Origin of the sequence: Streptomyces sp. BB1-1-1 (assembly GCF_031597775.1) — a bacterium.
GTDB classification, from domain to species: Bacteria; Actinomycetota; Actinomycetes; order Streptomycetales; family Streptomycetaceae; genus Streptomyces; species Streptomyces thinghirensis.
The window spans coordinates 2706754-2822096 of the sequence record NZ_CP134203.1 but is presented as its reverse complement, the minus strand read 5'-3'; the positions used below and the strand labels follow the sequence as shown (position 1 = coordinate 2822096).

Here is a 115343-nt window from a genome sequence, read left to right as displayed (position 1 = left end):
ACGGTCTCCCCGTGCAACGGCGACTCCGGCGGCCCGCTCGTGGTCAACGGCCGGATCGCCGGCGTCGTGTCCTGGGGCGTCACGGACTGCGTCGCGTCGGGCGCCTACGGCGTCTACGCCAAGACCCGCACCTACGCCGGCGAGGTCAACGCCCGCGTCGACGACACCGACCTCGACTTCGACGGTCTGGCGGACCTCTTCGTCCGCACGCCCGGCGGCAAGGCCTACGAGTACTACTCCCTCGGCAACCGGTGGCCCTACCTGGGCGGCCGCGTCGAGCTGGGCGACTGGAGCGGGCTGAGCCTGGTCCGCCAGGCCGACCTGGACCGCGACTTCCGTCAGGACTACCTGTACCGCACCCCGGACGGCGTGCTGTACACTTTCGCGTTCAACGGCTCCGACCGCTACGAGTCGATCCGCGTCGGCGGCGGCTGGAACGCGATGAAGGACATCCGCGTCCCGGGCGACCTGTCCGGTGACGCCCTGCCCGACCTGGTCGCCAAGGACAAGTACGGCGTCCTGTGGCTCTACCCCGGCAAGGGCGACGGAGTGTTCGGCACCCGCGTCCGGATCGGTGGCGGCTGGGCCAAGTACACGATCACCGGCAAGGGCGACTACAACCGCGACGGCAAGGCCGACCTGCTGGCGCGGGACGGCTCCGGCGTCCTGTGGCTGTACCCGGGCACCGGCAAGGCCTCCCCGGCGCTCGGCAGCCGGAGCAGGGTCGGCGGCGGCTGGTCCGTGTACAACGCCTTCGCCACCGCCGGTGACGTCACCGGCGACGGCAGGCCCGACCTGCTGGCCCGGGACACCTCCGGGGTGCTGTGGCTGTACAAGGGCACCGGCGGTACGGGTTCGGCGACGTTCAAGGACCGAAGCAGGGTCGGCGGTGGCTGGGGGGCGTTCAACCTCTTCGGCTGATCCCGCCGGGACCGGCCTATTCCGTGCCAGGGGCCGCCTCCGTCCAGGGGGCGGCCCCCGCGCGTTGCGATCTTCACCACACGAGCCGGTGCCGCCACCGTCCGTGGGTACCCGCAGGAGCGCCCGCGGATTCCCAGGTCAGCCCCGCGAGTGTGGCCACACCGAGTACGGTCCGTAACCATTTCCCCACCCGGCCGCCACAGACCGTTGTGCAACCCTGTCCCGAGTTCCGCCGTCTCAGCTACGGAGGGACGATGGTGAGGTACCGGTGGAAACCGCCGGAGCCGACCGACCCGACCCTGAGCGCAGGGGGTAACCGACCGGACGAACACCCGAGGAGCACATGTCCGCCGAGAGCACGCCGGATCCCGCGATACCCGGCCCCGGGGAGTCCCGCACCGCCGACTCCCGCCGCCGGGGCAAGGGGCGCCGCCGCAGGCCCCGCGCCAAGCGGCGCAAGGCACTCCTCGTCGCGGCCTGGAGCGCCGCGGGCATCGTCGTCCTGGGCGGCACCGGAGCCGGGGTCCTGTTCTTCAAGCTCAACGGCAACCTCACGAGCCTCGACATCGACCAGGCCCTCGGCACCGACCGCCCGGAGAAGGCCGACAACGGCTCCCAGAACATCCTCGTCCTGGGCTCGGACACCCGCTCCGGCGGCAACAAGAAGCTCGGCGGCGGCGCCGACGACGGCACCGCCCGCTCCGACACGGCGATGGTCGTGCACGTCTACAAGGGCCACAAGAAGGCCAGCGTGGTCTCCATCCCGCGCGACACCCTCATCGACCGCCCCGAGTGCACCGACACCGACGGCGGCGAGCACCCCGCCGCCGACGACGTCATGTTCAACTCCGCCTACTCCACCGGTGGCGCCGCCTGCGCCGTGAAGACCGTGGAGTCGATCAGCGGGCTGCGCATGGACCACTACCTGGAGGTCGACTTCAGCGGCTTCCAGAAGCTCATCGACGACCTCGGCGGCGTAGACATCACCACCACCGAGGCGATCAAGGACCCCGACAGCCACCTCGACCTGCCGGCCGGCACCCACACGCTCGACGGCGAGCAGGCCCTCGGCCTGGTCCGCACCCGGCACGGCGTCGGCGACGGCTCCGACCTCGGCCGCATCCAGCTCCAGCAGGCCTTCGTCAAGGCCCTGGTCGACCAGGTCAAGGACATCGGCCTGCTCGGCAACCCCAAGAAGCTGTACGACGTCGCCGACACCGCCACCAAGACCGTCACCACCGACTCCGACCTGGGCTCGGTGAACGACCTGATGTCCTTCGCGAGCGGCCTCAAGGGCATCGGCCCGGCCAGCATGAACATGGTCACCATGCCGGTCGTCTACGACCCGGCGGACCCGAACCGGGTCCTGCTGGAGGAGACCAAGGCGGACCAGGTCTGGAAGGCCCTGAAGAACGACGAGCCGATCCCGGAGAGCGCCACCGAGGGAACGGCGACCGGCGGGGCCAAGGGTGTCGTGAACGCCGCGGAATAGATGACGGCGGCCCCCGGTTTTGGGAGTAGACCCCAGTCCTGGCAGACTGGTACGTCGGCCCCGGTTCACGCTCCCGCATCCCGCGGCGGCGACCCGGCGCCCTCCCGGAACAGTAGGAGACACCTTGAAGCGCGACATCCACCCCGAGTACGTCGAGACGCAGGTCAGCTGCACCTGTGGCGCGTCGTTCACCACCCGCAGCACCATCGAGTCCGGCACCATCCGGGCCGAGGTCTGCTCCGAGTGCCACCCGTTCTACACGGGCAAGCAGAAGATCCTCGACACCGGTGGCCGCGTGGCCCGCTTCGAGGCCCGCTTCGGCAAGGCTTCCGCCGGCTCCAAGAAGTAGCGAGCCCCCAATCGCCGGTCCACGGCCGCGCCCCCAGCCGGGGGAGCGCCGGGACCGGCGTTTTTGGTCGCCCGCCTTCCCCTTCCCAAGCAGTAGCAGGAGCCCAAGATGTTCGAGGCCGTCGAGGAACTCGTCGCCGAGCACGCCGACCTGGAGAAGAAGCTCGCCGACCCGTCGGTCCACTCCGACCAGGCCAACGCGCGCAAGCTGAACAAGCGTTACGCCGAGCTCACCCCGATCGTCGCCACGTTCCGCTCCTGGAAGCAGACGGGCGACGACATGGAGACCGCGCGCGAGCTGGCCGCCGACGACCCGGACTTCGCCGCCGAGGTCAAGGAACTGGACAAGCAGCGCGACGAGCTCACCGAGAAGCTCCGCCTCCTGCTCGTCCCGCGCGACCCCAGCGACGACAAGGACGTCATCCTGGAGGTCAAGGCGGGCGCGGGCGGCGACGAGTCGGCGCTCTTCGCCGGGGACCTGCTGCGCATGTACCTGCGCTACGCCGAGCGGGTCGGCTGGAAGACCGAGATCATCGACTCCACCGAGTCCGAGCTGGGCGGCTACAAGGACGTCCAGGTCGCCGTGAAGACCAAGGGCGGCCAGGGCGCCACCGAGCCGGGACAGGGCGTCTGGGCGCGGCTGAAGTACGAGGGCGGGGTGCACCGCGTGCAGCGGGTGCCCGCCACCGAGTCCCAGGGCCGTATCCACACCTCCGCGGCCGGCGTGCTCGTCACGCCCGAGGCCGAGGAGATCGACGTCGAGATCAACCCCAACGACCTGCGCATCGACGTCTACCGGTCCTCCGGACCCGGTGGCCAGTCCGTCAACACCACCGACTCCGCCGTGCGCATCACGCACATTCCGACCGGAGTCGTCGCCTCCTGCCAGAACGAGAAGAGCCAGCTGCAGAACAAGGAGCAGGCGATGCGTATCCTGCGCTCCAGGCTGCTCGCGGCGGCGCAGGAGGAGGCGGAGAAGGAGGCCGCGGACGCCCGGCGCAGCCAGGTCCGCACCGTCGACCGCTCCGAGAAGATCCGTACGTACAACTTCCCGGAGAACCGCATCTCGGACCACCGCGTCGGCTTCAAGGCGTACAACCTGGACCAGGTCCTGGACGGCGACCTCGACCCGGTGATCCAGGCCTGCGTCGACGCCGACTCGGCGGCCAAGCTCGCCGCCGCGTAAACGCCCCCGCACCACCCGCACCGGACAACAGCTCAGCCCCGGAGGACCAGCGTGAACCTGCTGCTCATGGAGGTGGCCCAGGCCACCCAGCGGCTGGCCGACGCCGGCGTGCCCTCGCCGCGCACCGACGCGGAGGAACTCGCCGCGTATCTGCACGGCGTCAAGCGGGGCGAGCTGCACACCGTGCCGGACGCGGACTTCGACGCCCGGTACTGGGAGGTCGTCGCCCGCCGTGAGGCGCGCGAGCCGCTCCAGCACATCACCGGCCGCGCCTACTTCCGCTACCTGGAGCTCCAGGTCGGCCCCGGCGTCTTCGTGCCCCGCCCCGAGACCGAGTCGGTCGTCGGCTGGGCCATAGACGCCGTGCGCGCCATGGACGTCGTCGAGCCCTGCATCGTCGACCTGTGCACCGGCTCGGGCGCCATCGCGCTCGCGCTCGCCCAGGAGGTGCCGCGCTCGCGCGTCTACGCCGTGGAGCTGTCCGAGGACGCCCTCAAGTGGACGCGGAAGAACATGGAGGGGTCCAGGGTCGAGCTGCGCCAGGGCGACGCCCTGACGGCGTTCCCGGACCTCGACGGCCAGGTCGACCTGGTCGTCTCCAACCCGCCGTACATCCCGCTCACCGAGTGGGAGTACGTCGCTCCCGAGGCCCGCGACCACGATCCCCAGCTGGCCCTGTTCTCCGGCGAGGACGGCCTCGACCTGATCCGCGGCCTGGAACGCACCGCGCACCGCCTGCTGCGCCCCGGCGGGGTCGTCGTCGTCGAGCACGCCGACACCCAGGGCGGCCAGGTGCCGTGGATCTTCACCGAGGAGCGGGGCTGGGCCGACGCGGCCGACCACCCCGACCTCAACAACCGCCCCCGCTTCGCGACGGCCCGCAAGGCGCTGCCGTGAGCACCACCCTGACTTCAACCCCGCAGTACGTGTACGAGGAGGCCCGCTAATGGCACGGCGATACGACACCAACGACGCGACCGACCGTGTGACCGGTCTGCGCGAGGCCGCGTCCGCCGTCCGCCGTGGCGAGCTCGTGGTGCTGCCGACGGACACGGTGTACGGCATCGGCGCCGACGCGTTCTCCTCGGAGGCCGTCGCCGACCTGCTGGACGCCAAGGGCCGGGGCCGCAACATGCCCACGCCCGTCCTCATCGGCTCCCCGAACACCCTGCACGGCCTGGTCACCGACTTCTCCGAGCTGGCCTGGGAGCTGGTCGACGCCTTCTGGCCGGGCGCGCTGACGCTGGTCGCCAAGCACCAGCCGTCCCTCCAGTGGGACCTCGGCGACACCCGCGGCACGGTCGCCGTCCGCATGCCCCTGCACCCCGTCGCCATCGAGCTGCTCACCGAGTTCGGCCCCATGGCCGTCTCCTCCGCCAACCTCACCGGCCACCCGGCGCCGGAGGACTGCGACGCCGCCCAGCAGATGCTCGGCGACTCCGTCTCCGTCTACCTCGACGGCGGCCCCACCCCCGGCAACGTCCCGTCGTCCATCGTCGACGTGACCCGCGAGGTGCCCGTGCTGCTGCGCGCGGGCGCGCTGTCGGCCGAGGATCTGCGCAAGGTGGTACCCGACCTCGAGGTGGCGAATTGACGGCCCCTGGGACGGGGCGTGGCATAGGCAACGGGGAACGCGCCGCGGAGATCACGACGACGTTCGTCGGCCTCCCGCGCGACAGCTTCCGCATCCTCCACGTCAGCACCGGCAACGTCTGCCGCTCGCCCATCACCGAGCGGCTGACCCGGCATTTCGTGACGGAGCGGCTCGGCGTGCTGGGCGGCGGCCTCATCGTGGAGAGCGCGGGCACCTGGGGCCACGAGGGCGCGCCCATGGAGACCAACGCGGAGACGGTCCTCGCGGACTTCGGCGCGGACGCGGCCGGCTTCACCGGGCGTGAGCTGCTGGACGAGCACGTGATCCGCGCGGACCTGGTGCTGACGGCGACGCGGGACCACCGCGCCCAGGTCATCTCCATGGGGCACTCGGCGGGGCTGCGCACCTTCACCCTCAAGGAGTTCACCCGCCTGGTGAACGCCATCGACCCGGCCACACTGCCCTCCCTGGACGAGGGCGTGGTCGCGCGTGCGCGTGCCCTGGTGCGTGCCGCGGCGGCTCTACGCGGGTGGCTGCTGGCGCCGACGGCGGAGGCGGACGAGGTGTACGACCCGTACGGGGCGCCGCTGCCCTTCTTCCGGTCGGTCGGGGACGAGATACACCAGGCGCTGGATCCCGTGGTGACGGCGCTCACGGGGGTACCCACGAGGACGTGAGGGGCGCGACGGCCGAGCGCACCGCCGGTACCGGGCCTACATTGGTCGTACGTCACCGTCGACGCACGCCCGGAGCGCATCATGTCGGTCACCCACGACATCCTTGAGGCCGATGACAGCACGCTCGGGGTCCTGCTGCGCCAGGACCCCCAGCTGGCCGAGATCCTGCTCGCCGAAAGCCGCCGGCAGTCGACGACCCTCCAGCTGATCGCCGCCGAGAACTTCACGTCTCCCGCCGTGCTGGCCGCCCTCGGTTCCCCGCTGGCCAACAAGTACGCCGAGGGCTACCCGGGCGCCCGGCACCACGGCGGCTGCGAGATCGTCGACGTCGCCGAGCGGCTCGCCGTCGAGCGCGCCCAGGACCTCTTCGGCGCCGAGCACGCCAACGTGCAGTCGCACTCCGGCTCCTCCGCCGTGCTGGCCGCCTACGCCGCGCTGCTGCGCCCCGGCGACACCGTGCTCGCCCTCGGCCTGCCCTACGGCGGCCACCTCACGCACGGCTCACCGGCGAACTTCTCCGGCCGCTGGTTCGACTTCGTCGGCTACGGCGTGGACGCGGAGACCGGCCTGATCGACTACGACCAGGTGCGCACCCTGGCCCGCACCCACCGCCCCAAGGCGATCGTGTGCGGCTCGATCGCCTACCCCCGCCACCCCGACTACGCGACCTTCCGCGACATCGCCGACGAGGTGGGCGCCTACCTCGTCGCGGACGCCGCCCACCCGATCGGTCTGGTCGCCGGGGGAGCGGCGCCCAGCCCGGTGCCGTACGCCGACGTCGTCTGCGCCACCACGCACAAGGTGCTGCGCGGGCCGCGCGGCGGCATGATCCTGTGCGGGAGCGAACTGGCCGAGCGGGTCGACCGGGCCGTGTTCCCGTTCACCCAGGGCGGCGCGCAGATGCACACCATCGCCGCCAAGGCGGTCGCGTTCGGCGAGGCGGCAACCCCGGCCTTCGCCGCGTACGCCCATCAGGTGATCGCCAACGCCCGCACCCTCGCGGCCCACCTGGCCGCCGAGGGACTGGTCGTCACCACCGGCGGCACCGACACCCACCTGATCACCGCCGACCCCGCCCCGCTGGGCGTCGACGGCAGGACCGCGCGGGGCCGGCTCGCGGCGGCCGGAATCGTCCTGGACTGCTGCGCGCTGCCGCACGACGACGCCCGCGGCCTGCGCCTGGGCACGGCGGCCCTCACCACGCAGGGCATGGGGGAGCGGGAGATGCGGGCGGTGGCCACCCTGCTCGCGGAGGTGCTCCGGGGCGGCACGGACGCCGCCGCGGCGCGGGACGACGTACGGGATCTGGTCACGGAGTTTCCGCCGTATCCGGACTGAGGCAGGGTAGGCGCACACGCGTGCACAGCCACACGTGCAACCATCGTCGCTACCCGGAAGTCCCCAACCATATGCGCGCATCGCTAGGGTGGTGGGCCGGGAATGGCCAGCGAGATCTGTGGGGAAGCCCGTGCGTGAATACCTGCTGACGCTCTGCGTCACGGCCGCGGTGACGTATCTGCTGACAGGGCCGGTACGTAAGTTCGCGATCGTGGCGGGGGCGATGCCGGAGATCCGGGCACGTGACGTGCACCGGGAGCCCACTCCGCGCCTCGGCGGGATCGCGATGTTCTTCGGACTCTGCGCGGGCCTGCTGGTCGCCGACCACCTCACCAATCTCAGTGAGGTCTTCGAGAAGTCCAACGAGCCGCGGGCCCTGCTCTCCGGAGCCGCCCTGATCTGGCTGATCGGCGTCCTGGACGACAAGTTCGAGATCGACGCCCTGATCAAGCTGGGCGGGCAGATGATCGCCGCCGGCGTGATGGTGGTGCAGGGGCTGACGATCCTGTGGATCCCCGTCCCGGGCTTCGGCAACGTCGCGCTGACCCAGGGGCAGGGCACCCTGCTGACGGTGGCGCTGGTCGTCATCACCATCAACGCGGTCAACTTCGTGGACGGCCTCGACGGTCTCGCGGCCGGCATGGTGTGCATCGCGGCGGCGGCGTTCTTCATGTACGCCTACCGGATCTGGTACTCGTACGGCATCGAGGCGGCGGCGCCCGCCTCGCTGTTCGCGGCCATCCTCATGGGCATGTGCCTGGGCTTCCTGCCGCACAACATGCACCCCGCCCGGATCTTCATGGGCGACTCGGGATCGATGCTGATCGGCCTGGTGCTGGCGGCGGGCGCGATCTCGGTGACCGGGCAGGTGGATCCGGACGCGATGCGGCTGTTCTCCGGGTCCGAGCGCAACACCGTGCACCAGATGGTGCCCGTCTACATCCCGCTGCTGATGCCGCTGACCATCATCGCCATCCCGGCCGCCGACCTGATCCTGGCGATCGTCCGGCGCACCTGGCGTGGCCAGTCGCCGTTCGCCGCGGACCGGGGGCACCTGCACCACCGGCTGCTGGAGATCGGCCACTCGCACAGCCGCGCGGTGCTGATCATGTACTTCTTCTCGGCGCTGATCGCCTTCGGCGCGCTCGCTTACTCCGTGAACGCCGCTTCCATGTGGATCGTGCTGAGCGTGGTCTTCCTCAGCGCGATCGGCCTGGTCCTGCTCCTGCTGCCGCGCTTCACCCCCCGCGCCCCGCGCTGGGCCGAGCGCTTCGTGCCGCCGCGCTACCGCCGCCGCGGGGCCCCGGCGGCCGACGAGTCCGAGCCCGCCGTGGTCGAGGACGAGACGGACGAGACGGACGAACGCGTGCCGGTCGCCGCGGGTGTCTCGGGCGTCAACGGGGCCACCGCCGTCGGCCCCCGTTCGCGCGCAAGGTAAGAATCTGACTAGAGCATTGCCAACTCGTGGGGGAACGAAGTACCCCATTACCAGACAAGTGGGCCCAGTAATTGCTCAGGCGCGCACTGTCACTCTCATGTGTGACAGTAAGCACACCCATAGGTAAAGACCTCATCAAATAGTTTGTGATACGGTTCACGAGAACCCCCGGGTAGAGCCTTAAGGACCGTAGTGCGACGGTCTCTTGGGCGTGAGGACTCCGTTCGGCCCGGGATTACGCTCGTCCATGACGACACCTGCCCCCTGTGTGTGAAAGCGGAGTTGCCGCCATGCCGTCCAATGACGTCCGGATCCTGCTTCAGGCTGCCGTGCCCACGGCTGCCGTCGGCGCTGTAGCCGCCGTCGTCAGCGCCGTGGTCGCCGGCGGCAAGGGGGCGATCGGTGCCGTGGTGGGGACGCTCGTGGTGATCCTCTTCATGGGGCTCGGTCTCTACATCCTGCAGCGCACCGCCAAATCGCTCCCGCACCTCTTCCAGGCGATGGGCCTGATGCTCTACGCGGCACAGATTCTTCTGCTGTTCATTTTCGTCGCCGCGTTCAAGAACACGACGCTGTTCAACTCCCGGGCCTTCGCGCTCACCCTGGTCGCAGGCACCCTCGCCTGGATCGCCGCCCAGACGCGCGCCCACATGAAGTCCAAGATTCTCTACGTCGAACCCGAATCGTCGGGCGAAAAGCCCGAAAAGACGGGCCACTCGTCGTGAGGGGTAGGGCCGGGATAAAGAGGCATGTGAAGTCCTGCTATCGTCCGGTGCCAACTGCGGCATCGCGGGCGCGGGCATCCCAGCTGACGCCTGCTCAATCGCGAGGCGAGATGCCCCACAGCCGCCCCCACACCCGTAACACCAGTCCCGTGCCGAACTGCGGCCCCGCGCCGCGCCGACACAACGAGGTTGCCGTACCCATGCGCCACGATGAAGGAGCCCGCGGTGAGTGCTGACCCGACACAGGTGCTCGCCTTCGACACCAACTGTCACATCTTTGACGGCTGCGGCTTCGCCGAGGTCTCCCCGGGCCTGCACTCGTTCCTGTTCCAGCCCCTTCTGGGCGATGGGGACAGCAACCTGTACTTCAACAAGACGATGCTGCTGGCGCTGCTCGGCTCGATCATCATCGTCGGCTTCTTCTGGGCCGCCTTCCGCAAGCCGAAGGTGGTCCCGGGCAAGCTCCAGATGACGGCCGAGGCGGGGTACGACTTCATCCGGCGCGGTGTCGTCTACGAGACCATCGGCAAGAAGGAGGGCGAGAAGTACGTCCCTCTCGTGGTCTCGCTGTTCTTCTTCGTATGGATGATGAACCTCTGGTCGATCATTCCGGTCGCCCAGTTCCCGGTTACCTCGATCATCGCCTACCCGATGGTCCTGGCCCTGATCGTCTACGTTCTGTGGGTCTCGCTCACCTTCAAGCGGCACGGCTTCGTCGGCTTCTGGAAGAACGTCACCGGCTACGACAAGTCGCTCGGCGCGGTGCTTCCGCTGGCCATGCTGATCGAGCTCTTCTCGAACCTGCTGATCCGGCCGTTCACCCACGCCGTACGACTGTTCGCGAACATGTTCGCCGGGCACACACTGCTGCTCCTGTTCACGATCGCCAGCTGGTACCTGCTGAACGGCGTCGGTATCGCCTACGCGGGCGTCTCGTTCGTGATGGTCATCGTGATGACCGCGTTCGAGCTGTTCATCCAGGCCCTGCAGGCGTACGTGTTCGTCCTGCTCACGTGCACCTACATCCAGGGCGCGCTGGCCGAGCACCACTGAGCCGGCCCTCAACCCGCCCTCAACCAAGTCGTCCGGTGGCCAACCCCCACCGGTCCGTAAAGGAAAAGGAAGAACTGGCATGTCCCAGACCCTTGCTGCCGTCGAAGGTTCCCTCGGTTCCATCGGTTACGGTCTCGCCGCGATCGGCCCCGGCGTCGGCGTCGGCATCATCTTCGGTAACGGCACCCAGGCCCTGGCCCGTCAGCCCGAGGCTGCCGGCCTGATCCGTGCCAACCAGATCCTCGGCTTCGCCTTCTGTGAGGCGCTCGCCCTCATCGGTCTGGTCATGCCGTTCGTCTACGGCTACTGATCGCTGACACAGACCAGCCGACTAGACGAAAGGCACCCCCATGAGCCAGCTGCTCACGATCGCGGCATCAGAGGGTGAGAACCCTCTCATTCCGCCGATCCCCGAGCTTGTCATCGGCCTGATCGCCTTCGTCATCGTCTTCGGCTTCCTCGCCAAGAAGCTGCTCCCGAACATCAACAAGGTTCTGGAAGAGCGTCGCGAGGCCATCGAGGGCGGTATCGAGAAGGCCGAGGCCGCGCAGACCGAGGCCCAGAGCGTCCTTGAGCAGTACAAGGCCCAGCTCGCCGAGGCCCGGCACGAGGCCGCGCGCCTGCGTCAGGAGGCGCAGGAGCAGGGCGCCACGCTCATCGCCGAGATGCGCGCGGAAGGCCAGCGGCAGCGTGAGGAGATCATCGCCTCCGGTCACGCCCAGATCCAGGCCGACCGCAAGGCCGCCGCGTCCGCGCTGCGCCAGGACGTCGGACAGCTGGCCACTCAGCTGGCCGGCAAGCTCGTCGGCGAGTCCCTCGAGGACCACGCCCGGCAGAGCCGCGTCATCGACCGCTTCCTGGACGAGCTGGACGACAAGGCGACGAAGGCCGAGGCAACCCGATGAACGGAGCGAGCCGCGAGGCCCTTGCCGCCGCACGTGAGCGTCTCGACGCGCTGACGGACTCCACGTCCGTGGACGCCGGCTCGCTCGCCGACGAGCTGGCCGCCGTCACCGCGCTGCTCCACCGCGAGGTGTCGCTGCGTCGGGTCCTCACCGACCCGGCGCAGGCCGGCCAGGCCAAGGCCGAGCTCGCCCAGCGCCTCCTCGGCACCCAGGTCAGCGGTCCCGCCGCCGACCTGGTGGCCGGCATGGTGCGCTCCCGCTGGTCGCAGTCGCGCGACCTGGTGGACGCGCTGGAGGAGCTGGCGAACACCGCCGACCTCACCGCCGCGCAGAAGGCGGGCCGGCTCGACAACGTCGAGGACGAGCTGTTCCGGTTCGGCCGGATCGTCGCCTCGAACACCGAGCTGCGCGCCGCGCTGACCAACCGTTCGGCCACCACCTCGGCCAAGGGCGAGCTGCTGCGCAGCCTGCTCGGCGGCCGGGCGGACGTGACCACCGAGCGTCTGGTGACGCGCCTTGTCACCGTGCCGCGGGGACGTAGCCTGGAGTCGGGACTCGAATCCCTGTCCAGGCTCGCCGCCGACCGGCGGGACCGGATGGTCGCCGTCGTCACCTCGGCGGTGCCGCTGAGCGACACGCAGAAGCAGCGCCTCGGCGCGGCCCTCGCGAAGGTCTACGGCCGCCCGATGCACCTCAACCTCGACGTGGACCCCGAGGTCCTCGGCGGGATCCGGGTGCAGGTCGGTGACGAGGTCATCAACGGCTCCATCGCGGACCGCCTGGAGGACGCCGGCCGCCGGATGGCGAGCTGACGGCCCCGAGACAACAGCACAACAAGCAGTACGTACTTACGACGGCCCTGGTTGGGCCGTGCAGAGGATTCACCTCTTTTTGGGGGGAGTCCCCGACTCGTGGAATACCCCCCAAGTGAAACTTCGGGCCCAACAAGGAGAGCAGGGAACTCAGATGGCGGAGCTCACGATCCGGCCGGAGGAGATCCGGGACGCGCTGGAGAACTTCGTCCAGTCGTACAAGCCGGACGCGGCCTCGCGCGAGGAAGTCGGTACGGTCACCCTTGCCGGCGACGGCATCGCGAAGGTCGAGGGTCTTCCCTCGGCCATGGCCAACGAACTGCTGAAGTTCGAGGACGGCACCCTCGGCCTCGCCCTCAACCTCGAGGAGCGCGAGATCGGTTGCGTCGTCCTCGGTGAGTTCAGCGGAATCGAGGAGGGCCAGCCGGTCACCCGCACCGGCGAGGTCCTGTCGGTCGCCGTGGGCGAGGGCTACCTCGGCCGTGTCGTCGACCCCCTCGGCAACCCGATCGACGGCCTCGGCGAGATCGAGACGGAGGGCCGCCGCGCCCTCGAACTGCAGGCCCCCACGGTCATGCAGCGCAAGTCGGTGCACGAGCCGATGGAGACGGGCTACAAGGCCGTCGACGCCATGACCCCGATCGGCCGTGGTCAGCGTCAGCTGGTCATCGGCGACCGCCAGACCGGCAAGACCGCGCTGGCCGTCGACACGATCATCAACCAGCGTGACAACTGGCGCACCGGCGACCCGAGCAAGCAGGTCCGCTGCATCTACGTCGCCATCGGCCAGAAGGGCTCGACGATCGCGTCGGTCCGCGGCGCGCTGGAGGAGAACGGCGCGCTGGAGTACACGACCATCGTGGCCGCCCCGGCGTCCGACCCGGCCGGCTTCAAGTACCTGGCGCCGTACACCGGCTCGGCCATCGGCCAGCAGTGGATGTACGAGGGCAAGCACGTCCTGATCATCTTCGACGACCTGTCGAAGCAGGCCGACGCCTACCGCGCCGTGTCGCTGCTGCTGCGCCGCCCGCCGGGCCGCGAGGCCTACCCCGGTGACGTCTTCTACCTGCACTCCCGTCTGCTGGAGCGCTGCGCGAAGCTCTCCGACGCCGAGGGCGCCGGTTCGATGACGGGTCTGCCGATCGTCGAGACCAAGGCCAACGACGTGTCGGCGTTCATCCCGACCAACGTCATCTCCATCACCGACGGCCAGTGCTTCCTGGAGTCCGACCTGTTCAACGCCGGTCAGCGTCCGGCCCTGAACGTCGGTATCTCGGTCTCCCGCGTCGGTGGCTCCGCCCAGCACAAGGCCCTGCGGCAGGTCTCCGGCCGACTGCGCGTGGACCTCGCCCAGTTCCGTGAGATGGAGGCGTTCGCCGCCTTCGGTTCCGACCTGGACGCCGCGTCGAAGGCGCAGCTGGAGCGCGGTCAGCGCATGGTCGAGCTGCTGAAGCAGGACCAGTACCAGCCGATGTCCACCGAGGACCAGGTCGTCTCCGTCTGGGCCGGCACCACCGGCAAGATGGACGAGGTGCCGGTCGCCGACATCCGCCGCTTCGAGAAGGAGCTCCTCGAGTACCTGCACCGCCAGGAGCAGGGCCTCATGACCTCCATCCGCGAGGGCGCCAAGATGTCCGACGACACCTTGCAGGCCATCGCCGAGGCGATCGCGGCATTCAAGAAGCAGTTCGAGACCTCGGACGGCAGGCTGCTCGGCGAGGACGCCCCGTCCGCCGCCAAGTGACGTAAGGAAGGGACCTGACTCATGGGAGCCCAGCTCCGGGTCTACAAGCGTCGCATCCGATCCGTCACCGCGACCAAGAAGATCACCAAGGCGATGGAGATGATCGCCGCCTCGCGCGTCGTCAAGGCGCAGCGCAAGGTGGCGGCCTCCACGCCGTACGCGCAGGAACTGACCCGCGCGGTCACGGCGGTCGGTACCGGTTCGAACACCAAGCACCCGCTGACCACGGAGGCGGAGAACCCGACCCGTGCCGCGGTCCTGCTCCTCACGAGCGACCGCGGTCTGGCCGGCGCCTTCAACTCCAACGCCATCAAGGCGGCGGAGCAGCTGACCGAGCGCCTCGAGCGTGAGGGCAGGCAGGTCGACACGTACATCGTCGGCCGGCGCGGTCTCGCCCACTACAACTTCCGCGAGCGCAAGGTCGCGGAGTCGTTCGCGGGCTTCACCGACGAGCCCTCGTACGCGGACGCCAAGAAGGTCGCGGCGCCGCTGATCGAGGCCATCGAGAAGGAGACGGCGGAGGGCGGCGTGGACGAGCTCCACATCGTCTACACCGAGTTCGTCTCGATGATGACGCAGACGGCGGTCGATTCCCGGCTGCTGCCGCTGAGTCTCGACGAGGTGGCTCAGGAGTCGGCGACGAAGGACGAGATCCTTCCGCTGTACGACTTCGAGCCGTCGGCGGAGGACGTCCTCGACGCCCTGCTGCCGCGCTACGTCGAGAGCCGCGTCTACAACGCGCTGCTGCAGTCGGCCGCCTCCAAGCACGCCGCCACGCGGCGCGCGATGAAGTCGGCCACCGACAACGCGGGCGAGCTGATCAACACGCTCTCCCGTCTTGCCAACGCGGCCCGCCAGGCCGAAATCACCCAGGAAATCAGCGAGATCGTCGGTGGCGCCAGTGCCCTGGCCGACGCGAACGCGGGGAGTGACAACTAATGACCACCACTGTTGAGACCGCGACGGCCACGGGCCGCGTCGCCCGGGTCATCGGCCCGGTCGTCGACGTGGAGTTCCCCGTCGACGCGATGCCGGAGATCTACAACGCCCTCCACGTCGAGGTCGCCGACCCGGCGCAGGCGGGCGAGCTGAAGAAGCTGACCCTGGAGGTCGCCCAGCACCTGGGTGACGGCCTGGTCCGCACCATCTCGATGCAGCCGACCGACGGTCTGGTCCGCCAGGCCGCGGTGACCGACACGGGTTCGGCCATCTCCGTCCCCGTCGGCGACTTCACCAAGGGCAAGGTGTTCAACACCCTCGGTGAGGTGCTGAACGTCGACGAGACCTACACCGGTGAGCGCTGGCCGATCCACCGCAAGGCGCCGAACTTCGACGAGCTCGAGTCGAAGACCGAGATGTTCGAGACCGGCGTCAAGGTCATCGACCTGCTGACCCCGTACGTCAAGGGCGGCAAGATCGGTCTGTTCGGCGGTGCCGGCGTCGGCAAGACGGTGCTCATCCAGGAGATGATCTACCGCGTCGCCAACAACCACGACGGTGTCTCCGTGTTCGCCGGTGTCGGTGAGCGCACCCGTGAGGGCAACGACCTCATCGACGAGATGAGCGAGTCCGGCGTCATCGACAAGACCGCGCTGGTCTTCGGTCAGATGGACGAGCCGCCGGGCACCCGTCTGCGCGTCGCGCTGGCCGGCCTGACCATGGCCGAGTACTTCCGTGACGTCCAGAAGCAGGACGTGCTGTTCTTCATCGACAACATCTTCCGCTTCACCCAGGCGGGCTCCGAGGTGTCGACCCTGCTCGGCCGCATGCCCTCCGCGGTGGGCTACCAGCCGAACCTGGCCGACGAGATGGGTCTCCTCCAGGAGCGCATCACCTCGACCCGTGGTCACTCGATCACCTCGATGCAGGCGATCTACGTCCCCGCGGACGACCTGACCGACCCGGCCCCGGCCACCACCTTCGCCCACCTCGACGCGACGACGGTGCTCTCCCGTCCGATCTCCGAGAAGGGCATCTACCCGGCCGTGGACCCGCTGGACTCGACGTCCCGCATCCTCGACCCGCGGTACATCGCGGCGGACCACTACCAGGCCGCGATGCGCGTGAAGAGCATCCTGCAGAAGTACAAGGACCTGCAGGACATCATCGCGATCCTCGGTATCGACGAGCTCGGCGAGGAGGACAAGCTCGTCGTCCACCGTGCCCGTCGCGTGGAGCGCTTCCTGTCCCAGAACACCCACGTCGCCAAGCAGTTCACCGGCGTCGACGGGTCGGACGTCCCGCTGGACGAGTCGATCGCGGCCTTCAACTCGATCTGCGACGGCGAGTACGACCACTTCCCGGAGCAGGCGTTCTTCATGTGCGGTGGCATCGAGGACCTGAAGAAGAACGCGAAGGAGCTCGGCGTCTCCTGAGCCTCGTGCCCATCGTGAGCCCCAGGGCTCACACCGGAGGGGGCGGGCGCGTCCCGCCCCCTCCGTCACGCCTATTAGACTTGTAACCAACACCCGGCCCTCCGGCCGGGTGGTGACCCGAGGAGCCACCTTGGCTGCTGATCTGCACGTCGCGCTGGTCGCGGCCGACCGAGAGGTCTGGTCCGGCGAGGCCACCCTGGTCGTCGCGCGCACCACGTCCGGCGACATCGGCGTCATGCCCGGTCACCAGCCGCTGCTCGGTGTGCTGGAGTCGGGCCCGGTGACCATTCGTACGAGTGACGGTGGGACGGTCGTCGCCGCGGTGCACGGCGGTTTCATCTCGTTCGCGGACAACAAGCTGTCGCTGCTGGCCGAGATCGCCGAGCTGTCGGACGAGATCGACGTCCAGCGCGCGGAGCGGGAGCTCGAGCGCGCGAAGGCGGAGGGCGACGCCCACGCCGAGCGTCGCGCGGACGTCCGACTGCGCGCGGCGGCGGGACGCTGATCCACAGCACTGTGCGATAGCGTCGTGCCATGACGTCACTCAGCCGCGGCTGGGACCGGAGCCATCCGGACCCGGCCGCGGCTGAGGCAGATCCGGGTGTTTTTTCCGTTCCGTTACCTAGGAGACGAGGAGGTCGGTGTCGATGGCCCTCGCTCTGACTGTGTGCGGAATTGTCGTCGCCCTGGTGGTGATCGCGCTCTTCGTCTTCGGTCTGCGCCGCCGGCTGATCCAGCGTTCGGGCGGCACCTTCGACTGCTCCCTGCGCTGGGACGCCCCCAAGGAGGGCGACGGAGCCGGCAAGGGCTGGTCCTACGGAGTGGCCCGCTACAACGGCGACCGGGTCGAGTGGTACCGCGTCTTCTCGTACTCCCCCCGCCCGCGCCGCGTCCTGGAGCGCTCCGCGATCGAGGTGGCCGGCCGCCGCGTCCCGGACGGCGAGGAGGAGCTGGCGCTGCTCTCGGACGCCGTCGTGCTCGCCTGTCTCCATCGGGGCACGCGACTGGAACTGGCGATGAGCGAGGACGCGCTGACCGGATTCCTCGCGTGGCTGGAAGCAGCCCCGCCCGGTCAGCGCGTCAATGTCGCTTAGGCCATAGGCCCGTAGGGATTACTTCAGCCCGCTGTCGATGGCGCTCACCAGCTCGCCGTTCGCGGTGTCGCCGCTGAACTCCCAGAAGAAGGCGCCGCCCAGCTTCTGCTGCTCGGCCCAGTCCATCTTGGACTTGACGGTGGCCGGGGTGTCGTAGGACCACCAGTTGCTGCCGCAGTGCGCGTACGCGGTGCCGGCGACGGTGCCGGTGGCCGGGCAGCTGTTCTTGAGGACCTTGTAGTCCTCGATGCCCGCCTCGTACGTGCCGGTCGCCGGGCCGGTCGCCGTGCCGCCGGGCGCGGACTGGGTGACGCCGGTCCAGCCGCGGCCGTAGAAGCCGATGCCGAGGAGCAGCTTGGCGGCCGGGACGCCGGCCGCCTTGAACTTCGCGATCGCCTCGGCGGAGTTGAAGCCCTGCTGCGGGATGCCGTCGTACGAGGTCAGCGGCGAGTGCGGAGCGGTCGGGCCGTTCTTCGCCCAGGCGCCGAAGAAGTCGTACGTCATCACGTTGTACCAGTCGATGTACTGCGCGGCGGCGCCGTAGTCGGCGGCCTCGATCTTGCCGCCGTCGGAGGCGTCGGCGGTGACGGCCGCGGTGACCAGGTCGTCGCCGAACTCGGCGCGCATGGCCTTCATCATGGTGCTGAAGGCGTTCGGTGCGCTGGTCGTGTCACAGCTGAGGCCGCAGGCGTTCGGGTACTCCCAGTCCAGGTCGATGCCGTCGAAGACGTCGGCCCAGCGCGGGTCCTCGACCAGGTCGTGGCAGGACTTCGCGAAGGCGGCGGGGTTCTTCACCGCGTCGGGGAAGCCGCCGGACCAGGTCCAGCCGCCGAAGGAGAACAGCACCTTGATGTGCGGGTACTGGGCCTTCAGCTTGCGCAGCTGGTTGAAGTTGCCGCGCAGCGGCTGGTCCCAGGTGTCGGCGACGCCGTCGACGGACTGGTCGGCGGTGTACGCCTTGTCGTAGTCGGCGTAGGCGTCACCGATGGTGCACTTGCCGCCCTGGACGTTGCCGAAGGCGTAGTTGATGTGCGTGATCTTCTCGGCGGAGCCGGAGGTGACCAGGTTCTTCACGTGGTAGTTGCGCCCGTAGACGCCCCAGTTGGTGAAGTAGCCGAGCTTGACCTCTTCGCCCGGCTGCGGGTCGGGACCGCCGCCGCCACCGGTGGTGGTGACCTTCACCGCGCCGCTGACCGGGCCGGTCTGGTCGGCGGTGTCGCGGGCCTGGACGGTGTAGGAGTAGTCGGTGCCGGCGGTCAGGCCGGTGTTGGTGTAGGTGGTGCCGGTGACCGTGGCGACCTTGGCGCCGTCGCGCAGGACGTCGTAGTTCTTGATGCCCTTGTCGTCGGTCGCCGCGGACCAGGACAGTTTCACCGAGGTGTCGGTGATCCCGGAGGCGGTGGGTGTCCCGGGCGCCGAGGGTGCCTCGTCGCCGGGGACGGAGGTGCCGTCGCAGCTGCCGCCGTTGAGCTTGCAGTTGGACGGGGAGCCGGGGCCGCTGCCGTTGAAGCCGAAGGAGACCGACGCCCCGGGGGCGAGGGTGCCGTTCCAGCCGACGTTCTTGGCGGTCCAGTGGTCACCGGAGTTGGTGACCGTGGCGTCCCAGGCGGAGGTGACCTTGGTGCCGGAGGGGAAGTCCCACTCGACGTTCCAGGAGTTGATGGTGGTGGTTCCGGTGTTCTTCACCGTCCACTTGCCGCCGAAGCCGGTGCCCCAGTCCGAGGTCTTGGCGAAGGTGGCCGTCGCACTCGTCGCGGCCTGGGCGGGACTCGCGAGGCCGACCAGGCCGGCCAGCGGGAGCGACAGTGTCGCGACCAGTGCCGCGACTCTGTGTCTGAAGCGCATGCTGCGCCTCCTTATGTGGGGTTGTGTCGTGGGCATGACTGAGCCTCATGCCCGCAGTGCCGCGAGAATAGAAAGGTCTGGACCATAGGTCAATAGGTCTGGACCAGTGCTACAGCCTGTAGTTGAGTGGGGAACTAGATCCCCAACTCCTGCGCGAGCACCGCCGCTTGCACCCGGCTGCGCAGCGCCAGCTTCCCCAGCAGGCGGCTGACGTGCGTCTTCACCGTGGCTTCCGCCATGTCCAGCCGCTCGGCGATCGCCGCGTTGGACAGCCCCTCACCGAGACAGGACAGCACCTCCCGCTCGCGCCGGGTGAGGTCCTCCAGCACCGACGGATCGGCGGTCGGCTCCCGGACCGGCTTCGCGGCGAACTCGGCGATCAGCCGCCGGGTGACGGCGGGGGCGACGATCCCCTCACCGCCCGCCACCGTGCGCACGGCCGCGAGGAGGTCCTTCGCCTCCGTGTTCTTCAGCAGGAACCCGGCGGCCCCCGCCCGCAGCGCCCCGAAGACGTACTCGTCCAGGTCGAAGGTGGTCAGTACGAGCACGTCGGCCAGCTGCTCGGCGACCACCCGCCGGGTCGCCGACACCCCGTCCAGCCGAGGCATCTGAACGTCCATCAGCACCACGTCCGGCCGCAGCTCCCGGGCCAGCGCCACCGCCTGCTCGCCGTCCGCCGCCTCCCCGGCCACCTCGATGTCCGGGGCGCTGCCCAGGATCAGCACCAGTCCGGCGCGGACGGCGGACTGGTCCTCGGCGACGAGGACGCGGATCATGCGAGGTCTCCTTCGGTCAGGGGCAGGGTGGCGCGTACGGTCCAGATCTTGCCGCCCGTCGAGCCGGGGTCCGCCACCGGCCCGGCCTCGAACGTGCCGTGCAGCAGCGCCACCCGCTCCCGCATGCCGACCAGACCGGCACCGGAGCCGGGGGCACGCGGGGCCTCCCGGTCGCCGTAGGGGCTGGTCACCAGGACGCGCAGCACGTCGTCGTGCCGGGTCAGCTCGACCCGTACCGTCCCCTCCGAGGCGTGCTTGAGCGCGTTGGTGAGCGACTCCTGCACGATCCGGTACGCGGCCAGCTCGACCGGCGCGGGCAGCCCCTCGCCCGGTGCCGCCTCCAGGGTGACGTCGAGGCCGTTGGCGCGGGCGCCGTCGGCCAGCGCGCCGAGCCCGTCGAGGGTGGGGGCGGCGGCCGGTTCGGTGTCCTCGCCGGTGTCCCGCAGGATGCCGATCAGGCGTCGCATCTCGGCCAGTCCCTCGACGCTGTTCTCGCGGATGACGCCGAGCGCCTGCCGGGTGGTGGCCGGGTCGTCCAGGGAGAGCGCGGCCGTGGAGTGGATGGCGATCGCGGAGAGGTGGTTGGCGACCATGTCGTGCAGCTCGCGGGCCATCCGGGAACGTTCCGCGGTCACCGCCTGGACCCGGTCCATCTCGGCCAGCAGCGCGGTCTGCTCGGCGCGCAGCAGGGCGGCGTCGGCGGCCTCGCGGTGATTGCGCACGATCAGGCCCGTGGAGGCGGGCGCGAACGACACGACTCCGACGGCGACACCGATCAGCAGCGCCTCGGGCACCCGCCACAGCGCGAACGGCACGATGGTCCCGGCCACGGTGAGCAGCCCGGTGATCCACGGGATGCGGCGGGCCGCGGCGGGCGGGCCGTACAGCACGGCGGCGTACATCAGGTCGGTGTACATGATGACCGTGACCAGGCTGCCCTGCGTGAGCGTGTCCCCGACCAGCGCGGCCGTGCCGATCAGCAGACCGGTGCGCGGCGCGGAGCGGCGCAGCAGCTCGCAGCCCGCGATGACGGCGAGCGGGACCAGCAGCGGCCAGCGGCCGTCGAACAGCACGATCGGTTCGTCGGCGGGCCGCACGCCCAGGCCGATGCCCCACAGGAGCAGCCCGCCGAGCAGACCGGCCGACGCGGCGTACACGTCGAAGCGGCGCGGGCGGGGGAGTCGTACGGCCATGCCACCATCCAACACGCCCCGCGCCCCGCCCGCCTGATCCCGGGGAACGGTCCGGCACTGCATCTTTCGATGTACCGGAGGTTCGTCACCGGCGACGACGAACGAGGCGGGTTCCGACGGGAGCCTGGAAGGGTGAACGAAGGGAGCACGTCATGGTCGTCGCGTTGATCGTCGCCTGCGAGGTCGGCTTCTGGGTGCTGCTGGCGCTCGGACTCGCCGCCCGCTACCTGTTGAAATGGCGCCGCACCAGCGTCTTCCTGCTGCTGTGCGAGCCCGTCCTGGAACTGGTGCTGTTCGCCGCGACGGCCATCGACCTCAAGAACGGCGCCGAGCCGGGCTGGGAACACGGCCTGGCGGCGCTGTACATCGGCTACACGGTCGCGTACGGCCACTACACGATCCGCTGGCTCGACGGCCACGCCGCCCACCGCCTGGGCGGCGGCCCGCCCCCGGTGAAGCCCCCGCGCTACGGCAGGGCGCGGGCCGCCCACGAGGGCCGGCTGTGGGTGCGCACCCTGCTGGGCGCCGCCGTGGCCTGCGCGCTGCTCCAGGGCGCGGTCTGGTACGTCGGTGTCGGAGACGTGTCGTCGCTGCGGGCCTTCCAGTGGGTGGCGATCCGGGTCGCCGCCATTCACGGGCTGGTGGCGCTCGGGTACCTGATCTGGCCGAAGAAGGACCCGGCGGGAACGCCGGCGCCGAGCGGGAAGCGCCCCGAAAGGGCGCGGGGCTGAGTCGACATGCGGCTCCGCCGCGTGGGCGCGACCAGCCACGACGGAGTCGCAGACGAACGACGGCACCAGCCCCCGGCACACCCAGCGGAGCGTCTAGCGCTCCCCGCCCGGCACCCACAGCACGTCCCCGACCTCCTTGTTGGCCACCCGGGCGAGGATGAAGAGCAGGTCCGAGAGGCGGTTCAGGTAGGTCGCGGTGAGCGGGTTCATCGACTCGCCGTGGACCTCCAGCGCCGCCCACGTCGAGCGCTCGGCCCGCCGGACCACCGTGCACGCCTGGTGCAGCAGGGCGGCGCCGGGCGTGCCGCCGGGCAGGATGAAGGAGCGGAGCTTCTCCACCTCGGCGAGGAAGCGGTCGCAGTCCGCCTCCAGCTTGTCGACGTAGAACTGCTCGACCCGCAGCGGCGGGAACTCCGGGTTCTCCACCACCGGCGTGGACAGGTCCGCGCCCACGTCGAACAGGTCGTTCTGGACGCGGACGAGGACCTTGACGACCTCCTCGTGCAGGCCGCCGAGGGCGATCGCCGTGCCGATCACCGCGTTCGCCTCGTTGGCGTCGGCGTACGCGGAGATGCGGAGGTCGGTCTTGGGGACCCGGCTCATGTCACCGAGGGCGGTGGTGCCCTGGTCGCCGGTCCGGGTGTAGATGCGCGTCAGGTTGACCATGGGGCCAGCGTAGTTAGGCTCCGGCGGTACGGAACACGCGTGTGCCCACCGTCACGGCCGGCGCGGTGAGGGCGAGGGCGACCAGGACGCCGTAGAGCATGTGCGGCGTCGCGTAGCCGCCGACGTACGCGTCCCGTACCGCGTCGACCAGATAGCGGAACGGCATCAGGTGCGAGAGCACGTCCAGCCACGCCGGCCCAGCGTCATCGGCAGCATCAGGCCGGATGTTGAGCGAGAAGGTGCTCAACTACGCCGTACGAGGCGCGGGCTGACACCCGAATGGCACCCCCCGGTGTGATGTCCGTCATCTGAGACGTGACGCGCGTTACTAACCGGTCACACAGCCCCTCACGCCCGCTAATCTCCGGCCGAGAGAAGAGAAACAGCGCGTATCAGGGGAGTCGCACAGTGGCACGGAAGCTCGCCGTCATCGGAGCCGGTCTCATGGGGTCCGGAATCGCCCAGGTCTCCGCCCAGGCGGGCTGGGACGTCGTCCTGCGCGACGTCACCGACGAGGCGCTCCGGCGCGGCACCGACGGCATCGAGGCGTCGTACGACAAGTTCGTCGCCAAGGGGAAGCTCGCCGCCGACGACGCCGAGGCCGCCCTCGCGCGCATCACCGCCACCACCGACCTGGAGGCCGCCGCCGACGCGGACGTCGTCGTCGAGGCCGTCTTCGAGAAGCTGGAAGTCAAGCACGAGATCTTCCGCGCCCTCGACAAGCTGGTGAAGGACGAGGCGATCCTCGCGTCCAACACCTCCGCCATCCCGATCACCAAGATCGCGGCCGTGACGGAGCGCCCCGAACGGGTCGTCGGCGCCCACTTCTTCTCCCCGGTCCCGATGATGCAGCTGTGCGAGCTGGTGCGCGGCTACAAGACCAGCGACGAAACGCTCGCCACCGCGCGGGAGTTCGCCGAGTCCACCGGCAAGACCTGCATCGTCGTCAACCGCGACGTCGCCGGCTTCGTGACCACCCGCCTCATCTCCGCCCTCGTCGTCGAGGCCGCGAAGCTGTACGAGTCGGGCGTGGCCACCGCCGAGGACATCGACCTCGCCTGCAAGCTGGGCTTCGGCCACGCCATGGGACCGCTGGCCACCGCCGACCTGACGGGCGTCGACATCCTGCTGCACGCCACCGGCAACATCTACACCGAGTCCCAGGACGAGAAGTTCGCCCCGCCGGAGCTGATGCGCCGGATGGTGGACGCCGGTGACATCGGCCGCAAGAGCGGGCAGGGCTTCTACAAGCACTGAGGTCGCATCGGCCCCGGGAAACGTCACACGCCGGGGTGAATTCGGTATCGGTTCGCTTACAGGCGGCAACCTCCGATCGTTTCGGCCAGTCAGAGGTTGCAACACCTGATATCGCCGAGAGATCACGCAGAAGAATCGACGAGACGAAACAAAGACGCACGCCGGGGAGCGCATATGCACATCAGGGGCGACCACGTCGAGCTGGTCGTCGGGGGCCGCCTCGACGTCCGCAGCGCGGCGGACGCCCGTACGGTCCTGCACTCGGCCGTCGACGACGGAGTCGGCGACCTGGTGCTGGACCTGTCCGAACTGGACTCCTGGGACGCCACCGGACTCGGCGTGATCATGGGGGCCCACCGGCGGGCCGGCCGCTGCGGCCGGCGGCTGGTGCTGCGCGACGTACCGCCGCAGATGCAGCGCCTGCTGGTGGCCACCCGGCTGCACCGGATCCTGGCCATCGAGGGCGGCATCGGCGTGGAGACCCTGCCCAGGGTGTGACGCCACGGGCCGGTGCGGTCCGGTGGACCGGGGTGACCCGGACACCGCTCGGCGAAACGCCCGACGCACGCAATCCTCACGAGACTGTGACGTCTCGGACGGGTCGGTACCCCGGACTGTCGGAGATACTGAGCGAAGGTTTAGGGTCTGGCTGCCCGCCATCTTGCGAACCCATCTGGCGGGCCCGGACCAGAAGCGACAGCGCGGTGTGCGGCAAGGCCGGGAGAGGGTGGTCCCGACCGGGGCCCTGCACACGACGCTTTTGGGGGGCTTGAACCTATGGACCCGAACAACCGGGGACCCGAGGAGCACGGCCAAGACGGCGACCACCAGGCGCCGCGCCCACGCCCGCCCAGGGACCCCCTCACCACCGACTTCGGACAGCACGCGCCCGCGCTGGCCCGCACAGTGCAGCTGGTGTCCGGCGACTTCCTGCTCACCGTCAACCCCGTCGACGGCAGCGAGATCGAGGTCTGCCCGCCCGCGGAGCGGCCCGCCCGGCCCGAGAAGCTCACCGCGGCCGAACGCGCCGAGGCGGAGCGCGCCGGGAGGCCGCCCGTCCCGCCGGGACCGGTCCGGACCGTGCTCGGCCTGCTGGCCCGCGAGGACGAACGCGAACGCCTGGTGCGGCTGCTCGCCCGCGGCCGTTCCGTCCGCCTCACCGGCCCCGCCGGTTCCGGCCGCACCAGCCTCCTCGACGTCGTCGCCGAGGACTGCGCGGGCCTGGCACCCGACGGCGTGGTCCGGCTCAGCGGCTTCCGCCGCACGGCCGACGACCTCCTGTACGACCTCTTCCACGCCGTCCACCGCGCGCCGCTGCACCGCCCGGACCGGGAGGAACTGCTCGGCCATCTGCGGGAGGTCGGCGCGGTCGTCGTCCTGGACGACGTCGAGTTCGGCGGCACCGCCCTCGACGAGCTGCTGGACGCCACCCCCGAGTGCGCCTTCCTCATCGGCGCCACCCCGGACGTGCCCGCGCCCTCCGCCGACTCGGCCGTCGAGGAGGTCTTCCTCACCGGCCTGGACCGCTCGGACGGCGTGGAGCTGCTGGAGCGCGCCGCCGGCCGGACCCTCACCGAGGAGGAGGCCAACTGGGCCGGCGACCTCTGGTTCGAGTCCGAGGGCCTGCCGCTGCGCTTCGTCCAGGCCGGTGCCCTGCTGCGCCGGCGCGACCGGCAGCGGGCCGGTGCCGACGCCGTCGACGAGTTCGGCGTCTTCGTCGACGCCCGTCCGGCCGACGACACGCCCTACGACGCCGCCGAGGCCGCCGAGGTGCCCCTGCCGTCCCTCGGTGAGGCCGCCGCGCCCGCGCCGCTGCTCGCCTCCCGGCTCAGCGCCTCGGCCCGCGCCACCCTGGAGTTCGCCGTCGCGCTCGGCGGCGAGGTGCCGCACCAGGCGCATCTGCCCGCCCTGGTCGGCGACACCCACGCGGACGCCGCCCTCGGCGAGCTGACCGACTGCGGACTGGTCTCGCCGGTCGGCTCCCGCTACCGGCTCGCCGCCGGGGTGCTCACCCAGCTGGAGAGCGCCGGATACGCCGACGACGTACGGGAGAGGGCGCTGGCCGCCACCCAGCACTACGCCTGGTGGGCCGGCCACCCCTCGGTCACCCCGGAGCGGGTCTGCGCCGAGGCCGACGCCGTGCTGGCCGCCCTGTCCGTGCTGGTGCCGGCGACGACCCCGCCGGCGGACGACGAGGAGAGCCCCGCCGTCCAGCTGGCCCGCACCGCGGCACCGGCGTTCGCCGCCGGGCTGCACTGGAGCGCCTGGCAACGGGCGCTGCGTTCCGGCACCGAGGCCTCCCGGCTCGCCGGTGACGTCGCGGAACAGGCCTACTTCCACCACGAACTCGGTGTCCTCGCGCTGTGCGAGGGCCACCTCGACCGGGCCCGCGCCGAGCTGGAGGCCTCCATCGGGCTGCGCGGCGCGCTCTCCGACAAGCGCGGCGCCGTGGCGGGCCGCCGTGCCCTCGCACTGGTCGCCGACCGGAGCGGGGACACCCCCGGCCTCGGCACCGGCGCCGGCGCGTTCGGTGGAGCGGGGGCCGCTGCCGGGTTCGGCGTCGTCGGCCTCGGCCCGACCGCGGGGGAGGAGGTGCCCGACGCCCGGAACGAGGAGTCGGCGTCGCCGCCCGCGGGCGTACCCGCGCCCTTCCCGCCCCTCCAGCCGCCCCCGCAGGCGCCGACCCTGGTCACCAGCCGGGAGGCGTCCACCGGGCCGTCCCGCAAGGCGGGCGTCGGCATCAAGGGCTTCGCGCGGCGCAACCTCGTCGCCGCCGGAGCGGGCGCCCTGCTCGTCGCCGTGCTCGGCACGGTGGTGACCCTCGGAGCCACGTCGGAGAACGACGCCGGCGATCCCTCGGACCAGGTCGGTGTCAATCCGTCGGCCAGCCAGGGTGTCGACGACGGCAGCCTGGGCGCGGACCGGCCGTCCGACGACGGCGCGAACCCGGGAGACACCGGCCGGCCCACCGACCCCGGCCCGGACGGCACCGTCGGCACGTCGGACGACCCGACGCCGAGCGAGTCGGCGAGCCCGTCGGACGGCCCGAGCAGCCCGGGCGGCTCCGACGAGCCCGGCGACAGCGAGAGCCCGGACGACCCCGGCTCGCCGGACGAGTCGAGCAAGCCGCCGACCTCGCCCTCGACGAAGCCGACCACGCCGAAGCCCACGGACACCGAGCCGACCGATCCCGGTACGCCGACCGAGACCGAGGAGCCCACCACCCCCGCGCCCACCGACACGGAGACGCCCCCGCCGTCGACCCCGGAGACCTCCGACACGGCCAGCGGCCCCGGCGCGCCCTCCACCACCGCCGGCTCCCCCGCGGGCACCGCGACCGCCTCGCAGAGCAGCACCGCGACCAGCGGCACGGGCACCGGCACGGGGACGCCGAGCGGCTCGGGCCCGGCGACGGGTCAGATCATCTGACGTTCCCCGGAACACGCACGGAACAGCACGGAGGGCCGGGTCCGCCGACACGGACCCGGCCCTCTCGCACGTCGTAGGCGACGCCCGCTCAGAACAGCCGCAGCTTGTCGTCCTCGATGCCCCGCATGGCGTTGTAGTCCAGCACCTGGCAGCCGATACCGCGGTCCGTGGCGAGCACGCGGGCCTGCGGCTTGATCTCCTGGGCGGCGAAGACGCCGCGCACCGGGGCGAGATGGGGATCGCGGTTCAACAGCTCCAGGTAGCGCGTGAGTTGCTCCACGCCGTCGATCTCGCCGCGCCGCTTGATCTCGACCGCGACGGTCCGGCCCTCGGCGTCCCGGCACAGGATGTCGACGGGGCCGATGGCGGTCATGTACTCGCGGCGGATGAGCGTGTAGCCCTCGCCCAGCGTCTCGATACGGTCGGCGAGCAGCTCCTGGAGGTGCGCTTCCACGCCGTCCTTGATCAGGCCCGGGTCGACGCCCAGCTCGTGCGAGGAGTCGTGGAGGATCTCCTCCATCGTGATGATGAGCTTCTCGCCCGCCTTGTTGACGACGGTCCAGACGCCCTCCTCCTCGCCCGTGCCCTCCTTCAGGGCGCAGGGCGGCGACATCCAGTTGAGGGGCTTGTAGGCCCGGTCGTCGGCGTGGATCGAGACGCTGCCGTCAGCCTTGACCAGGATCAGCCGGGGAGCCGAGGGCAGGTGGGCGGTGAGCCGCCCGGCGTAGTCGACGGAGCAGCGGGCAATGACGAGACGCATGGTCGGCAACGCTACTCGACGTGCCCGGCCCGACGCGATTCGCCCGTGCCCCGGCGGCCCCGGGCGCTGTCCCACTTCTCCCATTGGCCCCGTCTTGCGCACTGGCCGATTGTGCGCCTACCGGATGGTGCCCATATGGGCATTCTCCTGGTGCGGTCACGATCGGTTGCTTACGGTATTGAACGGGAGGTCGCGAGGTGTGTACGCAGCGTGTTCGAAATCGCGCTCCCTTTAACTGTCCGGCAACCCCTGCCAGTCGGGGGTGCGAGAGGAGAACCCATGTCGCTCGACGTCTCACCGGCCCTACTCGAACAGGCCGAGCGAGGCGAGGTCGACGAAGCAGCCTTCGTCGACTGCGTCCGGACTTCCCTGCCTTACGCATGGGAGATGGTCAGCTCCCTGGTGGCACAGCTGAAGGTCGACGGCGGAGCGTTCGCCGACAACCAGACGCCCCCGCCGGACGAGCAGGCGCGCGGCCAGCTGCTGCGTGCGCTGGCGAGTGACGCCATCCGCGGTGCACTGCAGCGGCACTTCGGGGTGCGGCTGGCCTTCCAGAACTGCCACCGGGTGGCGGTGTTCCCGTTGGACTCCTCTGTCGACGAGAAGCTGACCCGCTTCACCTCGGTACGCAGCCAGGTGCTGAACCAGTCGCCCGAGTTCCGCGACTGCTGACGCCAGGGGGTGTCGATTGGATCAGGCCGGCTCCGGGCAACGGCGACTTGTGGTCGGCCCGAGCGGGGTCTGGTGCGTGCAGCTGCAAGGCGGAGGAGCGAGTCGACGCGGAGCGTCGGCGAGTGACGACAAGGCCGCAGATGTGCGTGCCAGGCGCCGCGACCCCGGCACGATCCAAACGGCACTCCCTAGGTCGTCCGCTTGCCGTTCCGTACGCGGGAGGTGCAGTTCTGTACCGGAGCGGCAAGCTCCCCGCCCACGTCCTCAGCGGAGCTGGGAGAGGACCTCGGCCCCGAGCCGCCGTACGTTCTCCTCGGTCGCCGCGAGGTCTCCGGACCCCTCGACGAGCAGGGCGAAGCGGTTGATGCCGGTCCGCTCGCCGGTCGCCGCGAGCCGGTCCGCGCACAGCCGGGGCGGGCCCACCGGGTGCAGTCCGCAGAGCAGTTCGGTGTACGCGTGCGGGTCGCGCATCTGCCGGGCGCGGCCGTCCACCGTGACATGGGCCCCCAGGCCCTGACGCAGCCAGCCGGGCATCGCCTTGAGCAGGGTCTCCGCCGCGTCGACGCGCCGGTCCGCGATCTGGCAGACGCCGGCCGAGACGTGGGCCGCGCCGTGGATCTCCGCCGCCGGCCGCCCGGCCGCGCGTGCGTGCTGCCGCCACAGGGCGACCATCTCGGCCTTCTCCTCGTCGCCGACGTGCATCCCGAGCAGCATCGGCAGCCCCCGCTCGGCCGCCATGCGCACGCTCGACGGGGACGTGCAGGCGACGACGACCTCGGGGCCCGCGCCTTCCGTCAGGGACTCCGAGGGGCGCGGGACGACGGGCACCTCGCGGAACCGGAAGCGTTCGCCCGAGGCGCCGACGGCCGGTTCGCGCAGCCAGCGGACCAGCAGATCGAGTGACTCCGGGAAGTCCTTCTCGTACGCCTCCAGGCCCGCGCCGAACACCTCCAGGTCCACCCACGGGCCGCCCCGGCCCACGCCCAGCGAGAACCGGCCGCCGCTCGTGACGTGGAGCAGCGCGGCCTGCTCGCCGAGGGCCACGGGGTGGACGGTGGGCAGCACGCTGACCGCGGTGCCGACCCGGATGCGACGGGTGCGGCCCAGCAGCAGCGCGGCCAGCGTCACGGCCGAAGGACACGTGCCGTACGGCACGAAGTGGTGCTCGGCCAGCCAGACCGTGTCGAGCCCCGCCTCCTCGGCGACCTCGGCCGAGCGGACCGCGCGGTGCAGCGCCTCACCCTGGCCCTGGCCCGGGAACTGGGCGCCCAACACGAAACTTCCTACGCGCATTGCTTTTCCTGCTTCCTCGGCTCCGACCCGGAGCTCCCCCACAGGGCATAACCGTCTGACACGTGCCGAGGACACGGCCGGGCGGAGAGATTTGCGGATTGTCTGCAGAATCGGCCGTTGTGCAGGGCCTTCGACGGTCCTCGACGGCCCCCGTGGCAGCTCCGCACGGGGGAGTCGCGGTGGTCGGCGGCGTACGCGTACCCCTGTCCGTGCCGCGTAGGCTGGTCGCCGCCCGTATTCCCTGTATAGCTCCGTGAGGTGTCCTGTGTCCCCGCGTCGCAACCGACCCAAGGGAGCCGGTTCGTCCGGCCGGAGCGCCGAGGACGACGGCTCCGGCCGCTACGGCGGCTGGCAGTCGTCGGAGAGCTGGCAGGGCGAGGAGTGGAGCGTACGGCACGTGGCGGGCGCGAGCGCGCAGGGGAAGGCGTACCGCTGCCCGGGCTGCGACCAGCTGATCCCGGACGGTGTCCCGCACGTGGTGGCCTGGCCGGCGCACTCGGGCGTCGACGACCGCCGGCACTGGCACAAGTCCTGCTGGAACGCGAAGGACCGCCGCACCACGCGGGTGCAGCGGTCCCGTAACGCGCCGAAGTTCTGAACCCTCCTACACGTCCCGCTTCTCCAGCAGCGCGAACGCGCCGGCGAACGCGGCGGCCGTCACGCCGAGCATGATCCACAGCGGGTCCCAGCCGGACGGGCCGGAGTCGCTGAGCGAGTTGGCGTAGAAGATGCTCATCTGGTTGGGGATCGAGTACTCGAACAGGGCCTGCTGCACGTCCTTCAGCGACTCCGAGAACATGAACAGCGCGATCACCAGCGGGGCGAGCAGCGTCCCGATCATGATCGTGATGGCGCCCGCGGAGTGCCGGATGATCGAACCGATGGCGAGCGAGAGCAACCCGAGCAGCGCGACGTAGAACGAGACACCGACCGTGGCCTTCAGCCACTCGGCTCCGGTGGGCTCGTCGGCCCCGTTGCCCTCCAGGAGCGCCATGTGCATGAGGGCGACGAGCGCGGCGGACACCAGTGTCACGACGAACGCCACCAGGAAGAAGACGATCCCCTTGGCCGCGAGGACCCGGCCGCGGCTCGGGCAGGCGGTCATCGTGGTCCGCACCATGCCGGTGCCGTACTCCGACGCGGTGGTCATCACGCCGAGCGTGATGACGCAGATGCTGCCGAGGAGCAGTCCGAAGAAGCCCATCTCCAGCGAGTTCGAGCCGGAGAGGTCGGTCGAGGAACTCGCCACCACCAGGCCGGTCAGCAGGCCGATGCCGACGACCAGCAGGACGAACACGCCCAGCGTCCACATCGTCGAGCGCACCGACTTGATCTTCGTCCACTCGGAGGCGAGCGCATGCCCGAGGTGGGTGCGCACCACCGGGATCGGCGACGTGTACGTGGGGTACGGCGACCCGGGCGCCGCCTGCCACTCGGGTGCGGCCTGCTGCATCGGGGGCTGGGGCGTGCTCATCGGGCGTCCTCGGGCTTGGTCGGGTCGGTGACGGGCGCGGGGGCGGAAGCGGGAGAGGGGGCGACGCCGGGCGGTGCGGGGACCGGAGGCGCCTGCGGGGCCTGCGGGGCCTGCTGTGCCGCGTACGGGTTGACGGGCTGCCCGCCCGGTACCGCACCGGGCGCGGCCGGGGCGCCGTACGGTCCCGCCGGGGCCTGACCCGGCGCGCCCTGGGGCGCGGGGAAGGGCTGACCGCCCTGCTGGGGCGGCGGCGGGGCGTACCAGCCGGGCTGGCCCTGTCCGGGCACCGGCATCGGCGGCTGCGCGCCGGGCGGCAGCGGCTGCTGGAGCCCGGCCTTCTGGTCGGCGGTCGACCGGTAGTCGACGGCGCCCTGCGTCATCCGCATGTACGCCTCCTCCAGCGAGGCCTGGTGCGGCGACAGTTCCCACAGCCGTACGTCGCTGCCGTGCGCGATGTCGCTGATCCGGGGGAGCGCCAGCCCGGTCACCCGCAGCGCACCGTCCTGCTCGGACATCACGTGCCCGCCCGCCTCGGTCAGCGCGGACGTCAGCTTCTCGCGCAGCTGCGGATCGCTGTCCGGTGTCCGCACGCGCGCGAAGTCGGCGGAGTTGGCCGAGATGAAGTCCTTCACGCTCATGTCGGAGAGCAGCTGGCCGCGCCCGATGACGATCAGGTGGTCGGCGGTCAGCGCCATCTCGCTCATCAGGTGCGAGGAGACGAAGACGGTACGGCCCTCCGCCGCGAGCGCCTTCATCAGGTTGCGCACCCAGTGGATGCCCTCGGGGTCGAGGCCGTTGACCGGCTCGTCGAACAGCAGCACCTGGGGGTCGCCGAGCAGCGCGGCGGCGATGCCGAGCCGCTGGCCCATGCCGAGCGAGAAGCCCTTGGAACGCCGCCGGGCCACGTCCTGGAGGCCGACCACGCCGAGCACCTCGTCCACGCGCCGGGCCGGGATGCCCGACAGCTGGGCCAGGCTCAGCAGGTGGTTGCGGGCGGAGCGGCCGCCGTGCACCGCCTTGGCGTCGAGGAGCGCGCCGACCTGGCGGGCGGCGTTGGGCAGCTTGCGGTAGGGGTGGCCGCCGATGGTCACGTGTCCGGCGGTGGGGTTGTCCAGGCCGAGGATCATGCGCATCGTCGTCGACTTGCCCGAGCCGTTGGGCCCGAGGAAGCCGGTGACGGCGCCGGGCCGCACTTGGAAGGAGAGGTTGTGCACTGCGGTCTTGTCGCCGTAGCGCTTGGTCAGGCCGACAGCCTCGATCATGCTCCGCACCCATCGGAAGGTTCAGGACAGCAGGGCACACGCCCCCGTAAGGGTTAGGAGGATATCGAGGCGCTGACGGTTCCGTTCAAGCCCGGGCAAAATCCGGGCTCGGACGGAACACTTCCAGCGTCTGCCCGATCCTCGTCAGGCGTCCCGCCTCTTCAGCACAACGTACCCGCCGACGAGGGCCGCGATCACCCACAGTGCCATGATCCCGAGGCCGCCCCACGGGCCGTAGGGGACGTCGTCGTCGATCGGCGCCACCACCTGCATGATCTTGCTGCCCGCCTGGTCGGGCAGGAATCGGCCGACCTTCTCCGTCGCCGGGACGTTGCCCAGGATGTTGGAGATCAGGAAGAAGAAGGGCATCAGGATGCCCAGCGACAGCATCGGCGAGCGCAGCATCGCGGCGACGCCCATCGAGAACATCGCGATGAGCGTCATGTACAGGCCGCCGCCGATGACCGCGCGCAGCACGCCCGGATCGCCGATCGACGCCTTCAGGTCGCCGAGCATCGCCTGGCCGAGGAAGAAGGTGGCGAAGCTGGTGATCATGCTCACGATGAGGGCGAGAGCGGTGGCCACCGCGATCTTGCTGAACAGGAAGGTGCCGCGCCGCGGCACGGCGGCCAGCGAGGTGCGGATCATGCCGGAGCTGTACTCGTTCGCCACCACCAGCACCCCGAACACGATCATCGCCAGCTGGCCGAGGCTCGTTCCGGCGAAGCTGATGAAGGTCGGGTCGAAGGTGAGCTGGTCCCGCTCGCTCATGTTGCCGAACTCGCTCTTCGACAGCGCCGAGATCAGCATGCCGAGGGCGATGGTGACGACCACGGCGAGGCCCAGCGTCCACACGGTGGACGCGACCGACCGGATCTTGGTCCACTCGGACCGTACGACCTGTGTCGCCGCCATGCTCATCCCTTCCTCCAGTCGCTGCCCCACTGCTGCCGCCCCTGTTGCGGCCCTTGTTGCTGCTGGTGCGGTGGAACCGGACCCGGCGGCTGCCCGTCGTGCGCGTGATACTCCACGGACTCCGCGGTCAGCTGCATGAACGCCTCCTCCAGCGAGGCCCGCTGAGGGCTCAGCTCGTGCAGCACGATCTGGTGCCGTGCCGCCAGCTCCCCGATCGCCTCCGACTTGTCGCCGTCCACCTCCAGGACCTCGGCCCCGGTCTCCACGACCGTGATGCCGTCCCCGTGCAGTACGTCGAGCAGCCGCTCGCGCTGCGGGGTGCGGATCCGGACGTAGCTGCGCGAGTTCTCCGCGATGAACTCGGCCATCGAGGTGTCCGCCAGCAGCCTGCCTTGGCCGATGACCACGAGATGGTCCGCCGTCAGCGCCATCTCGCTCATCAGGTGGGAGGAGACGAAGACCGTACGGCCCTGGGAGGCCAGGGTCTTCATCAGATTGCGGATCCAGTGGATGCCCTCGGGGTCGAGGCCGTTGACCGGCTCGTCGAACATCAGGATCCGGGGGTCGCCGAGCAGCGCGCCGGCGATGCCGAGCCGCTGGCCCATGCCGAGGGAGAAACCCTTCGTCTTCTTCCGGGCGACCGCCGAGAGCCCGACCGTGTCCAGCACCTCGCGCACCCGGTTCGCCGGGATGCCGTTGCTCTGCGCGAGGCACAGCAGATGGTTGTAGGCGCTGCGCCCCCCGTGCCAGGCCTTGGCCTCCAGCAGCGCGCCGATGTACGTCAGCGGGTCCTTGAGCTGGTCGTAGTGCTTGCCGTCGATCCGGACGTCCCCGGCGGTGGGACGGTCCAGGCCCAGCACCATCCGCATGGTGGTCGACTTGCCCGCGCCGTTGGGACCCAGGAAGCCCGTGATGATGCCGGGTCTGACGGTGAAGGAGAGATTGTTGACCGCCACCTTCTCGCCGTACCGCTTGGTCAGCCCCTCGAGCTCGATCATGGCGCCCACGCTAAAACGTGACGAAGCCCTCTGCCACCCCAGTGACAGAAGGCTTCGTACTTGTTACGCCCTTGTTGGCCGGCGTACGCCCCGGGTCAGCGGGACTGCTGGGCCGGCACCCCGCGGGAGACGGGCTCGTCCTCGGCCGGCGTACCGGCGGCGGCCACCGCGGCGCCCGTGAGGGTCGCCAGCATCTCGCGCACGTTGGTCAGCTGCGCGTTGATGGAGTCGCGGCGGTTGGTGAGGGCCGCCAGCTCGCGCTCCGATTCCGAACGGATCCGGTCCGCCTTGGCGTTGGCGTCGGCCACGATGTCCTCGGCCTGGCGCTGCGCCGTCTCGACGGTCTGGCGGGCGCGGCGCTCGGCGTCCGTGCGCAGCTTCTCCGCCTCCAGGCGAAGCTGCTCCGCGCGGTGCTCGATCTCCGCGAGGCGCTTCTCGGCCTTGGCCTGACGGGAGGCCAGGTCGCGCTCGGACTGCTCGCGGCGCTTGGCGAGGTTCGTCTCGAAGTCGGCGGCGGCCTGCGCGGCCTTGGCGCGGGTCTCCTCGAAGAGGGCGTCCGCCTCCTCGCGCTTGGACTGCGCGTCCTTCTGCGCCTCGGAACGCAGCTGCGAGGCGTCGCTCTTGGCCTTCTCGACGATCCGGACGCCCTCGTCCTCGGACTTGGCCTTGCGCTCGGCGGCGTACGACTCCGCGTCGTTGCGCACCTGCTGGGCCGCCGACTCGGCCAGCTCGCGGTGCTGCTCGGCCGCGCGCCGGGCCTCCTCGCGCAGATCCTTCGCCTCTTCCTCGGCGAGGCGCAGGATCTTCTCGACCCGGGCGCCGAGACCGGCGTACGACGGCTCGGCGTCGTTCACCTGGGCCTGGGCGTTCTGGGTTTCGAGGTGGAGCTCCTCGATGCGCTTTTCCAGAGCGGTGATGCGGGCGAGAGCGCTGTCACGGTCGGAGACGAGCTTGGAGATACGTTCGTCCACCTGAGCGCGGTCGTACCCACGCCGCACAAGCTCGAAGCCGTAGGGGGAAGTGTCGCTCATGGGGTTCCTGTCGAAAGAGACCGGTGAGGTGATAGAGGGAATCCTAGGCGCCAATGCGGTGTGTCATCGAGCGGATGCACGTTTGATACGGAGAATGACACCTCTTTTGGGTGGCAGGCCCACGGATGGCTTGCCAAAGTTCAGGTCAAGGGTCTGGTCAGGACTCCGGCCAAAGATCTCCAGCAGATCATCGAATCCGCCCCGGGCGCTAGCCGTCTGACGACTTGCCACCCGAACGTGGGGCGCCCACCGTGGCACCGGCCTTGACCCCGTTGTCCTTGCCGCCGCCCGTCGGCGCCTCGAAGGACTCCAGCGCCTCCAGCACGTCCTGCACCCGGGAGATCTCCGCGTTGATGTCCTCGCGGCGCCGCACCAGGATCTCCAGCTCGCGCTTGCCCTCCTCGACCGTCTGCCGGGCCTCGCGGACCGCCTCGGCCTTGAGCTCCTCGGCCTCCCGGACCAGCGACACCTTCTTCTGCTCGGCCTCCTTGAGGAGCCCTTCCGCCTTCTTGACGGCGGCGATGCGCACCTTGCCGGCCTCGGAGTTGGCCTCCGACACCAGCTCCTTGGCCTTCGCCTCCGCCTTGGCGAGCTGCTCCTCGGCGGCCTTGATGAGCGCGTCGCAGCGGTCGCCGGCCGACTTCATCGTCTCGGCGGCCTCGCGGCGGGCCCGCTCGTGCAACTCCTCGATCTCGGAGGTGAGCCGCTCGCGCAGCTCCTCCGCGCGCTCCCTTATGGCGGTGGCGTCCCGGCGGGCGCCGACCAGCAACTCGTCCGCGTCCGTACGGGCCTTCTCCACCCGGGTGTTGCCCTCGACCGTCGCCTGCGCGACGATCCGGTCGGCCTCCGTGCGGGCCGCGCCGACCATCGTGTCGGCCTGCGACTCGGCCTCCGCGGTGGCCTTCTGGGCCTGCTGCTGGGCCTCGGTGAGCAGCTTGTCGGCCTCGGCCGTGGTCTCCGTGATGAGCGTGTCGACCTGCTCGGCCGCCTCCGAGCGCCGCTTGTTGGCGTCCTTGCGGGCCTCGTCGAGGGTGCGCTCGGCCTCCTCGCGGGCGGCCGCGGTGACCCGCTCGGCCTCCGCCGCCGTCTCGGCCTGGAGACGCTCCGCCTCGGTGCGGACGCGCTCGGCGTGCTGCTGCGCGGAGCCGACCGTCTCGGCGGCCTCGGCCCGCAGCCGCTCGGCCTCGCCGGTGGCGTCCGAGACCAGCTGCTCGGCCCGGGCACTGGCCTCGGCCCGGACCCGGTCCGCCTCGGCGACCGTCTCGGTCCGCAGCCGCTCCGCCTCGTCGGCCGCCTCCGTCCGGACCCGCGCGGCCTCGTTCGCCGCCTCGGTGCGGACGCGCTCCGCCTCCGCGACCGTCTCCGTCCGGATCCGGTCGGTCTCGGCCGCGGTCTCCGTGGTGAGCCGCTCCGCCTCGGAGCGCGCCTCGGTGATCAGGGTGTCCGCCTGCGTCGCCGCGTCGGACCGGATGCGGTTGGCGTCCTCGCGGGCGTCCGCCCGGGTACGGGACGCGGACTGCTCGGCCTCGGCGATGGCGTCGGAGGCCTCCGTGCGCACCCGCTGGGCGTGCTCGGAGACGTCCGTACGGATCCGCTCGGCCTCCGTGATGGCCTCGGACACCGTCCGCTCGGCCAGCGCCTTGGCGGCCTCCGTCTCCTCCTGCGCCTCGCGCCGCAGCCGCCCGGAGTCCTCGCTCGCCCGCTCCCGCTCCGCGTAGGCGTCGGCGCGGACCCGGTCCGCCTCCTCCTCGGCCTCGCGCCGGGTGCGCTCCGCCGCGTGCTCGGCGGCGCTGCGCAGTCCGGTGATCTCCTCCTGGGCCTGCTCGTGCAGCCCGGCGACCGAGTCCCGTACCTGCTGCGCGTGCTGGTCGGCGGCCGACACCATCTCGGTCGCGCGCCGGTCGGCCTCCTCGACCAGCCGGGTCGCCTCGGCCTGCGCCTCCTCCACGCGGTTGCGCGCCGAGGCCAGCAGCTCCTCGCTCTGCTCGCGGGCCCGCTCGCGCTCCTGGTCCGCCTCCTGCCGGGCGTCGCCGAGCAGTTCCTCGGCCTCGCGGCGGCGCCGGGCGGCCTCCTCCTGCGCGGCGGCCAGCGCCTCGGACGCCTCGGCCGCGATGCGCTCGGCGGCGGTCTGCGCCTCCGCCCGCACCCGGTCGGCGCTCTCCTGCGCCTCCGACTTCAGCCGCTCCGCCTCGTTGGCGGCCTCCGACCGCAGGCGTACGGCGACGTTCTCGCCCTCCGCGCGGGAGGCGGAGGCGTCCGCGGCGGCCTCGGTGCGCAGCCGCTCGGCCTCCGTCTCGGCCTGCTGCTGGAGCGTACGGATCCGCTCCGCCGCGTCCGTGCGCAGCCGCTCGCTCTCCTCGGCCGCCTCGCGGCGGATCCGCTCGCCCTCCTCACGGGCCTCGGTCAGCGCCTGCTCGGCGGCGGCGCGGCGCTCCTCCGCCTCGGTGTGCAGCCGCGTCAGCTCCTCGGCGGCCTCCGCCTGCCGGGCCTCGACGGCGCGCTCGGTCTCCTCGCGCAGCTCGCGGGCGGCCCGCTCGGCGTCCGCCTGGAGCTCCTCGGCGCGCTCGGCGGCCTCGGTGCGGTGCCGCTCGGCCTCGGCGCGGGTGCGCTCCAGGGTCTCCTCGGCCTGCCGGCGCAGGGTCGTCGCCCGCTCGATGGCCTCGGCGCGGACCTTCTCGCCGTCGGTCGTGGCGCTCTGCCGCAGCTCGTCGGCGTCCGCCTTGGCCTTGGCGAGCAGCTCCTCGGCGGTCTTCGCCGCCTCCTCGATCTGCGCCACGGCCTCCTTGCGGGCCTCGGCGCGGATCCTCTCGCCCTCGGCGACGGCGTCGGCGCGCAGCTGCTCGGCCTCGCCGCGCAGCCGGCGCGCCTCCTCCTGCAGCTCGACGGTCTTGGCGCGGTACTCCTTGGTGTCGTCCTTCGCCGCGCCCTTGAGCTCGGCGGCGATGTCGTGCGCCTCGGCGCGCAGCCGGTCCGCCTCGGCCTCGGCCTCGGTGCGGATCCGCTCGGCCTCCTCGGTGGCGGCCTTCGTGGTCCGCTTGGCGTCCTCCGAGGCCTTGTTCAGCACGTCCTCGGCGGTCTTGGCCGCCTTCGACAGCTGGGTGGCCGACTCCTCGGCGGTGAGCGTACGGGCCTTCTCGGCCGCCTCGGCGACGATCTTCTCGGCCTCGGCGCGGGCGTCCGCGACCAGCTGCTCGGCCTCGCTCTTGGTGGACTCGGCGTCCTTGGTGGCCTCGCCGACCAGCCGGGCGACCTGCTCCTTGGCGGTGCGGGTGCGCTGCTCGTTGGTCTGCTCGGCGCTCGCGAGGGCCTTGGCCGCGGACTCCTTGGCCTCGGCGACCACCTTCTCGGCCTCGGCCTGCGCCTTGCGCAGCGCCTCCTCGGCCTCGGACATCCGCTGCTCGGCGGCCCGGCTCAGCTCCTGGACCTGGCGGCGGGTCGACTCCGACTCGGTGGCGGTGGAGCTGCGCAGCTGCTCGGCGTGGTCGGTGGCCTCCTGCGCCTGCGTGGAGGCGGCGTTCAGCAGCCGCTCGGCGTCGGTGCGGGCGCGGCGCAGGATCTGCTCGGCCTCGCCGCGGGCGCTCTCGGCGTCGTCCCGCAGCCGCTGCCGGGCCTCGGACGTCAGCCGCTCCGCCTCCGCCCGGGCCGCGGCCAGGGACTGCTCGGCCTCGGCACGGGACTCGTCGAGCAGCCGGCGGGCCTGCTGCTCGGTGCGGGCGCGCAGCTGCTCGGCCCAGGCCACGTTCTCGTTGACGTGCGACTCGACGGTCTGCCGGCGCTCGGCCAGTTCCTGGTCCAGCTGCTGGCGGCGGGTCACCGCCTCCTGGTGCAGCTCGGCCTGGAGCCGGGCGGCCTGCTCGGCGTGCTCCTGGAGGATGCGCTGCGTCTGCGCGCGGGCCTGGCTCAGCTCCCGCTCGGCGTCCGCGCGCAGCTGGTCGGCCTGCGTCTGCGCGTTGCGCAGCAACTGCTCGGCCTGGTACCCGATGTCGCCGCCGTCGAAGGCGGGCCGGGACATGATGGTGCGCCGCGCCTCGTGCAACTTGGCGCGCAGCACCTCGACCTGGTAGCCGAGGTCCTCGGCGTGCTGGATCGCCTTTTCCCGCTCGGTCTTCAGCCGCTTCATCTCGGCCTCGAACCGAGAGAGGTGGTCGACGTCAGCCGCCGGCTCTCGCTCCTGGCTCTCGTAGCCCCGCACTGCGCGGTCCCATCCGTCCCCTGGTCGCAAATCTTCCCGAACGAGCTCCGTCCGTCCAACGGACGGGGCCCCCGGGGAATGGTGTCAGATCAACGGCGGAGCATGCGCTTCTGCCCCGGCGTCCGCCCCCCGAAACACGACCCCGGCGGTCCCGCCACCACAGACGACAGGACCGGGTCACCCTGGACTGAGCGGCGACCGCACCCAACCCTACCGGCCCATATGTACGAGAGTCAGTGCTCAGGTGACTCAACGGCCGCCGAAGTGACCAGTTCTGTCAGTACGCCATGGCAGTCCTTGGGGTGCAGGAAGGTGATCCGCGACCCCATGGAACCCCGCCGGGGCTCGTCGTACAGAACGCGTACGCCCTTGTCCCGGATGTCCGCGGCGTCGGCGTCCACGTCCGCCGTACCGAAGGCGATGTGGTGGACGCCCTCGCCGTTCTTGGCGAGCCACTTCCCGACCGCGGAGTCCTCCCGGGTCGGCTCGAGGAGCTGGAGGTACGAGGCCCCGCCGTCCGACGTATCGTTGATCTTGAGCATGGCCTCGCGCACGCCCTGCTCCTCGTTGACCTCGGTGTGGAACACCTCGAAGCCATAGGTGGCACGGTAGAACTCGACGGTCGTGTCGAGGTCGCGGCAGGCGATTCCGATGTGGTCGATTCGCGTCAGCATGGATTCAGTGCAGCGCTCCGGAGGTGGTTACGCAACGTGCGCGCGATCACACCGACCGCCGGGTGACGGGCGGCATACCGCTCAGTACATTCGAGTAAACCCTCGTTCACTCCTCGGCCTGTGCGGGCCGGAAAAGGGGATCGCAGCTCATGTCTTCCGGAATCTCTGAAACCGCTGGAACGAACGGCACGACCTCCGTCATCGTCGCGGGTGCCCGCACCCCGATGGGGCGGCTCCTCGGCTCGCTGAAGTCCTTCTCCGGCGCCGACCTCGGCGGCTTCGCCATCAAGGCCGCGCTCGACCGCGCGGGGATCGGCGGCGACCAGGTCCAGTACGTGATCATGGGCCAGGTGCTCCAGGCCGGCGCCGGGCAGATCCCGGCCCGCCAGGCCGCCGTCAAGGCCGGCATCCCCATGAACGTCCCGGCGCTCACGGTCAACAAGGTCTGCCTCTCCGGTCTCGACGCCATCGCGCTCGCCGACCAGCTCATTCGCGCCGGTGAATTCGACGTGGTCGTGGCCGGCGGCCAGGAGTCCATGACCAACGCCCCGCACCTGCTGCCGAAGTCCCGCGAGGGCTACAAGTACGGCGCGGTCCAGATGATCGACGCCATGGCGTACGACGGTCTGACCGACTCCTTCGAGGGCGTCGCCATGGGCGAGTCCACCGAGAAGCACAACACCCGCCTCGGCATCGAGCGCGGCGTCCAGGACGAGATCGCCGCCCTGTCCCACCAGCGCGCCGCCGCCGCCCAGAAGAACGGCGTCTACGAGGCCGAGATCACGCCGGTCGAAATCCCGCAGCGCAAGGGCGACCCGGTGCTGTTCAGCAAGGACGAGGGCATCCGCGGCGACACCACCGCCGAGTCGCTGGGCAAGCTGCGCCCGGCGTTCTCCAAGGACGGCACGATCACCGCGGGCTCGGCCTCGCAGATCTCCGACGGCGCCGCGGCCGTGGTCGTCATGAGCAAGGCCAAGGCGCAGGAGCTGGGCCTGGAGTGGATCGCGGAGATCGGCGCCCACGGCAACGTCGCCGGGCCGGACAACTCTTTGCAGTCGCAGCCGTCCAACGCCATCCGGCACGCCCTGAAGAAGGAGGGCCTGGAGGTCGGGGACCTCGACCTGATCGAGATCAACGAGGCTTTCGCGGCCGTCGCCGTGCAGTCAATGAAGGACCTCGGCGTCTCCACCGAAAAGGTGAACGTCAACGGCGGTGCCATTGCCCTGGGCCACCCCATCGGCATGTCCGGCGCCCGGCTCGTGCTGCACCTGGCGCTGGAACTGAAGCGGCGCGGCGGCGGGGTCGGCGCGGCGGCGCTGTGCGGCGGCGGCGGCCAGGGTGACGCGCTGATCGTGCGGGTACCCAAGGCCTGAGCGCGCGGTACGCCTTCTCGCCTTCTCGCCTTCAACACCGAACGAAGCTGAACGGAGCTGTGATGCAGGACGTCTCCTCGCTGGTCGCCCAGGCCAGGGAAGGCCGGCCGCGGGCCGTGGCCCGGCTGATCTCCCTGGTGGAGGGGGCGTCCCCGCAGCTCAGGGAGGTCATGGCGGCCCTCGCGCCGCTGACCGGCGGGGCGTACGTGGTCGGCCTGACCGGCTCGCCGGGCGTCGGCAAGTCCACCTCCACCTCGGCGCTGGTGACGGCGTACCGCAAACAGGGCAAGCGGGTCGGCGTGCTCGCCGTCGACCCGTCCTCCCCCTTCTCCGGCGGCGCCCTGCTCGGCGACCGCGTCCGGATGTCGGAGCACGCGTCCGACCCGGGCGTCTACATCCGCTCGATGGCGACCCGCGGCCACCTCGGCGGCCTCGCCTGGGCCGCGCCGCAGGCGATCCGCGTCCTCGACGCGGCGGGCTGCGACGTGATCCTCGTCGAGACGGTCGGCGTGGGCCAGTCGGAGGTCGAGATCGCCTCCCAGGCCGACACCTCCGTCGTCCTCCTCGCCCCGGGCATGGGCGACGGCATCCAGGCGGCCAAGGCCGGAATCCTGGAGATCGGCGACGTCTACGTCGTCAACAAGGCCGACCGCGACGGCGCGGACGCGACCGCCCGCGAGCTGAACCACATGCTGGGCCTCGGCGAGTCCCGCGGCCCCGGCGACTGGCGCCCGCCCATCGTCAAGACGGTCGCCGCGCGCGGCGAGGGCGTCGACGAGGTCGTCGAGGCCCTGGAGAAGCACCGCGCGTGGATGGAGGAACGGGACGTCCTGGCCGAACGCCGCCGCACCCGCGCCGCCCGCGAGGTCGAGACGATCGCCGTCACCACCCTGCGCGAACGCATCGGCGACCTCCACGGCGACCGCCGCCTGGGCGCGCTGGCGGAACGCATCGTGGCGGGCGAGCTGGACCCGTACCGCGCGGCCGACGAACTGGTGGCCGGGCTGACGAGCGGCTGACGCCGAAGCAGAGAAAGCCGAAGCAGAGAAACCCGGTGCGGCCGCAGTGCCGCGCCGGTATGTTGACCCGCGTGTTCCTCCTCTTGGCCTAGGGCCCGCCCCGCACGCGACCGCCGCACCCGGCCGTCGCGTGCTTCGGCGTCCCCTCGTTGCCTTCCTCTGAGGAACCTTCCGTGTCCACGCATGCTCCGCGGCCCTCGTATGCCGCCGTCCTCCGTGTCCCCCATGCGCGCCGTACCTTCGCCGCCGCTCTTGTCGGCCGGCTGTCGTACGGCACGATCTCCCTCGCCCTGATGCTCTCCCTGACCCGGTCCACCGGGTCGTACGCCGTGGCCGGCACGGTACTGGCGATCTTCGGCGCCACGGGCGTCTTCCTCTCCCCCTACCGCGCGGCCCTCGTCGACCGGCACGGCCCGCGCCGCGCCCTGCTCCCCATGGCGCTGCTCTACGCCGCCCTGCTCTGCGCGCTGGCGGCGGTCTGCCGGGAGCCGGGCACGCCCGCGGCCGTCCTCGCGGCGACCGCCGCGTTCGCGGGCGCCTGCACGCCCCCGCTCGGGCCCACGATGCGCGCGGTGTGGGCCGAACTGCTGCCCGAACGGGCCATGCTGCAGCGCGCCTACAGCCTGGACGGCGTCGCCGAGGAGCTGCTCTTCGTCTCCGGCCCGCTCCTGGTCGGCGTGGTGATCGGCATCGCCCCGCCGACCGTCGGCATCGTGCTCAGCGCGGTGCTGGTGGCGGTGGGCACCCTCGCCTTCGTCACGTCACCGGCGGCGGGCGTGCTGCGTCCGGCGGAGCGTGCGAAGGACGACTCCGCGCCCTCCGGCCGAGGGGGAGCGGGGCAGGGGCGTGCCCTGCTGCAGCCCGTCGCCGTCGCCGCGGGCGTCGGCATCTCGGTGAGCGCCGTCGACCTCCTCGTCGTCGCCTTCGCGGGTCAGCGCGGCCTCGGCGGCGCCACCGTCGCCTGGGTGCTCGCGGCGCTGTCGGCGGGCAGTGCGGTCGGCGGGCTCCTGAACGGCGCCATCGCCTGGAGTTCGTCCGCCCGCGCCCGGCTCCCGTTCCTCGCGGCCGGCCTCGGTGTCTGCCTGGTCGCCGCGGGCCTCGCGTCCGGCGTCGGCACGCTCGTCGTGGCCGTGGTCTGCGCGGGCCTGTTCGTGGCACCGGCGCTGACGACGGCTTACCTGATCGCCGACGAGAGCGCGGCGCCCGGCTTCCGGATCCGGGCGGGAGCCTGGTGCAACACGGCCGTGAACGCCGGTAGTGCCGCCGGCGCCGCGGCGGTGGGCCTGCTGGTGGAACGGCTGCCGCTGCCGGTCTGCTTCGCGGTGTCCGGCGCGGTCGCCGCGGCGGCGGCGCTGGTGCCGGGGCGCCGCCGCGGCCGGTCCGTCGAGCGGTCGGGACTGCTCAGTCGTCGTCCGAGTCGTCGGAGTCCGAGTCGTGCGAGCGGTCGGCCGTGACCTTGCCGGTCTTCAGGTCCACCCGCCAGTCCTGCTCGGCCTTGCCGGAGGACCGCGTCTCGACCTCCCAGGCCGCCTTGCCGTCGCCGTAGTGGCCGTCGTCGTCCAGCTCCACGGAGGTCACGGTGCCGTGGCCGGCCGCCGCCTTCGCGGCCTCGGCGGCGTCCACGGACGAGCCCTTCAGGGCGGCCCGCACCTCGTCGGTGTCGTCCTCGTCGTCCGTCTCCGAGCCGATGACCTTGCCGTCGGCGGGGTCGATGCGCACGCTGTGCCAGGTGCCGTCACCGGCGAGGACGTCGACCTCCCAGGCCGCGCGCTCACCGTCGTCGTCGCCGTCCTCGTCGTCCAGTTCGGCGGAGACGGCGGTGCCCGGCGCCTTCTTCAGGGCGGAGGCGATGGCGTCGGCCGCCGTCACCTTCGCGGAGGCGGCGCGCTCACCGTCGTCGTCACGGTCGCGGGAGTCGTCGGCGTCATCGCCGTCGTCGTCCCGCGCGCCGGCGTCGTCGTTCGCGTCGTCGTCCGCGGCCCGGACGTCCGCCTGGCGCGTCGTACCCGGGTCGTCGTCCCCCGAGGTCGCCAGAGCCGTCGCCGTACCGCCTCCGATCAGTGCGGCGGCGGTGACGACGGCGATCACGATGTTGCGCTTCATGCGGTTCCTCCCGAGACATGTAAGTCGTACAAATTCGTTCGGGTCGATGTGATTTCGACGCCTTCACTGTCGCGGACCGACGCTGAGGCCAACCTGAAGCCGCCTGAAGGGATCTTCAGCTTGGTTTTGCGACTCTTTACGCATGCGCCTGTTGATCGTGGAGGACGAGAAGCGTCTCGCCGTGTCGCTCGCCAAGGGCCTCACCGCCGAGGGCTATGCCGTGGACGTCGTCCACGACGGCCTGGAGGGCCTGCACCGGGCCGGCGAGGGCACGTACGACCTGGTCATCCTCGACATCATGCTGCCCGGCCTCAACGGCTACCGGGTCTGCGCCGCCCTGCGCGCCGCCGGGCACGACGTGCCGATCCTCATGCTCACCGCCAAGGACGGCGAGTACGACGAGGCGGAGGGTCTGGACACGGGCGCGGACGACTACCTCACCAAGCCCTTCTCGTACGTCGTCCTCGTCGCCCGGGTGAAGGCCCTGCTGCGGCGCCGGGCGCAGGGCGCGGGCGCCTCGCCCATGCACGTCCACGGCGACCTGAAGGTCGACACCGCCGCCCGCCGGGTCTTCCTGGGCGAACGCGAAGTCACCCTCACCGCGAAGGAATTCGCCGTCCTGGAGCAGCTCGTGGTGCGGGCCGGACAGGTCGTGTCCAAGGCGGAGATCCTGGAGCACGTCTGGGACTTCGCCTACGAGGGCGACCCCAACATCGTCGAGGTGTACGTCAGCGCCCTGCGGCGCAAGCTGCGCGCAGGTCTCATCCGCACCGTGCGCGGCGCCGGCTACCGGCTGGAGGTCGAGCGATGAGCCGGCTCCTCGGGTCGGTCCGGGCCCGGGCCACGCTCGGCGCCACCCTCGTGGTCGCCGTCGCCCTCGTCGCGGCCGGCACCGCCGTCCTGCTGTCCCTGCGCTCCAACCTGCTCGGCGAGGCCGGCACCCAGGCGGAGCGCTCCGCGCGGGAGGTCGCCACCGAGCTGGCCGTCGGGACGCCGTACGCCGAACTGTCGCTGGACGTGGACGACCGCCCGGTGCAGGTCGTCGACGAGGACGGCGGGCTGGTCGCCGCCAGCGAGGACCTGGAGCGGATCAGCGGCACCGGCGTCGACGCGGTGCAGCCGCAGCCCAGCCCCACCGGAGACGGTGACGGCGACGACGACGGCGACTCGGACGACGATGACGACTCCGGCGAGTCGCTGGAGCCCGGCGAGATCGGTGAGCGGACCACCGTCAGCGACGGTTCCGCGACGATCGACGGCGACACGGAGGACTACCGCTTCGCCGCCGTACCCGTGCAGAACCGGGCCGGGGACGACCTGACCGTCTACGCCGGCGCCCCGCTCTCCGCCGAACACGGTGCCGTGAACACCGCGCTGACCGTCATGCTGATCGGCTTCCCGCTGCTGCTCGCGGTCGTCGGGTGGGTGACCTGGCTGGTCACCGGGCGCGCGCTGCGCCCCGTGGCGGGCATCCGCCGGGAGATGGCCGCGATCACCGCCAGCGAGGACCTCGCGCGCCGCGTCCCGGTGCCGGACACGCACGACGAGGTGGCCCGGCTCGCCTCGACGACCAACCGGACGCTGGCCGCCCTGGAGTCCTCGGTGGAGCGGCAGCGGCGCTTCGTCGCCGACGCCTCGCACGAGCTGCGCAGCCCGATCGCCTCGCTGCGCACCCAGCTGGAGGTGGCCGCCGCCCACCCGGAGCTGCTCGACCTCGACGGCGCCGTGGAGGACACCGTACGGCTGCAGCGGCTCGCCGCCGACCTGTTGCTGCTGGCCAGGCTGGACGCGGGGGAGCGGCCCGCCGACGCGCGCGTCGACCTCGCGGCGCTCGCGCGGGAGGAGGCCGGGGGCCGGAGCGGGGTGAGCGTGCGGGCCGAGGACGATGACGCGGGCGAGGTGACGGTGGCCGGGTCGCGGGGGCAGCTGGGGCGGGTGCTGGCCAACCTGCTCGACAACGCGCAGCGGCACGCCCGCTCGGCGGTGGAGGTGTCCGTCCGGCGGGACGGCGACGCGGCCGTGGTCGCGGTGGCCGACGACGGGGAAGGCGTGCCGGCGGCCGACCGGGAGCGGATCTTCGAGAGGTTCGTACGGCTCGACGCCGCCCGCAGCCGCGACGACGGCGGGGCGGGGCTGGGGCTGGCCATCGCCCGTGACGTCGCCGTGCGGCACGGCGGCACGCTCACCGTCCACGAAGCACCGGCAGGCGGCGCCCTGTTCGAGCTCCGCCTGCCGGGTGCCTAGGCCTGCGTGATCAGGTGCGTCCGCGCTGCCCCCGCAGGTGCTCCGCGATCGGCTTGAGCGCCTTGTCGAGCTCGGTCAGGGCCTCGGGGGCCAGCAGGTCGATGAAGTGCCTGCGAACGGACGCCACGTGGTGCGGCGCGACCTTCCGCATCGTCTCCAGGCCGTGCTCGGTGAGGACGGCGTAGAGCCCGCGGCGGTCGGACTCGCAGTTCTCCCGCCGGACCAGGTCCGCGTTCTCCATGCGGGTGATCTGGTGGGAGAGGCGGCTCTTGGACTGCATCGTGGCGGTGGCCAGGTCGCTCATCCGCATCCTGTCGCCCTCCGACTCGGAGAGGTTCACCAGGATTTCGTAGTCGTTCATTGTCAGGCCGAACGGCTGCAGGTCCTTCTCGAGCTGGTGCGTCAACAGCCTGTTGACCTCCAGGTGGGTGCGCCAAGCACACTGCTCCGTATCGGTCAGCCAGCGGGTGGCCGTCTCGGTCTCCATGAATGAAGTCTACCTAAAAGGTTGAAAGGCGAACTAGTGAGGGGTTTTCCGTGACGGTGACGGTGCGCACGCGTTCGATGTCACACTCCGCAGATTACCGCTCACAGCCCGAAGCGGCGCTGGAGGTCCCCCAGCTGTCCGGGAAGCCCCGGTACCCCGGACCGGCCTGCGGCCGCTCCGGACGCGCCGCCGCCGGGCACCCCCGCCTGCTGTGGAGTGGCCCCCGTGGCCTGCTCCGCCATCAGCGCCTCGCTCGACTGCAGCAGCACCGTCCCCGCCCCCGCGAACTCGAACTGGTGCTCCTCCCCGGAGGCCCCGCCGAGCCCCGTCATCGCACGTAGACCGCCCATCAGGCCGGTCATGTACCCGTGGTCGTAGTGATGGCACGGTGACGGGCAGTCGGCCCAGCCGACCAGGGCCTGGGGGTCGACCCGGATCGGGGGTTCCATGAACACCACCGGACCGTTTGACGCGGCCACGAACTTTCCGGTTCCGATGAGTGTCAGAAAACCCGGCACGATCGACTGCTTGAGGGCGAGACTTGGCTGAAAAGCAAGCAAGTTGCCCGAGCGAATGGTCAGGTTGCCGTCTTCAAGGTCATACGAATTCACATCGAAGGCCCGGTCGGCGAGGAGCATCTTGCCCGAGCCCTCCGCCACGACCCAGTCGCTCGCGTGCAGAGGCGAATGGAAGGACGTGCGCATCAGACGGTCCAGCCGGCCGTGCCCGATCCCGTTGAACTCGATCGTGCCGTAGTAGGCGATCATCTTTCCCTTCTGCAGGAACCACTGGCTTCCCTTGAGCTCCACGCAGAAGGTGTACGCGTTGACGTTGTCGTCGGCCGGCAGCGTCGCCGGGTCGTGGTGGACCGTGCTCACAGCTTCTCCTCGGACGCCTGGACGAACACCGTGCCGCTGCCGCTCAGCTCCAGCTGGAACGCCTCGCCGGAGCCGCGCCCCACCATGTCCCGCCAGCCCATCGCCGTGGACAGCTTGTTGCGTACGTCGCCGTGGTGGGCGACGTAGGCCTGCGGGTCGACGCGCACCGGGCGCTGCGGGGTGATGGGGATCTCGAAGACGCCCCCGTGGGCCATCACCGCCACCGAGCCGTGGCCCTTCAGCGTCGTCGTGAACAGTCCCTGACCGCTGACCTGCCCGCGCACCATGCCCATGACCCCGCCCTGCGAGCCCAGGAACACGGTGCCCTGCTCCAGGGTGCCCTCGAAGGCGAGGAGGCGGTCCGCCTCGACGTACAGGGTGTCGCCGGCGAGGCCGATCACCTGCACGTGGTGGCCGCCGTGCCCGAAGAGCACGGTGCCGCTGCCCTCGACGGTCATCAGCGGCGTGTCCTCGTTCGCCACCCGGCGGCCGATCATCGACATGACGCCGCCCTGGCCGCCCCGCACGTTGGGGGTGAAGGACACCTCGCCCTGGTAGGCGAGCATCGCGCCGCGCTGACTGAACAGCCGCTGCCCGGGCGCGACGGTCGCCTGCACCATCTTGGAATTGATCTCCTGGAAGGCCATGGTCAGACATCCCCCGCGATCGTGTTCCGCTCGCTCGGCTGCACGTACACCAGGCCGTCGCCCTCGAAGCGGATCTGGAAGGCCTCGCCGCCGCCCTCGCCGAACAGCGTGCGGAAGGTCACACCCGACTGGAAGGACTGCCGCAGGTTCCCCTGGTGCGCGACATACGCCCCCGGGTCGACCGTCAGCGGGTACTGGGCGCTGACCCGCAGCACCACCGCCGGCCCGTCCGACATGATCGCCACCTGTCCATGGCCCTCCACGGTCGTGGTGAACAGCCCGTTGCCCTGGGAGGCGCCGCGCGTTCCCGTGAAGCTGGTGCCCGTCCGCAGCCCCGCGTCGGCCGCGAGGAAGTTGCTGGACTCGACGTACAGCGTGTCGCCCTGGAGACCCACGAGGTTGATCTCCGAGGCCCGGTCCGCGAACCAGCAGGTCCCGTGCCCCTTCACCTCCATCACCGTCATCTGCTCGCCGGTGATCCGCCGGGTCACCATGCCCCGGATCCCCTCACCGCCGCCGCTCAGCTTCTTGAAGGCCATCTCACCGTCGTACGCGACCATCGAGCCGTTCTTCGCCTTCACGGCGTCCCCGGTCATGTCGACGGCGAGTACCTTGCTGTCTTGAAGTCGGAACATCGCCACAAATGCGAAGGTAGCCCGCCGGACGGGCCCGCCAACAGGTTCCCGCCCCCCTCGCCCGGGCGCGTCGGCGGTTTGCCACAATGGACGCGCGCTTGTGCGCACGTTCACAAAGCCCCAGCTCGTCGTGATGCGCGGCGACTCTCCCACCGAAGGTGACCCGTGGACCTCAAGACCGCCTCCGCCCTCCGCCGCCTCCGCCTGGTCTCCGGCCCCGAGGCGATCTCGTTCCTCCTGCTGCTGGTCTGCTCCGTCCTGAAGCGGACCACGGACTTCAACGCGGTGCCCGTGATGGGCATGGTCCACGGCGTTCTCTTCGTCCTGTACGTGATCTTCTGGGCGGACGCCTGGAACCGCGCCAAGTGGTCCTTCGGCACCGCCGCCTTCTACTTCGTCATGTCGGTCCTGCCGACCGGCGGCTTCTTCGCCGAGCGCCGGCTCAAGCGTGAGGCCGAGAGCGCGGTCATCGCCTCCCGCGCCCGCCAGGAAGGGATCGTGGGCGCGTGATCGTCGCCTTCTCCGTGTCGCCGCTCGGCGTCGGCGAGGACGTGGGGGAGTACGTCGCCGACGCCGTCCGGGTGGTCCGCGAATCGGGGCTGCCGAACCGCACCGACGCGATGTTCACGTCCGTCGAGGGCGAGTGGGACGAGGTCATGGACGTCGTCCGGCGGGCCGTCGCCGCCGTCGAGGCGCGGGCGCCGCGCGTCTCCCTGGTCCTCAAGGCGGACATCCGCCCCGGTGTGACGGACGGCCTCACGTCGAAGGTCGACACCGTCGAGCGGCATCTCGCCGGGTAGCCGTGCGCGGCGGGCGATGGTATCGAAAGGCGAGACGGGGCTGACCGGCATGTGACCGGCCGGTATGGTCTGTTGCCGTGCCGAAGCCCCTCAGTCTCTCCTTCGATCCCATCGCCCGTGCCGACGAACTCTGGAAGCAGCGCTGGGGCGGCGTGCCCTCCATGTCCGCCATCACCTCGATCATGCGGGCGCACCAGATCCTGCTGGCCGAGGTGGACGCGGTGGTCAAGCCGTACGGACTGACCTTCGCGCGCTACGAGGCGCTGGTGCTGCTCACCTTCTCCAAGTCGGGCGAACTGCCGATGTCCAAGATCGGTGAGCGCCTCATGGTGCACCCCACCTCCGTGACGAACACCGTCGACCGGCTGGTGAGGTCGGGCCTGGTGGACAAGCGCCCCAACCCGAACGACGGCCGCGGCACGCTCGCCACCATCACCGACAAGGGCCGTGAGGTGGTCGAGGCGGCCACCCGCGACCTCATGGCCATGGACTTCGGCCTGGGCGCGTACGACGCCGAGGAGTGCGGCGAGATCTTCGCGATGCTCAGGCCGCTGCGGGTCGCCGCGGGGGACTTCGAGGAGGCCTGAGCGAGTCGCCGGGCCCGCCCGAAGATCGCGCGAATCGGACGGTTACGCTCGTACGCATGAAAAAGAGCGTGCTGACCCGCTACCGGGTCATGGCGTACGTCACCGGTGTGCTGCTGATCCTGCTCTGCCTCGGCATGATCGCCAAGTACGTGCTGGACATGGACGGTGCCGCCGACTTCACCCGCATCGTCAGCATCGCGCACGGCTGGCTGTACGTCGTCTACCTCGTCTTCGCCTTCGACCTGGGCGCCAAGGCGAAGTGGAAGGTCAGCAAGCAGCTGTGGGTGCTGCTGGCCGGGACCATCCCGACCGCCGCGTTCTTCGTGGAGCGCAAGGTCAGCCAGGAGCTGGAGGCCAGGGTCGCCGCGGCCGAGGCACCCGCGGTCGCCAAGGCCTAGGCAAGCGCTGCCAGGCGCTGCCAGGTCCTGACCGGCCCTGTCAAGCCCTCTCACCGCCGTACGGGCACCCGTACGGCGGTACCCCATCGACATTTACTTGGACGTCCTAGTAAATTCGAGGGTATGGACGCTCACGCCATAGAGGAGGGCCGCCTTCGCTGGCAGGCCCGGTACGACGCGGCGCGCAAGCGCGACGCGGACTTCACCACGCTCTCCGGCGATCCCGTGGAGCCGGTGTACGGGCCCCGGCCCGGGGACGAGTACGAGGGCTTCGAGCGGATCGGCTGGCCGGGGGAGTACCCCTTCACCCGCGGCCTGCATCCGACCGGATACCGAGGCCGGACGTGGACCATCCGGCAGTTCGCCGGGTTCGGCAACGCCGAGCAGACCAACGAGCGCTACAAGATGATCCTCCGCAACGGCGGAGGCGGGCTCTCGGTCGCCTTCGACATGCCGACGCTGATGGGCCGCGACTCCGACGACCCCCGCTCCCTGGGCGAGGTCGGGCACTGCGGGGTGGCCATCGACTCGGCCGCCGACATGGAGGTGCTGTTCGACGACATCCCGCTCGGGGACGTGACGACCTCCATGACGATCAGCGGGCCCGCCGTGCCCGTGTTCTGCATGTACCTGGTCGCCGCGGAACGGCAGGGCGTGGACGCGTCCGTGCTCAACGGCACGCTCCAGACCGACATCTTCAAGGAGTACATCGCCCAGAAGGAGTGGCTCTTCCAGCCCGAGCCGCACCTGCGCCTGATCGGCGACCTGATGGAGTACTGCGCGGCCGGCATCCCCGACTACAAGCCGCTCTCCGTCTCCGGCTACCACATCCGCGAGGCCGGCTCGACGGCCGCGCAGGAACTGGCGTACACGCTGGCGGACGGCTTCGGGTACGTGGAGCTGGGTCTGTCCCGCGGGCTGGACGTCGACGTCTTCGCCCCCGGCCTCTCCTTCTTCTTCGACGCGCACCTCGACTTCTTCGAGGAGATCGCCAAGTTCCGGGCGGCCCGTCGCATCTGGGCCCGCTGGATGCGGGACGTGTACGGCGCGCGGTCCGACAAGGCGCAGTGGCTGCGCTTCCACACGCAGACCGCCGGCGTCTCGCTCACCGCCCAGCAGCCCTACAACAACGTGGTCCGTACGGCGGTGGAGGCGCTCGCGGCGGTCCTCGGCGGCACCAACTCCCTGCACACCAACGCCCTGGACGAGACCCTCGCCCTGCCCAGCGAGCAGGCCGCCGAGATCGCCCTGCGCACCCAGCAGGTGCTGATGGAGGAGACGGGCGTCGCCAACGTCGCCGACCCGCTGGGCGGTTCCTGGTTCGTCGAGCAGCTCACGGACCGGATCGAGGCGGACGCGGAGAAGATCTTCGAGCAGATCAAGGAGCGGGGGCTCAGGGCCCACCCCGACGGACAGCACCCCATCGGGCCGATCACCTCCGGCATCCTGCGCGGCATCGAGGACGGCTGGTTCACCGGCGAGATCGCCGAGTCCGCCTTCCGCTACCAGCAGTCCCTGGAGAAGGACGACAAGAGGGTCGTCGGCGTCAACGTCCACACCGGTTCCGTCACCGGTGACCTGGAGATCCTGCGGGTCAGTCACGAGGTCGAGCGGGAGCAGGTGCGGGTGCTCGGCGAGCGCAAGGCCGCCCGTGACGACGCGGCCGTGCGCGGTGCGCTGGACGGCATGCTGGCCGCGGCGCGCTCCGGCGGGAACATGATCGAGCCGATGCTGGACGCGGTGCGCGCGGAGGCGACGCTGGGGGAGATCTGTGGCGTGCTGCGGGACGAGTGGGGGGTGTACACGGAGCCGGCGGGGTTCTAGGCGCACGGCGCCGGTGCGGGCGTCACCAGGTGGCTGAGCCCCCTGGACCCCCGGCCTGTGTCCACCCACCACCCGACTCGGTCGGTTGAGAGGCCAGCCCCCACAGCAGCACCTGCGTCAGGCCCCGCACCCACTCCCCGTCCGCCGGTTCCGCGCTGACCAGGGTGCGGTGGACCACGGCGCCCGCCACCACGTCGAAGATGAGGTCCGCGGTGCGGGCGGCCTCGGCCGGGTCGGTCTCGGCGGGCAGTTCGCCGCGGGCCTGGGCGCGGGCCCTGCCCTCCAGGACCAGACGCTTCTGGCGTTCGACGATCGACGTGCGGATGCGCTCGCGCAGCGCGTCGTCCCGCGTGGACTCGGCGACCACCGCCATCAGGCCGCTCTTGGCCTCCGGGCGGGCCAGGATCGCCGCGAACTGGAGCACCACGCCCTCGATGTCGGCGGCCAGGGAACCGCGGTCGGGGAGCCGCAGCTCGTCGAACAGCTCGGCGACCGCGTCGACCACCAGCTCGTTCTTGCCCGCCCAGCGGCGGTAGAGCGTCGTCTTGGCAACCCCGGCCCGCGTCGCCACGTCTCCCAGGGTGAGCTTCGACCAGCCCAGGTCGACCAGGGCCGCCCGCGTCGCGGCCAGGATCGCGGTGTCCGCCGCGGCGCTGCGAGGGCGCCCGGTACGGCCGGCGGGGGTACTGCTCTGCATTCCCCGACCTTAACCGGCGGGTAACCCGCGAGTGACCGTGAGGGAGATCACGGGAAGGGGGTGTTCCCGCGGCCCCTCGTAGCATTACGCTACGGGTCGTAGCGAAAGCACGGGCCCCGCACGCTCGTGCCCCAGCGACGACCATGGGCGCGGGTGGGGACCCGGCGCCGGCGGAACACTTCAGGGCGGGCTTTCGACCCGCTTTTCACGCACGCGCGGAGTACGGGGGAGGATAGACCCATGCAGCCACGGAACATGTCCATGAGCGGGGTCGTCGACCTCGCCGCGGTGAAGCAGGCCCAGGAGGCCAAGGCGAAGGCGGAGCAGGCGCGCGCCGAGGCGGCCCGGCACGGTGGGACGGGAGCCGTCTCCCCGGCCGATCTCGTCATCGACGTCGACGAGGCCGGCTTCGAGAGTGAAGTCCTGCAGCGGTCCACCGAGGTCCCGGTCGTCATCGACTTCTGGGCCGAGTGGTGCGAGCCCTGCAAGCAGTTGAGCCCGGTGCTCGAACGCCTCGCCGTCGAGTACAGCGGCCGTTTCGTCCTCGCCAAGATCGACGTCGACGCCAACCAGATGCTGATGCAGCAGTTCGGTGTCCAGGGCATCCCGGCCGTGTTCGCGGTCGTGGCCGGACAGGCGCTGCCGCTCTTCCAGGGCGCCGCCGGTGAGACGCAGATCCGCCAGACCCTGGACCAGTTGGTGCAGGTCGCCGAGGAGCGCTTCGGCCTGACCGGTCTCGCCGTCGACCCCGAGGCGGAGCCGGGCGCGCAGCCCGCCGCCGCCCCCGAGCGTCCGGCCGGCCCGCACGACGCGGCCCTGGAGGCCGCCGTGCAGGCGCTGGACGCCGGCGACCTGGCCGGAGCCGTCCAGGCGTACAAGAACGTGCTCGGCGAGGACCCGGGCAACACGGAGGCCAAACTGGGCCTGGCCCAGGCCGAGTTGCTCCAGCGCGTGCAGAGCGCCGACCCGCAGCGGGTCCGTCAGGACGCGGCCGACAAGCCGGGTGACGCCCAGGCCCAGATCGCCGCCGCCGACCTGGATCTGGTGGGCGGTCACGTGGAGGACGCCTTCGGGCGCCTCATCGACACGGTGCGCGTCACGGCCGGGGACGATCGGGACGCCGTACGGCTGCGGCTGCTGGAGCTGTTCGAGGTGGTCGGCGCCGACGATCCGCGGGTTGCCGTGGCGCGCAGGGCGCTGGCCCGCGCCTTGTACTAGAGGCGCTCCGGGCCCCTTTCGCCGACCGGTCACGGACCGTTCGTCCGGGTGGTGCCCGAGTGAAAGAGCTGTCGACGGGACGCCAGTGCGGCCGCGCTTTGCCAAATCTTGGCAATCGCGGCCGCTGTTACTGCCAGTAAGTCAGCGGCGTCGATCTGTCGGATTCTGTCCAGCGATCAATTGTTTTGTTCCGCCTCCATGACGCACCGAGCGTCGCCGTTCGGAGCCGGTGTGTCGTCCCGCGGTTATCCGGCCGTTACTAGTGAGTAACGAACCCCCTTGTGTCGGCGGCGAGAATGCACCACGATCGGCGACGCTCGGTCCATTCCCGCACCCCGAAAGCCAGTCGGGTCGCGGGGGTTCCTGGGTCCCCACCGAGCAGAGCCGGCGGCAGTGGAGTCGGCTCTTGGGCAGGGGGGTCTTCGTCCACCCGGCGAAGCCTGTCCAGCAGGGTTGTGCGTGATGCGTGTCAGGCGCGACCAGTGGTTGTCGCTCGGGGGTGATCGCCGGTGATTCGGGCGCGTCATACGCGCCGTCGAGTCCGGGCGCTCTTCTTCCCGAGGACGTAGCACTTCTCCCATCCCTGCCAGGCCGAGCCGCCGATCCCGGGGCAGGCCGAGGCCAGGAGATGTACGTCCGAGAAGGAGGAAATATGGAGTCCCAGGTGCGTGGCGGGACCAGATGGAAGCGGTTCGCTGTGGTGATGGTGCCCAGCGTGGCCGCCACGGCTGCGATAGGCGTCGCGTTGGGGCAGGGTGCCCTGGCCGCGTCGTTCAGCGTCTCCGGTCAGTCGTTCAAGGTGACGGCGGACCGGCTCGACGGTACGGGCTTCTCCCAGTACGGGGCCATTGACTCGGGCTACACGCTCGACGGCAAGAAGACGGCTCACCCCGTCGCCGTCTCGGCGTTCAAGTCCGCGTCGATCAAGAACATGTGCCAGTCCGTGGTCACCCCGGACATCCCGCTGATCGGCTCGGTCAGCCTCATGTTGAAGGCCGGCGGTGGCGCCAAGCCGGTCGAGGCCCAGAACCTGTACATCGACGTCGAGGAACTCGAGGCCGATGCCACCTTCCGCGGCATCGACATCGGCGTGGCCGCCAAGGACGCCAGCAAGGGTCCCGGCATCAAGAAGGGCGACACCGCGAACCCGTTCGGATTCGCGCAGCAGGCCGACTCGGCCACGCTGACCAACGTGAAGCAGACGGCGTGGGCCACCACTGCCGGAACCTTCAAGCTCAGCGGACTGAAGATGTCGCTGTCCAAGGGTGTCAAGGAGTGCTACTAAGCACTCGCTGACGGGCGGGGGAGCCGGTGGCGCCCCCGCCCGTCCACTCTCCGGTCACGCCTTCACGCGCGGCCCACATCTCCACCACAGCAAAAGCCGTACCAGGGAGCTGTTTTCCATGAGCGCCGAGACTCCTGTCGCAGCCGGCCAGTTCACCCGCCGGAGGCTGCAGTTCCGTGCCTGGCGAGGCGCGCGGCCGTTCTGGGCCGGCCTGTTCGTCGCGCTCGGCGGACTCCCCATCGCCTACTTCCCGTACGCGAATCTCCAGATCGGGCACCTGACGCTGGCGATGGCCACCACCGCGGGTGCCGGGTCCCTGATCATCGGCGTGCTGCTGGTCGTCCTGGGCGTCAGCCTGTGGTTCCAGAAGCACGTCCGGGTCTTCGCGGGCGTGGCGGCGATCCTGCTGGCGCTGGTGTCCATCCCCGTGTCCAATCTCGGCGGCTTCTTCGTCGGCTTCCTGCTCTCGCTGATCGGCGGAGCGATGGCCGTGTCGTGGGTGCCGGGCGAGCCGCCGCGGGCCGAGCCGCCGCTGGAGGGCAAGGGAAGGGGCGACGCGCCGGAGGGCGTGGTGCCCGGCACCGACGTGCCCGGCACCACCGTGCCCGGAACTCCGGTGCCCGACGCCACGATTCCGCAGCCGCGGGGCGGGGTGGAAGAGCCGAACGATCTGTCAGGAACGAGCCCGGCCAACGGGGCGAACGGGAGGCACAGTGCCGGCTGACGAGGTGACCCGCGGGACTGACGTGGAGTCGTCCCGTGCGAGAACCGGGCCGCGCCACGCGGCACCCAAGAAGCCGTTGTTCACCAGGTTCCACATGCCGGCCGGGAAGGCGATAGCCCTGGCGGCGATGCCCACGGCCGTCCTCATGGGCATGGGGTTCACGCCGACGCTGGCCCTCGCCGACGGCAACGACTCCGCGAAGCCGACCTCGAACAGCCTGACGGCCGACGAGTACAAGGACTGCGTGGCGGCCCTGGAGGACGCCGAGAAGGGCACGTCCGAGTCGCCCACGCCGTCGCCCTCGGCGACCGACGGGGCCGACGACGACAAGGGCGGCGAGACGGAGCCCGGCCCCTCGGAATCCGGCAAGGACACGGACACCGGTGAGTCCTCTTCGTCGGATTCAGGTTCCGACGACAAGGGCGCAACGCACGACACGGGTGACAAGGGCGACGCGGGCGACGAGACCGACCCCGCCCCGAGCCCCTCCGGGTCGCAGGAGTCGCAGAGCAAGGAGCCGCAGGGCGAGGAGGCGGCCGGCGCGGACGCCGTAGAGCCGTCCCCGTCCGAGTCCGGCGGCGGTCTGCTGGAGGGCATCGGCGACGCCATCGGGGGCATCCTCACCGGCGGCGAGAAGGACGAGGAGAGCCCGAGCCCCACGCCGACCCCGTCGGCCTCGGCGTCGGACGGCGCCGGCGACGACGCGTCCGACCCCGCGAAGGACACCACGGGCAAGGACGCGGGCAAGGACACCGACAAGGCCGCCGACAAGGTCACCGACACGGCGAGGGATGCCGTCGAGGACACGACCGACGCGGCGTCCGGGGCTGCCGAGGACACCGAGGAGTCGGTGGACGAGGCGGCCGAGGAGGCGAAGGAGGCGGCCGGTGAGGCCACCGCCTCGCCCAGCCCCACCTCCAGCGCCTCCGAGAGCGCCGGCACGGACGTGGACGACTGCCCGGTCGCCACGGACGAGGAGGGCGGCGTCGACAACGCGGTGCCGCTGCCCGACGACCCCTGGCAGCTCAACGCCAGCTCGCTGCTGCTGAAGGGCGCCTCCTACAAGGGCGTCGTCGAGGTGAAGACGGCCAACGGCACCATCAAGAAGGTGCTGAAGTACGTCATATCCAACGGCACCGACATCGGCGACCTGCACCAGACGGTGAAGGACGAGCAGGCCGGCAAGACGTACCACGTGCAGGCGGCCGAGGGCTCCACGTCCACGATCCGCGACGGCGACACGGTGATGTACACCGAGAGCATCTCGGGCAACCTGCTCGGGCTGATCCCGATCACCTTCGACCCGGAGCACCCGCCGCCGCTGGACATCCCGCTCATCTACTTCACGAAGGTGACGGTCGTCCAGGCCGGTCAGTTCGGCGGCACGCTCCACATCCCGGGGCTGCACCAGTACACGACCTGACCGAGCGCGCGCCCACGAACCCGTTCGGGAGCCGCGACAAGCGCCGAGGGCGCCCCCTGTGCGCAGGGGGCGCCCTCAGCGCCGTACAGAAGCCGGCGGAAGCCGTGTGCGGGACCGTCAGGCGCGGCGGGTCTCGCCCAGGTGGTGCACGCGGACCATGTTGGTGGTGCCGGGCACGCCGGGGGGCGAACCGGCGGTGATCACGACGATGTCGCCGTCGTTGAACCGGCCGAGGCGCATCGTCTCCTGGTCCACCAGGTCGACCATCTCGTCGGTGCTGTTCACGAACGGCACCACGTGCGGCTCCACGCCCCAGCTGAGCGCCAGCTGGTTGCGGGTGGACTCGTCGGTGGTGAAGGCGAGGATCGGCTGGGCCGCGCGGTAGCGGGACAGCCGGCGCGCGGTGTCACCGGACTGGGTGAAGGCCACCAGGCCCTTGCCGCCCAGGAAGTCGGCGATCTCGGCGGCCGCACGGGCCACCGAACCACCCTGCGTGCGCGGCTTCTTGCCCGGCACCAGCGGCTGCAGGCCCTTGGAGAGCAGCTCCTGCTCGGCGGCGGTGACGATCTTCGACATCGTCTTGACCGTCTCGATCGGGTACGCGCCCACCGACGACTCCGCCGACAGCATGACCGCGTCCGCGCCGTCCAGGATCGCGTTGGCGACGTCGGAGGCCTCGGCGCGGGTCGGACGGGAGTTGGTGATCATCGACTCCATCATCTGGGTCGCCACGATCACCGGCTTGGCGTTGCGCCGGCACAGCTCGATCAGCCGCTTCTGCACCATGGGGACCTTCTCGAGCGGGTACTCGACGGCCAGGTCGCCGCGGGCGACCATGACGGCGTCGAAGGCCGCGACGACGCCCTCCATGTTCTCCACCGCCTGCGGCTTCTCCACCTTGGCGATGACGGGGACCCGGCGGCCCTCCTCGTCCATCACGCGGTGCACGTCGGCGACGTCCTTGGCGTCCCGGACGAAGGAGAGGGCGACCAGGTCGCAGCCCATCCGCAGCGCGAACCGGAGGTCCTCGATGTCCTTCTCGCTCAGCGCGGGCACGTTCACGGCCGCGCCGGGCAGGTTGATGCCCTTGTGGTCGGAGATGACGCCGCCCTCGATGACGATCGTCTTCACCCGGGGGCCCTCGACCTCGGTGACCTTCAGCTCGACGTTGCCGTCGTTGATGAGCACCTGGTCGCCCTTGGTGACGTCACCGGGCAGGCCCTTGTACGTCGTGCCGCAGATCGTCCGGTCGCCCGGCACGTCCTCGGTGGTGATGGTGAACTCGTCACCGCGCACCAGCTCGACGGGACCCTCCGCGAAGGTCTCCAGGCGGATCTTCGGACCCTGGAGGTCGGCGAGGACACCGATGGCCCTGCCGGTCTCCTTGGCGGCGGCCCGGACACGGTCGTAACGCCCCTGGTGCTCCGCATGGGTGCCGTGGCTGAAGTTGAAGCGGGCCACGTTCATGCCGGCCTCGATCAGCGATACGAGCTGCTCGTGGGAGTCGACCGCGGGGCCGAGAGTACAGACGATTTTCGAACGGCGCATGGGGCGATCCTATCGGTTTGTTTCGCTGCGGAATATTCCGTCTGGCGGAAGATACAAATGGGCGCCTCGGTGCTCACAAGAGAATTATTCAACCGTCCTCGGGTGCCCTCACCTTTCCTTTTCGACCAGAGCGTAGGTCTGTGTCGCGATCTCCATTTCCTCGTCGGTCGGCACCACCGCCACCGCCACCCGCGCGTCCGCGGGCGACACCAGCCGCGCCCCGTCCCCGCGTACGGCGTTCAGTTCGCCGTCGACCGCCAGGCCGAGCCCCTCCAGGCCCGCCACCGCGGCCTCCCGCACCGGCGCCGCGTTCTCCCCGACCCCGGCCGTGAAGGCCACGGCGTCCACCCGTCCGAGAACGGCGTAATAGGCGCCGATGTACTTCTTCAGCCGGTGAATGTAGATGTCGAAGGCCAGCCTCGCCCGCTCGTCGCCGGCGTCCACACGGCGGCGGATCTCCCGCATGTCGTTGTCACCGCAGAGACCGATCAGACCGCTCCTCTTGTTGAGAAGAGTGTCGATCTCGTCGGCGGACATTCCACCAACACGCATCAAATGGAAGATGACGGCCGGATCCATGTCACCCGAGCGCGTACCCATCACGAGCCCCTCCAAGGGCGTCAGCCCCATGGAGGTGTCCACGCAGCGACCGCCCCGCACCGCCGAGGCGGACGCCCCGTTGCCCAGGTGCAGCACGATGACGTTCACGTCCTCGGGCGCCCGGCCCAGCAGCTTCGCGGTCTCCCGGGAGACGTAGGCGTGCGAGGTGCCGTGGAAGCCGTAGCGCCGGATGCGGTGCGCGTCGGCGGTCTCGACGTCGATCGCGTAGCGGGCCGCGGACTCCGGCATGGTCGTGTGGAACGCGGTGTCGAAGACGGCGACCTGCGGCAGGTCCGGGCGCAGCGCCCGCGCGGTGCGGATGCCGGCGAGGCCCGCCGGGTTGTGCAGCGGGGCGACCGGGATCAGCCGCTCGATCTCGGCGAGCACCGCGTCGTCCACGACGGTCGGCTCGGTGAACCGCTTCCCGCCGTGCACCACCCGGTGCCCTATCGCGGCCAGCTCGGGCGAGTCCAGGCCGAGGCCGTCCTTGGCCAGCTCCGCAGCCACGGCCTTCAGCGCCGCGTCGTGGTCGGGAACGGACCCGCTCCACTCCCGGCTCTCACCACCCACCGGGGTGTGCTTGAGCCGTGCGGTCTCCTCACCGATCCGTTCGACGAGGCCCACCGCCAGCCGGTCGCCGCCGCGCATGTCGAGCAGCTGGTACTTCACCGACGACGAGCCGGAGTTGAGGACGAGGACGCGGGACGGGGTGGGGCTCACAGGTCGGACGCCTTCTCACTGGGGGACTGCTGGGCCTGGATCGCCGTGATGGCGACGGTGTTGACGATGTCCTGGACGAGCGCGCCCCGGGACAGGTCGTTGACCGGCTTGCGCAGACCCTGGAGCACCGGGCCCACCGCGATGGCGCCGGCCGAGCGCTGCACGGCCTTGTACGTGTTGTTGCCGGTGTTCAGGTCCGGGAAGATCAGCACGCTGGCCTGTCCGGCGACCTCCGAGCCGGGCAGTTTCGTCGCGGCCACCGACGGCTCGACGGCGGCGTCGTACTGGATCGGCCCCTCGATCCTGAGATCCGGGCGGCGCGCGCGGACCAGCTCCGTCGCCTCGCGCACCTTGTCGACGTCCGCGCCGGAACCGGACGTGCCCGTCGAGTACGACAGCATCGCGATCCGCGGATCCACCCCGAACCGCGCCGCCGTGGACGCCGACTGGGTCGCGATGTCGGCGAGCTGCTCGGCGTTCGGGTCGGGGTTGACCGCGCAGTCGCCGTAGACCAGGACCTTGTCGGCCAGGCACATGAAGAAGACCGACGAGACGATCGCGGCGTCCGGCTTGGTCTTGATGATCTCGAACGCCGGACGGATCGTGGCCGCCGTCGAGTGCACCGACCCCGACACCATGCCGTCGGCGAGGCCCTCCTGCACCATCAGCGTGCCGAAGTAGTTCACGTCGGAGACCACGTCGTAGGCCAGCTCCACGGTGACGCCCTTGTGGGCGCGCAGGGCGGCGTACTTCTCGGCGAAGGTGTCGCGCAGCTCGGACACCGCGGGGTCGATCAGCTGCGCGTTCTCCAGGTCGATGCCCAGGTCGGCGGCCTTCTTGCGGATCTGCTCGACCGGGCCGAGCAGCGTCAGCTCGCACACGCCCCGGCGCAGCAGCACCTCGGCCGCGTGCAGCACCCGCTCCTCGGTGCCCTCGGGGAGGACGACCCGGCGCAGGTCGGAACGGGCCTGCTCCAGCAGCGTGTGCTCGAACATCATCGGCGTGACGCGGTCGCTGCTCGGCGCGGAGACCCGCTTGCTGAGGTCGGCGGTGTCGACGTACCGCTCGAAGAGGCCGAGGGCGGTCTCCGCCTTGCGCGGGGTGGCCGCGTTGAGCTTGCCCTCCAGGGAGAACAGCTGCTCGGCGGTGGGGAAGCTGTTGCCGGTCACCGAGAGCACCGGCGTACCGGGGGCCAGGCGGGCGGCGAGGGTGAGGATGCCGTCGCCGGGCACCTCGTTCAGGGTCAGCAGGACGCCGGCTATCGGCGGGGTGCCGGCGCTGTGCGCGGCGAGCGTGCCGATCACCAGGTCGGCGCGGTCGCCGGGGGTGATGACCAGGCAGCCCGGGGTCAGGGCGCTCAGCAGGTTGGGCAGCATGGCCCCGCCGAAGACGAAGTCCAGCGCGTCGCGGGCGAGCCCGGAGTCGTCGCCGAGGATCACCTCGGCGCCGAGGGCGTGCGCGATCTGCGAGACGGTCGGCGCCGACAGGGCGGGCTCGTCGGGTACGACCCAGCACGGCACCGGCAGCCGGTTCGCGAGCCGCTCGGCGATCCGGTCCCGGTCCTCGCGGGCGACCCGGTTGGTCACCATGGCCAGGACGTCGCAGCCCAGCCCGTCGTAGGCGCGGAAGGCGTTGACGGTCTCGGCCAGTACGGACTCCGCGGTCTGCTTGCGGCCGCCGACGACCGGCAGCACCGAGGCGCCGAACTCGTTGGCGAGCCGGGCGTTCAGCGACAGCTCGTCCGGGAACTGGGTGTCGGCGAAGTCGGTGCCGAGGACGAGGACCACGTCGTAGTCCCGGGCCACCAGGTGGAACCGGTCGACCAGCGCGGACACCAGTTCGTCCGTGCCCTGCTCGGCCTGGAGCGCGGACGCCTCCTGGTAGTCCATGCCGTACACGGTCGCGGGGTCCTGCGCGAGCCGGTAGCGGGCGCGCAGCAGCTCGAAGAGCCGGTCGGGCCCGTCGTGGACCAGGGGACGGAAGACGCCGACCCGGTCGACCTGCCGGGTCAGGAGCTCCATGACCCCCAGTTCGACGACCTGGCGGCCGTCGCCGCGGTCGATACCGGTCACGTACACGCTGCGCGTCACGCGTGCTCTCCGTTTCGTCTGATGGTTTCGTCCGGCGGCGGCTGTCCCGTGCACACAAAATCGCCCACCGGGGTGAGCAGAACCCTCTTGACAATACCTCCGGCGGTGGCTAAGGCGCCCGTCAGTGTCCGCCGGTGCCCGGCAGCGCTCGTCAGTGCCCGCCGGGGGTCCGGCCGTGAAACAATTGGATCGGCTCACCGGTGTCAACAGCGAGCAGGAGACACAGCACGATGCGTATCGGAGTTCTCACCGCAGGCGGCGACTGCCCCGGCCTGAACGCAGTGATCCGGTCGGTCGTGCACCGAGCGGTCGACAACTACGGCGACGAGGTCATCGGCTTCGAGGATGGCTACGCGGGCCTGCTGGACAGCCGTTACCGCGCCCTCGACCTGAACGCGGTCAGCGGCATCCTGGCGCGCGGCGGCACCATCCTCGGCTCCTCCCGGCTGGAGCGCGACCGGCTCCGCGAGGCCTGCGAGAACGCCGGCGACATGATCCAGAGCTTCGGCATCGACGCGCTCATCCCGATCGGCGGCGAGGGCACGCTGACGGCCGCCCGGATGCTGTCGGACGCCGGCCTGCCGGTGGTCGGCGTGCCGAAGACCATCGACAACGACATCTCCTCCACCGACCGCACCTTCGGCTTCGACACGGCGGTCGGCGTGGCCACCGAGGCGATGGACCGCCTCAAGACCACCGCCGAGTCCCACCAGCGCGTGATGGTCGTCGAGGTCATGGGCCGGCACGCGGGCTGGATCGCCCTGGAGTCCGGCATGGCGGCCGGCGCCCACGGCATCTGCCTGCCCGAGCGCCCCTTCGACCCCGCCGACCTGGTCAAGATGGTCGAGGAGCGGTTCTCCCGCGGCAAGAAGTTCGCCGTCGTCTGCGTCGCCGAGGGCGCCCACCCCGCCGAGGGCTCCATGGACTACGGCAAGGGCGCGATCGACAAGTTCGGCCACGAGCGCTTCCAGGGCATCGGCACGGCACTCGCCTACGAGCTGGAACGCAGGCTCGGCAAGGAGGCCAAGCCGGTCATCCTCGGCCACGTCCAGCGCGGCGGCGTGCCGACCGCGTACGACAGGGTGCTCGCCACCCGCTTCGGCTGGCACGCGGTGGAGGCCGCGCACCGGGGCGACTTCGGCCGGATGACGGCGCTGCGCGGCACGGACGTCGTCATGGTGCCGCTGGCGGAGGCCGTGACCGAGCTGAAGACGGTGCCGAAGGACCGGATGGACGAGGCGGAGTCGGTCTTCTAGCCGCCGGACGCCACCGCCCCACCGGACGCCACCGCTCACGGGTGCTTCTCGACCGCCGCCCAGAAGTGCTCCACGATCCGGTCGAGGAAGTCGCGGCCCGCCTCGTGGGAGTCGCCACTGCCGCCGCCCCAGCTGAGGGTGGCGGCCATGTGCCCCTGGTAGTCCTGGTGCAGCACCTGGAGGACGTTCTCCAGGACCCGCCGGTCCAGCGGTGCCACCTTGGCGACCGGGCGCACATAGCCCTGCCAGCGGGTCTTGACGGCGCTCGTCAGCAGGTCGGCGAGCTTCTCCTCGCGTCCCGTGACGGTCACGAAGTCGGGCAGGTCGAGGCCGAGCACGTCGGCGAGGGCGGCCGACTGGCGGTCGGTGCCGCGCCAGCCGTCCGTCTCCTCCATCCGCAGGTACGCCGAGAGCGGGATCCCGACGGCACGGGCCACGTCCTCCGGCGCCAGGGAACGGGCGATGCGGTGCTCGCGCAGGGTCTGCGGCCGGCCGATCAGATCACCGGGCGAGCACCACAGCACCCCCGCGAGCGCGGTCAGCTCGGGGTCCCGGGGGGAGGCGACGCCCCGCTCCCAGGCGATGACGAGATCCGGGGTGACGTACGGCAGCCCGTACGAGACCCGCATGCCGTGGGCGACGTGCTCGGGGCCCATGTTCAGGGCGGCACGGAGCCGGCGGGCGGCGAGGGCGTTGAACGGGGGACCCGACTGGTTCGGGTGAGGTGAGGGTCGGCGCACGGGCCACACCGTAGGGGTCCGGTGCGGCGCTGACTACGGGCTGTTCAGCCAGCGATACGGATTGTACGAACCTACGGGGGTATGACAGGCGTATTGCGGACGCAAGCGGACGCGTCCCGCTCACCCCACCACCGTCCCGCTCACCCCTTCACCGCCCCGCCCAGCGCGAACCCCCCGCCCAGCCGTCGGGAGATCAGCACGTACAGCAGGATCACCGGCGTCGAGTAGACGATCGAGAACGCCGCCAGCTGCCCGTACGCCACCATGCCCCGGTTGCCGAAGAAGTCGTTGATGCTCACCGAGGCGGGCATCTGGTCCGGGGAGAGCAGCAGCATGAAGGGGACGAAGAAGTTCCCCCACATCATCACGAACGAGAACACCGTCACCACCGCCACTCCCGGCCCCATCAGCGGCAGCACGATCCGCAGCAGTGACTGGAACGACGACGCCCCGTCCGTCCAGGCCGCCTCCTCCAGCTCCTTCGGCACGCCGTCCATGAAGTTCTTCATCAGCCAGATGGCGAAGGGCAGCTGGGAGGCGGCGAAGAAGAAGATCGTCCCCTGCATGGTGTCGATCATGTTCACCCGTACGAAGAGGGCGTAGACCGGCACCATGATCGCGGTGATCGGCAGGCTGGTCGCGAACAGGATGGTCAGCAGGAACGGCCGGTTCAGCCGGGACCGGAAACGGGAGAGCGGATAGGCCGCGAGCGCCGCGCACACCACCGTCAGCAGGGTCGCGCCGCCGCACAGGATCAGGCTGTTGAGCAGCGGTGTGAAGGTGATCTCCGGGGTGAGGATCGCGTCGAAGTTCTCCAGCGTCAGCCCGTCGGGGACCTTCACCCTGAGGCTCGCGCGCGGGTCCAGGGCGGACAGCACCACCCAGGCCAGCGGCAGCACGAACGCGGCGGCGGCCACCAGCAGCCCGGCGTCGGCGGCCAGCCGGCGCCGGTTGCGCCGGGAGGCGGGGGCACGGCGGGACGCGGGGGCACGGCGGGACGCGAAGGTGGATGCCATGTCAGACCTCCGTCCGCAGCAGGCGCAGGTACACGACCGAGAACAGCGAGCCGATCAGCAACAGCAGCAGTGCCACCGCCGTGCCGTAGCCGATCAGGCTGTTCTGGAAGGCCTGCTCGTACATGAACAGCGGCAGCGTCTGGCTCTTGCCGCTCGGGCCGCCCCGCGTCATCACCCAGATCAGGCCGAAGACCGACAGGGTCTGCAGGGTGTTCAGCATCAGGTTGGTGCCGATGGAGCGCCGGATCATCGGCAGCGTGATGTGCCACATCCGGCGCCAGCCGCTCGCCCCGTCCACCTCGGCGGCCTCGGTGACCTCTTTCGGGATCTCGTTCAGGGCGGCCGAGTACACCAGCATCGAGAACGCCGTGCCCCGCCACACGTTGGCGAAGGACACCGCCAGGATCGGCAGCGTGAACAGCCAGTTCTGGGACGGCAGATGGAGCCAGTCGAGGATGGCGTTGAGGGTGCCCTCGCGGCGGAAGAAGGCGTAGAGCAGGAAGCCCGCCACCACCTCCGGCAGCACCCACGCCGTGACAACGATGCCGCCGGTGAGCGTACGGACCGGCTTCGAGGCCCGCTGCATCAGCGAGGCCAGCGCGAGCCCCAGGGTGTTCTGCCCGATCAGCGACGACAGCACCGTGAACACCAGGGTCAGCCACACGGCGTTGAGGAACGCCTCGTCCTGGAACGCCCGCCGGAAGTTCTCGAAGCCGACGAAGGACTCCTCGGCCTGCCCGGTGAGCTGGAGGTCGGTGAAGGCGATGACCACGCAGTACGCGATCGGGCCGGCGAGGAAGAGCAGCAGCAGGACGACGGCGGGGGAGACGGGCAGGGCGCGGAAGAGGGCGCGGCGAGTGGTGGCGGACCTCGCGCGACGGGCCGGGTCCGGGACGGGCGGGCCCGGCGGCGCCTTACGGACCTCCGGCCCCGGACCGGGGCCCGTGTGCTGCGGCGTGGCCGCGGTCACTTGCGGACCACCTGGTTGTCGGTGGCCTCCTTGAGCGCCTCGTCGTAGCCGCGCGCCGCCTCCTCCACCGACATGTCACCGGTCGTCACGCCCTCCATCGCCTCCTGGATGGCGACGGAGACCTTCGGGTACGCCGGGTAGGCGGGCCGGTAGTGCGTGCTCTCGACGAGGTCGGTGAAGAACTTGATGCCGGGCTGGGCGTCGACGTACGCGGGATCGTTCGCGACGTCCTCGCGGACGGCGATGCCGGAGTTGGCGACGTACCACTTCTGGGCGTTGGCCTTGGTCTGCATCGTCTTGATGAACTCGAAGGCCAGGTCGGGGTTGGCCGCCTTGGCCGGGATCGCCCACGTCCAGCCGCCGGACATGCTCACCTTGCCGGGAGCCTGGCCGTTCTGCGTCGGCATGGCCGCCAGCCCCAGCTCCTTCGACCACTCGGGCCACTCGTGCCCGCTGCCCTCCAGCCAGTCCTGCGGCAGCCAGGAGCCGTCGAGAGCGATCCCGAGCTTGCCCTGCGGCAGCAGCTCACCGCGGACCTTGGTGCCGAAGTTGGGGTCGAGCGCGTCGGAGACCTCCGGGCCGAGCTTCTCCTTGTACACCGTCTCGACGAAGGCCAGGGAGTCCTCGAACCCCTGCCCCGCCGCGATCCACTTCTTGCTGCCCTTGTCGTACAGCGGGTCGGTGGTGCCGTCGTTCGTGCCGTACAGCAGCATCTCGAAGCCCTGCATGGTGGCCGCCTCACCGGCCGGCTTGCCCGTGTACACGTTGAGGGGGACGACGCCCGGCACGTTCTCCTTGATGGCGCGGGCCGCGGCCAGCACCTCGTCCCAGGTCTTCGGCTGCCAGTCGGCGGGCAGGCCGGCCTTGGCGAAGACGTCCTTGCTGAACCACAGGCCCCGGGTGTCCGTCCCGTCCGGTACGCCGTACGTCTTGCCGTCCTCGCCCTTCGCCGCCGCCTTCGCGGTGTCGATGAACTGGTCCCAGTCCTTCCACTTCGCCAGGTACTCGTCGAGGGGCTTCAAGTACCCGCTGGTGATGTCGGAGTTGATGAGGAAGGTGTCCTCGTAGACCAGGTCCGGCGCGGTCTTGGGGGAGCGGAGCATCTGCTGGAGCTTGGTGTAGTACTCCGCGTCCGGGGCCTTGACGGGGACGAGTTCGACCTTCTTGCCCGGGTTGGCCTTCTCGAACTGCTTCTTGATGTCGGCGAGGTAGGTGTCCATCACCTTGATGGAGTTGTCCGTCGACTGCTTGAAGGAGACCTTCACCGTGTCCGGGTCACTGCCGGAGCCGCTTCCGCAGGCGGCGAGGGTGGTGGAGGCGAGCGCGGTGAGGGTGAACAGAGCGGTGAACCGGACGGTGGGACGCACGGGCACGACCTCCTACGGGCACGACGCTGTGGCCGGGACGGCTGCTCGGCGAACGTAAGAGGACTGGTCCAGCCAGGTCAATGCGTGTGCGGTGGACAACCTGTGTTCATCGGCCCCGCTCGGTCTCGCGCACCCACCGGTACACCAACTCCGGCCGCCCCACCTGCCCGTACAGCGGGCTCCGTCCCGCCCTCCCCGCGTCCACCAGATGTTCCAGGTAACGCCGGGCCGTGATCCGCGAGATGCCCACGGCCTCGGCCACCCCGGCCGCCGTGAGCCCTTCCTCGGTGCCGCGCAGCGCGCCCGTCACCCGCTCCAGCGTCGGCCCGCTCAGCCCCTTCGGCAGGGCGGCCGGGCCCGGAGCCCGCAGTGTGGCCAGTGCCCGGTCCACCTCGTCCTGACCGCTCGCCTCCCCGGCGGCGCCCCGGAACTCGGCGTACCGCACCAGGCGGTCCCGCAGGGTGGCGAAGGTGAACGGCTTCAGCACGTACTGGACGACGCCCAGCGAGACGCCCTCCCGCACGACCGTCAGGTCCCGCGCCGACGTCACCGCTATCACGTCGGTGTGATGCCCCGCCGCCCGCAGCGAACGGGCCAGCTGCAGCCCGTGCACGTCCGGGAGATGCAGGTCGAGCAGGAGCAGATCCACCGGCGTACGGTCCAGCACGCGCCGGGCCTCCGCTCCCGTGTGCGCCTTGCCGACGGCCGTGAACCCCGGCACCCGGCCGACGTACATCACGTGCGCGTCGGCGGCGACGGGGTCGTCCTCGACGACCAGGACACGGATCGGCTGCGGGGCGGTGCTCATACGGCGCCCCCGAACTCGTGTCTGCCCGCCAGGGCGTCCGGGGCCGGCGCGTGGCCCCCGGGGTCGTCCAGCGGCAGCCGGGCCTCGAAACGGGCGCCGCCGCCCTCGGCCTCCGTCACGGTCAGGGTGCCGCCGTGCCGCTGCACCGCCTGACTGACCAGCGCCAGCCCCAGGCCACGGCCGCCCTCACCGGCCGGCTTCGTCGAGAAACCCCGCTGGAAGACCAGGTCGGCATGGGCGGGATCGACCCCGGCACCCGTGTCCGACACCCGCAGCACCAGCTCGGAGCCGCCCGCCGCCGGGTCCGCGCCGGAGACGTCCTCGCCCCCGGCCGTCCGCGGTCCGCCCCTCGCCTCGGTGTACGCCGCCACCGTCACCCGCGAGGGCACCTCGCCCTGGGCCGCGTCCACCGCGTTGTCGACCAGGTTCCCCAGGATCGTCACCAGGTCCCGGGCGGGCAGGGACGGCGGCAGCAGCCCGTCGTCCAGTCGGCTGTCCCGTGACACCACCAGCTCCACTCCCCGCTCGTTGGCCTGCGCCGTCTTGCCCAGCAGCAGCGCGGCCAGTACGGGCTCGCCGACCGCCGCCACCACCTGGTCGGTGAGCGCCTGCGCCAGCTCCAGTTCGGCCGTCGCGAAGTCCACGGCCTCCTCGGTGCGGCCCAGCTCGATCAGCGAGACGACCGTGTGCAGCCGGTTGGCCGCCTCGTGCGCCTGCGAGCGCAACGCCTGCGTGAAGCCGCGCTCGGAGTCCAGCTCGCCCGTCAGCGACTGCAGCTCGGTCACGTCGCGCAGGGTCACCACCGTGCCCCGGCGCTCGCCGCCGGAGACCGGCGAGGTGTTCACCACCAGCACCCGCTCCGCCGCCAGATGCACCTCGTCCACCCGCGGCTCCGAGGCCAGCAGCGCCCCCGTCAGCTGCGCCGGCAGCCCCAGGTCGGCGACCGAGGCGCCCACCACGTCACCGGTCACACCGAGCAGCTCCCGTCCGCCGTCGTTGATCAGCGCGACACGGTACTGCCCGTCCAGCATCAGCAGACCCTCCCGCACCGCGTGCAGCGCCGCCTGATGGTAGTCGTGCATCCGGCTCAGCTCGTCCGCGTTCATACCGTGGGTGTGCCGGCGCAGCCGCGCGTTGATCACGTACGTGCCGACCGCGCCGAGCAGCAGCGCCCCGGCCGCCACCCCGAGCAGGGCCGTCAGCTGCTCCTGCGCCCGCTTGCTGATCTCCTCGACCTTGATCCCGGCGCTGACCAGGCCGACCACCCGCCCGGCGTTCTCCACGGGCGTCACCGCCCGCACCGACGGCCCCAACGTGCCCGTGTAGGTCTCGGTGAACGTCTCGCCCCGCTGCGCGCGCTCGATGTGACCGCGGAAGAGATGGCCGATTTGCTTCGGGTCCGGGTGGGTCCAGCGGATGCCCTCCGGATTCATGATCGTCACGAAGTCCACGTCGGTGTCCCGCATGACCCGCACCGCGTACGGCTGGAGCTGCGCCGTCGGGTCGGGCGTGCGGATCGCCTCCAGCACGGACGGCGAGTCGGCGATGGCCAGCGACACCGACCTGGCCTGGCGCCCGGCCGCCTCCTCCGCCTGCCGCCGGTCGCTGACGTAGGTGAACAGCGCGTACCCGGCGACCACGACCGCTATCAGCACGGCCTGCATGGCGAACAGCTGACCGGCCAGGCTACGGGGTCCAGGGACGCGGAGGTGCATGCCGTCAGTCTCCCTCCTGGCCTGATTGTGAACGAAATGAACGCAAGGGTGACCGCGCTCACAGCGCGGGAGATAGTCACCGCATCCCCGAAACAAACTCCCGGACGTGAGCCGCACGCCGGTGATGCCGACGACGTCGTCAAGGAGGGCCGCCGTGACCAGCAAAGCCGCTACGGCAGCTACCGCACCCAAAGCCAAGCGGGATCGCACGCACTATCTCTACATCGCGGTGATCATCGCGGTCGCCCTCGGTATCGCCGTCGGTCTGATCTTCCCGGACGCCGCGACCGAGCTGAAGCCACTGGGCACCGGCTTCGTGAACCTGATCAAGATGATGATCTCGCCGATCATCTTCTGCACGATCGTGCTGGGCATCGGCTCGGTGCGCAAGGCCGCCAAGGTCGGCGCGGTGGGCGGTATCGCCCTGGTCTACTTCCTGGTGATGTCGCTGGTGGCGCTCGCCATCGGCCTGGTCGTCGGCAACATCCTGGACCCGGGCACGGGCCTCGCGGTCACCGACGCCGTCAAGGAGACCGGTCAGGCGCAGGTCGACGCGGAGGCCAAGGGCACCGTCGAGTTCCTGATGGGCATCATCCCGACCACGATCGTCTCCGCGTTCACCGCGGGCGAGGTCCTGCAGACCCTGCTGATCGCCCTGCTCTGCGGTTTCGCCCTGCAGGCCATGGGTTCCGCCGGGCAGCCCGTCCTGCGCGGCATCGAGCACATCCAGCGGCTGGTCTTCCGGGTCCTGGCGATGATCATGTGGGCCGCCCCGGTCGGTGCCTTCGGCGCCATCGCCGCGGTCACCGGCTCGGCCGGCGTCGACGCGCTCAAGAGCCTGGCCGTACTGATGCTCGGCTTCTACGTCACCTGCTTCCTCTTCGTCTTCCTGGTGCTGGGCGCGCTGCTGCGCTTCGTCGCCGGCGTCAACGTCTTCTCGCTCTTCAAGTACCTGGGCCGCGAGTTCCTGCTGATCCTGTCCACCTCCTCGTCGGAGTCGGCGCTGCCGCGCCTCATCGCGAAGATGGAGCACCTGGGCGTCAGCAAGCCGGTGGTCGGCATCACGGTCCCGACCGGCTACTCGTTCAACCTCGACGGCACCATGATCTACATGACCATGGCCTCGCTGTTCATCGCCGACGCCATGGGTACGCCGATGTCGATCGGTGAGCAGATCCCGCTGCTGCTCTTCCTGCTGGTCGCCTCGAAGGGCGCGGCCGGTGTCTCCGGTGCCGGTCTCGCCACGCTGGCCGGCGGTCTCTCCTCGCACAAGCCCGCCCTGGTGGACGGCATCGGCCTCATCGTCGGCATCGACCGCTTCATGAGCGAGGCCCGCGCCCTCACCAACTTCGCGGGCAACGCCATCGCCACGGTCCTGATCGGAACCTGGACCAAGGAGATCGACAGGGGCCGGGTGGACGAGGTGCTCGCCGGACACGCCCCGTTCGACGAGAAGACCCTCCTGGACGACCACCACGGCGCCGACGACGTCCACGACGCGGACGGCACGCCCGAGGTGCCCGAGCAGGGCGGCGAGAAGGAGCTGGCCCGGGCCTGAGACAGGCCGGCGCGACGCCCACACACGCCGGGCGGCTGAGGTGCTCCCCCCGTCGCTCAGCCGCCCGGTCCCCCCGAGAAGCCCCGCGCCTTGTGGCGCGGGGCTTCTTGCCTTGACGTCCGCGTCAAGGCTTACGTTCGTCTCCATGCGAATCGGCGAGCTGGCCGCACGGGCCGGGACCACGACGCGGACGCTGCGGTACTACGAGTCGCGGGGCCTGTTGTCCGCGCGTCGTGCCGTCAACGGCTACCGGACGTACGACGAGGAAGACCTGAAGCTGCTGCGGCAGATCAGGACGCTCCAGGACTTCGGGTTCGACCTGGAGGAGACCCGCCCCTTCGTGGAGTGTCTGCGCGCCGGGCACCCCGAGGGCGACTCGTGCCCGGCCTCCCTCGTGGTCTACCGGCGCAAGCTGGCGGAGCTGGACGAGCTGATCGAGCAGCTCACGTCGGTGCGGGCGCAGGTCGGTGCGCAACTGGCGCGAGCCGAGGCGGCGGTTCCGGGGGGCCCGGAGCCCAAGTGCGAACTGGGAGGACACGCATGACGAGCAACGGGGTGCCCGAGGTGACGGACGCCGGGTTCGCCGGGGAGGTGCTGGGCAGTGAGCTGCCGGTGCTGGTGGAGTTCACCGCGGACTGGTGCCCGCCGTGCCGGCAGATGGCTCCGGTGCTCAGCGCCCTGGCCGCGGAAGAGGGCGACCGGCTGCGGGTGGTGCAGCTGAACGTCGACCGGAATCCGGCGACCACGAACGCGTACAAGGTGCTGTCGATGCCGACGTTCATGGTGTTCCGCGACGGTGAGCCGGTGAAGTCGATGGTGGGCTCCCGGCCCAAGCGGCGGCTGCTGGAGGAGCTGTCCGACGTGATCTGACCCGCGCCCGATACGAAGAAATCCCCCGAGCAATTGCGCTCGGGGGATTTCTTTGCGTATATTCGTTGATTCGTGACTTCAGAACAATGAGGCCACGAAGAAGTTCAGTGAGCACAGTATATCCGGGCGGGAGTGGAATTGTCAAACACCGAATTTCCGGACGATGAATTGCGGCACGAGCAGGAATTCATCGACGGACTGTACGCACGCGTGGACGCGCTGCGCGGCGACACCGAGGTCTCGGTGACCCAGGCGCTCGCGCAGGGCAACACCCCCCAGCAGGCCCGGCTGGAGCGGGACATCCTGGTCGCCGAGCGCTCCGGGCTGCTCGCCGCGCTCAACGCGGTGGACGGTTCCCTCTGCTTCGGCCGCATCGACCTCACCTCCGGGGCCGGCCACCACATCGGCCGCATCGGCCTGCGCGCCGACGACGCCGAACGCACCCCGGTCCTGATCGACTGGCGGGCCGATGTCGCCCGCCCCTTCTACCTGGCCACCGGCCACACCCCGATGGGCCTGCGCCGCCGCCGGCACATCGCGAGCGAGGGCCGCACGGTCACCGCCCTGCACGACGAGATCCTCGACCTCGGCGACGAGACCCGGACCGGACACGAGGACCCGTCCGGCGACGCCGTGCTGCTCGCCGCGCTGAACTCCGCGCGCACCGGCCGCATGGGCGACATCGTGCAGACCATCCAGGCCGACCAGGACCGCATCATCCGCGCCCCGCACCGCGGCGTCCTGGTCGTCGAGGGCGGCCCCGGCACCGGCAAGACCGCCGTCGCCCTGCACCGCGCCGCCTACCTCCTCTACGAGCACCGCGAGCTGCTCGCCAAGCGCGCCGTCCTCATCGTCGGCCCGAACCCCGCCTTCCTCGGCTACATCGGCGAGGTGCTGCCCTCGCTCGGCGAGACCGGCGTGCTCCTCTCCACGGTCGGCGAGCTGTTCCCCGGCGTGAAGGCCACCGGGACGGACACGCCCGAGGCGGCGGCGGTGAAGGGCCGTGCCGACATGGCCGACGTCCTCGCCGAGGTGGTCCGCGACCGGCAGGCGCTGCCCGACCCGGTCATCGCGATCGAGCACGACCGCGAGATCCTCATGCTCGACGACGACCTGGTGAACGTCGCCCGCGAGCGCACCCGCGCCGCGAAGCTCCCGCACAACGCGGCCCGCGAGCACTTCGAGGGCCACATCCTCAACACCCTTACCGACATGGTCGCCGAACGCATCGGCACCGACCCCTACGACGGCACCAACCTCCTCGACCCCAGCGACATCACCCAGATCCGCGACGAACTCGCCGAGAACCCCGAGGTCTGGTCCGCCATCGACCAGCTCTGGCCCCGGGTGACGCCGCAGCGCCTCGTCGCCGACTTCCTAGCCGCCCCCGAGGCATTCCTCCCCGCCGGGGACGCCGCCGCCGTCCGCCGCCCGGTCACCCGGCGCTGGACCGTCGCCGACGTGCCCCTCCTCGACGAGGCGGCCGAGCTGCTCGGCGAGGACGACCGCATCGCCCGCACCCGCGCCGAACGCGAGCGGCAGCAGCAGATCGCCTACGCGCAGGGCGTGCTGGACGTGTCGTACGCGTCCCGGACCTACGAGTTCGAGGACAAGGACGAGGAGGACGCGGAGGTGCTGTCGGCGCACGACATCATCGACGCCGAGCGGTTCGCCGAGCGCCAGGAGGAGGACGACCACCGCAGCGCCGCCGAGCGCGCCGCGGCCGACCGCACCTGGGCGTTCGGGCACATCATCGTGGACGAGGCGCAGGAGCTGTCCCCGATGGCGTGGCGGCTGCTGATGCGCCGCTGCCCGACCCGCTCGATGACCCTGGTCGGCGACCCGGCGCAGACCGCGGAGGCGGCCGGCGTCGGCTCCTGGTCGAAGATCCTCGCCCCCTACGTCGAGGACCGCTGGGAGCACACCCGCCTGGGCGTCAACTACCGCACCCCGGCCGAGATCATGGACGTGGCGGCGGCCGTCGTCCGCGCCGACGACCCCGCCTTCGCACCGCCGAGTTCGGTGCGCTCCACGGGCGTACGGCCCTGGATCCGCGCCACCGGCGACCTCCCGGCCGCCGTCGCCGAGGCCGCCCGGGAGCTGACCCCCGAGGAGGGCCGCCTCGCCGTCATCGCCCCGCGCGAGCTGCACCAGGCGCTCGCCGCCCGGCTGGACGGCGTGACGGCGGGCGCCGAGCCGGACCTCACCCGGAGCGTCGTCCTGCTCGACCCGCGCCAGTCCAAGGGCCTGGAGTTCGACTCCGTCCTGGTCGTCGAGCCCGGCCGCTACGGCACGAGCGACCTGTACGTGGCCCTCACCCGGGCCACCCAGCGGCTCGGCGTACTGCACACCGGGCCGCTGCCGAAGGGGCTGGTGGACGCGTAGCCGTGCCGCCCCCTACGCCGGGCGCAGCCACACCGTCGACAGGGGCGGCAGGGTCAGCCGGACGCTCGCCGGCCGGCCGTGCCACCCCTGCGGCTCCGGCTTGACCGGGTCGGGGTTGCCCACGTCGCCGCCGCCGTACCGCGCGGCGTCGGTGTTGAGCACCTCGTGCCAGGCGGGGACGTCGTCGGGGACGCCGAGGCGGTAGTCGGGGCGGACGACCGGGGCGAAGTTCGACACCGCGAGCAGCGGGGTGCCGTCGGCGTCCAGCCGCAGGAACGCGAGGACGTTGTCCTCGGCGGCGTCCCCGACCACCCAGGCGAAACCCGAGGGGTGGGTGTCGCGCTGCCACAGCGCGGGCGTGACCCGGTAGACGGTGTTCAGGTCCCGCACCAGGTCGCGCATGCCCCGGTGGTCCGCCGCCGCCCCGTACTCCGGGTCGAGCAGCCACCAGTCGGGACCGTGCGCCTCGGACCACTCGGCGCCCTGCGCGAACTCCTGCCCCATGAAGAGCAGCTGCTTGCCGGGGTGGGCCCACATGAAGCCCAGGTACGCCCGCTCGTTCGCGCGCTGCTGCCACCAGTCGCCGGGCATCTTCGACACCAGCGACTTCTTGCCGTGCACCACCTCGTCGTGGGATATCGGCAGCACGTAGTTCTCGCTGTACGCGTACACCATCGAGAAGGTCATCTCGCCGTGGTGGTACTTGCGGTGCACCGGCTCGTGGCTCATGTACTCGAGCGAGTCGTGCATCCAGCCCATGTTCCACTTCAGCCCGAACCCGAGCCCGCCGAACCCGCTCGGCCCCTTGTGGTGCGTGGCCCGTGTGACCCCGTCCCAGGCCGTCGACTCCTCCGCGACGGTGACGACCCCCGGCACCCGCCGGTACACCGTCGCGTTCATCTCCTGGAGGAACGCCACCGCGTCCAGGTTCTCCCGGCCGCCGTGCTCGTTCGGCGTCCACTGGCCCGGTTCGCGCGAGTAGTCCAGGTAGAGCATCGAGGCGACCGCGTCGACGCGCAGCCCGTCGATGTGGAACTCCTCGCACCAGTACACGGCGTTGGCGACGAGGAAGTTGCGCACCTCCCGGCGCCCGAAGTCGAACTCCAGCGTCCCCCAGTCCGGATGCGCGGCCCGCAGCGGGTCGGAGTGCTCGTACAGGGGACGCCCGTCGAACTCGGCCAGCGCCCAGTCGTCGCGCGGGAAGTGCGCCGGCACCCAGTCCATCAGGACGCCGATGCCGGCCTGGTGCAGCCGGTCCACCAGGTACTTGAAGTCGTCGGGGTCGCCGAGGCGGGCCGTGGGCGCGTAGAAGCCGGTGACCTGGTAGCCCCAGGAGCCCCCGAAGGGGTGCTCGGCGACCGGCATCAGCTCGACGTGCGTGAAGCCCAGGTCCGCGACGTACGCGGGGAGCTGCTCGGCCAGCTCGCGGTACGTCAACCCCGGCCGCCAGGAGGCCAGGTGGACCTCGTACACCGACAGCGGCGCCTCGTGCGCGGGCGCTGCCGCGCGCCGGGCCAGCCACTCCTCGTCGCCCCACGTGTAGTCCGAGGCGTGTACGACGGAGGAGGTGGCGGGCGGGACCTCCGTGCGGCGGGCCAGCGGGTCCGCGCGGAACGTGCGGGAGCCGTCGGGCCGGGTGATCTCGAACTTGTACAGCTCGCCCGCGCCGACGCCGGGCAGGAACAGCTCCCACACGCCGGTGCCGCCCAGCGACCGCATCGGGTGGCCGGTGCCGTCCCAGAAGTTGAAGCCGCCGGCCACCCTGACCCCGCGCGCGTTCGGCGCCCACACCGTGAAGCGGGTGCCCGCGACGCCCTCGTGGGTCACCGGATGCGCGCCGAGCGCCTGCCAGAGCTGCTCGTGCCGTCCCTCGCCGATCAGGTGCAGGTCCAGGTCGCCCAGCGTGGGCAGGAAGCGGTACGGGTCGTCCACCTCCTGGGCCGTCCCCTCGTACGTCACCAGGAGCCGGTGGACGGGGACCTCCTGGATCGGCACCAGTCCGGAGAAGAACCCGTCCCCGTCGTCGTGCAGCTCGACCCGCAGCTCACCGGACAGGACGGTCACCGCCAGGGCGTACGGCCTGAAGGCCCGGAAGGCGACCCCGCCGGGCACGGAGTGGGCGCCGAGCACGGAGTGCGGGTCGTGGTGCGTACCGGCGAGCAGCCGCTCCCGGTCGACGGCGTCCAGGGAGGGGGAGACGGCGACCTCGACCGGCACGGCGGCCTTCACGGCCTTCTTGGCGGCCGGTTTCCTGGCGGGCGTCTTCTTCGCGACCGCCTTCTTCGCGACCGTTTCCTTCCCGACCGTCTTCTTGGCCACGGTCTTCTTCGCGGCCGCCGCCGTCTTCGCGGCCGTCGTCTCGGTGGCGACCGGCGCCTTGGCGGCGGCCTTCTTCGCGGTCGCCTTCTTCGCGGTCGCCTTCTTCGCGGTCGTCTTCTTGGCCACCGCCTTCTGAGGCGGCGCCGCCTTCTTCGCGGCGCTCTTCTCCTCGGCCGTCTTCTTCGGGTCGGGACCGCTGGACGAGGGGCGGGGGGTCACGGGTGGAGCCTCCTGGACGTGGGATCGGGAGGGGGTGTCATGCCGGTTCGGGCGTGGACAGGCGGCGCACCGCGGACAGGGGCACCGCCAGCCAGTCGGGACGGTGCCGGGCCTCGTACAGGACCTCGTACACCGCCTTGTCCGTCTCGTGGGCGCGCAGCATCACCGGGTCGGTGCGTGGGTCGCTGCCGGCGACCTCCGCGTACCCGGTGCAGTACGCGGCCCGGCAGGAATCGGCCCAGCCCGGCACCGAGACGTCGGCCGAGTGCGCGGCGTAGTCGAAGGAGCGCAGCATCCCGGCGATGTCCCGCACCGGCGGCTGTGGCATCCGCCGCTCGGCCAGGGGCTTGGCGGGCTCCCCCTCGAAGTCGATCAGCGACCACCGGCCGGAGGGCGAGCGCAGGCACTGGCCGAGGTGCAGGTCGCCGTGGACGCGCTGGGCGGTCCAGGTGCGGCCCTCGGCGGCCAGGTCGCCCAGCGCCGTGAACGCCGTGCGCAGCGCGGGCGCGTACGGCCGCAGCAGGGGCACCGCGTGGGCGGCCTCCTCCAGCCGCTCGATCATGCCGTCGGCGAGCTGCCGCATCTGGCCGTGGCCGAGGGTGACGGTCGGCAGCGCACGGGCCAGCGCGGTGTGCACCTCGGCGGTGGCCCGGCCGAGCGCCCGGGCCTCGGCGGCGAAGTCCTCCCCCTTGGCCAGCTCGCGCAGGGCCAGCTCCCAGCCGTCGGTCGCGCCCTGCACATACGGCTGGAGCACGCCCAGCACCCAGGACCGGCCGGCCAGGTCGGCCACCATCCACCCGGCCGGAGCCGGCACCCGGGGGCAGCCCTCGCGGGCCAGCGCCAGCGGCAGCTCCAGGTCGGGGTTGATGCCCGGCACGATCCGCCGCAGCAACTTGAGAATGAACGTATCTCCATACACGACCGACGAGTTCGACTGCTCGGCGGTCATCAGCCGCGGCACCAGGCCCGTGCGTATGTCCTGGTCCGGTTCCCGCTCGAAGCGAAGCCCGCCGATGCGGGCCCCGGTGCGCAGCGCCTCCAGGAGCACCTCGGCGGGCCGGGTGTCGTACAGGGCGTCGTAGGCGGTGCGGCCGGCCAGCGGGCCCTCGGTCACATGTCCGATGAGCGCGGGCGCCAGCCGGGGCGGCAGCGCCTCGCGCGCGCCTATGAGCAGCTGGTAGCAGTCGCCGGGCTCCTCGGCGGCGCCCGGTGCCGGAGCGAGCTGGTGGTGGGCGCGGACCAGCACGTGGTACAGGCCGAGACGGGCGTCGGAGGGGAGTAGCTCGGTGGCCGCGACCAGCGAGAATCCGGTGACCGGACGGCCCTTGCCCGCGAACCAGCGTTGCCGCGGCAGCCAGTCCCGCAGCAGCGGATCAAGTGACGCTAGGAGGCCTGGCGGGCTCGTGACGGTGCGTATGACGGCTTCCGACATGGCGTCGCGTCCTTTCCCCGGGTCGTCGGGGTGTTACTGATGCGTGCCCCGGGCGGGGAGGCAGAAACCGCCCGCCCGGGGATCGGGCCGGTCCGGCCCTAGAGAGCGTCGCCGCGCAGCCGGAACCAGTAGAAGCCGTGCCCCCCGAGAGTCAGCAGGTACGGCAGTTCGCCGACCGCCGGGAAGCGGACTCCGCCGAACAGCTCGACCGGATGGCGCCCACCGAAGGCGCTCAGGTCGAGTTCGGTGGGCTGCGCGAAGCGGGAGAAGTTGTGGACGCACAGCACCAGGTCGTCCTCGTACTCCCGGAGGAAGGCCAGTACCGCCGGATTGGAGGAGGGCAGTTCGGTGTAGGTGCCGAGGCCGAAGGCGGGGTTCTGCTTGCGGATCTCGATCATCCGGCGGGTCCAGTGCAGCAGCGACGAGGGCGAGGCCATGGACGCCTCGACGTTCGTCACCTGGTAGCCGTAGACCGGGTCCATGATCGTCGGCAGGAACAGCCGCCCCGGATCGGACGACGAGAAGCCGGCGTTGCGGTCCGGGGTCCACTGCATCGGCGTGCGGACCGCGTCGCGGTCGCCGAGCCAGATGTTGTCGCCCATGCCGATCTCGTCGCCGTAGTACAGGATCGGCGAGCCGGGCAGGGAGAGCAGCAGGGCCGTGAACAGCTCGATCTGGTTGCGGTCGTTGTCGAGGAGCGGGGCGAGCCGGCGGCGGATGCCGATGTTGGCGCGCATGCGCGGGTCCTTGGCGTACTCCGCGTACATGTAGTCGCGTTCCTCGTCGGTGACCATTTCGAGGGTCAGCTCGTCGTGGTTGCGCAGGAAGATGCCCCACTGGCAGCCGGACGGGATGGCCGGGGTCTTGGCGAGGATCTCGGAGACGGGGTAGCGGGACTCGCGGCGTACGGCCATGAAGATCCGGGGCATGACCGGGAAGTGGAACGCCATGTGGCACTCGTCGCCGCCGGCGGCGTAGTCGCCGAAGTAGTCGACGACGTCCTCCGGCCACTGGTTGGCCTCCGCCAGCACCACCGTGTCCGGGTACTGCGCGTCGATCTCCTTCCGCACCCGCTTCAGGAAGTCGTGCGTGGCCGGGAGGTTCTCGCAGTTGGTGCCCTCCTCCTGGTAGAGGTACGGCACCGCGTCCAGCCGGAACCCGTCGATGCCCAGGTCCAGCCAGAACTTCAGGGCGGAGATCATCTCCTCCTGCACGGCCGGGTTCTCGTAGTTCAGGTCCGGCTGGTGGGAGAAGAAGCGGTGCCAGTAGTACTGCTTGCGGACCGGGTCGTAGGTCCAGTTCGACGCCTCGGTGTCGACGAAGATGATCCGCGCGTCCTGGAACTGCTTGTCGTCGTCCGCCCAGACGTAGTAGTCGCCGTACGGGCCGTCGGGGTCCCGGCGGGACTCCTGGAACCACGGGTGCTGGTCGCTGGTGTGGTTCATGACGAAGTCGATGATCACGCGCATGCCGCGCTGGTGGGCGGCGTCCGCGAACTCGACGAAGTCGGCCAGGTCGCCGAACTCGGGCAGCACGGCGGTGTAGTCGGAGACGTCGTAACCGCCGTCGCGCAGCGGTGATTTGAAGAAGGGCGGGAGCCACAGGCAGTCCACGCCCAGCCATTGCAGGTAGTCCAGCTTGGCGGTGAGGCCCTTGAGGTCGCCTACGCCGTCGCCGTTGCTGTCCTGGAAGGAGCGGACGAGTACCTCGTAGAAGACGGCTCGTTTGAACCAGTCCGGGTCACGGTCCTTGGCCGGGGTGTCCTCGAAGGTGTCCGGCACGGGCTCGTTGAAGATCATGTGGTGGGTGACCCTCCGATCTGCGGGTGGGACGGTCGCAGAACCGTGCAGACGTGCGCGGGCGTGACGCCCGGCTCCAGGCGCACATAGTTGGCCCTGCCCCAGTGGTAGGTCTCGCCGGTCAGCTCGTCGCGCACCGGCACCGACTCGTGCCAGTCCAGGCCGAGTTGCGGCATGTCCAACGAGACCGTCGCCTCCTGGGTGTGGTGGGGGTCGAGGTTCACGACCACCAGAACCGTGTTCGACCCCTGCCGCTTCGAGTAGGCGATCACCTCCTCCTTGTCCGTGGGATGGAAGTGCAGATCGCGCAGTTGGCGGAGGGCCGGGTTCTCCCGCCGGATGGTGTTGAGCCGGCTGATGAGGGGGGCGATGGTGGTGCCCTCGCGGGCGGCGGTGGCCCAGTCGCGTGGTTTGAGCTGGTACTTCTCGCTGTCGAGGTATTCCTCGCTGCCTTCGCGCAGGGGGGTGTTCTCGCAGAGTTCGTAGCCGCTGTAGATGCCCCAGGTGGGGGAGAGGGTGGCGGCGAGGACGGCGCGGACCTCGAAGGCGGGGCGGCCGCCGTGCTGGAGGTAGGCGTGCAGGATGTCGGGGGTGTTGGCGAAGAAGTTGGGCCGCATGTAGGAGGCGGCGTCCCCCGAGAGTTCGGTGAGGTACTCGGTCAGTTCCTGCTTGGTGTTGCGCCAGGTGAAGTAGGTGTAGGACTGCTGGAAGCCGATCTGGGCCAGGGTGTGCATCATCGCGGGGCGGGTGAAGGCCTCCGCCAGGAAGATCACGTCGGGGTCGGCGCGGTTGATCTCGCCGATCACGCGTTCCCAGAAGACGACGGGTTTCGTGTGGGGGTTGTCGACGCGGAAGATCCGCACCCCGTGGTCCATCCAGAAGCGGAGCACGCGGACCGTCTCGGTGACGAGTCCGTCGAGGTCGGCGTCGAAGGCGACGGGGTAGATGTCCTGGTACTTCTTGGGCGGGTTCTCGGCGTGGGCGATGGTGCCGTCGGGGCGGTGGTGGAACCAGTCGGGGTGTTTGTGGACCCAGGGGTGGTCGGGGGAGCACTGGAGGGCGAAGTCGAGGGCGACCTCCAGGTCCAGGCGGGCGGCTTCGGTGACGAAGTGGTCGAAGTCGTCGATCGTGCCCAGCTGGGGGTGGACGGTGTCGTGGCCGCCTTCGGGGGAGCCGATGGCCCAGGGGACGCCGACGTCGTCGGGGGTGGCGGAGAGGGTGTTGTTGCGGCCTTTGCGGTGGGTGGTGCCGATGGGGTGGACGGGGGGGAGGTAGACGACGTCGAAGCCCATCGCGGCGATGGCGGGCAGCCGGCGGGCGGCGGTGCGGAAGGTGCCGTGGGGCTGCTCGGGGGTGCCCTCGGAGCGGGGGAAGAACTCGTACCAGGCGCCGTACAGGGCGCGTTCGCGCTCCACGAGCAGGGGCAGCGGGTCGGAGGTGGTGACCAGCTCGCGCAGCGGATGCCGGGCCAGTACCGCGTCCACCTCCGGCGTCAACGCCGCCGCCAAACGGGACGCGGCCGCCCGGGTCTCGTCCCGCAGCGCGTCCACGGCGGTGAGCAGTTCCCGTCGGTCCTCGCTCCGGGGCACGTCGGCGGCGGCGCGCTCGTACAGCCGGGCGCCCTCCTCCAGGACCAGGTCGGTGTCCATCCCCGCCGGAATCTTGATCCGCGCGTGGTGCCGCCACGTGGTCACCGGATCGCCCCACGCCTCCACGGTGTACGACCAGAGTCCCGGCTCGCCGGCGGTGACGGTGGCCCCCCAGCGGTCGGTGCCCGGGGCCAGCTCCCGCATCGGCGTCCACGGGCCCGGCCGGCCCCGCGGATCTCTGAGGACGACGTTGGCGGCGACCGCGTCGTGCCCCTCGCGGAACACGGTGGCCGATATCTCGAAGGACTCGCCGGTGACGGCCTTGGCGGGCCTGCGCCCCTGCCGGACCATCGGGCGGACGTCCAGGACGGGGATGCGTCCGACGACGGTGGTGCCGTCCGCGGGGGGTGCCCCGGGTGGCGCCTGCGATGGTGCCGCGGGGGGTGCTGACGAGTGGTGCGTGGCGGGCATGACCGCTCCTGTCCGCGTCAACGAGGGTGGGCGGATGACTCTGGGGAGGTGGGTCCTGCGGGGGTGCATGTGGGGTGTACCGCAGGAGCCTTCCCACACTCTTCGGGTGGGCAATCCGGCACTTTGTTACTTACTCATGCGTATGTCGACACTCGCGACGACCTGACCGGACACCTTCCCCGCCCGGAGATCGACACGCCGGTGGTTATTAGCCCGTCCGGCGATCGAGGAGGACGCCGTTCAGGCCGAATCGGAGGTCTGAGGGCGAAGGCCCCAGCGAGGGACACATCGCGCCGGTAACGTCGTCGGGGTGAAGGCGATTCGTCGACTTACCGTCCGTCCCGTTCTCCCCGACCCCCTCCGGCCGCTCAGTGATCTGGCCCGGAATCTGCGCTGGTCCTGGCATCCGGAGACCCGCGACCTCTTCCAGTCCGTCGACCCCGGGTGCTGGGCCGCCTCCGGCCGCGACCCGGTACGGCTGCTCGGCACCGTCCCGCCCGCGCGCCTCGCGGAGCTGGCGGAGGACCGGCGTTTCCTGCGCCGGCTGACCGCGGTGGCCGACGACCTCGACCACTACATGACCGGCGACCGCTGGTACCAGGCCCAGTCCGGCCGACTCCCCACCGCCGTCGCCTACTTCTCACCCGAGTTCGGCATCACCGCCGCCCTGCCCCAGTACTCCGGCGGCCTCGGCATCCTCGCCGGCGACCACCTGAAGGCGGCCAGTGACCTGGGCGTGCCGCTCATCGGCGTCGGCCTGCTCTACCGGCACGGCTACTTCCGCCAGTCCCTCTCCCGGGACGGCTGGCAGCAGGAGCACTACCCCGTCCTCGACCCCCACGAGCTGCCCCTAGCCCTCCTCAAGGAGACCGACGGCACCCCCGCCCACGTCGCCCTCGCGCTGCCCGGCGGCCGGGAGCTGCGCGCCCGTGTCTGGCTGGCCCAGGTCGGCCGGGTGCCGCTGCTGCTGCTCGACTCGGACGTCGAGGAGAACGACCTCGGCGAACGCGGCGTCACCGACCGGCTCTACGGCGGCGGCAGCGAGCACCGGCTCCTCCAGGAGATGCTGCTCGGCATAGGAGGTGTCCGGGCGGTACGGACGTACTGCCGGCTCACCGGCCACGCCGCGCCGGAGGTGTTCCACACCAACGAGGGCCACGCGGGCTTCCTCGGCCTGGAGCGCATCTCCGAACTGTGCGAGAAGGGGCTGGAGTTCGGGGCCGCACTGGAGGCGGTCCGGGCCGGCACCGTCTTCACCACCCACACCCCCGTCCCGGCCGGCATCGACCGCTTCGACCGCGAGCTGGTCGCCCGCCACTTCGGCCCCGACTCCGAACTCCCGCGCATCGACGTCGAGCGCGTCCTGCGGCTCGGCATGGAGACCTATCCCGGCGGCGAGCCCAACCTCTTCAACATGGCCGTGATGGGCCTGCGCCTGGCTCAGCGCGCCAACGGCGTCTCCCTGCTGCACGGCGGGGTCAGCCGGGGGATGTTCGCCGGACTCTGGCCCGGCTTCGACGCCGAGGAGGTGCCGATCACCTCCGTCACCAACGGCGTGCACGCCCCGACCTGGGTCGCGCCGGAGGTCTTCCGGCTCGGGGCCCGGCAGATCGGCGTCCAGCGGGCCGAGGACGCGCTGACCGTCGGCGGCTCGGACCGCTGGGACTCGGTCGCCGACATCCCCGACCAGGACATCTGGGAACTGCGCCGCACCCTGCGCGAGCAGCTCGTCGAGGAGGTGCGGGAGCGGCTGCGCGCCTCCTGGCGGCAGCGCGGCGCCGGCACCGCCGAGCTGGGCTGGATCGACGACGTCCTCGACCCGGACGTGCTCACCATCGGGTTCGCGCGGCGCGTCCCGTCGTACAAGCGGCTGACGCTGATGCTGCGCGACCGCGACCGCCTGATGGACCTCCTGCTGCACTCCGAGCGGCCGATCCAGATCGTCGTCGCCGGCAAGGCGCACCCGGCGGACGAGGGCGGCAAGCGGCTGGTGCAGGAGCTGGTGCGGTTCACCGACGACCCGCGGGTGCGGCACCGCCTCGTGTTCCTGCCCGACTACGGCATGGCGATGGCGCAGAAGCTCTACCCGGGCTGCGACATCTGGCTGAACAACCCCCTCCGCCCCCTGGAGGCGTGCGGCACGTCCGGCATGAAGGCGGCGCTCAACGGCTGCCTCAACCTGTCGGTGCTGGACGGCTGGTGGGACGAGTGGTACCAGCCCGACTTCGGCTGGGCGATCCCCACCGCCGACGGTGCGGGCACCGACCCGGACCGGCGCGACGCCATAGAGGCCGCCGCCCTCTACGACCTGCTGGAGCAGCGGATCACCCCCCGCTTCTACGAGCGCGGCGCGAGCGGGCTGCCCGACCGGTGGATCGAGATGGTCCGCAGGACCCTGAGCCTGCTCGGGCCGAAGGTGCTGGCCGGCCGCATGGTCCGCGAGTACGTCGAGCGGCTCTACGCCCCCGCGGCCGAGGCGCACCGCGCGATGGACCCGGACTCCGCCCGTGCGCTGGCCGAGTGGAAGGCCCGGGTGCGGGCGGCCTGGCCCGGGGTGAGCGTCGACCACGTGGAGACGTCCGCCGCGAGCGCCACGGCGGAGCTGGGCTCGACGCTCGGGCTGCGGGTCCGGGTCAACCTCGGCGACCTCGCCCCGGACGACGTGGAGGTGCAGGCGGTCTCCGGCCGGGTCGACTCCGAGGACCGGATCACCGACGCGGCGACCGTGCCGCTGAAACCGGTGGGCGGCCCCGACCTGGAGGGCCGCTGGCTGTACGAGGGCCCGCTCGCCCTGGACCGCACCGGGCCCTTCGGCTACACGGTCCGCATCCTGCCCGCGCACCGGCTGCTGGCGTCCGGCGCGGAGGCGGGACTGGTCGCGGTGCCGTCGGACGAGCTGGCGGAGGCGGCGGGGCTGCTGATGAGGTGACCGGCGCGTGGGGTGACCGGCGCCGTCAGTCCTCCTCGTCGCCGCCGCTCAGCCGTCGCAGGACGGTGCCGCAGCGGCGGGCGTAGGCGTGCTGGAAGGCGCGGGTGGCCGGTCCGCCGGCCCTGGCGTACCACTTGGCGGGGCGGCTGAAGGCGGTCACGGTCAGCCAGACCGTGCCGTCGCCCGTCCGGTCCACGAGGAAGGCCTCCTCGCCGGACTCGGGGTGGCCGGGCAGGGTGCCGTAGGCCCAGCCGGCCCGGCGGGGCTCGTCCAGGGTCCAGACCACCCGGCAGGGCGCCTTGATCATCCCGGCGAGGGTGACGGTGACGTCGACGCCGGGTGCGGCACGCTCCGCGCTCGCGTCGATGCCGACGCCCATCTCCCGGTGCATCTCCCAGGTGAGCACGGCCTCGACCGCGCGCTGGAACACCGGTTCGCCCTCCCCGAGGCGCGTGCGTACGTGCATGGGGCGGAAGCCGGGCGGGCAGTGGCCCTGCTCGCGGGTGGCGCCGACGTCGTCGTACGTGAAGGACATGGGCACCAAGAGTAGGGCGACACCCTGGAACCTGGCGTTCCGGGTGTCGTCGGCAGGCCATGGGGAGGGCGCCGTCCCAGGGATTCGAACCACCGGGACGGCGCCCTGACCGTGGAGCCCCGCGCGGGGTCTACGGGAAGGTGAGCTTGAAGGAGTTGATGTACCCGGTGTCCCGGGAGGCCACGTCCTGGACGCGGAGCTTCCAGGTGCCGTTGGCGGTCTCCGAGGAGGCGTTCACCGTGTACGTCTGGTTGACGTCGTTCGCCGAGTCGGAGGAACTGGAGTTCTTCAGGCGGTACGCGGTCCCGTCCGGGGCCAGCAGGTCGACCACCAGGTCACCGCGCCAGGTGTGCTTGATGTCCACCGCGGCCTGGAGGTTGGCCGGCGCGTTGCCGGCCCGCCCCGTCACGGCGACCGACGAGGTGACCGCCGCGCCGTTGTCCGGGATGGCCACGTCGGCGGCGTTCTCGAAGGAGGTGCCGCCGCCACCGCCGCCGCCCGAGCGGGCGCCGACGTTGATGCCGGCCCACGCGTCCTGCACCGCCTTGTACTCGGTGCTGTCGGTGCCGTACAGCTCACCGGTGGCCGCGAGGGTGCCGGTGCGGGCGCCCGCGTAGTTGGTGGTCGACGTGAACTTCGTGGTCAGCGCGCGGAACCAGATCTTCGCCGCCTTCTCGCGGCCGATGCCGGTGACCGGGAGGCCGTCCGAGGTGGGCGAGTCGTAGGTGACACCGTTGATGGTCTTGGTGCCGCTGCCCTCGCTCAGCAGGTAGAAGAAGTGGTTGGCCGGGCCGGACGAGTAGTGGACGTCGATGTTGCCGATCCCCGAGTACCACGAGTCCTTGGACGCGCCGTCCTTGCTGGGCTTGTCCATGTAGCGCAGCGGGGTGCCGTCGCCGTTGATGTCGATCTCCTCGCCGATGAGGTAGTCACCGACGTCGGAGGAGTTGTTCGCGTAGAACTCGACGGACGCGCCGAAGATGTCGGAGGTGGCCTCGTTCAGGCCGCCGGACTCGCCGCTGTAGTTGAGCCCCGCGGTGTTGGAGGTGAGGCCGTGCGTCATCTCGTGCGCGGCCACGTCGATGGACGTCAGCGGGTTGGCGTTGCCGGAGCCGTCGCCGTACGTCATGCAGAAGCAGCCGTCCGACCAGAAGGCGTTGACGTAGTTGTTGCCGTAGTGGACCCGGGAGTAGGCGCCCACGCCGTCGCCGCGGATACCGGAGCGGCCCTGGACGTTCTTGTAGTAGTCCCAGGTCAGCGCGGCCCCGTAGTGGGCGTCGGCGGCGGCCGTCTCCGCGTTCGACGGGCTGCCGTTGCCCCACACGTCGTCGGGGCCGGAGAAGAGCGTGCCGGTGCCGGAGGTGCCCCGGTTGAGGTTGTACGTCTTGTGGTTGCCGCGCGCGGTGTCGGTCAGCGTGTACGACGACCCGGACTGCGCGGTGCCCAGCGTCACCGTGCCGCTGTACATGGTGTTGCCGGTGCCGTTGTGGATCGCCTGGTACTCGTAGAGCTTGGCGCCGGTGGCCGCGTCGGTGACCACGTGCAGCTCGTTCGGTGTGCCGTCCTCCTGGAGGCCGCCCACGACCGTCTCGTACGCCAGGACCGGGGTGCCGTTCGCCGCCCAGATCACCTTGCGCGGGGCGCGGTCGGCCTCGGCCTGCTCGGCGCCGGCGGCCTTCGCGGCGGACACGGCCTGCTGCTCGGCCTTGCCGGCGGCTATCTTCGGCGTCACGGTGGCCGGCTTGATCGCCTTCGGCGTGGCCTTCACGACCCGCTCGGTCTTCCCGGCGTCGGTGGTGACGACCAGGTCGCCGCCGAGGACGGGCAGTCCGTCGTAGGTGCGCTCGTAGCGCGTGTGCTCGGTGCCGTCGCGGTCCTTGACCACATCGCGGACGACCAGCTTCTCCTTGGCGCCCAGGCCGAGTTCGTCGGCGGTGCGCGCCTTGGCGGCGTCGGCGTCACGGATGAGTTCGGCGCGCTGGGCCGGGGAGAGCTTGACGGACTCGGCGCCCGGAACGGGGGCCTGCCGGGGTGCCGCGGTGGCGGCGCCGGACTGGACCGCCGTGGCGATCAGCGCGGCGACACCGGCCAGGGCGACGGCGGCGGCGCGGCGGTGGGTGGTGCGGGACGCGGTGTGGGAGGTGCGTCTGTGGGGAGTGCTGCTGCTCAACACTGACTCCTTCTGCGTGGCCGCGGGTCGCGCGGCCAGGGGAGACCGGCCGGCGGGTGGGCCGGCCGGGCGGTACTGGTTCGGTACGCAGAAACCACGTGCTAGGAGCTGACCGCCGCGCAGCGCTGGTGGGGAAGCTGTGGGGGCGCTGTGGAGCGGCCGTGGGAAGAGTGGCAGGAGAACGCGCCTTCTGTCAGGAGCGCGTCAGGAAGTTGGCCGGAAATGGTTCGTTGTCCGGGCGTTCATGTTCGATATACGGAGGGGATACTTGGGTGCGGTACTGACTGCCCGATCAGTCAGTACTGGGCTCGGGGCCGCAGCGCTCGACGAACGCCTCGACCCCGTCCAGGATCCGCTGCAACCCGAATGCGAAGTGGTCGAAGTCGGGGCTGAAGGAATCCTCGGAGAGCGAGGCGACCATGGGGAAGCGGCCGCCGGCCGTGACCTCCTTCAGGAACGGCGCCTGGGCCGCCCAGAACTCGGCATCCGTCAAACCGGTCCGACGCTCCGCCTCCTGCGCGTACAACTGGATGCGGGCGGCCCCGGTGACGTAGGAATCGATCATGGTGACCACCGAAACCAGTTCGGGGTCGCGCAGGCCCATGGGGTGGATACCGGAGATCACCCTTTCCATGCTGTCGACGGTGCCCGGACCGAGCACCGGACGGGACCGGTTGACCCGGAGCAACCAGGGGTGGAGCCGGTAGAGGGCGAGGCTCTCGCGGGCGAGGCGCTCCAGAGTCGTGCGCCAGTCCGTACCGAGGGTGTCCGTGTCCTCGCCCATCCGCAGGCAGCGGTCCAGCATCAGGTCGAGCAACTCGCCCTTGCCCGGCACGTACCGGTAGAGCGACATCGTGCCGATGCCCAACTCCGTGGCGATCCTGCGCATCGATACGGCCTCCAGGCCGTCCGCGTCCGCGATCCGGATGGCCACTGCCACGATCTGGTCCAGCGTCAGCCCCGGTCTGGGCCCGCGACCGGGCCGCCGACCCGAGTCCCACAGCAACTCGAGAGTGCGGACGACGTCTCCGCTGCCGCTGGTCTCCGTGTTGTTCCCCGTTCGGCTCATGGGCATCAGGTTAATTACCGGAACGGAAACCGGCGATGGTGTGTTTCCGGATATCGCTGCCTTCTTGACTCGGCTACGAGCGGGACTTGAGGAGCCTACGAAGATCACCGGAAACACTGCTTTCCCCGTGTTCTGGAAGGTGGTCTTGGTGAAAGGCATCGTTCTGGCCGGTGGCGCCGGAACCAGGCTTTATCCGATTACCCGTGCAGTATCCAAGCAGTTACTGCCCGTCGGTGGAAAGCCGATGATCTACTATCCGCTGTCGATTCTCATGCTCGCGGACATCAGGGACGTCCTCGTCATCGCGACCCCTCATGACCTGCCGCGTTTCCGTACCCTCCTCGGCGACGGGTCCCGGCTCGGGATGAACATCGGCTACGCGGAGCAGGCCGAGCCGGCCGGTATCGCCGAGGCTCTGCTCATCGGTGCCGATCACGTCGGCACGGACTCGGTCGCGCTGATCCTGGGGGACAACATCTTCCACGGTCCTCGTTTCTCCGACGTGCTGGCCCAGGAGTCCCGGGAAGTGCGGGGCTGTGTCCTGTTCGGCTACCCGGTGCACGACCCGCAGCGGTACGGGGTCGGCGAGGTGGACGCCGACGGCAAACTCATCTCCATCGAGGAGAAGCCCGCGCGGCCGCGGTCCAACCGCGCCATCACGGGCCTCTATTTCTACGACGACCGAGCGGTCAACATCGCCAAGAACATCGCGCCGTCGGCCCGGGGTGAACTGGAGATCACCGATGTGAACCGGTTCTACGTCGAGCAGGGCGAGGCCAAGCTCGTCGACTTGGGCCGCGGTTTCGCCTGGCTCGACACGGGCACACCGGAATCCCTTCTCCAGGCCAGCCAGTACGTGGGGACGCTGGAGGAACGCCAGGGGTGCCGTATCGCGTGTATCGAGGAGGTCGCGCTGCGGATGGGGTTCATCGACGCCGAGGCGTGCCACCGGCTGGGCGAGGAGATCAGCGGGTCCGGGTACGGGCAGTACGTCATGTCCATCGCCGAGGAGATGCGGGTCTGAGGGCCGGGGCCGAGGGGGGAGGAATCAGCCGGTGACGACCCTGGCGACCTTCCGGACATCCTCGACCAGCCGTGCCTGGAGCAGCGATTCGTTCTCGCCGACCGGACCGTCCCGGCCGGCGAGGACGGCGGCGGTGAACGCGGCCAGCGCATTGCGCACCTGGTGGTCCGCGGGCATCGCCAGCTCGGTCAGCCGGTCCTGCTGCTGGAGCCGGACCACCGGCTTCAGCTGCTCCGGCGGGGTGTACGCCCGCTCGACCGAGAGCCGCCCCTCGCCGCCCCACAGCGCATAGCGTGACCGGTACGAGTGCCGGAAGCCGAACTCGAGCTGTGCCGCGACCCCGTCGGAGGCGCACAGCAGGGCCGTACCCGCCACGTCCACCCCGGTCGCGTCGTCCACCCGGAGGGTGGCCGCCAGCACCTCCGGCTCGCCGGACAGGTACATCTGCACGGTCCGCAGCGGGTAGACACCGACGTCCAGCAGTGCGCCGCCGCCGAGCGAGGGGACGTACCGGAACCCCGTGGGATCCAGCGGCGGTACGCCGAACGAGCCGGACAGGACCTCCAACTCGCCGATGGCACCGGCGTCGACGAGTGACCGGACCTCGGCGTGCTGGGAGTGGTGCAGGAACATGAAGTTCTCGGCGAGGGTCCGGCGGTGCCGCCGAGCGAGCTCCATCAGCTCGGCGGCCTCCGCCCGGGTCGTGCACAGCGGCTTCTCGCACAGCACGTGCTTGCCCGCCAGCAGCGCCTCGGCCACCTGGTCGAAGTGAAGTGCGGGCGGGAGGGGGACGTACACCGCGTCGATGTCGTCCCGCTCCAGCAGCGCCCGGTAGCCCTTGACACCGGCGCAACCGAACCGGGCCGCGACCCGCTCCGCCTTGGCGGCGTCCCGGCTGGCCACGGCGACGAGCTCGGCCGAGTCGGCCGCCGCGATGGCCGGGAGCATCCGACGCAGCGCGATGTCCGCGCAGCCGAGCACACCCATGCGAACCGTCCCGCCCGCGGCGCCGTCCCGCCCGGTGGGGGCAGAACTCACAGCGTGGCCAGGACGTCGTGGAGTGCACCGATGACCTTGTCCTGCACCGCCGGGTCCAGCGAGGGGTACATGGGCAGCGAGAAGATCTCGTCGGCCACCGTCTCGGTGACCGGCAGGGACCCCTTCGCGTAGCCGAGGTGGGAGAAGCCGGTCATGGTGTGGACCGGCCACGGGTAGCTGATGTTCAGCGAGATGTCGTAGCCCTTGAGGGCCTCGATGATGGCGTCGCGCCGAGGATGGCGCACCACGTAGACGTAGTAGACGTGGTCGTTGCCCGGCGCGACCGACGGCAGCACCAGATCGGTGTCGGCGAGTCCCTCGGCGTAGCGGCGCGCCACCGCACGCCGGCCCTCGACGTACGTGTCGAGCCTGCGCAGCTTGCGGCGCAGGATCTCCGCGTGCAGCTCGTCCAGGCGGCTGTTGTGCCCGGGCGTGCGCACGACGTAGTAGCGCTCCTCCATGCCGTAGTACCGCAGCCGCCGAAGACTGGCGTCCACTGTCGGGTCCGAGGTGAGGACCGCGCCACCGTCGCCGTACGTCCCGAGCACCTTGGTGGGGTAGAAGGAGAAGGCGGCCGCGGCCCCCCAGGTACCGGCGAGCTGTCCGTCGCGTCGGGCGCCGTGGGCCTGCGCGCAGTCCTCGAAGACCAGCAGACCGTGCTCGTCCGCCACCGCCCGCAACGCCGTCATGTCGACGCACTGGCCGTAGAGATGTACCGGGAGCAGGCACTTGGTGCGCGGAGTGACGGCGGCGGCCACCTGCTCGATGTCCATCAGATACGTGTCGGGGTGGATGTCGACGAAGACGGGCGTCGCTCCCACCGAGTCGATGGCCACCACGGTCGGTGCCGCGGTGTTGGAGACGGTGATCACCTCGTCACCGGGCCCCACGCCGATCGCCTGAAGCCCCAGCTTGATCGCGTTGGTGCCGTTGTCGACTCCCACCGTGTGCCCGACCCCGTGGTAGGCGGCGAACTCCTCCTCGAAGCCGCGTCCGCTGGCGCCGAGTACCAGCTGCCCGGACCGCAGCACGGTTTCGATCGCGTCGTGGATGTCCTCCCGCTCGTTCTCGTACTCGCGCAGGTAGTCCCATACGTAAGTGGTCATGGGTGAGTCAGTGTCTCCGCTCGTCTCGGACATGGGCCTGGCCGCCGCTCACTGCCGTACGCCTACGAACAGACCGCGGCCGGTCGGATCGCCGGGGAGGTACTCGACGGTGCACCCCGCGTCGGTGAACGCCGTGAGGTACTCGTCCTTGGTGAAGAGGGTGAGCACGTCGACTTCGGTGAACTCCCGGATGCCGTCGCGGTCGCCGACCAGGAAACGCACTTCCATCCGTGTCGCGCGGCCCTGGAGGGTCGAGTGCGAGATCCGGGCCACCGTACGGCCGTTCTCCCGACCGAGGTCGCCGGCGACATAGCCCTCGATATGGTTCTCGGGGAACCACCACGGTTCGATGACGAGCACACCCCCCGGGCGCAGATGGCGAGCCATCGACCGCACCGCGTCCCGCATGTCGGACACCGTGCCCAGATAACCGATGGCGCAGAACATGCACGCGACCGCGTCGAAGGTGCGGCCGAGGTCGAAGGCGCGCATGTCGCCGGGGTGCACGGTCACCTCCGGCAGTCGCTGATGCGCCAGCTCCCGCATGGGCTCCGCGATCTCCAAGCCCTCGGTGTGCTTGAACCGCGTTCCGAACGTCTCCAGGTGCGCGCCGGTGCCACACGCCACGTCGAGCAGGGACTCCGCCTCCGGACACCGTGTCCGCACCAGTTCGGTGACGTAGGCGGCCTCCGCCGGCCAGTCCTTGCCCCGGCTGCGGTAGAAGATCTCGTAGACCTCCGCCAACTCCTGTCCGTACATCCGCTCTCCTGTCGAGGTCGGTCGTGGGGCCCTCGGTCACTCGTCGACCATGGCGACCGCCCTGGTCCAGCCCGCACCCGCGCCCGCGATCTTCACGGGGAAGCACACGACGGTGAACCCGTACGGCGCGGGCAGGGCGTCGAGGTTCGCCAGGCGCTCCACCTGGCAGTACTCCCGGTCCCGGCCGGCGAAGTGGGCCGGCCACAGCACCGAACGATCACCCGTGCGCCGGTACCGCTCGATGATGTCGGTGAACGGCGCGTCCAGGCTGAACGCATCCGTCCCGATCACCCGCACCCCCAGGTCCAGAAGCAGGTGCACGGCCGCACCGTCCAGCCCGGCGAACTCGGTGAAGTACTCCCGTGTGCCCGCCCGCGCCGAGGCACCGGTGCGCAACAGGACGATGTCCAGCGGCATCGGCGTACGGCCGATCCGCTCGAACTCCTTCTCCAGCCGCTCCGCGCCGACGACACCGGTCGGCGCGTCGGTGAGGTCGACCACGAAGCCCGGGTTGCAGAACCACTCCAGCGGCATCCGGTCGATGTGTTTCGGGGTGCCGTCGCCGTACCCGGCCCGGGAGCCGTAGTGCGAGGGAGCGTCGACGTGCGTACCGGTGTGTGTGGTCAGGGTGATCCGGTCGAGCGACAGGAACTCCCCGTCGGGCAGCTCGTCAGGGTCGAACTCGATCCCGAAGTGCTTGCGCATCTCCGAGCTCATGTGCTCCGCCCCCTGGCGGGGCGTCAGTACCTCGTGGACCACGGGGTCCGGTTCGTAGGCCGTGGCATCCACTGCCGATGACAGGTCGATCAACCGCACACGGGCCTCCACTCCGGTACTCACCGCTGCGCCGACGAGCCAGATCCTGCTCCGTACGAACGGAGAAGCGCTCAAACCTCGCTCGGCTCCCGTGCGTCGCGGTCGAGCCGATGTCGAACGGTGTCGGGAATCGTGCGCAGGTACCCCCTGTTCGGACCCGAACGGGACCAGCCTGAGGAGGACGCGGTGGCAGTGACCACGGGCAAGTCGTCGTCGGTCGAGGCCGTCTATGCCGAAGTGCAGCAGTTCTACGCCCACCACATGCATCTGCTGGACGCCGGGGACGGCGAGGGATGGGCGCTGACCTTCACCGAGGACGGCTCGTTCGCGCCGCCCTCGCTGCCGGAACCCGTCGTGGGCCGGCACGCGCTGGCCACGGGGGTCAACAAGGCCGCCGCGGCACTGGCCGAGGCCGGTGAGGTGCACCGGCACCTGCTCAGCATGGTGTCGGTCGAGCCGCGCCAGGACGGCGAGCTGAGCGTCCGCTCGTACGCACAGATCATCGCCACGCCCCGGGGCGGCAGTCCTCGGCTCCATCTGATGTGCGTGTGCGACGACGTGCTGGTGCGGGTGGACGGCGAACTGAAGGTGCGTGAACGCCGGGTCACGCGTGACGACCGACACCCGTGACCCGGAGCGGGGAAGAGACAGGCCGATCGAGGGCAACGAGGAGGGGGTCGTGTGGTGGTCCCGGGTGACATGAGCCGGACCGGTACGGTCGCCGTGCTGGGCGCGACCGGCGGCATCGGACGACAGGTGAGCGCTGTGTTCTCGCGCGAGGGCCGCGAGGTCCTCGGCGTCGCCCGGTCTTCTGCGCCGCACGCCGCCGGCCATCCCTTCGTCCCGCTGGACGTGGCATCGGCGGATCCGGCGGAGATCACCGAACTCCTCGCCTCGCGCAAGGTGGAGGTCGTGGTGAACGCCACCGGCGGCTGGGCGGTGACCGAGGAGGCCATGCACCACGCCCATGTGCGGCTGGTGGACAGAGTGCTCGCCGCGGTCGCGGCGCTGCCCGCACGCCCGCGCGTGGTCCACGTCGGCAGCATCCACGAGTACGGTTTCGTGCCGCCCGGCACCAGCATCGACGAGTCGTGGGCGCCGGATCCTCGTACGCCGTACGCCCGTACCAAACTGGCCGGCTCGCAGGCCGTACTGGAGGCGGCCCGCGCCGGGGACGTCGACGCGGTCGTGCTGCGCGCCGTCAATGTCTGCGGGCCCCACCCGTCGGAAGCGAGCTTCCTGGGCGCTGTGCTGCACCGGTTGCGCGGGGTGACGCCGGGGGAGCGGCTGGAACTGACGATCGCGGACGCCGCGCGCGACTACGTCGACGTACGCGACGTCGCCACGGCGGTCCTGCGGGCCGCGGACGGGGTGGCCCCCGGCACGGTGTTCAACATCGGACGCGGTGAGGCACCGACGATGCGGGAGCTGGTGATGACGCTGGTCGAGGCGGCCGGATTCCCGCCCGAGACGATCAAGGAGGCCGGCGGCCCGGTGGAGAGCAAGGGCGGCGGCTGGACGAAGGCCGACATCCGTCACGCGGAACGGGTGCTGGGCTGGCGTCCGGCCATCGCTCTGCGCGACTCCCTGCGCGACATGTGGGAGGCGGCGGGCTGAGTCCCCGTCGCCCGGTGGCGCGCGATTCCTTCCCTGCAAGCAGAGAGGTGTGTGTGATGAGCGAGCTCACCCTGCCGGTGCTGGTCGAGATATTCCGCCAGTGCGCCGGCGAGGCGGAGGGGGTCGATCTGCAGAGCGAGGACGTCGGTGAGGTCGAACTGAACGCCCTGGGGTACGACTCACTCGCCCTGCTGGAGGCGATCAGCCAGGTCGAGCGGAAGTACTCGATCGGCATGCCGGACGCGGAAAGCCGGATCCGGACGCTGAACGAATTCCTCGACCAGGCCAACGAGCAACTGACCCGACGGCCCTGAACCCGCCGGGTCAGTCGGCGGGCCGGACGCCGACGAAGAGGCCGCGGCCGGCGGGCTCGACGGGGACGTAGTCGACGTCGAAACCGGCGGCCGCGAACCCCGCCTCGTACTGCTCCTGGGAGAACAGGCCGATCAGGTGCGTCTCGTGGAAGTGCCGTACCCCCGAGGCGCCGTCTGCGACCAGGTAGTGCACGTTCATCCGGGACGCCGCTCCCTCCCGTACGGAATGGGAGACCCGCGACACGGTCCGCTCCCCGACCGTCACCGTGCTACCGGCGACATGACCTTGCCGGTACGTCTCGGGGAACCACCACGGGTCGACAGCCAGCACCCCGCCGGGCGTCAGGTGCCGTGCGAACCGGCGCAGCGCGCCGGTCAGGGCGGACTCCGTCAGCAGGTAGCCGATCGAGCCGAACATGCAGGTGATGACGTCGTACGTGCGGTCGAGGTCGAAGTCCCGCATGTCGCCCACATGGACGGGCACGTGCGGAAGCGCCACCTGTGCGAACCGGGCCATCGGCTCGGACAGCTCCAGTCCGGCCACCTCGTCGAACAGCTCGTCGAAGCAGCGCAGATGCGCTCCGGTGCCGCAGGCGACGTCGAGCAGGGTGGCGGCACCCGGCCTGCGCTTGCGCACCTGTCGCTCCACCTCCGCCGCCTCCCGGAGATAGTCCTTGCCGCGGCCGCGATGGATCAGCTCGTAGATCTCGGCGAGTTCGGCTCCGTACACGACGACCTCCTTCGTTGCGGGCTCGACAGGGGCAGGGGACCGGAAGCACCGATCGTCGGGCGGCCTGCTAGAAGAATGCCGGAGACCGGCTGGACGTGTGGGGCTCCGGGGCCCGTCGTGGCGACCGAGTGCGCTGTCGAGCGGGGTTCGAATCCGGTTTGCCACGGTCGGGACACCAGGTACCCGCGGCACAGGTTGGAGTCCCACCGTGAGCGCAGACGTGAGTACAGGCCGGACCTCCGGCGAGACGAGCCCGGGCGCGGCGCGCGACGGTCACGACGGCGCGGTCAACGGCAGCCGCGGTGGTGAGCACACCGGGTCGCCGTCCGGCGAGGTCGCCGCACTACTGGACGAACTGCGCCGCTACCTGGAACTGGCGCCCCAGCTCAGCCTCCCGCCACGCGCGTTCACCTCACCCGAGCTGTACGAGCTGGAACGCACCCGGGTGTTCGGGCGCTCCTGGGTGCTCGTCGCCCACCGTGACGACCTCGCCGAGCCGAACAGCTACGTCTCGCTCGACATCGCGGGCGAGCAGGTGGTGGTCACCCGTGACGCCGACGGTGTGCTGCACGGCATGTCACCGATCTGCCGGCACCGGATGATGCCGCTCGTCGAATCCGGCGCCGCCGGCAGCGCCGAATCCTTCACCTGCCCGTACCACCTGTGGCGGTACGGACTCGACGGTCGGCTCATCGGCGCGACCCATATGCGCAAGAACCCCGACTTCGACCCCCGAAGCTGTCGGCTGCCGGCCTTCGCGGTGGAGGAGTGGCACGGGTTCGTGTACGTGAATCTCGACGCGGCCGCCGCCCCCCTCGCTCCCCGACTGAGCCGTATCTCCGACGACCTGGCCAACTACCGGCTCGACGACATGGCGCAGCTCGGGTCCTGGAGCGAGGAGTGGGCCTGCAACTGGAAGGTCGCGGTCGAGAACGCTCACGAGAACTACCACGTGCTGGGATTCCACCCGGAGACCCTCGGGCCGTCGACGCCCGGCGGGTCCGACACGGACGTGCGGGTCGACTCTCCCTGGGCGCTGCGTCTGCTCATCCGGTTCTCCAAGCCGCAGGACGCCTACGTCCTGCCGCTGACCGCCGAGGAGAAGGCCCATCTGTACGGCTTCTTCGTCTTCCCCGCGGCGAGCCTGGCCGCGGCCGGCGAGATGGTCATCTGGCTCAGCCTCATCCCGCAGACGATCGACCGGACACTCGTCCGCGGCGGGATCCTCGTGCCGCGTGCCGCGCTGGATGGTGCCGACCTCGACGAGATGCGCCGGCAGGCCGAGTCGTACGCGGGCATGATCAACAGTGAGGACCGGCACGGCCTGGAGGCCGTGCAGCGGGCGGTGGGGTCACGCTTCGCCGGCCGCGGCCACCTGAGCCCCAAGGAACCCGGCGTCGTCGCTTTCTACCAGAGCCTGGCCAGGGCCCTGCTGCGCGACGACGACGACTGGCCCGGGGATCTGTGAGCCCGTCGGCCGCAGCCGCACGCCAGAACGATCGTCACACCATCACTCGAGGGAGAGGGCTTCCACCATGCTCAGTTGTCGGATCTGCGGCGGTCGGCTGCACGAGTTCATGGACTTCGGTCAGCAGCCGCTCTCCAGTGGACTCCTGGAGCCCGAGTACCTCGGCGACGAGTTCTTCTTCCGGCTGGCGGTCGGCGTCTGCGAGGACTGCACCATGGTGCAGCTCACCGAGGAAGTGCCGCGCCACCTGATGTTCAACGGCCACTATCCGTATCTGTCGTCCGGGTCCTCCGTCATGCGCCGGCACTTCGAGAGGACCGCACAGCACTTCCTGGAGACCGAGCTCAACGGGAAGGACGCCTTCCTCGTCGAGCTGGGCTGCAACGACGGCGTCATGCTCCGTACCGCGGCCGAGGCCGGGGTGCGGCACCTGGGCGTCGAACCGTCGCAGAGCGTGGCCGACCTGGCACGCCGTCAGGGCGTACGGGTCATCACCGAGTTCTTCCAGGAGTCGACGGCGGACGAGATCCGCAAGGCCGAGGGGCACGCGCAGGTCGTCTTCGCGGCCAACACGATCTGCCACATTCCCTACCTGGACTCGATCTTCCGGGGAGTGGACGCGTTGCTCGCGCCGGACGGAGTGTTCGTCTTCGAGGACCCCTACCTCGCCGACATCGTCGACCTCGCCGCCTTCGACCAGATCTACGACGAGCACTACTACTTCTTCTCCGTCTCCTCCGTGAGCGCCATGGCCAAGCGGTTCGGCTTCGAACTGGTCGACGCGGAACGGCTGCCCGTTCACGGCGGCGAGGTCCGCTACACCATCGCCCGAGCGGGACGGCGCACCCCCTCGCCCGCAGTCGAGGCGTTGCTGCGCCGTGAAAGGGAGCGCGGGTTGTCGGACCTGCGGAGCCTCAGGGGGTTCGTCGGCCGGGTGGAGCGGGCCCGCGACGAACTGGTCGCTCTGCTCCGCAAACTGCGGGCCGACGGCCGTACGGTCGTCGGATACGGGGCCACGGCCAAGAGCGCCACCGTGGCCAACTACTGCGGCATCGGGCCCGACCTCGTCTCGTTCATCTCCGACACCACCCCCAACAAGCAGGGGCGGCTGACGCCGGGCTCGCACATACCGGTGCGGCCGCGGGAGGAGTTCGAGAACCCCTATCCCGACTACGCCGTGCTCTTCGCCTGGAACCACGCCGACGAGATCATCGCCAAGGAACAGCAGTTCCGGGCCTCGGGTGGCAAATGGATCCTCTACGTCCCGGACATCCGGGTGGTGTGAGGACACCGCTCTCCCGCTCCGACCACGCCGGCCGAGGAAGGTGCCCGATGAGGGTTCTGTTCACCACACACACCGCGAAGTCCCACCTGTTCGCGCAGGTCCCGCTGGCGTGGGCGCTTCGGGCAGCCGGCCACGAGGTCCAGATGGCCGGCCAGCCCGACCTCGCCGACGACATCAAGGGCACCGGGCTGACCGCCGTGTCGGCCGGTGCCGCGCTCGACCTGATGGCACAGATGGAGTCGTACGAGACGCACGACGGGCCGGGCGGACCCGGTGACGCCGGTGTGGACCAAGGGGCCGGTGAACCCGCGGCGCAGGACTCCGGAGCCTGGGACGAGACCGGCGACGACCACCGCGCCCTGGCCGAGCGTTTCGAGTACTGGACGGACATGACCGAGATCCGCCCGGAGAAACTGTCGTACGCCCACATGCACGGCGTCTTCACGGCGATGACCACCCATGTCTTCCAGCAGTACTCCGCGCCGGCCATGGTCGACGACCTGGTGCGCCACGCCCGTTGGTGGCAGCCCGACCTGGTGGTCTGGGACCCGCTCACCTTCGCCGGCCCCGTCGCGGCGCGGGCCAGCGGTGCGGCCCACGTCCGGCTCCTGTTCGGCCTGGACCTGATCGGCCGGATGCGGGAGTCCTACCTCGACGCGGTGCGCCGGCTGCCCCCGGGACAGCGGGAGGATCCGATGGAGGAGTGGCTGGGCTGGACCATGCGGCGGTACGGCGGCGAGTTCGGCGAGGACCTCGTCGTCGGGCAACGCACCATCGACCCGCTGCCGCCGTCCTTGCGCTTCCCCGTCGGGGTGGACCGCGTACCGATGCGGATCGTGACCCACAACGGCAGCTCCGTCCTCCCCGGCTGGCTCCGCGAACCACCGAAGCGCAAGCGGGTCTGCCTGACCCTCGGGGTCTCGCACCGTGAGCTGCTCGGCGCTGACCGGGTGCCGCTGGGCGAGGTGCTCGCGGCCGTGGCCGGAGAGGACGTCGAGGTCGTGGCCACCCTGAACAAGGCCCAGCTCGCGTCCGTCACCGAGGTGCCCGACAACGTCCGTGTGGTGGACTTCGTCCCGCTGGAGACCTTGCTGCCCAGCTGCTCGGCGGTGATCCACCACGGCGGTGCGGGCACCTTCAACACCGCGCTGAGTTGCGGAGTCCCCCAGCTGATCCTCCCCGACGGGGTGTGGGACACCGACCACAAGGCACGCCTCCTCCAGGAGCGCGGTGCCGGGCTGCGGGTCGCGGAACCGGAGCGGGCCGATGCCGGGATGCTGCGCGGCATGCTCAGGCGGCTGCTCGGTGACCGCTCCTTCGCCGACGCCGCCACCGCACTGCGCCGGGAGGCGAAGGACATGCCCGCGCCCAGCGCCGTCGTGCCGGTCCTCGAAGAACTGGCGGCGGCCGATCGGCGCGGCGCCGGGCCGGAGCCCCTTCAGACCTGACCACCCGGACGGACCGGGTGACCGACAACGATACGGGGAGTGGCAGTGAAGGATTTCTCGCGCCGTGGATTTCTCGCGGGCGGCGCCGCGGCCGGCGGTGCCATGGCACTTACCGGTGCCGGTACGGCCGGGGCGGCGGAAACCGGGGCCGCCGGCTGTCTTCCGGCGCCCCCGGCCACCGACCTGGGGCCGGACGACCCGCGCTACGCCGAGCTGAACGCCAGAGGCTACAACGGTCGCTTCTCCGGCCGTCCGGAGTCCATCCGCCTCGTCCACCGCGCCGACCACGTGGTCGCCGCGGTGAACGACGCTCTGCGGACGGGCAGACGGATCGTCGCCCGCAGCGGCGGACACTGCTTCGAGAACTTCGTCGACGACCCGGCGGTACAGGTCGTCGTCGACGTGTCCGAGTTGAAGTCCATCGGCTACGACCCGGCGCACCGCGCCTTCGCCATCGAGTCGGGCGCGACGCTCGGTGACGTGTACCGCACCCTCTACCTGGGCTGGGGCGTCACTGTACCGGCCGGCGCGTGTCCCGGCGTCGGCGTCGGCGGACACTTCGCGGGCGGCGGATACGGCGGGCTGTCCCGTCACCACGGCTTGGTCGCGGACCACCTCCACGGCGTCGAGGTGGTCGTCGCCGACCGGCGCGGGCGGGCCCGCACGGTGCTGGCCACCCGCGACCCCGCCGACCCCCACCACGACCTGTGGTGGGCCCACACCGGCGGTGGCGGCGGGAACTTCGGCATCGTCACCCGCTACCTCATGCGCTCACCCGGCGCGCGCGGCGGTGATCCCACCAGCCTGCTGCCCCGCCCCCCGGCGACGATACGCTCCGTCACCATCGGCTGGTCATGGGCGGACATGACCGAGTCCGCGTTCGTCAGGATCCTGCGCAACCACGGCGTCTGGCACGAGAAGGAGTCCGGCACCGACTCCCGCTACGCACCGCTCAGCAGCTGGCTCATCCTCAACCACCGGGCGACCGGACGGTTCACCCTCGTGGCCAACGTGGACGGATCCCTGCCGCACGGCAAGAAGCTGCTCGACGAGTACGTCGCGGCTGTCACGGCGGACACCGGGGTGCGTCACGACACCGAGGAGTCGACCGCACTGTGGATGAAGTCCACGCTGACCGTGGACCCGTACGCCGGGGGCCGATACCCCTTCAAGTCCAAGGCCGGGCTCCTGCGCACCGCCTGGACGGAAGCGCAGATACGGACTCTCCATCGCTACCTGACCCAGGGCGGGGACGACCACCAGGCGTCGGCCGTGTACCTCTCCACTCTCGGCGGACGGATCAACACGGTCCCGGCGTCGGCGACCGCGATCCCGCACCGCGACTGCCTGTTCAGCGCGACGTACGAGACCTCGTGGTGGCCCGGCGTCTCCGGCGACGCGCAACTGGCCTGGGTGCGCGACCTGTACCGGGACGTCTACGCGGACACGGGCGGCGTCCCGGTACCCGACGCGGCCAATGGCGGGGCCTACATCAACTATCCCGACGCCGACCTGACCGACCCCCGGTGGAACAAGTCCGGAGTGCCGTGGCACACCCTCTACTACCGGGACAACTACCCGAGGCTCCAGCGGGTCAAGGCGCGGTGGGACCCCGCGAACGTGTTCAGCCACGCCATGTCCGTCCGGCCGCCGGGCCGCTGACACCAGGCGCGGGCGGCCCGCCGGCCTCGCTCCCTCACACCAGGGAGCTCCCTCACACCAGGGACTCCAGCCGCCTGACCAGCGCGGCGGGAGACGGCATCGCCGCCGCCTCGTCGCGTACCTCGGCCGCGGCCCGGCGCAGTTCCTCGTTCTCCAGCAGACCCCGGAACTCCGCCGTGCCGACGGTCTCGGCCGTCGCCCCGATCGCGATGCCCCGCTCGACGACGGCGCGCTCGTTGTCCTTCTGGTCAGGGCTGAGCGGCATCACGCACTGCGGGACACCGAGGGCCATCGCCACCGCCGAGGTGCCCGACCCACCGTGGTGGATCAGCCCGCGGCAGGTCGTCAGGAGCGGTGCGAGGGAGAGCCAGTCCACCGTCCGCACATTGGGGGGCAGTTCACCCAGCAGCGCGGGGTCACCGCCGCCGAGCGTGACGACGAACTCCGCGTCCGTGTCCGCCGCCGCGGCGACGAGCGGCGCCAGCACGGCCAGGCCGCCCCAGAGACCGGCGATCGAGCCCAGGGTGACGGCGATTCTCGGCCGCCGCGGCGGCTCCAGCAGCCAGCCGGGCAACTCGCCGTTGCCGTTGAAGGGCACATAGCGCATCGGTACGTCGTCGGCCCCACGCACCTGTTCCGGAAGCAGCTCCAGCAGGCTCCGCGGCATCGAGTTGAGTCGGAAACCGGGCATCGGCTCCGGCGGGACCTCGTGCCGCAGGTAGTGCTCCTTCATGTGGTCGCGCAGCAGCCCGTCGATACGCGGCGCGCTGTCGGCCGGGCCCGTGACCACGGACACGGCGGGCACCGCGAGCGCTCCCGCCGCCAGCGGGCCGGCACCCTGCAGAGGTGAGTGGACGATCAGATCCGCGGACCAGGTGCGGGCGACCTCCACCACCCGGTCGACGGTGACGCCCGAGACCTTCGCGAAGAGCGCGGCGACGAACTCGTCCCCGCCGTCGACGCTGAAGTCGATCTCCTCGGGCCGGAACACCGTCGCGTAGTCGAGTCCGGGGGTCACATCGATGACGTTGACGCCCGCGGCGGCCACCGAGTCGACGTCACCGCCCTGGGCGTAGAGCACGTCGTGGCCCGCCGCGGTCAGCGCGTGCGCCAGGGGCACGGTGGGGAAGATGTGCCCCAGCCCCGGGGAGCTGACGAACAGAACGCGCATGGGAACTCCTCGCGTCACAAGAGAGATGGGGTGGGTGAGGCCACCTTCCACCCGCGTCCTTGAAGGTGCGCGGAGCCTTGTTGTACCGGCTTCCCGACCGGGCCTCGCCCAGGTGTCCGAGCACTTTCGAGCGTCCCTCGACACCTGGCTGCGAAGGTCGGTGCCCCCAGCGAGCCGAAGGACTGCCTTGTCAGATGGAGATCATCGGGAACGGGTTCCTCGCACGCCATCTCGCACCGCTCTCGACCGAGCACTCCGGAACGACGGTGCTGGCAGCGGGCGTGCCCACCCACCCGCTGCCCGACACCGAACACCAGCGTGAGACCAGGCTCGTCGACGACACGATCCAGCACTGCCTGAGGCGCGACCGCATGCTCGTGTTCTTCTCCACCGTCAGCATGTACGGCGGACCCGGCGGCCCGGGCGACGAGAGCGGCCCACCGGTCGCCTCCACCCGCTACGGCCAGCACAAGCTGGACCTCGAACGGATGATCAAAGCCTCCGGGGCGCGTCACCTCATCCTGCGGCTCGGCTATGTGCTGGGCCCGGACGAACCCGGCTTCCGCCTTCTCGCCGCTCTCCTCACCCAGGTGCTGGCCGGCCGTGTGCGTGTCCAGCGCGGGGCGCGCCGGGACATGCTCCACGTGTCCGACTTCGTCACCGTCGTGGACGCCCTCCTGCGTACCGGGGTGTGCGACGAGACCGTGAACGTCGCCTCCGGGGACTGCGTGGAGGTCACCACCATTGTGCGGCACCTCGAACACAGGCTCGGTGTCTCGGCCCAGTGGCAGGTCACCGACAACAGCATCGAGCACTGCCCCTCGGTGCGGAAACTGCGTCGGCTGATTCCCGAGGTCGACCGGCTGGGCTTCGGACCGGGTTATCACCGGACCGCCATCGACCGGTATCTGGCGGCGGCGCGCACCGTGGACGCCGTCCGGACGGAAGGGACAGGAAATCCATGACGGAACAGGCCGACAGCACGGGCCGGGCATCGGCGGGAACCCTCGCCGGACCGCTCACGCCCGAGGGCCACGCACTGCTGGAGATACTGGGCAGACACCTGCCGGGCATGGCGTCCGCCGCCACCGGACACGACCGCGACGGCACCTTCCCGCTCGCCGCGTTTCAGCGCCTGGCCGCCGACGGCGTACTCGGCGCGACCGTGCCGCGTGAGTTCGGCGGACTGGGCGTGCGCAGCCTCCACGACGTGTGCCTCGCCGTGAAACGAATCGCCGAGGCCGACGCGTCCGTCGCGCTGTCGCTGCACATGCAGTTCAGCCGCGGGATCACCATGTCGTACGAGCGCGAGCACGGCAGCGACACGGGGCGCGCCCTGGCCGAGCGGCTGCTGCGGCTGATGGGCACGGAGAAGGCACTGATCAGTGGCGCACTGAAGGACGCCGGAGTCACGACCGAACTGGTCCCCGCGGCCGACGGCGGCTGGCGGCTGGTGGGGCGGAAGATCCTGGTCAGCATGGCCCCGTTCGCCACGCACTTCGTCGTCGCGGCACAGACCCGTCCCACCTCCGGCCGCCCGCTGCTCGCCTCCGCCTTCCTGCCCGCCGACGCCCTCGGTCTGAAGGCTCCGGACAACTGGAACGGCATGGGGATGCGGGCCTCCGCCAGCACCGAGGTCCTCTTCCAGGACTGTCCCGTCCCAGCGGCCGACGTCTTCCTGCGGGGCCCGGTCGGCGTCCGCAACGACGCCGCGATGGCGGGCCAGACCGTCAGCTCCATCGGACTGCTCGGCGTGTACGCCGGCATCGCACAGGCGGCGCGCGACTTCACCGTCGCGGGCATCGCCCGGCGCGGCGGGCAGCCGGCGGCAGCGGTCCGTACCCTCGTGGCCGAACTCGACGTGAAGCTGTACACCCTTCGCACGGCGCTCGCGGCGGCACTGACCAGCACCGACCACTACGCTCACCGGACAACGGACGATCCCGGCGAACGCGGCCGGCTGATGATGGCTCCCTTCCAGTACGCGAAGCTCATCGTCAACCGCACCGCGGCGAGCATCGTCGAGGACTGCATGACCCTGGTGGGCGGGGCATCGTTCACTGCCCACCACCCACTGTCCCGTCACTACCGCGACGTACGCGCGGGCTGGTTCATGCAGCCCTTCACCTACGCCGACGCCGTCGACCACCTGAGCGCGTACGCGCTCGGTACGGACGGGGAAGGCGGCGCGTCGTGAGCGGCACGGACGGCGGCACGGCCGGAAGCGGATCCGGCGGGGCCGAACGGCCCGTCGACGCCCTGGTCCGGATGTCGAACCTGGTGACTCCGATGGCGCTGCGGGTCGCGGCGACGCTGCGGCTGGTCGACCACCTGCGCGCGGGCGTCACGAGCCCGGAGGCGCTCGCCGGAGCCACCGGAGCGGACGCCGACGCGTTGGCGCGGCTGATGCGGCACCTGGCGGCAGCCGGCGTCCTGGAGGAGTCCGGGCCCGGCCGCTACCTCCCGACCCGCATCGGGGACCTGCTCGCCGACGACGACCCGTCACGCCAGCGTTCCTGGCTCGACCTGGACCAGGCCGTCGGACGAGCGGACCTGACGTTCCTCGATCTGCGCGAGGCGGTGCGCACCGGGTCGCCGCAGTACGAGGCCCGCTACGGCGCACCGTTCTGGAGCGACCTGTCGGCGGACGACGAACTCGGCGCCTCGTTCGACACCTTGATGACGACCCGGGAGGACGCGGCCTTCGCCGCTCCCGTCGCCGCGTACGACTGGAGCCGGGCGCGGCACGTGCTCGACGTCGGCGGCGCGCCGGGCGGTCTGCTCAGCGCCATCCTGCGGGCGGCGCCCGAGACACGTGGCACCCTGCTGGACCTGCCCGGGGCGGCGGCCCGGGCGCGCGAGCGCATCGTGGCGGCCGGAATGGACGGCCGTATCGACATCGTCAGTGGCGACTTCTTCGACGAGCTGCCGGTGTCCGCCGATGTCGTGGTGCTGTCGTTCGTCCTCCTCAACTGGTCGGACACAGACGCGCTGCGAATCCTGGGGCGCTGCCGTGCGGCCTTGCGACCCGGCGGCCGGATCGTCCTGCTGGAGAGGGCGGAGGCACCGCCCGGCGGGACGCGGACGTCCGACCTGTACTTCAGCGTGTTGGACATGCGCATGCTGGTGTTCCTCGGCGGCCGGGTCCGCACCGACCGCGAGTGGGCTGACCTGGCCGACGCGGCGGGTCTCGACATCGTCTCCAAGACCGGGCCCCTGGTATCGCCCAACGTGCCGCTGGACTCCTGCCTCTGGGAGCTGGCGCCGCGCTGAGCCCGTCCGCGCAACACGACCGACGACCAACGGAACCGAGGGTTCCTGGACTGAGAGGAATGCGCCAGTGGCACAACGTGTCGTCACGTCCAAGGACGTGGAGCTGTGGAGCGAGGACTTCGGAGACCGCGCGGACCCCGCACTGCTTCTGGTGGCGGGCGGGAACCTGACGGCGATGAGCTGGCCGACCGAGTTCGTCGAACGGCTCGCCGCCGGCGGCCTGCACGTGATCCGCTACGACCACTGGGGGGTGGGGCGCTCCACCGGCTGGGACGTGGCGGAGCGCCCGTACGGATACCTCCAGCTGGCCGCCGACGCCGTCGCGGTGCTCGACGGATGGGAGATCGAACAGGCCCACTTCGTGGGGATGTCGATGGGTGCCGTCCTGTGCCAGCTGATCGCGCTGGACCACCCGCAGCGGATGCTGAGCATGTCGATGATGCTGAGCGGAGCGCTCGACGTCGACTTCCCCGGCAACATCCGCCGCGCCTTCGCGAAAGAGCCCTCGGCCGACGGGCTTCCGCTGCCGCAGGAACGGTTCCTGGAGGCGCTTGCCGTCATGAACGAGGACGTGGACGGCGTGGAAGCGGAACTGGACCGGCGGGTGCGCCGGTGGAAGCTGTTCTCGGGGGACGAGACCCCCTTCGGCGAGGCGGACTTCCGGCGGTGGGAACGGCAGGCCATCGATCACTCGGGCTCCCTCCGTGAGCCGCAGGCGCACTACGCGGTGCGGCCACCGCCCCGCGAGCGCGCCTCCGAGCTGCGCGACGTCCACGTCCGCACCCAGGTGATCCAGGCGACGCAGGACCCGATCGCCCCGCCGCCGCACGGTCGCCACCTCGCCGACCTGATCCCGGGCTCGGACCTGGTGGAGATCGAGGGAATGGGGCACGCGCTGCCGACCTCTGTGCACCGGCCGCTCGCCGAGGCCGTGCTCGGGCACGTGCTCGGGCACGGGCACGGGCACGGGTGACGGTGCGCCGGAGCGGGTGAACCGGCCGGCGCCGGTTCACCCGCTCCGGCGGCCTGCGTGCGCCCCGCCGTCGGACGCGCCGCCTCAGTCGGCCATCTCGAACCGGGGCTCCCCGCTCCGGGTGCGCTTGATCTCGAAGAAGCCCGGAACCGTGGCCATGAGGAGAAAGCCGTCCCACAGCCGGCCTGCCGTCTCCCCGGTGGGAGCGGGGGAGACCACCGGCCCGAAGAAACCGACCCGCTCGCCGCCGGGCGCGGCGAGCGAGATCACCGGGGTGCCGATGTCGCCGCCGGCCAAGGCGACGGCCTGAGCGTGCGAGGAGCGGATCGCCTCGTCGTAGACGGTGGACTCGGCGACGTCCGCGAGCTCCTCGGGGAGTCCGGCGTCCGCCAGGGCCGCCGTGAGGTTCCCCCAGTCGCCCTGAAGGTGGAAGCGAGTGCCCATCGCCGTGAAGAGCTCACCGAGCGCTCGCCGGCCGAACCGCTCCTCCACTGCGGCACACACGCGCACCGGCGCCCACATGTAGTCCTCCCACTCGCCCTCAGGGTTGTCGTCCCGGTGCTCGTTGAGCACCGAAAGACTCATCACCCGCCAGTGGACGGTCACCGGTCGCACCTTGGTGACCTCCACCAGCCACCGTGAGGCGATCCACGTGTACGGGCAGACGGGGTCGAACCAGAAGTCGACGCTCCGCTGTTCGGTCATCGGATCGGCTCCTCGCACAGTCTCGGTCCAGTGGCGTCTCGGTCTAGGGGCGCCAACCGCCCGGCTCGGGCCACGGCTCACCGAGCTGGCGGTAGGTGCTCTGATACTCCGGCCAGTCCCGGTGGTCCCTGATCTTGCCGTCGACGATCCGCAGCAGATGGATCTGTTCCCCGGCGAAGCGGCGGCCGGTCGGTGCGAAGCCCACCATCGGGCCGACCTGACGGCCGTAGAGGACCAGGTACGCCCGTGCCCAGTCCCCCCGCTCCTCGACCTTGACCTCCTCGAGGTACGCGTCCTCGGAGAAGGTCATCCGCACCCAGGCTACCGCCATCGCGAACGCCTCGGGCCCCTCACCGATCCCGTGCTCGATAGTGGCCGGATTCAGATACTCCGGGTGGATGAACTCGTGGGCGTCGTCGGTCGTGCCCGTGTTGTACGCCTTGATCATCCGCCGTACGGCTTCGACGTTCTGACTCATCGCGTGCCTCCGGATCTCGGTGTGCTCGTCACCGACGAGCATCCCAACACCACGATCGGCAGCGGGTCGACCCTCGCTCGACCCGCCGGTCCACGGCTGCTCGACCCCCCGCCGGGCCATGGACGCCCCCGAGTCCAGGGGCTGTTGAGCGGGCTGCGAGAGGCGACGCCCACGTTGGACGACGCCACAGCGTCAAAGCCCGACGTCGCACGTGAGAAGAGGCGATGAGATGCAACCGAATGACCTTGATCCCACCGGGAGCGGGGTGGTCACCTTCATCAACAGGTTCACCGTGCACGCCTCGCCCGAGGAGTTCGAGAAGGCCTTCGCGGAGACCGGACGATACCTGGCCGGCCGGGACGGCTTCCTGCGGTACGTCCTGCACCAGCACGCCGAGGACCCGGATCGTTGGGTCAACATCGCGCACTGGCGCGACGCGCACGCCTTCCGGGCAGCGGTGGGCGACCCCTCCTTCCGGCAACACGCCTCGGCGGTACGGCGACTGAGCGCCAGTGAGCCCGGCTTGTACGTCCCCCGGCAGCACGTGTCGGGGGAGTGGGCGGCGACGGAGGACCGCTGATGGCCACCCGCACGGGGCGCCGTGTCGCCATCACCGGCATCGGTGTCGTCGCTCCCGACGCAGTGGGGCGCAAGCCCTTCTGGGACGCGTTGACCGCCGGACGCACCGCCACCCGGAGGATCAGCTTCTTCGACCCCACGTCCTACCGCTCGCAGGTCGCCGCCGAGGTCGACTTCGACCCGCTGCGGGAGGGACTGACCCCGCAGCAGGCCCGGCGGATGGACCGTGCCGCGCAGTTCGCCGTGGTGAGCGCCCGGGAGAGCGTCGCCGACAGTGGGCTGGAACTGGCCGAACTGGACCCCGCGCGTTCCGGTGTCGCCATCGGCAGCGCCGTGGGCTGCACCATGAGCCTGGAGGACGAGTACTCCGTCGTCAGCGACGGCGGGCGCCACTGGCACGTGGACGACTCCTACGCCGGGCGGCACCTCTTCGACTACTTCGTTCCGAGCTCGATCGCCGCCGAGGTCGCCCGCGACGTCGGTGCCGAGGGCCCCGTGTCGCTGATCTCGACCGGCTGCACCTCCGGACTCGACTCGGTCGGGCACGCGGTGGAGTTGATCCGGGAGGGCTCGGCGGATGTGATGGTGGCCGGCGCCACCGACGCCCCGATCTCGCCGATCACCGTGGCCTGCTTCGACGCGATCAAGGCGACCACGCCGCGCAACGACGAACCCGGGCGCGCCTCGCGGCCCTTCGACCGCACCAGGAACGGGTTCGTCCTGGGCGAGGGCGCCGCCGTCTTCGTCCTGGAGGAGCTGGAGCACGCCAGGCGGCGGGACGCTCATGTGTACGCCGAGATCAGTGGGTTCGCCTCCCGCTCCAACGCCTTCCACATGACCGGGCTGCGCCCGGACGGCCGGGAGATGGCCGAGGCCATCCGCGTCGCCATGCGGCGGGCCGCTGTCGCCCCGCAGGACCTCGACTACGTCAACGCGCACGGCTCGGGCACCGTGCAGAACGACCGCCACGAGACGGCGGCCTTCAAGAAGGCCCTCGGCGAGGACGCCCACCGGGTGCCCGTCAGCGGCATCAAGTCGATGATCGGTCACTCCCTGGGCGCGATCGGCTCGCTGGAGATCGCGGCCTGCGCGCTCACCATCGAGCACAACGTCATCCCGCCCACCGCCAACCTGCACGAGCCCGACCCCGAGTGTGACCTGGACTACGTGCCGCTGACGGCACGCGAGCAGCGCGTGGACGCGGTGCTCACCGTGGGCAGCGGCTTCGGAGGTTTCCAGAGCGCGATGGTGCTGCGCGGCCCGGAAGGGGCGGCGTCATGACGTCCGCGGCCGTGATCACCGGTATGGGCGTGCTCGCGCCGACAGGTCTGGGCACGGCCTCGCACTGGAGCAGTACCCTCGCCGGGCAGGCCGCGATCGGCCCCGTCGGCTGCTTCGACCCGGAGCGCTACCCCAGCCGGCTGGCCGGTGAGATCCCGGGTTTCGACGCTCAGGAACACGGCATCCCCAGCCGGCTGATTCCGCAGACCGACCACATGACCCGGCTGGCGCTGGTGGCCGCCGAATGGGCGATCGAGGACGCCGGGGTGGATCCCCGCGCACTGCCGGAGTACGACATCGGCGTCGTCACCGCCAGCTCGGCCGGCGGCTTCGCGTTCGGCCACCGTGAACTGCACAACCTCTGGAGCAAGGGCCCGGAGCACGTCAGCGCCTACCAGTCCTTCGCCTGGTTCTACGCGGTCAACACCGGGCAGATCTCCATCCGCCACGGACTGCGCGGTCCGGGCGGTGTGGTCGTGACCGAGCAGGCAGGCGGGCTGGACGCCCTGGCGAAGGCCCGGCGACAGCTGCGCGACGACGCTCGGATGGTGATCGCGGGCGGCGTCGACGGCTCGTTGTCGCCCTGGGGCTGGGTCGCGCAGCTCGCGAGCGGCCGGATCAGCACCGTGGACGACCCCGAGCGGGCGTACCTGCCCTTCGACACGGACGCCTCCGGATACGTACCGGGAGAGGGCGGTGCGCTGTTCGTCCTGGAGTCACCCGAGTCGGCACGCGCCCGTGGTGTCGGGTCCTGGTACGGGGAGATCGCCGGATACGCGTCCGCATTCGATCCGCCGCCCGGGTCGGGCCGGCCGTCCAACCTGCGGCGCGCCGCCGAGCTCGCCCTCGCCGACGCCGGACTGTGCCCCGGGGACATCGACGTGGTGTTCGCCGACGCCGCGGGCGTCCCCGAACTCGACCGCGCCGAGGCGGACGCCATCCGTGCGGTGTTCGGCGCGCACGGCGTACCCGTGTCGGCGCCCAAGAGCATGACCGGACGGCTCGGTGCCGGGGGCGCGGCCCTGGACGTGGCGACGGCCGTGCTGGCCATCCGCCATGGCGTGATCCCGCCCACGGCGAACGTGCGGCAACCGGTTCCCGAGTACGGGATCGATCTCGTCCGCACCCCCCGCGTCGCCCCGTTGGCCGCCGCGCTCGTGCTGGCCAGGGGCCAGGGCGGCTTCAACGCGGCCGCGGTCGTGACCCGACAACGATAAGGAGAGACATGCCCACCCAAGACGACCGGTGCGCCGTGGTCACCGGTGCCACCAGTGGCATCGGGCTCGCCGTCACGACGCTGCTGTGCGAGCTCGGACGGCGGGTGTTCATCTGTGCCCGCGACGCCGAGAACGTCGAACTCACCGTCGAGCGGCTCCGCGACAAGGGGTACGAAGTCGCGGGACAAGCGGGTGACGTGCGCTCCACCGAACAGGTCGGCGCCTTCGTCCGCGCCGCCGTGGACCGGTACGGCCCCGTGGACGTCCTGGTGAACAACGCGGGCCGCAGCGGCGGAGGCCCCACCGCGCAGATCACCGACGAGCTCTGGCTCGACGTCGTCGACACCAACCTCAACAGCGTCCTCAGGGTCACCCGCGAGGTGCTCACCACGGGCCGGATGCTCGAGCAGGGCACGGGCAGGATCATCAACATCGCCTCGACCGGCGGCAAGCAGGGCGTGGTGCTGGGTGCCCCCTACTCCGCGTCCAAGCACGGCGTCATCGGCTTCACCAAGGCACTGGGCCTGGAACTGGCCAAGACCGGGGTCACGGTGAACGCGGTCTGCCCCGGCTATGTGGAAACGCCGATGGCCCAGCGGGTGCGCAAGGGATACGCCGCGGTCTGGGACACCACCGAAGAGGCGGTCCTTGAGCGGTTCGAGGCGAAGATCCCGCTCGGCAGGTACACCACCCCGGAGGAGGTCGCCGGCCTGGTCGGCTACCTCGTCACCGACCAGGCCGCCCCCGTCACGGCGCAGGCGATCAACGTCTGCGGCGGACTGGGCAACTACTGAGGGCCCCGCGCGAGGACCAGGAGACCGCAACATGACGAACGTTCACCGAGCCGAGCACCGGATCACCGTGCAGGCGCCCGCGCCCACCGTCTTCGCCCTGATCGCGGACGTCGACGCGTGGCCACGGATCTTTCCCCCGACCGTGCACGTGGAAGTCCTGGAGCGGACTGCCGACGAGGAGCGCATCCGGATCTGGGCGACCGCCAACGACTCCGTCA

General features: G+C 70.9%; 105 protein-coding genes and 1 pseudogene (2 of these 106 only partly in view). 62 read left to right on the top strand and 44 right to left on the bottom strand.

Features of this window, described 5'->3' with window-relative positions:
• The 19 genes from RI578_RS12920 to RI578_RS12830 form a co-directional block, all read left to right on the top strand.
• Positions 1–921, top strand: the 3' portion of a protein-coding gene (locus RI578_RS12920; protein ID WP_310871222.1) for a trypsin-like serine protease. The gene continues 864 nt to the left of window position 1, outside the view; 921 of the gene's 1785 nt are visible here — the last part of the coding sequence; the start codon falls outside the window, past its left edge; the stop codon is at positions 919–921.
• 343 nt (positions 922–1264) lie between these two features.
• Positions 1265–2413 (top strand): LCP family protein, encoded by a 1149-nt coding sequence (locus RI578_RS12915; RefSeq protein ID WP_310871221.1) that lies wholly within the window; start codon positions 1265–1267, stop codon positions 2411–2413.
• A gap of 124 nt (positions 2414–2537) precedes the next feature.
• The gene (rpmE, locus tag RI578_RS12910) at positions 2538–2762 is read left to right on the top strand and encodes a 50S ribosomal protein L31 (RefSeq protein WP_003973638.1); all 225 of its coding nucleotides are present in this window, start codon (positions 2538–2540) and stop codon (positions 2760–2762) included.
• 108 nt (positions 2763–2870) lie between these two features.
• The gene (gene prfA, locus RI578_RS12905) at positions 2871–3947 is read left to right on the top strand and encodes a peptide chain release factor 1 (RefSeq protein ID WP_210960458.1); all 1077 of its coding nucleotides are present in this window, start codon (positions 2871–2873) and stop codon (positions 3945–3947) included.
• 51 nt (positions 3948–3998) lie between these two features.
• Positions 3999–4844 carry a peptide chain release factor N(5)-glutamine methyltransferase gene (prmC, locus tag RI578_RS12900; RefSeq protein WP_310871220.1) on the top strand — a complete coding sequence of 282 codons (846 nt, stop codon included), beginning with the start codon at positions 3999–4001 and terminating at the stop codon, positions 4842–4844.
• A gap of 49 nt (positions 4845–4893) precedes the next feature.
• Positions 4894–5541, top strand: coding sequence for an L-threonylcarbamoyladenylate synthase (locus RI578_RS12895; protein WP_310871219.1), 648 nt, complete (start codon positions 4894–4896; stop codon positions 5539–5541).
• A complete protein-coding gene (locus tag RI578_RS12890) occupies positions 5538–6218 on the top strand; it encodes a protein-tyrosine-phosphatase (RefSeq protein ID WP_310871218.1) in 681 nt (226 codons plus the stop codon). The genes RI578_RS12895 and RI578_RS12890 overlap by 4 nt, the downstream gene beginning before the upstream one ends.
• An 81-nt stretch (positions 6219–6299) precedes the next feature.
• A complete protein-coding gene (gene glyA, locus RI578_RS12885) occupies positions 6300–7556 on the top strand; it encodes a serine hydroxymethyltransferase (protein ID WP_310871217.1) in 1257 nt (418 codons plus the stop codon).
• A gap of 130 nt (positions 7557–7686) precedes the next feature.
• Positions 7687–8994 carry an MraY family glycosyltransferase gene (locus RI578_RS12880; RefSeq protein WP_310871216.1) on the top strand — a complete coding sequence of 436 codons (1308 nt, stop codon included), beginning with the start codon at positions 7687–7689 and terminating at the stop codon, positions 8992–8994.
• A 290-nt stretch (positions 8995–9284) separates the two neighbouring features.
• Complete coding sequence (locus tag RI578_RS12875) at positions 9285–9719, top strand: hypothetical protein (protein ID WP_121749215.1); 435 nt, start codon at positions 9285–9287, stop codon at positions 9717–9719.
• Between the two features lie 210 nt (positions 9720–9929).
• On the top strand, positions 9930–10772 hold the full coding sequence (gene atpB, locus RI578_RS12870) for a F0F1 ATP synthase subunit A (protein ID WP_193776525.1): 843 nt from the start codon (positions 9930–9932) through the stop codon (positions 10770–10772).
• A 79-nt stretch (positions 10773–10851) separates the two neighbouring features.
• On the top strand, positions 10852–11082 hold the full coding sequence (atpE, locus tag RI578_RS12865) for an ATP synthase F0 subunit C (protein WP_009321656.1): 231 nt from the start codon (positions 10852–10854) through the stop codon (positions 11080–11082).
• Positions 11083–11122: 40 nt separating this feature from the next.
• Positions 11123–11677: a F0F1 ATP synthase subunit B gene (locus RI578_RS12860; protein ID WP_310871215.1), complete on the top strand. Its 555-nt coding sequence runs from the start codon at positions 11123–11125 to the stop codon at positions 11675–11677.
• Positions 11674–12489, top strand: a complete 816-nt coding sequence (locus RI578_RS12855) for a F0F1 ATP synthase subunit delta (protein WP_310871214.1) — start codon at positions 11674–11676, stop codon at positions 12487–12489. The genes RI578_RS12860 and RI578_RS12855 overlap by 4 nt, the downstream gene beginning before the upstream one ends.
• 154 nt (positions 12490–12643) lie before the next feature.
• Positions 12644–14233: a F0F1 ATP synthase subunit alpha gene (gene atpA, locus RI578_RS12850; protein WP_310871213.1), complete on the top strand. Its 1590-nt coding sequence runs from the start codon at positions 12644–12646 to the stop codon at positions 14231–14233.
• 21 nt (positions 14234–14254) lie between these two features.
• On the top strand, positions 14255–15172 hold the full coding sequence (locus RI578_RS12845; RefSeq protein WP_310871212.1) for a F0F1 ATP synthase subunit gamma: 918 nt from the start codon (positions 14255–14257) through the stop codon (positions 15170–15172).
• Positions 15172–16608, top strand: a complete 1437-nt coding sequence (atpD, locus tag RI578_RS12840; RefSeq protein WP_310871211.1) for a F0F1 ATP synthase subunit beta — start codon at positions 15172–15174, stop codon at positions 16606–16608. The genes RI578_RS12845 and atpD overlap by 1 nt, the downstream gene beginning before the upstream one ends.
• Before the next feature lie 130 nt (positions 16609–16738).
• Positions 16739–17113: a F0F1 ATP synthase subunit epsilon gene (locus RI578_RS12835; RefSeq protein WP_064729863.1), complete on the top strand. Its 375-nt coding sequence runs from the start codon at positions 16739–16741 to the stop codon at positions 17111–17113.
• Between the two features lie 142 nt (positions 17114–17255).
• Positions 17256–17702: a DUF2550 domain-containing protein gene (locus RI578_RS12830; RefSeq protein ID WP_310871210.1), complete on the top strand. Its 447-nt coding sequence runs from the start codon at positions 17256–17258 to the stop codon at positions 17700–17702.
• A gap of 18 nt (positions 17703–17720) precedes the next feature.
• Here the strand turns inward: RI578_RS12830 and RI578_RS12825 are convergent, their stop codons facing one another.
• The 3 genes from RI578_RS12825 to RI578_RS12815 all read right to left on the bottom strand — a co-directional run bounded on the left by RI578_RS12825 (position 17721) and on the right by RI578_RS12815 (position 21516).
• Positions 17721–19547 (bottom strand): glycoside hydrolase family 18 chitinase, encoded by a 1827-nt coding sequence (locus RI578_RS12825; RefSeq protein WP_310871209.1) that lies wholly within the window; start codon positions 19545–19547, stop codon positions 17721–17723.
• 134 nt (positions 19548–19681) lie between these two features.
• Positions 19682–20323 carry a response regulator transcription factor gene (locus tag RI578_RS12820; RefSeq protein ID WP_310871208.1) on the bottom strand — a complete coding sequence of 214 codons (642 nt, stop codon included), beginning with the start codon at positions 20321–20323 and terminating at the stop codon, positions 19682–19684.
• Positions 20320–21516, bottom strand: coding sequence for a histidine kinase (locus RI578_RS12815; protein WP_310871207.1), 1197 nt, complete (start codon positions 21514–21516; stop codon positions 20320–20322). The genes RI578_RS12820 and RI578_RS12815 overlap by 4 nt, the downstream gene beginning before the upstream one ends.
• A gap of 152 nt (positions 21517–21668) precedes the next feature.
• Between RI578_RS12815 and RI578_RS12810 the strand changes: the two genes are divergently transcribed.
• Positions 21669–22247, top strand: coding sequence for a hypothetical protein (locus RI578_RS12810; RefSeq protein ID WP_310871206.1), 579 nt, complete (start codon positions 21669–21671; stop codon positions 22245–22247).
• 93 nt (positions 22248–22340) lie between these two features.
• Here the strand turns inward: RI578_RS12810 and RI578_RS12805 are convergent, their stop codons facing one another.
• Both RI578_RS12805 and RI578_RS12800 read right to left on the bottom strand, forming a co-directional pair.
• Positions 22341–22913, bottom strand: coding sequence for a cob(I)yrinic acid a,c-diamide adenosyltransferase (locus RI578_RS12805; RefSeq protein WP_210960441.1), 573 nt, complete (start codon positions 22911–22913; stop codon positions 22341–22343).
• A 13-nt stretch (positions 22914–22926) separates the two neighbouring features.
• A pseudogene (locus RI578_RS12800) lies at positions 22927–23153 on the bottom strand (ABC transporter permease); the annotation flags it as partial.
• 168 nt (positions 23154–23321) lie between these two features.
• Between RI578_RS12800 and RI578_RS12795 the strand changes: the two are divergent.
• The 3 genes from RI578_RS12795 (at position 23322) to RI578_RS12785 (ending at position 27599) form a co-directional block, all read left to right on the top strand.
• Positions 23322–24170: a 3-hydroxyacyl-CoA dehydrogenase family protein gene (locus RI578_RS12795; RefSeq protein ID WP_310871205.1), complete on the top strand. Its 849-nt coding sequence runs from the start codon at positions 23322–23324 to the stop codon at positions 24168–24170.
• Between the two features lie 174 nt (positions 24171–24344).
• Complete coding sequence (locus tag RI578_RS12790; protein WP_030187305.1) at positions 24345–24668, top strand: STAS domain-containing protein; 324 nt, start codon at positions 24345–24347, stop codon at positions 24666–24668.
• 279 nt (positions 24669–24947) lie between these two features.
• The gene (locus RI578_RS12785; protein ID WP_310871204.1) at positions 24948–27599 is read left to right on the top strand and encodes an ATP-binding protein; all 2652 of its coding nucleotides are present in this window, start codon (positions 24948–24950) and stop codon (positions 27597–27599) included.
• An 88-nt stretch (positions 27600–27687) separates the two neighbouring features.
• Here RI578_RS12785 and nucS read toward each other — a convergent pair whose 3' ends face one another.
• Complete coding sequence (gene nucS, locus RI578_RS12780; RefSeq protein ID WP_121749232.1) at positions 27688–28359, bottom strand: endonuclease NucS; 672 nt, start codon at positions 28357–28359, stop codon at positions 27688–27690.
• A 279-nt stretch (positions 28360–28638) separates the two neighbouring features.
• Here nucS and RI578_RS12775 point away from each other — a divergent pair, with 279 nt between their 5' ends.
• Positions 28639–29031 carry an SCO5389 family protein gene (locus RI578_RS12775; RefSeq protein ID WP_055421911.1) on the top strand — a complete coding sequence of 131 codons (393 nt, stop codon included), beginning with the start codon at positions 28639–28641 and terminating at the stop codon, positions 29029–29031.
• Between the two features lie 264 nt (positions 29032–29295).
• Here RI578_RS12775 and RI578_RS12770 read toward each other — a convergent pair whose 3' ends face one another.
• Positions 29296–30324 (bottom strand): LLM class flavin-dependent oxidoreductase, encoded by a 1029-nt coding sequence (locus tag RI578_RS12770; RefSeq protein WP_310871203.1) that lies wholly within the window; start codon positions 30322–30324, stop codon positions 29296–29298.
• A 265-nt stretch (positions 30325–30589) separates the two neighbouring features.
• Between RI578_RS12770 and RI578_RS12765 the strand changes: the two genes are divergently transcribed.
• Complete coding sequence (locus RI578_RS12765; RefSeq protein ID WP_310871202.1) at positions 30590–30922, top strand: ATP/GTP-binding protein; 333 nt, start codon at positions 30590–30592, stop codon at positions 30920–30922.
• Between the two features lie 6 nt (positions 30923–30928).
• Here RI578_RS12765 and RI578_RS12760 read toward each other — a convergent pair whose 3' ends face one another.
• The 7 genes from RI578_RS12760 to mce all read right to left on the bottom strand — a co-directional run bounded on the left by RI578_RS12760 (position 30929) and on the right by mce (position 40870).
• The gene (locus RI578_RS12760; RefSeq protein ID WP_310871201.1) at positions 30929–31798 is read right to left on the bottom strand and encodes an ABC transporter permease; all 870 of its coding nucleotides are present in this window, start codon (positions 31796–31798) and stop codon (positions 30929–30931) included.
• Entirely contained in the window at positions 31795–33060 is a 1266-nt protein-coding gene (locus RI578_RS12755; protein ID WP_310871200.1) for an ABC transporter ATP-binding protein, read from the bottom strand. Before RI578_RS12755 ends, RI578_RS12760 begins: the two co-directional genes overlap by 4 nt.
• Positions 33061–33204: 144 nt before the next feature.
• Positions 33205–33981 (bottom strand): ABC transporter permease, encoded by a 777-nt coding sequence (locus RI578_RS12750; RefSeq protein ID WP_310871199.1) that lies wholly within the window; start codon positions 33979–33981, stop codon positions 33205–33207.
• Positions 33978–34973, bottom strand: a complete 996-nt coding sequence (locus RI578_RS12745; protein ID WP_310871198.1) for an ABC transporter ATP-binding protein — start codon at positions 34971–34973, stop codon at positions 33978–33980. Before RI578_RS12745 ends, RI578_RS12750 begins: the two co-directional genes overlap by 4 nt.
• 95 nt (positions 34974–35068) lie before the next feature.
• Complete coding sequence (locus RI578_RS12740; protein ID WP_121749238.1) at positions 35069–36004, bottom strand: cellulose-binding protein; 936 nt, start codon at positions 36002–36004, stop codon at positions 35069–35071.
• A gap of 208 nt (positions 36005–36212) precedes the next feature.
• Positions 36213–40196: a polarized growth protein Scy gene (gene scy, locus RI578_RS12735; protein WP_310871197.1), complete on the bottom strand. Its 3984-nt coding sequence runs from the start codon at positions 40194–40196 to the stop codon at positions 36213–36215.
• 233 nt (positions 40197–40429) lie between these two features.
• Positions 40430–40870 carry a methylmalonyl-CoA epimerase gene (gene mce, locus RI578_RS12730; RefSeq protein ID WP_121749240.1) on the bottom strand — a complete coding sequence of 147 codons (441 nt, stop codon included), beginning with the start codon at positions 40868–40870 and terminating at the stop codon, positions 40430–40432.
• A gap of 149 nt (positions 40871–41019) precedes the next feature.
• On the opposite strand from mce, the gene RI578_RS12725 reads away from it, so the two are divergent.
• The 3 genes from RI578_RS12725 to RI578_RS12715 all read left to right on the top strand — a co-directional run bounded on the left by RI578_RS12725 (position 41020) and on the right by RI578_RS12715 (position 44716).
• Entirely contained in the window at positions 41020–42243 is a 1224-nt protein-coding gene (locus RI578_RS12725; protein ID WP_310871196.1) for an acetyl-CoA C-acetyltransferase, read from the top strand.
• Positions 42244–42305: 62 nt separating this feature from the next.
• A complete protein-coding gene (gene meaB, locus RI578_RS12720; RefSeq protein ID WP_310871195.1) occupies positions 42306–43262 on the top strand; it encodes a methylmalonyl Co-A mutase-associated GTPase MeaB in 957 nt (318 codons plus the stop codon).
• A gap of 173 nt (positions 43263–43435) precedes the next feature.
• Positions 43436–44716, top strand: a complete 1281-nt coding sequence (locus RI578_RS12715; protein WP_310871194.1) for an MFS transporter — start codon at positions 43436–43438, stop codon at positions 44714–44716.
• Here the strand turns inward: RI578_RS12715 and RI578_RS12710 are convergent.
• A complete protein-coding gene (locus tag RI578_RS12710) occupies positions 44664–45365 on the bottom strand; it encodes a PepSY domain-containing protein (RefSeq protein WP_310871193.1) in 702 nt (233 codons plus the stop codon). The two genes, RI578_RS12715 and RI578_RS12710, sit on opposite strands and share 53 nt — an antisense overlap.
• A 142-nt stretch (positions 45366–45507) precedes the next feature.
• Here RI578_RS12710 and RI578_RS12705 point away from each other — a divergent pair, with 142 nt between their 5' ends.
• Both RI578_RS12705 and RI578_RS12700 read left to right on the top strand, forming a co-directional pair.
• Positions 45508–46176, top strand: coding sequence for a response regulator transcription factor (locus RI578_RS12705; RefSeq protein WP_310871192.1), 669 nt, complete (start codon positions 45508–45510; stop codon positions 46174–46176).
• Positions 46173–47609, top strand: coding sequence for an ATP-binding protein (locus RI578_RS12700; protein WP_310871191.1), 1437 nt, complete (start codon positions 46173–46175; stop codon positions 47607–47609). Before RI578_RS12705 ends, RI578_RS12700 begins: the two co-directional genes overlap by 4 nt.
• Before the next feature lie 10 nt (positions 47610–47619).
• On the opposite strand, the gene RI578_RS12695 is transcribed toward RI578_RS12700, so the two are convergent.
• From RI578_RS12695 to RI578_RS12680, 4 genes are all read right to left on the bottom strand, one after another.
• A complete protein-coding gene (locus RI578_RS12695) occupies positions 47620–48096 on the bottom strand; it encodes a MarR family transcriptional regulator (protein ID WP_310871190.1) in 477 nt (158 codons plus the stop codon).
• A gap of 101 nt (positions 48097–48197) precedes the next feature.
• Positions 48198–48974 (bottom strand): AIM24 family protein, encoded by a 777-nt coding sequence (locus tag RI578_RS12690; protein ID WP_310871189.1) that lies wholly within the window; start codon positions 48972–48974, stop codon positions 48198–48200.
• The gene (locus tag RI578_RS12685; RefSeq protein ID WP_310871188.1) at positions 48971–49621 is read right to left on the bottom strand and encodes an AIM24 family protein; all 651 of its coding nucleotides are present in this window, start codon (positions 49619–49621) and stop codon (positions 48971–48973) included. The genes RI578_RS12690 and RI578_RS12685 overlap by 4 nt, the downstream gene beginning before the upstream one ends.
• A gap of 2 nt (positions 49622–49623) precedes the next feature.
• Positions 49624–50256 carry an AIM24 family protein gene (locus RI578_RS12680; protein WP_310871187.1) on the bottom strand — a complete coding sequence of 211 codons (633 nt, stop codon included), beginning with the start codon at positions 50254–50256 and terminating at the stop codon, positions 49624–49626.
• A gap of 165 nt (positions 50257–50421) precedes the next feature.
• Between RI578_RS12680 and RI578_RS12675 the strand changes: the two genes are divergently transcribed.
• From RI578_RS12675 to RI578_RS12655, 5 genes are all read left to right on the top strand, one after another.
• A complete protein-coding gene (locus tag RI578_RS12675; RefSeq protein WP_121749249.1) occupies positions 50422–50766 on the top strand; it encodes a DUF3817 domain-containing protein in 345 nt (114 codons plus the stop codon).
• Positions 50763–51056, top strand: coding sequence for an MTH1187 family thiamine-binding protein (locus tag RI578_RS12670; protein ID WP_310871186.1), 294 nt, complete (start codon positions 50763–50765; stop codon positions 51054–51056). The genes RI578_RS12675 and RI578_RS12670 overlap by 4 nt, the downstream gene beginning before the upstream one ends.
• Positions 51057–51133: 77 nt before the next feature.
• The gene (locus tag RI578_RS12665) at positions 51134–51643 is read left to right on the top strand and encodes a MarR family winged helix-turn-helix transcriptional regulator (protein WP_121749250.1); all 510 of its coding nucleotides are present in this window, start codon (positions 51134–51136) and stop codon (positions 51641–51643) included.
• A 56-nt stretch (positions 51644–51699) separates the two neighbouring features.
• Positions 51700–52041 carry a DUF3817 domain-containing protein gene (locus RI578_RS12660; protein ID WP_310871185.1) on the top strand — a complete coding sequence of 114 codons (342 nt, stop codon included), beginning with the start codon at positions 51700–51702 and terminating at the stop codon, positions 52039–52041.
• Positions 52042–52164: 123 nt separating this feature from the next.
• Positions 52165–53865 (top strand): methylmalonyl-CoA mutase family protein, encoded by a 1701-nt coding sequence (locus tag RI578_RS12655; RefSeq protein ID WP_310871184.1) that lies wholly within the window; start codon positions 52165–52167, stop codon positions 53863–53865.
• 22 nt (positions 53866–53887) lie between these two features.
• On the opposite strand, the gene RI578_RS12650 is transcribed toward RI578_RS12655, so the two are convergent.
• A complete protein-coding gene (locus RI578_RS12650) occupies positions 53888–54562 on the bottom strand; it encodes a TetR/AcrR family transcriptional regulator (RefSeq protein WP_310871183.1) in 675 nt (224 codons plus the stop codon).
• A gap of 240 nt (positions 54563–54802) precedes the next feature.
• Between RI578_RS12650 and RI578_RS12645 the strand changes: the two genes are divergently transcribed.
• The 4 genes from RI578_RS12645 to RI578_RS12630 all read left to right on the top strand — a co-directional run bounded on the left by RI578_RS12645 (position 54803) and on the right by RI578_RS12630 (position 59212).
• Positions 54803–55780: a tetratricopeptide repeat protein gene (locus RI578_RS12645; RefSeq protein WP_310871182.1), complete on the top strand. Its 978-nt coding sequence runs from the start codon at positions 54803–54805 to the stop codon at positions 55778–55780.
• Positions 55781–56432: 652 nt separating this feature from the next.
• Positions 56433–57065, top strand: a complete 633-nt coding sequence (locus RI578_RS12640; protein WP_121749254.1) for a DUF6230 family protein — start codon at positions 56433–56435, stop codon at positions 57063–57065.
• Positions 57066–57183: 118 nt separating this feature from the next.
• A complete protein-coding gene (locus tag RI578_RS12635; protein WP_310871181.1) occupies positions 57184–57789 on the top strand; it encodes a DUF6114 domain-containing protein in 606 nt (201 codons plus the stop codon).
• Positions 57779–59212 (top strand): hypothetical protein, encoded by a 1434-nt coding sequence (locus RI578_RS12630; RefSeq protein ID WP_310871180.1) that lies wholly within the window; start codon positions 57779–57781, stop codon positions 59210–59212. Before RI578_RS12635 ends, RI578_RS12630 begins: the two co-directional genes overlap by 11 nt.
• A 117-nt stretch (positions 59213–59329) precedes the next feature.
• Here the strand turns inward: RI578_RS12630 and pyk are convergent, their stop codons facing one another.
• From pyk to pta, 3 genes are all read right to left on the bottom strand, one after another.
• Positions 59330–60760 carry a pyruvate kinase gene (gene pyk, locus RI578_RS12625; protein WP_310871179.1) on the bottom strand — a complete coding sequence of 477 codons (1431 nt, stop codon included), beginning with the start codon at positions 60758–60760 and terminating at the stop codon, positions 59330–59332.
• Positions 60761–60868: 108 nt separating this feature from the next.
• Positions 60869–62080: an acetate kinase gene (locus RI578_RS12620; protein WP_310871178.1), complete on the bottom strand. Its 1212-nt coding sequence runs from the start codon at positions 62078–62080 to the stop codon at positions 60869–60871.
• A complete protein-coding gene (pta, locus tag RI578_RS12615; RefSeq protein WP_310871177.1) occupies positions 62077–64170 on the bottom strand; it encodes a phosphate acetyltransferase in 2094 nt (697 codons plus the stop codon). Before pta ends, RI578_RS12620 begins: the two co-directional genes overlap by 4 nt.
• 230 nt (positions 64171–64400) lie before the next feature.
• On the opposite strand from pta, the gene RI578_RS12610 reads away from it, so the two are divergent.
• Positions 64401–65426, top strand: coding sequence for an ATP-dependent 6-phosphofructokinase (locus RI578_RS12610; RefSeq protein WP_310871176.1), 1026 nt, complete (start codon positions 64401–64403; stop codon positions 65424–65426).
• A gap of 35 nt (positions 65427–65461) precedes the next feature.
• Here the strand turns inward: RI578_RS12610 and RI578_RS12605 are convergent, their stop codons facing one another.
• The 6 genes from RI578_RS12605 to RI578_RS12580 all read right to left on the bottom strand — a co-directional run bounded on the left by RI578_RS12605 (position 65462) and on the right by RI578_RS12580 (position 72042).
• On the bottom strand, positions 65462–66175 hold the full coding sequence (locus RI578_RS12605) for a helix-turn-helix transcriptional regulator (protein ID WP_310871175.1): 714 nt from the start codon (positions 66173–66175) through the stop codon (positions 65462–65464).
• A gap of 131 nt (positions 66176–66306) precedes the next feature.
• Entirely contained in the window at positions 66307–67182 is an 876-nt protein-coding gene (locus RI578_RS12600; protein ID WP_310871174.1) for a carbohydrate ABC transporter permease, read from the bottom strand.
• A gap of 1 nt (position 67183) precedes the next feature.
• On the bottom strand, positions 67184–68152 hold the full coding sequence (locus RI578_RS12595) for a carbohydrate ABC transporter permease (RefSeq protein ID WP_383556028.1): 969 nt from the start codon (positions 68150–68152) through the stop codon (positions 67184–67186).
• Entirely contained in the window at positions 68149–69519 is a 1371-nt protein-coding gene (locus RI578_RS12590; RefSeq protein ID WP_310871173.1) for an extracellular solute-binding protein, read from the bottom strand. The genes RI578_RS12595 and RI578_RS12590 overlap by 4 nt, the downstream gene beginning before the upstream one ends.
• A gap of 106 nt (positions 69520–69625) precedes the next feature.
• The gene (locus RI578_RS12585) at positions 69626–70327 is read right to left on the bottom strand and encodes a response regulator (RefSeq protein WP_310871172.1); all 702 of its coding nucleotides are present in this window, start codon (positions 70325–70327) and stop codon (positions 69626–69628) included.
• A complete protein-coding gene (locus RI578_RS12580) occupies positions 70324–72042 on the bottom strand; it encodes a sensor histidine kinase (RefSeq protein ID WP_310871171.1) in 1719 nt (572 codons plus the stop codon). Before RI578_RS12580 ends, RI578_RS12585 begins: the two co-directional genes overlap by 4 nt.
• Before the next feature lie 154 nt (positions 72043–72196).
• Between RI578_RS12580 and RI578_RS12575 the strand changes: the two genes are divergently transcribed.
• From RI578_RS12575 to RI578_RS12560, 4 genes are all read left to right on the top strand, one after another.
• A complete protein-coding gene (locus tag RI578_RS12575) occupies positions 72197–73600 on the top strand; it encodes a cation:dicarboxylate symporter family transporter (RefSeq protein ID WP_310871170.1) in 1404 nt (467 codons plus the stop codon).
• Between the two features lie 145 nt (positions 73601–73745).
• Entirely contained in the window at positions 73746–74144 is a 399-nt protein-coding gene (locus RI578_RS12570; RefSeq protein ID WP_121749267.1) for a MerR family transcriptional regulator, read from the top strand.
• Between the two features lie 11 nt (positions 74145–74155).
• On the top strand, positions 74156–74470 hold the full coding sequence (locus RI578_RS12565; RefSeq protein ID WP_121749553.1) for a co-chaperone YbbN: 315 nt from the start codon (positions 74156–74158) through the stop codon (positions 74468–74470).
• A gap of 120 nt (positions 74471–74590) precedes the next feature.
• On the top strand, positions 74591–76855 hold the full coding sequence (locus RI578_RS12560; RefSeq protein ID WP_310875752.1) for an AAA family ATPase: 2265 nt from the start codon (positions 74591–74593) through the stop codon (positions 76853–76855).
• A 12-nt stretch (positions 76856–76867) separates the two neighbouring features.
• On the opposite strand, the gene glgB is transcribed toward RI578_RS12560, so the two are convergent.
• The 4 genes from glgB to RI578_RS12540 form a co-directional block, all read right to left on the bottom strand.
• A complete protein-coding gene (gene glgB, locus RI578_RS12555; RefSeq protein ID WP_310871169.1) occupies positions 76868–79393 on the bottom strand; it encodes a 1,4-alpha-glucan branching enzyme in 2526 nt (841 codons plus the stop codon).
• Between the two features lie 37 nt (positions 79394–79430).
• Entirely contained in the window at positions 79431–80825 is a 1395-nt protein-coding gene (locus tag RI578_RS12550; protein ID WP_310871168.1) for a maltokinase N-terminal cap-like domain-containing protein, read from the bottom strand.
• A gap of 98 nt (positions 80826–80923) precedes the next feature.
• Positions 80924–82624, bottom strand: coding sequence for a maltose alpha-D-glucosyltransferase (gene treS / locus RI578_RS12545; protein ID WP_310871167.1), 1701 nt, complete (start codon positions 82622–82624; stop codon positions 80924–80926).
• Positions 82621–84684: an alpha-1,4-glucan--maltose-1-phosphate maltosyltransferase gene (locus RI578_RS12540; protein WP_310871166.1), complete on the bottom strand. Its 2064-nt coding sequence runs from the start codon at positions 84682–84684 to the stop codon at positions 82621–82623. Before RI578_RS12540 ends, treS begins: the two co-directional genes overlap by 4 nt.
• A gap of 310 nt (positions 84685–84994) precedes the next feature.
• Here RI578_RS12540 and RI578_RS12535 point away from each other — a divergent pair, with 310 nt between their 5' ends.
• A complete protein-coding gene (locus RI578_RS12535) occupies positions 84995–87613 on the top strand; it encodes a glycosyltransferase family 1 protein (protein WP_310871165.1) in 2619 nt (872 codons plus the stop codon).
• Positions 87614–87638: 25 nt separating this feature from the next.
• Here the strand turns inward: RI578_RS12535 and RI578_RS12530 are convergent, their stop codons facing one another.
• The 3 genes from RI578_RS12530 to RI578_RS12520 all read right to left on the bottom strand — a co-directional run bounded on the left by RI578_RS12530 (position 87639) and on the right by RI578_RS12520 (position 91387).
• The gene (locus RI578_RS12530; protein WP_310871164.1) at positions 87639–88148 is read right to left on the bottom strand and encodes a DUF1990 domain-containing protein; all 510 of its coding nucleotides are present in this window, start codon (positions 88146–88148) and stop codon (positions 87639–87641) included.
• 130 nt (positions 88149–88278) lie between these two features.
• The gene (locus tag RI578_RS12525) at positions 88279–90318 is read right to left on the bottom strand and encodes a M4 family metallopeptidase (protein ID WP_310871163.1); all 2040 of its coding nucleotides are present in this window, start codon (positions 90316–90318) and stop codon (positions 88279–88281) included.
• 292 nt (positions 90319–90610) lie between these two features.
• Positions 90611–91387 carry a TetR/AcrR family transcriptional regulator gene (locus tag RI578_RS12520; protein WP_310871162.1) on the bottom strand — a complete coding sequence of 259 codons (777 nt, stop codon included), beginning with the start codon at positions 91385–91387 and terminating at the stop codon, positions 90611–90613.
• A 148-nt stretch (positions 91388–91535) separates the two neighbouring features.
• Here RI578_RS12520 and rfbA point away from each other — a divergent pair, with 148 nt between their 5' ends.
• Complete coding sequence (rfbA, locus tag RI578_RS12515) at positions 91536–92411, top strand: glucose-1-phosphate thymidylyltransferase RfbA (protein WP_310875751.1); 876 nt, start codon at positions 91536–91538, stop codon at positions 92409–92411.
• Between the two features lie 24 nt (positions 92412–92435).
• Here rfbA and RI578_RS12510 read toward each other — a convergent pair whose 3' ends face one another.
• From RI578_RS12510 to RI578_RS12495, 4 genes are read right to left on the bottom strand one after another with little or no spacing between them, the layout of a single operon-like run.
• Entirely contained in the window at positions 92436–93398 is a 963-nt protein-coding gene (locus tag RI578_RS12510; RefSeq protein WP_310871161.1) for a Gfo/Idh/MocA family oxidoreductase, read from the bottom strand.
• 47 nt (positions 93399–93445) lie between these two features.
• Positions 93446–94555, bottom strand: a complete 1110-nt coding sequence (locus tag RI578_RS12505; protein ID WP_310871160.1) for a DegT/DnrJ/EryC1/StrS family aminotransferase — start codon at positions 94553–94555, stop codon at positions 93446–93448.
• A 48-nt stretch (positions 94556–94603) separates the two neighbouring features.
• Positions 94604–95314, bottom strand: coding sequence for a class I SAM-dependent methyltransferase (locus RI578_RS12500; protein ID WP_310871159.1), 711 nt, complete (start codon positions 95312–95314; stop codon positions 94604–94606).
• Positions 95315–95350: 36 nt separating this feature from the next.
• On the bottom strand, positions 95351–96130 hold the full coding sequence (locus RI578_RS12495; RefSeq protein ID WP_310875750.1) for a cyclase family protein: 780 nt from the start codon (positions 96128–96130) through the stop codon (positions 95351–95353).
• 192 nt (positions 96131–96322) lie between these two features.
• Between RI578_RS12495 and RI578_RS12490 the strand changes: the two genes are divergently transcribed.
• The 3 genes from RI578_RS12490 to RI578_RS12480 all read left to right on the top strand — a co-directional run bounded on the left by RI578_RS12490 (position 96323) and on the right by RI578_RS12480 (position 98061).
• On the top strand, positions 96323–96760 hold the full coding sequence (locus RI578_RS12490) for a nuclear transport factor 2 family protein (RefSeq protein ID WP_310875749.1): 438 nt from the start codon (positions 96323–96325) through the stop codon (positions 96758–96760).
• Between the two features lie 69 nt (positions 96761–96829).
• On the top strand, positions 96830–97747 hold the full coding sequence (locus tag RI578_RS12485; protein ID WP_310871158.1) for an NAD(P)-dependent oxidoreductase: 918 nt from the start codon (positions 96830–96832) through the stop codon (positions 97745–97747).
• A gap of 56 nt (positions 97748–97803) precedes the next feature.
• The gene (locus RI578_RS12480) at positions 97804–98061 is read left to right on the top strand and encodes an acyl carrier protein (protein WP_310871157.1); all 258 of its coding nucleotides are present in this window, start codon (positions 97804–97806) and stop codon (positions 98059–98061) included.
• A gap of 10 nt (positions 98062–98071) precedes the next feature.
• Here the strand turns inward: RI578_RS12480 and RI578_RS12475 are convergent, their stop codons facing one another.
• Positions 98072–98791, bottom strand: coding sequence for a class I SAM-dependent methyltransferase (locus RI578_RS12475; protein WP_310871156.1), 720 nt, complete (start codon positions 98789–98791; stop codon positions 98072–98074).
• A 220-nt stretch (positions 98792–99011) separates the two neighbouring features.
• Here RI578_RS12475 and RI578_RS12470 point away from each other — a divergent pair, with 220 nt between their 5' ends.
• The 4 genes from RI578_RS12470 (at position 99012) to RI578_RS12455 (ending at position 104654) form a co-directional block, all read left to right on the top strand.
• Positions 99012–100259, top strand: coding sequence for an aromatic ring-hydroxylating dioxygenase subunit alpha (locus RI578_RS12470; protein ID WP_310871155.1), 1248 nt, complete (start codon positions 99012–99014; stop codon positions 100257–100259).
• 67 nt (positions 100260–100326) lie between these two features.
• Positions 100327–101544, top strand: coding sequence for a class I SAM-dependent methyltransferase (locus RI578_RS12465; RefSeq protein WP_310871154.1), 1218 nt, complete (start codon positions 100327–100329; stop codon positions 101542–101544).
• Between the two features lie 47 nt (positions 101545–101591).
• Positions 101592–102992 (top strand): activator-dependent family glycosyltransferase, encoded by a 1401-nt coding sequence (locus RI578_RS12460; protein WP_310871153.1) that lies wholly within the window; start codon positions 101592–101594, stop codon positions 102990–102992.
• Positions 102993–103037: 45 nt separating this feature from the next.
• A complete protein-coding gene (locus RI578_RS12455) occupies positions 103038–104654 on the top strand; it encodes an FAD-binding oxidoreductase (protein ID WP_399063084.1) in 1617 nt (538 codons plus the stop codon).
• Positions 104655–104706: 52 nt separating this feature from the next.
• On the opposite strand, the gene RI578_RS12450 is transcribed toward RI578_RS12455, so the two are convergent.
• Positions 104707–105825 carry a nucleotide disphospho-sugar-binding domain-containing protein gene (locus RI578_RS12450; protein ID WP_310871151.1) on the bottom strand — a complete coding sequence of 373 codons (1119 nt, stop codon included), beginning with the start codon at positions 105823–105825 and terminating at the stop codon, positions 104707–104709.
• Between the two features lie 194 nt (positions 105826–106019).
• Here RI578_RS12450 and RI578_RS12445 point away from each other — a divergent pair, with 194 nt between their 5' ends.
• From RI578_RS12445 to RI578_RS12430, 4 genes are all read left to right on the top strand, one after another.
• On the top strand, positions 106020–106790 hold the full coding sequence (locus RI578_RS12445; RefSeq protein WP_310871150.1) for an NAD-dependent epimerase/dehydratase family protein: 771 nt from the start codon (positions 106020–106022) through the stop codon (positions 106788–106790).
• Entirely contained in the window at positions 106787–108022 is a 1236-nt protein-coding gene (locus RI578_RS12440) for an acyl-CoA dehydrogenase family protein (RefSeq protein WP_310871149.1), read from the top strand. Before RI578_RS12445 ends, RI578_RS12440 begins: the two co-directional genes overlap by 4 nt.
• Positions 108019–109098, top strand: a complete 1080-nt coding sequence (locus tag RI578_RS12435; protein ID WP_310871148.1) for a methyltransferase — start codon at positions 108019–108021, stop codon at positions 109096–109098. Before RI578_RS12440 ends, RI578_RS12435 begins: the two co-directional genes overlap by 4 nt.
• 67 nt (positions 109099–109165) lie before the next feature.
• Complete coding sequence (locus tag RI578_RS12430; RefSeq protein WP_310871147.1) at positions 109166–110071, top strand: alpha/beta hydrolase; 906 nt, start codon at positions 109166–109168, stop codon at positions 110069–110071.
• Positions 110072–110155: 84 nt separating this feature from the next.
• Here RI578_RS12430 and RI578_RS12425 read toward each other — a convergent pair whose 3' ends face one another.
• Together RI578_RS12425 and RI578_RS12420 are read right to left on the bottom strand one after the other, a co-directional pair.
• Positions 110156–110776, bottom strand: coding sequence for a DsbA family protein (locus RI578_RS12425; protein ID WP_310871146.1), 621 nt, complete (start codon positions 110774–110776; stop codon positions 110156–110158).
• Between the two features lie 43 nt (positions 110777–110819).
• Complete coding sequence (locus tag RI578_RS12420) at positions 110820–111254, bottom strand: ester cyclase (RefSeq protein ID WP_310871145.1); 435 nt, start codon at positions 111252–111254, stop codon at positions 110820–110822.
• Positions 111255–111483: 229 nt separating this feature from the next.
• Between RI578_RS12420 and RI578_RS12415 the strand changes: the two genes are divergently transcribed.
• The 5 genes in view from RI578_RS12415 to RI578_RS12395 are tightly spaced (at most 31 nt apart) and all read left to right on the top strand, a layout consistent with a single transcriptional unit that may run on beyond the window.
• A complete protein-coding gene (locus RI578_RS12415; protein WP_310871144.1) occupies positions 111484–111834 on the top strand; it encodes an antibiotic biosynthesis monooxygenase family protein in 351 nt (116 codons plus the stop codon).
• Positions 111834–113114: a beta-ketoacyl-[acyl-carrier-protein] synthase family protein gene (locus RI578_RS12410; protein WP_310871143.1), complete on the top strand. Its 1281-nt coding sequence runs from the start codon at positions 111834–111836 to the stop codon at positions 113112–113114. Before RI578_RS12415 ends, RI578_RS12410 begins: the two co-directional genes overlap by 1 nt.
• Complete coding sequence (locus RI578_RS12405) at positions 113111–114331, top strand: ketosynthase chain-length factor (RefSeq protein WP_310871142.1); 1221 nt, start codon at positions 113111–113113, stop codon at positions 114329–114331. Before RI578_RS12410 ends, RI578_RS12405 begins: the two co-directional genes overlap by 4 nt.
• Before the next feature lie 8 nt (positions 114332–114339).
• Positions 114340–115125, top strand: coding sequence for an SDR family NAD(P)-dependent oxidoreductase (locus RI578_RS12400; protein WP_310871141.1), 786 nt, complete (start codon positions 114340–114342; stop codon positions 115123–115125).
• 31 nt (positions 115126–115156) lie between these two features.
• Positions 115157–115343 carry the beginning of an aromatase/cyclase gene (locus tag RI578_RS12395; protein WP_310871140.1) on the top strand. It continues 767 nt past the right edge of the window, so 187 of the gene's 954 nt are visible here — the first part of the coding sequence; its start codon is at positions 115157–115159; its stop codon lies off the right edge, out of view.

Coding starts and splice junctions, on each gene's coding strand:
- RI578_RS12915 (WP_310871221.1), top strand. CDS start 1,265: ATGTCCGCCGAGAGCACGCCGGATCCCGCGATACCCGGCCCCGGGGAG.
- prfA (WP_210960458.1), top strand. CDS start 2,871: ATGTTCGAGGCCGTCGAGGAACTCGTCGCCGAGCACGCCGACCTGGAG.
- RI578_RS12895 (WP_310871219.1), top strand. CDS start 4,894: ATGGCACGGCGATACGACACCAACGACGCGACCGACCGTGTGACCGGT.
- glyA (WP_310871217.1), top strand. CDS start 6,300: ATGTCGGTCACCCACGACATCCTTGAGGCCGATGACAGCACGCTCGGG.
- RI578_RS12875 (WP_121749215.1), top strand. CDS start 9,285: ATGCCGTCCAATGACGTCCGGATCCTGCTTCAGGCTGCCGTGCCCACG.
- atpB (WP_193776525.1), top strand. CDS start 9,930: ATGAAGGAGCCCGCGGTGAGTGCTGACCCGACACAGGTGCTCGCCTTC.
- atpE (WP_009321656.1), top strand. CDS start 10,852: ATGTCCCAGACCCTTGCTGCCGTCGAAGGTTCCCTCGGTTCCATCGGT.
- RI578_RS12860 (WP_310871215.1), top strand. CDS start 11,123: ATGAGCCAGCTGCTCACGATCGCGGCATCAGAGGGTGAGAACCCTCTC.
- RI578_RS12855 (WP_310871214.1), top strand. CDS start 11,674: ATGAACGGAGCGAGCCGCGAGGCCCTTGCCGCCGCACGTGAGCGTCTC.
- atpA (WP_310871213.1), top strand. CDS start 12,644: ATGGCGGAGCTCACGATCCGGCCGGAGGAGATCCGGGACGCGCTGGAG.
- RI578_RS12845 (WP_310871212.1), top strand. CDS start 14,255: ATGGGAGCCCAGCTCCGGGTCTACAAGCGTCGCATCCGATCCGTCACC.
- atpD (WP_310871211.1), top strand. CDS start 15,172: ATGACCACCACTGTTGAGACCGCGACGGCCACGGGCCGCGTCGCCCGG.
- RI578_RS12830 (WP_310871210.1), top strand. CDS start 17,256: ATGGCCCTCGCTCTGACTGTGTGCGGAATTGTCGTCGCCCTGGTGGTG.
- RI578_RS12825 (WP_310871209.1), bottom strand. CDS start 19,547: ATGCGCTTCAGACACAGAGTCGCGGCACTGGTCGCGACACTGTCGCTC.
- RI578_RS12820 (WP_310871208.1), bottom strand. CDS start 20,323: ATGATCCGCGTCCTCGTCGCCGAGGACCAGTCCGCCGTCCGCGCCGGA.
- RI578_RS12815 (WP_310871207.1), bottom strand. CDS start 21,516: ATGGCCGTACGACTCCCCCGCCCGCGCCGCTTCGACGTGTACGCCGCG.
- RI578_RS12810 (WP_310871206.1), top strand. CDS start 21,669: ATGGTCGTCGCGTTGATCGTCGCCTGCGAGGTCGGCTTCTGGGTGCTG.
- RI578_RS12805 (WP_210960441.1), bottom strand. CDS start 22,913: ATGGTCAACCTGACGCGCATCTACACCCGGACCGGCGACCAGGGCACC.
- RI578_RS12790 (WP_030187305.1), top strand. CDS start 24,345: ATGCACATCAGGGGCGACCACGTCGAGCTGGTCGTCGGGGGCCGCCTC.
- RI578_RS12785 (WP_310871204.1), top strand. CDS start 24,948: ATGGACCCGAACAACCGGGGACCCGAGGAGCACGGCCAAGACGGCGAC.
- nucS (WP_121749232.1), bottom strand. CDS start 28,359: ATGCGTCTCGTCATTGCCCGCTGCTCCGTCGACTACGCCGGGCGGCTC.
- RI578_RS12775 (WP_055421911.1), top strand. CDS start 28,639: ATGTCGCTCGACGTCTCACCGGCCCTACTCGAACAGGCCGAGCGAGGC.
- RI578_RS12770 (WP_310871203.1), bottom strand. CDS start 30,324: ATGCGCGTAGGAAGTTTCGTGTTGGGCGCCCAGTTCCCGGGCCAGGGC.
- RI578_RS12760 (WP_310871201.1), bottom strand. CDS start 31,798: ATGAGCACGCCCCAGCCCCCGATGCAGCAGGCCGCACCCGAGTGGCAG.
- RI578_RS12755 (WP_310871200.1), bottom strand. CDS start 33,060: ATGATCGAGGCTGTCGGCCTGACCAAGCGCTACGGCGACAAGACCGCA.
- RI578_RS12750 (WP_310871199.1), bottom strand. CDS start 33,981: ATGAGCATGGCGGCGACACAGGTCGTACGGTCCGAGTGGACCAAGATC.
- RI578_RS12745 (WP_310871198.1), bottom strand. CDS start 34,973: ATGATCGAGCTCGAGGGGCTGACCAAGCGGTACGGCGAGAAGGTGGCG.
- RI578_RS12740 (WP_121749238.1), bottom strand. CDS start 36,004: ATGAGCGACACTTCCCCCTACGGCTTCGAGCTTGTGCGGCGTGGGTAC.
- mce (WP_121749240.1), bottom strand. CDS start 40,870: ATGCTGACGCGAATCGACCACATCGGAATCGCCTGCCGCGACCTCGAC.
- RI578_RS12725 (WP_310871196.1), top strand. CDS start 41,020: ATGTCTTCCGGAATCTCTGAAACCGCTGGAACGAACGGCACGACCTCC.
- meaB (WP_310871195.1), top strand. CDS start 42,306: ATGCAGGACGTCTCCTCGCTGGTCGCCCAGGCCAGGGAAGGCCGGCCG.
- RI578_RS12710 (WP_310871193.1), bottom strand. CDS start 45,365: ATGAAGCGCAACATCGTGATCGCCGTCGTCACCGCCGCCGCACTGATC.
- RI578_RS12705 (WP_310871192.1), top strand. CDS start 45,508: ATGCGCCTGTTGATCGTGGAGGACGAGAAGCGTCTCGCCGTGTCGCTC.
- RI578_RS12700 (WP_310871191.1), top strand. CDS start 46,173: ATGAGCCGGCTCCTCGGGTCGGTCCGGGCCCGGGCCACGCTCGGCGCC.
- RI578_RS12695 (WP_310871190.1), bottom strand. CDS start 48,096: ATGGAGACCGAGACGGCCACCCGCTGGCTGACCGATACGGAGCAGTGT.
- RI578_RS12685 (WP_310871188.1), bottom strand. CDS start 49,621: ATGGCCTTCCAGGAGATCAATTCCAAGATGGTGCAGGCGACCGTCGCG.
- RI578_RS12680 (WP_310871187.1), bottom strand. CDS start 50,256: ATGTTCCGACTTCAAGACAGCAAGGTACTCGCCGTCGACATGACCGGG.
- RI578_RS12660 (WP_310871185.1), top strand. CDS start 51,700: ATGAAAAAGAGCGTGCTGACCCGCTACCGGGTCATGGCGTACGTCACC.
- RI578_RS12655 (WP_310871184.1), top strand. CDS start 52,165: ATGGACGCTCACGCCATAGAGGAGGGCCGCCTTCGCTGGCAGGCCCGG.
- RI578_RS12650 (WP_310871183.1), bottom strand. CDS start 54,562: ATGCAGAGCAGTACCCCCGCCGGCCGTACCGGGCGCCCTCGCAGCGCC.
- RI578_RS12645 (WP_310871182.1), top strand. CDS start 54,803: ATGCAGCCACGGAACATGTCCATGAGCGGGGTCGTCGACCTCGCCGCG.
- RI578_RS12640 (WP_121749254.1), top strand. CDS start 56,433: ATGGAGTCCCAGGTGCGTGGCGGGACCAGATGGAAGCGGTTCGCTGTG.
- RI578_RS12635 (WP_310871181.1), top strand. CDS start 57,184: ATGAGCGCCGAGACTCCTGTCGCAGCCGGCCAGTTCACCCGCCGGAGG.
- pyk (WP_310871179.1), bottom strand. CDS start 60,760: ATGCGCCGTTCGAAAATCGTCTGTACTCTCGGCCCCGCGGTCGACTCC.
- RI578_RS12610 (WP_310871176.1), top strand. CDS start 64,401: ATGCGTATCGGAGTTCTCACCGCAGGCGGCGACTGCCCCGGCCTGAAC.
- RI578_RS12600 (WP_310871174.1), bottom strand. CDS start 67,182: ATGGCATCCACCTTCGCGTCCCGCCGTGCCCCCGCGTCCCGCCGTGCC.
- RI578_RS12585 (WP_310871172.1), bottom strand. CDS start 70,327: ATGAGCACCGCCCCGCAGCCGATCCGTGTCCTGGTCGTCGAGGACGAC.
- RI578_RS12580 (WP_310871171.1), bottom strand. CDS start 72,042: ATGCACCTCCGCGTCCCTGGACCCCGTAGCCTGGCCGGTCAGCTGTTC.
- RI578_RS12570 (WP_121749267.1), top strand. CDS start 73,746: ATGCGAATCGGCGAGCTGGCCGCACGGGCCGGGACCACGACGCGGACG.
- RI578_RS12550 (WP_310871168.1), bottom strand. CDS start 80,825: ATGTCGGAAGCCGTCATACGCACCGTCACGAGCCCGCCAGGCCTCCTA.
- treS (WP_310871167.1), bottom strand. CDS start 82,624: ATGATCTTCAACGAGCCCGTGCCGGACACCTTCGAGGACACCCCGGCC.
- RI578_RS12540 (WP_310871166.1), bottom strand. CDS start 84,684: ATGCCCGCCACGCACCACTCGTCAGCACCCCCCGCGGCACCATCGCAG.
- RI578_RS12530 (WP_310871164.1), bottom strand. CDS start 88,148: ATGTCCTTCACGTACGACGACGTCGGCGCCACCCGCGAGCAGGGCCAC.
- RI578_RS12520 (WP_310871162.1), bottom strand. CDS start 91,387: ATGAGCCGAACGGGGAACAACACGGAGACCAGCGGCAGCGGAGACGTC.
- RI578_RS12510 (WP_310871161.1), bottom strand. CDS start 93,398: ATGGGTGTGCTCGGCTGCGCGGACATCGCGCTGCGTCGGATGCTCCCG.
- RI578_RS12505 (WP_310871160.1), bottom strand. CDS start 94,555: ATGACCACTTACGTATGGGACTACCTGCGCGAGTACGAGAACGAGCGG.
- RI578_RS12500 (WP_310871159.1), bottom strand. CDS start 95,314: ATGTACGGACAGGAGTTGGCGGAGGTCTACGAGATCTTCTACCGCAGC.
- RI578_RS12485 (WP_310871158.1), top strand. CDS start 96,830: ATGAGCCGGACCGGTACGGTCGCCGTGCTGGGCGCGACCGGCGGCATC.
- RI578_RS12480 (WP_310871157.1), top strand. CDS start 97,804: ATGAGCGAGCTCACCCTGCCGGTGCTGGTCGAGATATTCCGCCAGTGC.
- RI578_RS12465 (WP_310871154.1), top strand. CDS start 100,327: ATGCTCAGTTGTCGGATCTGCGGCGGTCGGCTGCACGAGTTCATGGAC.
- RI578_RS12460 (WP_310871153.1), top strand. CDS start 101,592: ATGAGGGTTCTGTTCACCACACACACCGCGAAGTCCCACCTGTTCGCG.
- RI578_RS12450 (WP_310871151.1), bottom strand. CDS start 105,825: ATGCGCGTTCTGTTCGTCAGCTCCCCGGGGCTGGGGCACATCTTCCCC.
- RI578_RS12445 (WP_310871150.1), top strand. CDS start 106,020: ATGGAGATCATCGGGAACGGGTTCCTCGCACGCCATCTCGCACCGCTC.
- RI578_RS12440 (WP_310871149.1), top strand. CDS start 106,787: ATGACGGAACAGGCCGACAGCACGGGCCGGGCATCGGCGGGAACCCTC.
- RI578_RS12425 (WP_310871146.1), bottom strand. CDS start 110,776: ATGACCGAACAGCGGAGCGTCGACTTCTGGTTCGACCCCGTCTGCCCG.
- RI578_RS12420 (WP_310871145.1), bottom strand. CDS start 111,254: ATGAGTCAGAACGTCGAAGCCGTACGGCGGATGATCAAGGCGTACAAC.
- RI578_RS12415 (WP_310871144.1), top strand. CDS start 111,484: ATGCAACCGAATGACCTTGATCCCACCGGGAGCGGGGTGGTCACCTTC.
- RI578_RS12410 (WP_310871143.1), top strand. CDS start 111,834: ATGGCCACCCGCACGGGGCGCCGTGTCGCCATCACCGGCATCGGTGTC.
- RI578_RS12405 (WP_310871142.1), top strand. CDS start 113,111: ATGACGTCCGCGGCCGTGATCACCGGTATGGGCGTGCTCGCGCCGACA.
- RI578_RS12400 (WP_310871141.1), top strand. CDS start 114,340: ATGCCCACCCAAGACGACCGGTGCGCCGTGGTCACCGGTGCCACCAGT.